Origin of the sequence: Glaciecola sp. 33A, from assembly GCF_002836745.1 — a bacterium.
Lineage (GTDB): Bacteria > Pseudomonadota > Gammaproteobacteria > Enterobacterales > Alteromonadaceae > Glaciecola.
Map to the genome: position 1 here is coordinate 692,056 of NZ_PJAR01000044.1, position 115,343 is coordinate 807,398.

Annotated in this window: 103 protein-coding genes and 1 tRNA gene (2 of these 104 only partly in view); 48 read left to right on the forward strand and 56 right to left on the reverse strand. The window is 40.2% G+C overall.

Annotated elements, in window-relative coordinates; all coding sequences use genetic code 11:
* From pgsA to uvrY, 3 genes are all read right to left on the reverse strand, one after another.
* Positions 1-150 carry the beginning of a CDP-diacylglycerol--glycerol-3-phosphate 3-phosphatidyltransferase gene (gene pgsA, locus CXF81_RS19155; protein ID WP_101182992.1) on the reverse strand. The gene continues 420 nt to the left of window position 1, outside the view, so only the first 150 of its 570 coding nucleotides appear in the window; it begins with the start codon at positions 148-150; the stop codon falls past the left edge of the window.
* A gap of 61 nt (positions 151-211) precedes the next feature.
* Positions 212-2,038: an excinuclease ABC subunit UvrC gene (gene uvrC / locus CXF81_RS19160; protein WP_101182993.1), complete on the reverse strand. Its 1,827-nt coding sequence runs from the start codon at positions 2,036-2,038 to the stop codon at positions 212-214.
* A 2-nt stretch (positions 2,039-2,040) separates the two neighbouring features.
* Positions 2,041-2,679: a UvrY/SirA/GacA family response regulator transcription factor gene (gene uvrY, locus CXF81_RS19165; protein WP_101182994.1), complete on the reverse strand. Its 639-nt coding sequence runs from the start codon at positions 2,677-2,679 to the stop codon at positions 2,041-2,043.
* Positions 2,680-3,195: 516 nt separating this feature from the next.
* Between uvrY and CXF81_RS19170 the strand changes: the two genes are divergently transcribed.
* The 10 genes from CXF81_RS19170 (at position 3,196) to CXF81_RS19215 (ending at position 16,712) form a co-directional block, all read left to right on the forward strand.
* Complete coding sequence (locus CXF81_RS19170; RefSeq protein WP_101182995.1) at positions 3,196-4,410, forward strand: integrase arm-type DNA-binding domain-containing protein; 1,215 nt, start codon at positions 3,196-3,198, stop codon at positions 4,408-4,410.
* The gene (locus CXF81_RS19175) at positions 4,400-5,119 is read left to right on the forward strand and encodes a hypothetical protein (protein ID WP_101182996.1); all 720 of its coding nucleotides are present in this window, start codon (positions 4,400-4,402) and stop codon (positions 5,117-5,119) included. The genes CXF81_RS19170 and CXF81_RS19175 overlap by 11 nt, the downstream gene beginning before the upstream one ends.
* A 110-nt stretch (positions 5,120-5,229) precedes the next feature.
* Positions 5,230-5,481, forward strand: coding sequence for a helix-turn-helix transcriptional regulator (locus CXF81_RS19180; RefSeq protein WP_369828730.1), 252 nt, complete (start codon positions 5,230-5,232; stop codon positions 5,479-5,481).
* A complete protein-coding gene (locus CXF81_RS19185; protein WP_101182997.1) occupies positions 5,481-5,690 on the forward strand; it encodes a hypothetical protein in 210 nt (69 codons plus the stop codon). The genes CXF81_RS19180 and CXF81_RS19185 overlap by 1 nt, the downstream gene beginning before the upstream one ends.
* Before the next feature lie 571 nt (positions 5,691-6,261).
* A complete protein-coding gene (locus tag CXF81_RS19190; RefSeq protein ID WP_101182998.1) occupies positions 6,262-8,523 on the forward strand; it encodes a TerB N-terminal domain-containing protein in 2,262 nt (753 codons plus the stop codon).
* A 3-nt stretch (positions 8,524-8,526) separates the two neighbouring features.
* Positions 8,527-9,834 (forward strand): ATP-binding protein, encoded by a 1,308-nt coding sequence (locus CXF81_RS19195; RefSeq protein ID WP_101182999.1) that lies wholly within the window; start codon positions 8,527-8,529, stop codon positions 9,832-9,834.
* Entirely contained in the window at positions 9,831-12,020 is a 2,190-nt protein-coding gene (locus tag CXF81_RS19200; protein WP_101183000.1) for a DEAD/DEAH box helicase, read from the forward strand. The genes CXF81_RS19195 and CXF81_RS19200 overlap by 4 nt, the downstream gene beginning before the upstream one ends.
* 972 nt (positions 12,021-12,992) lie before the next feature.
* Positions 12,993-13,766, forward strand: coding sequence for a hypothetical protein (locus tag CXF81_RS19205; RefSeq protein ID WP_101183001.1), 774 nt, complete (start codon positions 12,993-12,995; stop codon positions 13,764-13,766).
* Between the two features lie 1,261 nt (positions 13,767-15,027).
* Complete coding sequence (locus tag CXF81_RS19210) at positions 15,028-16,080, forward strand: DUF262 domain-containing protein (RefSeq protein WP_101183002.1); 1,053 nt, start codon at positions 15,028-15,030, stop codon at positions 16,078-16,080.
* A gap of 5 nt (positions 16,081-16,085) precedes the next feature.
* Positions 16,086-16,712, forward strand: coding sequence for a hypothetical protein (locus tag CXF81_RS19215; RefSeq protein ID WP_101183003.1), 627 nt, complete (start codon positions 16,086-16,088; stop codon positions 16,710-16,712).
* Between the two features lie 186 nt (positions 16,713-16,898).
* On the opposite strand, the gene CXF81_RS19220 is transcribed toward CXF81_RS19215, so the two are convergent.
* The 5 genes from CXF81_RS19220 to CXF81_RS19240 form a co-directional block, all read right to left on the reverse strand.
* Positions 16,899-17,264 (reverse strand): hypothetical protein, encoded by a 366-nt coding sequence (locus CXF81_RS19220; RefSeq protein WP_101183004.1) that lies wholly within the window; start codon positions 17,262-17,264, stop codon positions 16,899-16,901.
* A 354-nt stretch (positions 17,265-17,618) separates the two neighbouring features.
* Complete coding sequence (locus CXF81_RS19225; RefSeq protein WP_101183005.1) at positions 17,619-18,191, reverse strand: hypothetical protein; 573 nt, start codon at positions 18,189-18,191, stop codon at positions 17,619-17,621.
* A 22-nt stretch (positions 18,192-18,213) separates the two neighbouring features.
* The gene (locus CXF81_RS19230) at positions 18,214-18,450 is read right to left on the reverse strand and encodes a hypothetical protein (RefSeq protein ID WP_101183006.1); all 237 of its coding nucleotides are present in this window, start codon (positions 18,448-18,450) and stop codon (positions 18,214-18,216) included.
* A 510-nt stretch (positions 18,451-18,960) separates the two neighbouring features.
* On the reverse strand, positions 18,961-20,508 hold the full coding sequence (locus CXF81_RS19235) for a hypothetical protein (RefSeq protein ID WP_101183007.1): 1,548 nt from the start codon (positions 20,506-20,508) through the stop codon (positions 18,961-18,963).
* 603 nt (positions 20,509-21,111) lie between these two features.
* A tRNA-Ser gene (locus CXF81_RS19240) sits at positions 21,112-21,201 on the reverse strand.
* Positions 21,202-21,563: 362 nt separating this feature from the next.
* Between CXF81_RS19240 and CXF81_RS19245 the strand changes: the two genes are divergently transcribed.
* From CXF81_RS19245 to CXF81_RS19265, 5 genes are all read left to right on the forward strand, one after another.
* Positions 21,564-22,229, forward strand: coding sequence for a Bax inhibitor-1/YccA family protein (locus tag CXF81_RS19245; RefSeq protein WP_101183008.1), 666 nt, complete (start codon positions 21,564-21,566; stop codon positions 22,227-22,229).
* Positions 22,230-22,281: 52 nt separating this feature from the next.
* On the forward strand, positions 22,282-22,689 hold the full coding sequence (gene tusD, locus CXF81_RS19250) for a sulfurtransferase complex subunit TusD (RefSeq protein WP_101183125.1): 408 nt from the start codon (positions 22,282-22,284) through the stop codon (positions 22,687-22,689).
* 9 nt (positions 22,690-22,698) lie between these two features.
* On the forward strand, positions 22,699-23,055 hold the full coding sequence (locus CXF81_RS19255; protein ID WP_101183009.1) for a DsrE family protein: 357 nt from the start codon (positions 22,699-22,701) through the stop codon (positions 23,053-23,055).
* A gap of 17 nt (positions 23,056-23,072) precedes the next feature.
* Positions 23,073-23,366 carry a DsrH/TusB family sulfur metabolism protein gene (locus CXF81_RS19260; protein ID WP_101183010.1) on the forward strand — a complete coding sequence of 98 codons (294 nt, stop codon included), beginning with the start codon at positions 23,073-23,075 and terminating at the stop codon, positions 23,364-23,366.
* A gap of 97 nt (positions 23,367-23,463) precedes the next feature.
* Positions 23,464-23,802 (forward strand): TusE/DsrC/DsvC family sulfur relay protein, encoded by a 339-nt coding sequence (locus CXF81_RS19265; RefSeq protein ID WP_101183011.1) that lies wholly within the window; start codon positions 23,464-23,466, stop codon positions 23,800-23,802.
* Positions 23,803-23,809: 7 nt separating this feature from the next.
* Here CXF81_RS19265 and serS read toward each other — a convergent pair whose 3' ends face one another.
* The 6 genes from serS to lrp form a co-directional block, all read right to left on the reverse strand.
* On the reverse strand, positions 23,810-25,108 hold the full coding sequence (gene serS, locus CXF81_RS19270; RefSeq protein ID WP_101183012.1) for a serine--tRNA ligase: 1,299 nt from the start codon (positions 25,106-25,108) through the stop codon (positions 23,810-23,812).
* Positions 25,109-25,112: 4 nt separating this feature from the next.
* Positions 25,113-25,499 (reverse strand): fluoride efflux transporter CrcB, encoded by a 387-nt coding sequence (gene crcB, locus CXF81_RS19275; RefSeq protein WP_101183013.1) that lies wholly within the window; start codon positions 25,497-25,499, stop codon positions 25,113-25,115.
* 1 nt (position 25,500) lies between these two features.
* Positions 25,501-26,847 (reverse strand): replication-associated recombination protein A, encoded by a 1,347-nt coding sequence (locus CXF81_RS19280; RefSeq protein ID WP_101183014.1) that lies wholly within the window; start codon positions 26,845-26,847, stop codon positions 25,501-25,503.
* 49 nt (positions 26,848-26,896) lie between these two features.
* Positions 26,897-27,598: an outer membrane lipoprotein chaperone LolA gene (gene lolA, locus CXF81_RS19285; RefSeq protein WP_101183015.1), complete on the reverse strand. Its 702-nt coding sequence runs from the start codon at positions 27,596-27,598 to the stop codon at positions 26,897-26,899.
* Between the two features lie 3 nt (positions 27,599-27,601).
* Positions 27,602-30,127, reverse strand: a complete 2,526-nt coding sequence (locus CXF81_RS19290; protein ID WP_101183016.1) for a DNA translocase FtsK — start codon at positions 30,125-30,127, stop codon at positions 27,602-27,604.
* A gap of 110 nt (positions 30,128-30,237) precedes the next feature.
* Positions 30,238-30,723, reverse strand: a complete 486-nt coding sequence (lrp, locus tag CXF81_RS19295; protein ID WP_101183017.1) for a leucine-responsive transcriptional regulator Lrp — start codon at positions 30,721-30,723, stop codon at positions 30,238-30,240.
* Between the two features lie 120 nt (positions 30,724-30,843).
* Here lrp and ald point away from each other — a divergent pair, with 120 nt between their 5' ends.
* Both ald and CXF81_RS19305 read left to right on the forward strand, forming a co-directional pair.
* A complete protein-coding gene (gene ald / locus CXF81_RS19300; protein WP_101183018.1) occupies positions 30,844-31,974 on the forward strand; it encodes an alanine dehydrogenase in 1,131 nt (376 codons plus the stop codon).
* Between the two features lie 232 nt (positions 31,975-32,206).
* Entirely contained in the window at positions 32,207-33,253 is a 1,047-nt protein-coding gene (locus tag CXF81_RS19305) for an alpha/beta hydrolase (RefSeq protein WP_101183019.1), read from the forward strand.
* A 187-nt stretch (positions 33,254-33,440) separates the two neighbouring features.
* Here CXF81_RS19305 and pyrF read toward each other — a convergent pair whose 3' ends face one another.
* From pyrF to gyrA, 9 genes are all read right to left on the reverse strand, one after another.
* Entirely contained in the window at positions 33,441-34,160 is a 720-nt protein-coding gene (gene pyrF, locus CXF81_RS19310) for an orotidine-5'-phosphate decarboxylase (protein ID WP_101183020.1), read from the reverse strand.
* 7 nt (positions 34,161-34,167) lie between these two features.
* Complete coding sequence (lapB, locus tag CXF81_RS19315; RefSeq protein WP_101183021.1) at positions 34,168-35,340, reverse strand: lipopolysaccharide assembly protein LapB; 1,173 nt, start codon at positions 35,338-35,340, stop codon at positions 34,168-34,170.
* A complete protein-coding gene (locus tag CXF81_RS19320) occupies positions 35,341-35,601 on the reverse strand; it encodes a lipopolysaccharide assembly protein LapA domain-containing protein (protein ID WP_101183022.1) in 261 nt (86 codons plus the stop codon).
* Positions 35,602-35,632: 31 nt separating this feature from the next.
* Positions 35,633-35,911 carry an integration host factor subunit beta gene (gene ihfB / locus CXF81_RS19325; protein ID WP_006012065.1) on the reverse strand — a complete coding sequence of 93 codons (279 nt, stop codon included), beginning with the start codon at positions 35,909-35,911 and terminating at the stop codon, positions 35,633-35,635.
* 77 nt (positions 35,912-35,988) lie between these two features.
* Positions 35,989-37,662, reverse strand: a complete 1,674-nt coding sequence (rpsA, locus tag CXF81_RS19330) for a 30S ribosomal protein S1 (RefSeq protein WP_101183023.1) — start codon at positions 37,660-37,662, stop codon at positions 35,989-35,991.
* Positions 37,663-37,749: 87 nt separating this feature from the next.
* Positions 37,750-38,436 carry a (d)CMP kinase gene (gene cmk / locus CXF81_RS19335; protein WP_101183024.1) on the reverse strand — a complete coding sequence of 229 codons (687 nt, stop codon included), beginning with the start codon at positions 38,434-38,436 and terminating at the stop codon, positions 37,750-37,752.
* A 136-nt stretch (positions 38,437-38,572) separates the two neighbouring features.
* The gene (gene aroA, locus CXF81_RS19340; protein ID WP_101183025.1) at positions 38,573-39,865 is read right to left on the reverse strand and encodes a 3-phosphoshikimate 1-carboxyvinyltransferase; all 1,293 of its coding nucleotides are present in this window, start codon (positions 39,863-39,865) and stop codon (positions 38,573-38,575) included.
* On the reverse strand, positions 39,866-40,957 hold the full coding sequence (gene serC / locus CXF81_RS19345; protein ID WP_101183026.1) for a 3-phosphoserine/phosphohydroxythreonine transaminase: 1,092 nt from the start codon (positions 40,955-40,957) through the stop codon (positions 39,866-39,868).
* 87 nt (positions 40,958-41,044) lie between these two features.
* Positions 41,045-43,693: a DNA topoisomerase (ATP-hydrolyzing) subunit A gene (gene gyrA / locus CXF81_RS19350; RefSeq protein ID WP_101183027.1), complete on the reverse strand. Its 2,649-nt coding sequence runs from the start codon at positions 43,691-43,693 to the stop codon at positions 41,045-41,047.
* 242 nt (positions 43,694-43,935) lie between these two features.
* Between gyrA and ubiG the strand changes: the two genes are divergently transcribed.
* The 4 genes from ubiG to yfaE all read left to right on the forward strand — a co-directional run bounded on the left by ubiG (position 43,936) and on the right by yfaE (position 48,806).
* Complete coding sequence (gene ubiG / locus CXF81_RS19355) at positions 43,936-44,646, forward strand: bifunctional 2-polyprenyl-6-hydroxyphenol methylase/3-demethylubiquinol 3-O-methyltransferase UbiG (protein ID WP_101183028.1); 711 nt, start codon at positions 43,936-43,938, stop codon at positions 44,644-44,646.
* Positions 44,647-45,041: 395 nt separating this feature from the next.
* Positions 45,042-47,363: a class 1a ribonucleoside-diphosphate reductase subunit alpha gene (gene nrdA, locus CXF81_RS19360; RefSeq protein ID WP_101183029.1), complete on the forward strand. Its 2,322-nt coding sequence runs from the start codon at positions 45,042-45,044 to the stop codon at positions 47,361-47,363.
* Between the two features lie 38 nt (positions 47,364-47,401).
* The gene (nrdB, locus tag CXF81_RS19365; protein WP_101183030.1) at positions 47,402-48,532 is read left to right on the forward strand and encodes a class Ia ribonucleoside-diphosphate reductase subunit beta; all 1,131 of its coding nucleotides are present in this window, start codon (positions 47,402-47,404) and stop codon (positions 48,530-48,532) included.
* A gap of 19 nt (positions 48,533-48,551) precedes the next feature.
* A complete protein-coding gene (gene yfaE / locus CXF81_RS19370; RefSeq protein ID WP_101183126.1) occupies positions 48,552-48,806 on the forward strand; it encodes a class I ribonucleotide reductase maintenance protein YfaE in 255 nt (84 codons plus the stop codon).
* 68 nt (positions 48,807-48,874) lie between these two features.
* Here the strand turns inward: yfaE and CXF81_RS19375 are convergent, their stop codons facing one another.
* The 4 genes from CXF81_RS19375 to dapA form a co-directional block, all read right to left on the reverse strand.
* Positions 48,875-49,654 (reverse strand): DsbC family protein, encoded by a 780-nt coding sequence (locus CXF81_RS19375; RefSeq protein WP_101183031.1) that lies wholly within the window; start codon positions 49,652-49,654, stop codon positions 48,875-48,877.
* A gap of 68 nt (positions 49,655-49,722) precedes the next feature.
* Positions 49,723-50,433 carry a phosphoribosylaminoimidazolesuccinocarboxamide synthase gene (gene purC / locus CXF81_RS19380; RefSeq protein ID WP_101183032.1) on the reverse strand — a complete coding sequence of 237 codons (711 nt, stop codon included), beginning with the start codon at positions 50,431-50,433 and terminating at the stop codon, positions 49,723-49,725.
* A gap of 17 nt (positions 50,434-50,450) precedes the next feature.
* Positions 50,451-51,551, reverse strand: a complete 1,101-nt coding sequence (gene bamC / locus CXF81_RS19385; RefSeq protein ID WP_101183033.1) for an outer membrane protein assembly factor BamC — start codon at positions 51,549-51,551, stop codon at positions 50,451-50,453.
* A gap of 11 nt (positions 51,552-51,562) precedes the next feature.
* Positions 51,563-52,441: a 4-hydroxy-tetrahydrodipicolinate synthase gene (gene dapA / locus CXF81_RS19390; RefSeq protein ID WP_101183034.1), complete on the reverse strand. Its 879-nt coding sequence runs from the start codon at positions 52,439-52,441 to the stop codon at positions 51,563-51,565.
* Positions 52,442-52,622: 181 nt separating this feature from the next.
* Between dapA and CXF81_RS19395 the strand changes: the two genes are divergently transcribed.
* Positions 52,623-53,183 carry a glycine cleavage system protein R gene (locus CXF81_RS19395; RefSeq protein ID WP_101183035.1) on the forward strand — a complete coding sequence of 187 codons (561 nt, stop codon included), beginning with the start codon at positions 52,623-52,625 and terminating at the stop codon, positions 53,181-53,183.
* Positions 53,161-53,622, forward strand: a complete 462-nt coding sequence (gene bcp, locus CXF81_RS19400; protein WP_101183036.1) for a thioredoxin-dependent thiol peroxidase — start codon at positions 53,161-53,163, stop codon at positions 53,620-53,622. The genes CXF81_RS19395 and bcp overlap by 23 nt, the downstream gene beginning before the upstream one ends.
* A 52-nt stretch (positions 53,623-53,674) precedes the next feature.
* Here the strand turns inward: bcp and CXF81_RS19405 are convergent, their stop codons facing one another.
* Positions 53,675-54,760 carry an AI-2E family transporter gene (locus tag CXF81_RS19405; protein WP_101183037.1) on the reverse strand — a complete coding sequence of 362 codons (1,086 nt, stop codon included), beginning with the start codon at positions 54,758-54,760 and terminating at the stop codon, positions 53,675-53,677.
* 156 nt (positions 54,761-54,916) lie between these two features.
* On the opposite strand from CXF81_RS19405, the gene CXF81_RS19410 reads away from it, so the two are divergent.
* Positions 54,917-56,377, forward strand: coding sequence for a M48 family metalloprotease (locus CXF81_RS19410; protein ID WP_369828731.1), 1,461 nt, complete (start codon positions 54,917-54,919; stop codon positions 56,375-56,377).
* On the opposite strand, the gene CXF81_RS19415 is transcribed toward CXF81_RS19410, so the two are convergent.
* Positions 56,374-56,841 (reverse strand): TlpA disulfide reductase family protein, encoded by a 468-nt coding sequence (locus CXF81_RS19415; RefSeq protein WP_101183039.1) that lies wholly within the window; start codon positions 56,839-56,841, stop codon positions 56,374-56,376. The two genes, CXF81_RS19410 and CXF81_RS19415, sit on opposite strands and share 4 nt — an antisense overlap.
* Positions 56,842-56,964: 123 nt before the next feature.
* Here CXF81_RS19415 and arsC point away from each other — a divergent pair, with 123 nt between their 5' ends.
* From arsC to CXF81_RS19435, 4 genes are read left to right on the forward strand one after another with little or no spacing between them, the layout of a single operon-like run.
* Positions 56,965-57,321 (forward strand): arsenate reductase (glutaredoxin), encoded by a 357-nt coding sequence (gene arsC / locus CXF81_RS19420; RefSeq protein ID WP_101183040.1) that lies wholly within the window; start codon positions 56,965-56,967, stop codon positions 57,319-57,321.
* Between the two features lie 22 nt (positions 57,322-57,343).
* Positions 57,344-57,955 carry an NAD(P)H:quinone oxidoreductase gene (gene wrbA / locus CXF81_RS19425; protein ID WP_101183041.1) on the forward strand — a complete coding sequence of 204 codons (612 nt, stop codon included), beginning with the start codon at positions 57,344-57,346 and terminating at the stop codon, positions 57,953-57,955.
* A 1-nt stretch (position 57,956) separates the two neighbouring features.
* A complete protein-coding gene (locus CXF81_RS19430; protein ID WP_101183042.1) occupies positions 57,957-58,409 on the forward strand; it encodes a DUF2069 domain-containing protein in 453 nt (150 codons plus the stop codon).
* Positions 58,402-60,366, forward strand: coding sequence for a hypothetical protein (locus CXF81_RS19435; protein ID WP_101183043.1), 1,965 nt, complete (start codon positions 58,402-58,404; stop codon positions 60,364-60,366). Before CXF81_RS19430 ends, CXF81_RS19435 begins: the two co-directional genes overlap by 8 nt.
* Before the next feature lie 6 nt (positions 60,367-60,372).
* On the opposite strand, the gene hda is transcribed toward CXF81_RS19435, so the two are convergent.
* The gene (gene hda / locus CXF81_RS19440; protein WP_101183044.1) at positions 60,373-61,074 is read right to left on the reverse strand and encodes a DnaA regulatory inactivator Hda; all 702 of its coding nucleotides are present in this window, start codon (positions 61,072-61,074) and stop codon (positions 60,373-60,375) included.
* A 2-nt stretch (positions 61,075-61,076) separates the two neighbouring features.
* Positions 61,077-62,147: a DUF2066 domain-containing protein gene (locus CXF81_RS19445; protein ID WP_232772001.1), complete on the reverse strand. Its 1,071-nt coding sequence runs from the start codon at positions 62,145-62,147 to the stop codon at positions 61,077-61,079.
* A gap of 146 nt (positions 62,148-62,293) precedes the next feature.
* Between CXF81_RS19445 and purM the strand changes: the two genes are divergently transcribed.
* The 4 genes from purM to fadE all read left to right on the forward strand — a co-directional run bounded on the left by purM (position 62,294) and on the right by fadE (position 67,293).
* The gene (gene purM, locus CXF81_RS19450) at positions 62,294-63,337 is read left to right on the forward strand and encodes a phosphoribosylformylglycinamidine cyclo-ligase (RefSeq protein ID WP_101183046.1); all 1,044 of its coding nucleotides are present in this window, start codon (positions 62,294-62,296) and stop codon (positions 63,335-63,337) included.
* Complete coding sequence (purN, locus tag CXF81_RS19455; RefSeq protein WP_101183047.1) at positions 63,337-63,987, forward strand: phosphoribosylglycinamide formyltransferase; 651 nt, start codon at positions 63,337-63,339, stop codon at positions 63,985-63,987. The genes purM and purN overlap by 1 nt, the downstream gene beginning before the upstream one ends.
* On the forward strand, positions 63,974-64,687 hold the full coding sequence (locus CXF81_RS19460) for a DUF3108 domain-containing protein (RefSeq protein WP_232772002.1): 714 nt from the start codon (positions 63,974-63,976) through the stop codon (positions 64,685-64,687). The genes purN and CXF81_RS19460 overlap by 14 nt, the downstream gene beginning before the upstream one ends.
* Positions 64,688-64,812: 125 nt before the next feature.
* Positions 64,813-67,293 (forward strand): acyl-CoA dehydrogenase FadE, encoded by a 2,481-nt coding sequence (gene fadE / locus CXF81_RS19465; protein WP_101183049.1) that lies wholly within the window; start codon positions 64,813-64,815, stop codon positions 67,291-67,293.
* 57 nt (positions 67,294-67,350) lie between these two features.
* On the opposite strand, the gene add is transcribed toward fadE, so the two are convergent.
* The gene (gene add, locus CXF81_RS19470) at positions 67,351-68,313 is read right to left on the reverse strand and encodes an adenosine deaminase (protein ID WP_198556434.1); all 963 of its coding nucleotides are present in this window, start codon (positions 68,311-68,313) and stop codon (positions 67,351-67,353) included.
* A 52-nt stretch (positions 68,314-68,365) separates the two neighbouring features.
* Positions 68,366-69,001, reverse strand: a complete 636-nt coding sequence (locus tag CXF81_RS19475) for a response regulator transcription factor (protein ID WP_101183050.1) — start codon at positions 68,999-69,001, stop codon at positions 68,366-68,368.
* 148 nt (positions 69,002-69,149) lie between these two features.
* Here CXF81_RS19475 and cmoA point away from each other — a divergent pair, with 148 nt between their 5' ends.
* The 6 genes from cmoA to CXF81_RS19505 all read left to right on the forward strand — a co-directional run bounded on the left by cmoA (position 69,150) and on the right by CXF81_RS19505 (position 75,959).
* Positions 69,150-69,902 carry a carboxy-S-adenosyl-L-methionine synthase CmoA gene (gene cmoA, locus CXF81_RS19480; protein ID WP_101183051.1) on the forward strand — a complete coding sequence of 251 codons (753 nt, stop codon included), beginning with the start codon at positions 69,150-69,152 and terminating at the stop codon, positions 69,900-69,902.
* 1 nt (position 69,903) lies between these two features.
* Positions 69,904-70,872, forward strand: a complete 969-nt coding sequence (cmoB, locus tag CXF81_RS19485) for a tRNA 5-methoxyuridine(34)/uridine 5-oxyacetic acid(34) synthase CmoB (RefSeq protein ID WP_101183052.1) — start codon at positions 69,904-69,906, stop codon at positions 70,870-70,872.
* Positions 70,873-71,150: 278 nt separating this feature from the next.
* Positions 71,151-72,059, forward strand: a complete 909-nt coding sequence (locus tag CXF81_RS19490) for a hypothetical protein (protein WP_101183053.1) — start codon at positions 71,151-71,153, stop codon at positions 72,057-72,059.
* On the forward strand, positions 72,019-72,933 hold the full coding sequence (locus CXF81_RS19495) for an HAD-IIB family hydrolase (RefSeq protein WP_369828732.1): 915 nt from the start codon (positions 72,019-72,021) through the stop codon (positions 72,931-72,933). Before CXF81_RS19490 ends, CXF81_RS19495 begins: the two co-directional genes overlap by 41 nt.
* 10 nt (positions 72,934-72,943) lie before the next feature.
* On the forward strand, positions 72,944-74,170 hold the full coding sequence (locus CXF81_RS19500; RefSeq protein WP_101183055.1) for a glycosyl transferase: 1,227 nt from the start codon (positions 72,944-72,946) through the stop codon (positions 74,168-74,170).
* A gap of 4 nt (positions 74,171-74,174) precedes the next feature.
* Positions 74,175-75,959, forward strand: coding sequence for a sugar phosphorylase (locus CXF81_RS19505; protein WP_101183056.1), 1,785 nt, complete (start codon positions 74,175-74,177; stop codon positions 75,957-75,959).
* Between the two features lie 58 nt (positions 75,960-76,017).
* Here CXF81_RS19505 and CXF81_RS19510 read toward each other — a convergent pair whose 3' ends face one another.
* Together CXF81_RS19510 and CXF81_RS19515 are read right to left on the reverse strand one after the other, a co-directional pair.
* Positions 76,018-76,812 (reverse strand): DUF2189 domain-containing protein, encoded by a 795-nt coding sequence (locus tag CXF81_RS19510; protein WP_101183057.1) that lies wholly within the window; start codon positions 76,810-76,812, stop codon positions 76,018-76,020.
* Between the two features lie 124 nt (positions 76,813-76,936).
* Positions 76,937-77,467 carry a lecithin retinol acyltransferase family protein gene (locus CXF81_RS19515; RefSeq protein WP_101183058.1) on the reverse strand — a complete coding sequence of 177 codons (531 nt, stop codon included), beginning with the start codon at positions 77,465-77,467 and terminating at the stop codon, positions 76,937-76,939.
* A 170-nt stretch (positions 77,468-77,637) separates the two neighbouring features.
* Between CXF81_RS19515 and CXF81_RS19520 the strand changes: the two genes are divergently transcribed.
* From CXF81_RS19520 to CXF81_RS19545, 6 genes are all read left to right on the forward strand, one after another.
* A complete protein-coding gene (locus CXF81_RS19520; protein WP_101183059.1) occupies positions 77,638-78,861 on the forward strand; it encodes a pyridoxal phosphate-dependent aminotransferase in 1,224 nt (407 codons plus the stop codon).
* A gap of 185 nt (positions 78,862-79,046) precedes the next feature.
* Positions 79,047-79,637: a 5'-deoxynucleotidase gene (yfbR, locus tag CXF81_RS19525; protein ID WP_101183060.1), complete on the forward strand. Its 591-nt coding sequence runs from the start codon at positions 79,047-79,049 to the stop codon at positions 79,635-79,637.
* A 45-nt stretch (positions 79,638-79,682) separates the two neighbouring features.
* Positions 79,683-81,017, forward strand: coding sequence for an anti-phage deoxyguanosine triphosphatase (locus CXF81_RS19530; protein WP_101183061.1), 1,335 nt, complete (start codon positions 79,683-79,685; stop codon positions 81,015-81,017).
* Positions 81,018-81,082: 65 nt separating this feature from the next.
* Positions 81,083-82,096: a protein-methionine-sulfoxide reductase catalytic subunit MsrP gene (gene msrP / locus CXF81_RS19535; protein ID WP_101183062.1), complete on the forward strand. Its 1,014-nt coding sequence runs from the start codon at positions 81,083-81,085 to the stop codon at positions 82,094-82,096.
* Positions 82,097-82,714 (forward strand): sulfite oxidase heme-binding subunit YedZ, encoded by a 618-nt coding sequence (locus CXF81_RS19540; RefSeq protein ID WP_101183063.1) that lies wholly within the window; start codon positions 82,097-82,099, stop codon positions 82,712-82,714.
* A gap of 133 nt (positions 82,715-82,847) precedes the next feature.
* A complete protein-coding gene (locus tag CXF81_RS19545; RefSeq protein WP_157825588.1) occupies positions 82,848-83,249 on the forward strand; it encodes a hypothetical protein in 402 nt (133 codons plus the stop codon).
* A 75-nt stretch (positions 83,250-83,324) separates the two neighbouring features.
* Here the strand turns inward: CXF81_RS19545 and CXF81_RS19550 are convergent, their stop codons facing one another.
* From CXF81_RS19550 to yceD, 14 genes are all read right to left on the reverse strand, one after another.
* Entirely contained in the window at positions 83,325-84,008 is a 684-nt protein-coding gene (locus CXF81_RS19550) for a pyridoxamine 5'-phosphate oxidase (RefSeq protein WP_101183065.1), read from the reverse strand.
* Positions 84,001-84,780, reverse strand: coding sequence for a TatD family hydrolase (locus CXF81_RS19555; protein ID WP_101183066.1), 780 nt, complete (start codon positions 84,778-84,780; stop codon positions 84,001-84,003). The genes CXF81_RS19550 and CXF81_RS19555 overlap by 8 nt, the downstream gene beginning before the upstream one ends.
* A 72-nt stretch (positions 84,781-84,852) precedes the next feature.
* Positions 84,853-85,827: an AAA family ATPase gene (locus CXF81_RS19560; RefSeq protein ID WP_101183067.1), complete on the reverse strand. Its 975-nt coding sequence runs from the start codon at positions 85,825-85,827 to the stop codon at positions 84,853-84,855.
* Positions 85,827-86,495, reverse strand: a complete 669-nt coding sequence (gene tmk, locus CXF81_RS19565) for a dTMP kinase (protein WP_101183068.1) — start codon at positions 86,493-86,495, stop codon at positions 85,827-85,829. Before tmk ends, CXF81_RS19560 begins: the two co-directional genes overlap by 1 nt.
* Positions 86,495-87,568: an endolytic transglycosylase MltG gene (gene mltG / locus CXF81_RS19570; RefSeq protein ID WP_101183069.1), complete on the reverse strand. Its 1,074-nt coding sequence runs from the start codon at positions 87,566-87,568 to the stop codon at positions 86,495-86,497. The genes tmk and mltG overlap by 1 nt, the downstream gene beginning before the upstream one ends.
* Positions 87,565-88,434: an aminodeoxychorismate lyase gene (pabC, locus tag CXF81_RS19575; protein WP_101183070.1), complete on the reverse strand. Its 870-nt coding sequence runs from the start codon at positions 88,432-88,434 to the stop codon at positions 87,565-87,567. The genes mltG and pabC overlap by 4 nt, the downstream gene beginning before the upstream one ends.
* 141 nt (positions 88,435-88,575) lie before the next feature.
* Positions 88,576-89,820, reverse strand: coding sequence for a beta-ketoacyl-ACP synthase II (fabF, locus tag CXF81_RS19580; RefSeq protein WP_101183071.1), 1,245 nt, complete (start codon positions 89,818-89,820; stop codon positions 88,576-88,578).
* Between the two features lie 76 nt (positions 89,821-89,896).
* Positions 89,897-90,136 carry an acyl carrier protein gene (acpP, locus tag CXF81_RS19585; RefSeq protein ID WP_006011481.1) on the reverse strand — a complete coding sequence of 80 codons (240 nt, stop codon included), beginning with the start codon at positions 90,134-90,136 and terminating at the stop codon, positions 89,897-89,899.
* Positions 90,137-90,325: 189 nt separating this feature from the next.
* Positions 90,326-91,063 carry a 3-oxoacyl-ACP reductase FabG gene (gene fabG, locus CXF81_RS19590; protein WP_101183072.1) on the reverse strand — a complete coding sequence of 246 codons (738 nt, stop codon included), beginning with the start codon at positions 91,061-91,063 and terminating at the stop codon, positions 90,326-90,328.
* Between the two features lie 22 nt (positions 91,064-91,085).
* On the reverse strand, positions 91,086-92,003 hold the full coding sequence (gene fabD, locus CXF81_RS19595; RefSeq protein WP_101183073.1) for an ACP S-malonyltransferase: 918 nt from the start codon (positions 92,001-92,003) through the stop codon (positions 91,086-91,088).
* 90 nt (positions 92,004-92,093) lie between these two features.
* Entirely contained in the window at positions 92,094-93,053 is a 960-nt protein-coding gene (locus CXF81_RS19600) for a beta-ketoacyl-ACP synthase III (protein WP_101183128.1), read from the reverse strand.
* A 3-nt stretch (positions 93,054-93,056) separates the two neighbouring features.
* Positions 93,057-94,079 (reverse strand): phosphate acyltransferase PlsX, encoded by a 1,023-nt coding sequence (gene plsX / locus CXF81_RS19605; RefSeq protein WP_101183074.1) that lies wholly within the window; start codon positions 94,077-94,079, stop codon positions 93,057-93,059.
* A gap of 14 nt (positions 94,080-94,093) precedes the next feature.
* Positions 94,094-94,264 (reverse strand): 50S ribosomal protein L32, encoded by a 171-nt coding sequence (gene rpmF / locus CXF81_RS19610; protein ID WP_006011475.1) that lies wholly within the window; start codon positions 94,262-94,264, stop codon positions 94,094-94,096.
* 11 nt (positions 94,265-94,275) lie between these two features.
* Positions 94,276-94,797 carry a 23S rRNA accumulation protein YceD gene (yceD, locus tag CXF81_RS19615; RefSeq protein WP_101183075.1) on the reverse strand — a complete coding sequence of 174 codons (522 nt, stop codon included), beginning with the start codon at positions 94,795-94,797 and terminating at the stop codon, positions 94,276-94,278.
* 111 nt (positions 94,798-94,908) lie between these two features.
* On the opposite strand from yceD, the gene CXF81_RS19620 reads away from it, so the two are divergent.
* Positions 94,909-95,532, forward strand: a complete 624-nt coding sequence (locus CXF81_RS19620) for a nucleoside triphosphate pyrophosphatase (RefSeq protein WP_101183076.1) — start codon at positions 94,909-94,911, stop codon at positions 95,530-95,532.
* A gap of 143 nt (positions 95,533-95,675) precedes the next feature.
* Here the strand turns inward: CXF81_RS19620 and CXF81_RS19625 are convergent, their stop codons facing one another.
* Positions 95,676-96,311 (reverse strand): HAD-IA family hydrolase, encoded by a 636-nt coding sequence (locus tag CXF81_RS19625; protein ID WP_101183077.1) that lies wholly within the window; start codon positions 96,309-96,311, stop codon positions 95,676-95,678.
* Positions 96,301-97,248 carry a 23S rRNA pseudouridine(955/2504/2580) synthase RluC gene (gene rluC / locus CXF81_RS19630; protein ID WP_101183078.1) on the reverse strand — a complete coding sequence of 316 codons (948 nt, stop codon included), beginning with the start codon at positions 97,246-97,248 and terminating at the stop codon, positions 96,301-96,303. The genes CXF81_RS19625 and rluC overlap by 11 nt, the downstream gene beginning before the upstream one ends.
* 619 nt (positions 97,249-97,867) lie before the next feature.
* Here rluC and rne point away from each other — a divergent pair.
* On the forward strand, positions 97,868-101,125 hold the full coding sequence (gene rne / locus CXF81_RS19635) for a ribonuclease E (protein WP_101183079.1): 3,258 nt from the start codon (positions 97,868-97,870) through the stop codon (positions 101,123-101,125).
* Positions 101,126-101,226: 101 nt separating this feature from the next.
* Here the strand turns inward: rne and CXF81_RS19640 are convergent, their stop codons facing one another.
* Positions 101,227-101,781: a DUF2058 domain-containing protein gene (locus CXF81_RS19640; protein ID WP_101183080.1), complete on the reverse strand. Its 555-nt coding sequence runs from the start codon at positions 101,779-101,781 to the stop codon at positions 101,227-101,229.
* 9 nt (positions 101,782-101,790) lie between these two features.
* A complete protein-coding gene (gene topA, locus CXF81_RS19645) occupies positions 101,791-104,433 on the reverse strand; it encodes a type I DNA topoisomerase (RefSeq protein ID WP_101183081.1) in 2,643 nt (880 codons plus the stop codon).
* A gap of 313 nt (positions 104,434-104,746) precedes the next feature.
* Between topA and astB the strand changes: the two genes are divergently transcribed.
* Entirely contained in the window at positions 104,747-106,084 is a 1,338-nt protein-coding gene (gene astB / locus CXF81_RS19650) for an N-succinylarginine dihydrolase (protein ID WP_101183082.1), read from the forward strand.
* A 54-nt stretch (positions 106,085-106,138) separates the two neighbouring features.
* On the opposite strand, the gene CXF81_RS19655 is transcribed toward astB, so the two are convergent.
* Entirely contained in the window at positions 106,139-108,322 is a 2,184-nt protein-coding gene (locus CXF81_RS19655) for an Ig-like domain-containing protein (protein WP_232772003.1), read from the reverse strand.
* Between the two features lie 136 nt (positions 108,323-108,458).
* On the opposite strand from CXF81_RS19655, the gene CXF81_RS19660 reads away from it, so the two are divergent.
* Positions 108,459-109,784: a dicarboxylate/amino acid:cation symporter gene (locus tag CXF81_RS19660; RefSeq protein WP_101183083.1), complete on the forward strand. Its 1,326-nt coding sequence runs from the start codon at positions 108,459-108,461 to the stop codon at positions 109,782-109,784.
* 452 nt (positions 109,785-110,236) lie between these two features.
* Here the strand turns inward: CXF81_RS19660 and CXF81_RS19665 are convergent, their stop codons facing one another.
* Together CXF81_RS19665 and CXF81_RS19675 are read right to left on the reverse strand one after the other, a co-directional pair.
* A complete protein-coding gene (locus tag CXF81_RS19665) occupies positions 110,237-114,400 on the reverse strand; it encodes a hybrid sensor histidine kinase/response regulator (RefSeq protein WP_232772004.1) in 4,164 nt (1,387 codons plus the stop codon).
* A gap of 367 nt (positions 114,401-114,767) precedes the next feature.
* Positions 114,768-115,343, reverse strand: the 3' portion of a protein-coding gene (locus tag CXF81_RS19675; protein WP_232772005.1) for a lipase chaperone family protein. The gene runs 318 nt beyond the window's last position; 576 of the gene's 894 nt are visible here — the last part of the coding sequence; its start codon lies beyond the right edge, outside the window; the stop codon is at positions 114,768-114,770.

Below are 115,343 nucleotides of genomic sequence, written 5' to 3' on the forward strand. Positions count from 1 at the left end.
GTAACCATCGATCCAATCCGTAATAGCGGCCAGCCAAAATATAAATGCGCCAGCTTGATGGGCCCAGCGCCAATCAAGAAAATAAACAAACACAAATACAGGGATCAATAAGACTCTGAACATGGTAATAATGTTGGGGATGGTCCACATATTTACTAAAAACCTTGGTTTACTTCTCTTAACTGCGGGTATGATACCAGAACAGGTTCAATTAAGAATGCAAATGATCGTATATGATGTCGGCAAGATCCTTGCTTATGCCCGGAACTTTGCTAATTTCTTGTTTACTCGCCTTTTTAAGCCCTTGTAGCCCGCCTGAGTATTTTAATAACGTTTGTCTCTTTTTAGGACCTATACCGGGTATTCCCTCTAAAGTTGAGGTTGTTTTAACTTTTTGACGCCTGTTGCGATGACCTAATATAGCAAACCGATGGGATTCATCTCGAATATGTTGTATTAGATGCAAACCAGGAGAATCGCTTTCCATTGGAATTGTTTCATAAGAACCGGCTCTAATTAATGTTTCCAAGCCTGCTTTTCGACTACTACCCTTCGCTACACCAATAAGCATCGGTTTACTCTCCAATGGCCAGTCCTCAAAATGCGTCTCTGCTTGTGACAACTGTCCTTTTCCGCCATCTATAAATAAAATGTCCGGCAGCTTAGCGTCGGCACTAGGAGATTTATAGCGTCGTCTTAACGCTTGCGCCATTGCTGCATAATCATCACCAGGAGTAATGCCTTCAATATTAAACGTTCTATAGTCACTTTTTAATGGTCCGTCTCTATTAAAAACAACACAAGAAGCAACCGTTTGTTCTCCTGATGTATGACTAATATCAAAACACTCCATTCGAGTGATTGGGGTATCTCGTTCAATCGCTTTTTCTAAATCGACATAACGTGCAAACATGGATTTCTGCTGGTTTTGTTGCGTTTCAAGCGAATTATCAGCATTCTTATTAGCTAATTGTAGATATTGACGCTTTTCATCGCGAATTCCCTCAAAGAACTTAATTTTGTAGCCGGCTTCGGTTGATAATACTTTTTCAATCTCTTCCATGTCTGGAAATTTAATAGGAACAACGATTTGTTTAGGGATTGTCTTATTTCCAGCAAGATAAAACTGCAAAATAAAAGACTGGAATACCGTTTCATCGTCTATATCTCTTGGAATTTTAGGAAAAAAAGATTTACTGCCGAGTAGTTGACTATCGCGAACAAACAATGCTTGCACACAGGCATACCCATTCTTAAAGGCGAAACCAAATACGTCCATTTCTTCTTGAGTACCGGTAACAAACTGTTGTTCTTGTATGCGACGAAGTGCACTGATTTGGTCGCGATATCGAGCTGCGCCCTCAAAATTTAAGGCAATACTCGCCACTTCCATTTTGTCGACTAGTGAAGCAATAACCTCAACGTTTTTTCCCCTGAGAAATAGCGTGGCTAACTTTACCTGCTCTCTATATTCATCATCACTTACATATCCCTCGACACAAGGCGCAGAGCAACGTTTCATCTGGTACTGCAAACAGGGTCTGCTGCGAGCCCGATAGTAACTATCTTCACATTGCCTAATTGGAAATATGCGTTGCATCGATCTTAAGCTTTCTCTTACCGCCCAAGCACTTGGATAAGGACCAAAATAGGTACCTTTGCGCTTTTTGGTGCCACGGTGAAAACTAAGCCGAGGATGCTCGTGGTCGGACAAGAAAATAAAGGGATACGACTTATCATCCCGCAATACAACGTTATAGCGCGGCCGATATTTTTTAATAAAACTATTTTCGAGTATAAACGCTTCGGTTTCACTCGACACTACCGTCACATCCATTTTTACAATGTGGCTTACGAGTGATTGCGTTTTTACACTGTCTACCGTCTTACGAAAGTATGAGCTAACCCTTTTTTTTAAGTTTTTAGCTTTACCAACATAAATAACTTCTTCCCTCATGTTATACATTCTGTAAACACCCGGGTTTGAAGTTAGGTTTTTTAGGAAGGACTCGGAATCAAAGACAGCTTGTTCACTCATTGTTATTCGGTTTGTATAAGCTTATGGCGCAATGCTAAATGCGTCAGTTCGACATCTGAACTGACGTTAAGCTTGTCAAACATACGATAGCGATATGTGTTGACTGTTTTAGCACTGATATTAAGATTTGACGCAATCTCTGGTACACGAGTACCTCTTGTTAGCATCATTGTAATTTCTAACTCACGATCCGACAAGCTTTCAAACGGGTTATCATGATTCTGCGAGGTGCTACCAATAGCAAGTTCTTGAGCCACATCAGCCGATATGTAACGTTGCCCCGAAGATACTTTATAAATTGCGTTCACCATTTCGCTAGGGTCGGCATCTTTAGTCAAAAACCCATGCGCGCCAGCTTGCATGATTTTAGTCGGTATTGGGTTTTCTTTATGCATTGATAAACAAATAATCCGTGCACTATCACAAAACCGTAAAATTTTTCGAGTTGCCTCTAGGCCACCAATACCCGGCATACTTACATCCATCATAATGATGTCAGGTGGATTTTTTCTGCACTGTTCAATAGCTTCTTCACCGCTTCCAACAGATCCAATGACGTTAAAATCTTTAACATCATTTAATATACGACTGATCCCTGTCCTAACGAGCTCATGGTCATCAACCAATAAAATCTTGATCACGTCGGAACCTCAATTTCTAATTATTAGATTAGTAAACATCATTCGATTGGTCAGTATCTTATAAAACTAACCATATTGGAATAGGTTTGTATATCAATTAAACTGATTCAAAAGAATAAGTTTAATTGTACGGAATTAATTGTTGCCACTATAAAAAGCAGTTCTAAGCGTTGCTATAAAGTGATATTTTGATTGCGGTTAAGGACCGTTTTTCTGAACACATGCAATCCGAATTTTGACTTTGCACAAAGCCAAAGAGACGGTGGTTTATATTCTTAGCCAAAAAGCAAAAAGCCCCTAAATCGGGGCTTCTGCTGTAATGTGGCGGATAGCGAGAACGCCACAAGTAGGTCTTTAGCGTAATATAGCGACTAAGAATTAAGATTTTATTGTTATATATTAACATATTACATTCCATAAGGTTCCACACTGTATTATAATAACCACTCACATTGACGGTTCCTCTGACGGTTCGCAATATTGATTTTTTCATAATTAGCTATAGGTTGAATCCACATGGCACTCTCGCATACATCAGTTTCGAATGCAAAAGCAAGAGAGAAAGTATATAAACTGTTTGATGGAGGTGGTTTATATCTGCAGGTTAAGACTTCAGGATATAGATGTTGGAAGTATGACTATAGGGTTAATGGTAGTCGAGGAACCTACACCATAGGGAAATACCCTGAAATCAGCTTAAAAGAAGCTAGAGAGGGTCACAGAGAGGCTAGAGAGCTTGTTGCTAAGGGTATTCATCCCAAACAAATAAAAGTAGCACAACGTATTGAAAGTGACCTAAGTACAAAGCTTTTTAGCCACTATGCCAATGAGTGGCTTGGTAAACAAAATCTAGCAGAATCAACATATACTGATCTGAAACAGCGTATTGAAAAGAATCTAATACCCTACCTAGATAAGAAAAAAGTAAATGAGTACTCAACAGCCGACTTACTAAAAATAATGTTAAAAATGAGTGATAGAGGTGCTAAGGAAACAGCTCAGCGTATGGCCAATGTTCTAAGGCGAGTTTATAACGAGATACTCATATTAGGCATAGTCGATAATAACCCGGCACAAGGTCTAGCAGAGCTCCTCCCTAAGCCAGATGTAAGGCTAAAGGGTAACTTTGGACACTTAACTTCTGTTGATGAAATTACCGTTCTCTTACAACAAATAGAGAAGCCTAGTGTTAGACAAGACTTTGCAACCACTCAAGCTCTAAAGCTGATGCCTTTGGTTTTTCTTAGACCTAGAAATATTAGATTCTTAAAATGGGAGTATGTGGATTTTGAAAATAATGTAATCAATCTCCCAGCCAGTGAACTTAAAACAAGAAAGCCGTTAGTTGTTCCCCTAGCCCATCAATCTATAACAATTCTAAACGATATTCAGTCACTGACAGGGTCAGGTGAATATGTTTTTGTTACCAGTCATGGCAGAGGTAAGCCACTCAGTGAAAACACCACTACCCAAGCTCTAAGACGGATTATCAATCCAAGTACAGGTGAATCCTTTGGCACAGGCTATATGACATCACATGGCTTTAGACATATGGCAAGTACGCTGCTTAATGAAATGGGATATGATCCAGACGTTATAGAACTACAACTAGCACATATTAACAAAGACCGTATTCGCGCTACGTACAACAAGGCACAGCTTATGGATAAAAGAACTCAAATGATGCAAGAATGGGCTGACTATTTAGATGGATTACGAAATGAAAAATGATAATACGGTGAATATCAGCTGGGTTATAGAAACGCTCAACTTAAGCGAAATGCCAAAAGCTCAAGCGTTAAGGATCTTAGCTTCTTATGTTTGTGATGGTGATCTAGATATGTTTGTTGATGAAAATATTACAGGTACCGATGCAGATTATGAGGTTGAAGAATACGAAGAGGTTGATGGCAATTTTGCAGGAGGATTAATAGGAAATGGTTTTAGTTATCATCATATTGGGCAAAAAATAGTGACAGGTGTTGATACTTATTACGCAAATGGTATTTTTGGATTTATAGTGAATGCATATTGCTTTGAGGGTAAAAGGTTTTACCCGACTGATGCAGAGGGTGTTTGGCTTAGGCAAAAACAAATTGATGAAAAACTCGTGTATTTTGATAGAGCTGAAGTTTCTTTATTTGCTTCTAAATTAGATGTTTTACCTTCTTCTGCACCTGGTAAAATGGGTGCAACAGAGCCAGGGGTTAAAAAAGCGTTAGCCTTACTGGCTCTGGAAAAAGCAGAATTAAATCCACAATCTAAGTTTAGAAAGGCTAATTCAGTTAATGCTTCTGGCTTCAGAGATCACATCCTTACTCTAGCTGAAAAATACCTTGAAGGAGAAGAACCAAGTAGACGTGATCATGGTTTGAATTCACTGGATGACAAAATTAATGAAGTTTTAATGAAGTGGGATATAAAAGAGATTCCTAAATAAAATAATTAGGTAATTTTCCCAACTGGGAAAATCGCATAATCTAAACACTTTATAGTTACCTCAGCTCCAGTTCGCTCGATCTGGACAATAGTTTAAGAGGTAACTTAATTATGAATCTAAGTACAATGGGGTTAAATAGTGACCCGCAACATAACAACAAAATAAAAAAACTAATTCGCATCCGCTCAGTAGTTAATCTTACGGGACTATCTAAATCCTATGTTTATCAGCTCGTATCAAGTGGTCATTTTCCCAAGAGCATAAAGCTTGTTCCTGGCGGTACTTCTGTAGCTTGGAACGAAAGTGAAGTACTAGAATGGATTGACTCACGAATCAAAGCACGTGATGAAGGAGTTGAGTGATGGCTACTTCTCAAGATGATTATAAGCAAAACCTGAGCGTTAAACATGCCAGCAAGGCAGGTTTAAGAGGTAAAATTAATGCGAATTGCATCGATTGTGTCAATGACCCGATTGAAGCAGGCTCATGGCGAAAACAGGTCGAAAACTGCTGTGGGTACTCATGTTCTTTGTACCCAGTACGTCCAACTACATTAAACGCTAAAAAGTAAAAAGCCCATCGCTGGTCAACAGAAATGAGCTTAATAATTCTTTTAGTCGAGGACATTATAACTTAATTTTGTTGAAAAGTGGTGGCTTTCTTTTACACAGAAGGAAGGTCAGATGAAAATTTTCGATATCCAAAACAACGTTTTAACCGTTGTTGAAATAATCACAGTTCAACTTCAACGTAGTGAAGCTCTTACAGTCTCATTACTTTCTAGCAATTTAACTCGTGAAACTGAACTTCCCAGACTTCACTAGACATTCGTCCCATCTTTCAAGAGTAAAAAATAACTAATGATTCGTTTGGTTGGCCTAAATAACATCCAATCAACAAAATCCGTGACACTCTAACAAAAACAGTGGACTATGGATTGGTAAAATCTTAATTTTGGGACGGTAGCCCCGTCGTTTATCTTACCCAAAATTTTACTGTGGATATGCTCAAAGCGAGAGACTATAGCAACCTCAGTATTCTTCACCTTCTCAAGGTATGATTTAATTCAAGTTTACTGTAACTTAGTTTTTAATATAACTAAAAGGGCTAGTCGCGCAGCTATCTAACGAAGAGGCCAAAAAATGGAATTTATTATTATTACCGGTTTAGTGGTATTTATTATAATTTATAAACTTGTATCAACAAGTAAGTCGAATAAATCAGAGCAACAGAACATACCTACATCAAGACAAAATAAGTCATCTAATCCAGTGAGCTATTCTGCAACTTCAGATGACGATGAAGAAGGACTAGCTACGTTCACCATCCGCACAAGTTTTGGCAGTGAAGAGGAACCTTCATCAAATAAGTCTAGCGGGCAATGGCTTAATGAATCGCACTCAATTCAAATAAATGGTCGGCAAATAATAAGAGGTTTTTTTTACTCTGGCGGAGTCTTAGAATCCATTGATGGGTACGGAACTGAGCCATCGTTAGTGGATGATAAGCGGGCAGCTTCAAAGGCTGATAATTTTGATAGCGCTAATGAAGTTTATACAGATGAATCACTCGGATATTGGCCAAAATATGCAACGTTATCTAAAAGATGTCGTGGCGTTTATTTAGACTGGCTAGCATCAGAAAGAAATATGCCAAACATGCCTATAGGATATGTTTTTATCTATTTTTATGGGTTTGAACGGCGAATTATAGAAAACAAAATGAATAACATTGTTAGTGATAGTGAGTTCTTAAGTATCTTTAATGAGGTTGCTCGCCTCAATAAAGTCTACTGGGAGAACCGTTCTTTCCGCAATTACGCCTCAAATTTTTTAGAACTGCTCTTTTTAATGCGACCTTTGCTTTTAGAAAGTAGAGTAGATGAAATACCTGAAACTCATAACTCCCTAGCTTTTAAGGTAAAACTCGCGAAAGCAGTCAATGAACAGAAAGCGATTTCTGCTTTACTAGCAATCGAATGGCTACGAAACAACGATGAATATTCTTTGAAAATGCCAGCAAGGCGGTGCGAAGTCGAGTTTAACAAACTATTCGCGCTTAAATATACTGAAAAGTTTGGTGAAGGAATGATAGTAAAACCAAACAAAACTAAATTGAGATTGGCATATTACGCAGCAAGTAGTTCTATTCGTGCCGTTGAATTAGATCTTGATGACTTACCCGATCCAAGTATTCTTAAAAGTCCTATTAGAAAACTAATACCATTAGCAGAGTCGTGCACAGATGAGTTGAATGCCTATAGTCGTTATCTAGGTAAGGCTGAGACGTCTAGGGACGATATTGCGGCTTTAATGTTGTTACCGAAAGAACTTGTGAATGAGAAAACATCCCCTGTTATTGAATCTTTTAAGAGCTGGGCTAATAGTGTTATTGAGAATAATAACAGCATAACTAGTGTTAAAGAATTTTGGGCTCACACTGGACTCACTGTTCCAAAAACAATAAGTAAAAAAGAAAACGAGTTAATTCTTAACCTTGCCTCTAAAGCTGATGTTGGAATTGCCCCTGACTTAAGGTTTCATCACGCTAAACTAAAAGTGGATAGCAGTATTGTGTTATTCACACCATCGCATGGTGAGTATTTTGAGCCAACTGATGCATTCAACCAAACAGGTTTAGCTATTAGACTTGGGTCGATGGTCGCAACAATTGATGGACATATCGATGATGCAGAAAAGCTAGCACTAGAGCAATTGATTAATCATGACGACAAAATTTCCCCTACAGAAAAACGTTCATTACATGCTTATCTGAAATGGCGTTTAAATACTCCTTCAACGGTTGCGGGTCTTAAAGTAAGAATAGAAAAGCTTAAGCCTAATGAAGTTGAAACTATTAAGAAATTTATTATTGGAATAGCGTTAGCTGATGGGAAAGTTGATACCTCTGAAATAAAGCAAATTGAAAAACTTTACACTAATTTAGGATTGGATAAAGCAAGCGTTTCTTCGGATATACATAATATCACTTCAACGAAAACACCGCTTAGCAATAAGCAGCAGAAAGTAGAGGCTGGCAATACAGCATTTATACTTGATGAAGCCATACTCGCCATGCATGAGAGCGACACAACTGACGCAAAAAGTATGCTCGGCTGTATTTTTTCTGCCGAAGAGGATGAAGTCGAACATATAGACCCTGTTAGTCAAACCAATGCTGGGGGACTAGACTTAGCTCATTTATCACTCTACCAAGCACTATGTGAGAAAGATAAATGGGAACGCAACGAGGTTTATGAACTTTGTCAGAAGTCAAAGCTTATGGTAGATGGTGCGATTGAGACTATCAATGACTGGGCGTATGAGCAAGTAGATGCGCCAGTATTGGATGATGACGGTGACATTTACGTCGATTTAGAAATTGTAGAAGAGTTAAAGGAATAGTTGATGAGCGCCAAAAGAATTAGAGCTAAAGAAAGAGACGCAATTATCCAATCTTTAAAGTCGGGTGTTACGCCAAAGGTAGGCATTCAACATATTCAAGTAGGTCGTATTAATGAGCTTAAAGCACTTGTTCAGGATATTGAACGAGTATCAGACGGAGGTTCAGCTTTTCGTCTTATTATTGGAGAATATGGCTCAGGTAAGACTTTTTTCTTAAGTGTGGTTAGGGCTATTGCCTTAGAGCGTAAATTGGTCACGATTAGTGCTGATTTGTCTCCGGATAGACGAATACATGCATCGTCAGGCCAAGCTCGCAATCTTTATTCAGAACTAATGCGAAACATGTCAACGAGAAATAAGCCCGATGGCAATGCGTTAACGAGTGTTGTTGAAAAGTTCATTACTGAAGCCAGAAAAGATGCCGATGCAACCGGCAAAGACATCAATGCCGCGATACATGAACGACTTGGTTCGTTGTCGGAGCTCGTCGGCGGTTATGATTTTGCGAAAGTCATCGAGTCATATTGGATGGGTTATGAGCAAGATCGAGAAGACTTAAAAAATAACGCTATAAAATGGCTACGAGCCGAATACTCAACAAAGACCGACGCCAGAAAAGATCTTGGTGTAAGAACAATTATTACGGATGCCTCTTTTTACGATGCGCTAAAGTTAATGAGTCTTTTTATTCGCCAAGCCGGTTATCAAGGTTTAATTGTCAATTTGGACGAGATGGTGAACCTGTACAAGCTAAATAGTACGCAGGCCAGAACATCTAATTACGAACAGATCCTTAGGATTTTAAACGATTGCTTGCAAGGCTCAGCAGAACATCTAGGTTTCCTACTTAGTGGTACACCTGAGTTTTTGTTAGATCCGAGGAAAGGGTTATATAGCTATGAGGCGTTGCAAAGCAGACTTGCAGGAAACAATTTTGCAAAGCAAGCAGGAGTTATTGATTATTCCTCGCCAGCACTTCATCTTGCTAGCTTGACGCCTGAAGAACTCTACATTCTTCTAAAAAATCTACGTCATGTTTATGCCGGAGGCGATGAAGCTGCATACTTAGTGCCTGACGAGTCGCTTAAAGCGTTTTTACAGCATTGCAGTCAAACTATAGGGGATGCATACTTCCGAACGCCTAGAAACACAATTAAGGCCTTTTTAGATATGCTCGCCGTCATAGATCAGAACCCATCTATTACATGGGATAGCCTTGTCAGCTCACTTTCTATTGAAGACGAGAAGCCTTCAGATGTTGAGCTTGAGATACAAGATGAAGACGATGGGTTGACTAATTTTCAACTATGATTAACGAGTATGAAAAACTCGATATTCGAGTGCAGCAGTGGATTTTTAAGCAGGGGTGGAACAACCTTCGCGAAATTCAAAGTCTAGCAATAAGACCTATTTTAGCGGGTAACACTGACTTACTTATTAGTGCGTCTACAGCAGCTGGCAAAACAGAAGCTTTTTTCTTGCCAGCAATCACTGCGATAGTAACGCAGAAAGAGGGTGTTGGTATACTGTATATCAGTCCTTTGAAAGCACTAATAAATGATCAAGACCGGCGTTTAGAGAGCCTGTCTGATTTATTAGATATGCCGGTCACGCCTTGGCATGGAGATAGCCCTATTGGTCGCAAAAACAAACTCAGAAAATCACCTGCTGGAATTGTTCTCATAACGCCTGAGTCATTGGAGTCTCTTTTAATACGAGATCCGGGCTGGGTGAAATCGGCCTTTGGTAATTTAAAACATATAGTTATTGATGAATTCCATGCGTTTTTAGGTTCGGAGCGAGGGCACCACCTGTTATCGTTGCTACACCGATTAGAACATTTGTTGAACAGACTTGATAGCCCAATACCAAGAACAGCATTAAGCGCTACGCTCGGTGAACTTGAAAAAGTACCATTATCACTGCGACCTAGCCAATCTTTTCCATGTGAAATAATTAAGGACTCGAAGTCTACAGCGACCTTACAAGTACAAGTTAGGGGGTACGTTGAGGCTGCCTATGTAAATGGTATTCCTCCTCCATCTTCAGAAGACAAAATATGTGCAGACTTATTCAAAATTTGTCGTGGTGGCAATCATTTAATCTTTGCGAATAGCCGCACTCGTACGGAAATTCTTGCGGCGACGTTGATTGATTTGTGTGAAGAGCGCCTTGTGCCAAATGAGTTTTTCCCACACCATGGATCACTAGCAAAAGAGCTAAGAGAAAGCTTGGAAGCCCGCCTTCAGAAAGAGCAAATCCCAACTTCGGCCATATGCACAATGACGCTAGAGCTTGGCATCGATATTGGCAAAGTTAACTCTGTCGCACAGGTGACTGCGCCACACTCAGTTTCAAGCTTACGACAACGAATGGGTCGTTCAGGAAGAAGAGGAGACCCAGCTATCCTTAGAATGCTAATTGCTGAAAACGAAATAACCCAAGACTCAAATGTTATCGATAAACTTCGTTTAGAGTTAATACAATCACTAGCAATGATAAGGCTAATGATTGGCAGCAAATGGTTTGAGCCAGCCGACACATCGTTGTATCACTTTTCTACGCTTCTACATCAAATTCTGGCAGTAACTGCTCAGTGGGGAGGTATTAGGGCAGATCAGTTATTTGATTTACTCTGCAAAAAAGGTCCGTTTCAAAAAACGAAGGTAGATGACTACAAGTCACTATTAATCCAAATGGGTAAATCAGAGTTGATTACTCAACTAGGTAGCGGTGAAATAGTCTTAGGCGCAATCGGTGAAAGAGTTGTAAGCCATTACACCTTTTACGCAGTATTTAAAACACCAGAAGAGTTCAGAGTCGTTAGTGGCGCCAAAACCTTAGGGACACTACCCGTCGACTCACTAGTACTAGTGGGGCAGCATATAGTTTTTGGTGGCAAACGTTGGAAAGTGAAGGATGTCGATACTGAAAAGAAAGTCATTTATGTAATATATGCCAAGGGGGGCAAACCACCTAAATTTGGAGGCGGTGGCATGTCCATACACGATGTGGTTCGTCAAGAAATGCTACAGATTCTAAAAAGCGGTGATTACAGAATTTCTGTAGATGACCATAAAGTAGATTTTGCAGACAAAATAGCTAAAGAGTTATTTAAAGAGAGTGTTGAGTATTTTATCGCTGCCGGGTTAGATACAAATTCACTGTTACAAGTCGGCGCAACCACCTATATCTTTTCTTGGCTAGGCGATAAAACGGTGAACACTATTGTCGCTTTACTGATACTTAAAGGATTTGAAGCAGGTGCTTATGCTGGCGTGATTGAAGTGGAAAAATCTCAGCTTAACGATGTGCTTGCGGCACTTAAAACTTTAGCGAGTGAAAAGTTGCCGACAGAGAATGAGTTAGCTATATCAGTACCCGAAAAACAGCTCGAGAAATTTGATGAATTTTTGCCTGATGATCTTTTATCACTTGGCTATGGTGCGAAAGTTTTTGAGATTAAAGGGGCTTTAACTTGGCTTTTATCTGTTTAAACAATAATAAATCAACGCTGTGTGGCCGGCAGCATAGTAAAATTTTCATTTTTGCTTAATGGTCAATTTCCTGAGTTTACAGGATTTCACCTTTTCAGACTCGGTCACCCGCAAAAAAAAATTGAAAAACTGCATCCCCGTCCACCCTGAGTGCTCCACAGCTGCATTCTCTGACAAAATTCCGCCAAACTGTTACGACGGTGGTGGGCAGAGATCAAGATTACGCAGCGGAGGACTGAGCACAAAAGAGCAGTGCAGAGTATTAAGCGACAATATCCTTGACCAGTCAGCGTCAATCAACTTGACCGGTTGATCTGTTAAGGGTCTTGACGCGCTATAGCTTTTTTGTTTCTGCTACTTAATAGTTATGTGTATATATGTGTATTTTAAAAAACTAGTAGGTCTCATTTTTAGTTGTATTTATCCCCTACTTTATTATCAGCCTAATTGACAACTAAGGGGGGGGTGCAGTGAATAAGCTGCAACCCCATAATAAGTACTTCCGTGATTAAAAATGCAGCCATATTTCAACATAGCGGTCTGTGTATGTTTATGTAAGTTATTAGCTTAAGTGTAGTTTGGCGATATTATTTCACTAAAAAAACTTGGTGGTATGACTAGCTTATCCACCTACCCAGTGTTTGAAAGCCTAATGCTAATCACAAACAATTTAAATTTATACTTACTATTTTGCATATCAGCTGTTAGCGGTCGCTTAACTACGGGCACTTCGTAAATTAGTGCTTACACTACACTTCACCAACCAAAAGCATTCTTTTATTGTATATTATTATTTAATGTAGGCGAAAACACTATATTTATGTTTACTTTTTTGTTCGCTTTTATTTCTTGGGTGATATAATAACATTAATTGTCGGATAGCTGTGGAGTTGCTACCCAGTGAAAAGAAGACCGCTTATCCTTCTTCCGACATGTTTCTTTTGATAGGTAACAACAGATAAGAGTACCACCATGAGTTATCTAGATACATCTACCTTGGCAAAATTACCACTTGAAATGCGAATTGCAAAGTTAAAAAAAATAAAACGAGACGCAGTTAGCCAAACAGAAAGTGAATACACTAATGCACTTGTCAGCTTGTTGAAAGAGCTTGAAGCTAAAGCAAAACGCAACAACCCTAACTACATTAAACATAAAATCACAGAGTCTGAGATTCAAGTGCTATTAACCAATATAATTCAGGAGCTAGCATCACTAACTAATAAAAATTACAAGGCTGCTTCTGCTAAGGGTGCAGTTAACAAGATATGGCAAGGCATCGCTAAGAACAAACATCCGGACTGGTTAAAAAAAATTAAGCATGTAAGCAGCGGTTATCTATTTAACCAAATAATGAATATCAACTTTGAGGATCAGTTACCTCCAAATTTAGCAGCTACCTATGAAAAATTAGACACTACCAGAATAAATTTTAATAAATCCCTCAACATGATAAGCAAGCAAATATTCAACGAGATATGGGAAGTTATGGAAACAGAATTTTTGAAAGAAGAAAACGAAGCATTAAAACTACAATCCATCAATGACAAAGTAACAATATCCAACCTCAATAGAGATATAGAGGCTGGTAGGCTATTACCATCAAAGGCTGATTGGAAAGATAAAGCCATAGAAATGAAACGCCAAGGCTACTCCGTTAAAGATATTGGGCTAACTGTCGGCAGAGGAAGAACAGCAGTATCTAGTGCGCTAAACTCTGATGAAGCTAAAGCTCTATTAATATAGGATTTTTAGGTCGAGGAATAAGGCACTGCAATCCCTCGGCACTCCCCTGCGGTCACCTTTGGATATTGTTTGATTTATTGAAGATGTTCATAATCAAATGATTTTGAGCTAGCAGGTAAAGAATTGGAAATGGTAGCTAAACTAGGGGGGGCTGAAATTAGTTGACCACAACAGTCACATTAAACGCTGTGTTGCAGAGGTTACTGATTACCAGACTAGCAACTACGGTAATGACCCGTCCTCTACAATTTATATTTAGCCGCCAACCTACCCCACCACTATAGAAACTTCCCATTAAGAATAAACTTCAAGTACGTTCAAGACTGCGGTTCATAATTTAGAAATTGATGAAGGCGCTTATGAGGCGAAGCCGAATCCTTCATCAATTTATAAATTTGACACCGTAGGCGAAGATAAGTACTTGAATGTTTATTCGTATGGGTAAGAAGTTTCGTATCAAGCTAATTGCAATGAAAAACAAATTAAAAATCATCTATGTTTTCACTCAAGTAGGCACCACTGAAGCTGCCGGAAATACCTACTAGCCGATTATCTACCGTCACTATCGTGTCCTTAGCTAATATCAATGCATACAAGACATTTATCTACTGGTTAGGTTGCGGCTAATGTGTGTCGAATGAATACCGGATAGGAAATTTCAGGAGAGGTAGGCAAAGTAGTTATACGCCTTGTAGTCCTAGTAGTTAAATAGCACCACACTTACACGTAGTTAAGAAAGCCGTTAACTATTAACACTAGCGATTGGCGGTCCACACAACTACGGGTACATGTGCGGTATGTCTTACCGTATGAGTGGATGTCCAATCATAGTAAGGTTTGATAATTTTAAGCTGCAACGCATCGATATAGAAGCTAGACATCTACTGGCAGCTCTTTACCAATTTCGCTTAATCTATTTATAAATACCAAATAAGCATTTTTTACCACTACCGATCATTTCAGGCTCAATAATATTTGCTCTTTTGATGAAAGCGGAAGTTTCAAATCATTCCCAAGACGCGATGCAAAAGCTTGTTTGCCAATTATCGAGGAAGTTAATTGTAGGGCGGCTAAGAGCGTGAAGCAGACGTATGACTTAATTAAAGGCAACTGACTTCTGAACGTCCATAGAGCACTCTGGACTTTTCAATCATACAAGGTAATCTAGTTTGCAAGGTTATTGATCTTGTAAGGTCGGACTAATACACTGTTAAGCGCCCAAACCCTTGAGATAACAAGCTAGAACTAACTTAGGAATAAGATGAAGAATTTTGACTCGAGAACTTATAGCATCAATGATTTTTTAGAGTGGTCGGATAACGGGCAACTAGAGTTATCGCCAAGGTTCCAGCGCAGATCTGTTTGGACTGATACGGCACGTTCATACTTAATGGATACCATAATTGATGGAAAGCCTATTCCCAAGGTATTCATCCGTCAAAAATTAAATCCCCAAACCAGGAAATCAATAAGAGAAGTAGTTGACGGCCAACAACGCTTGAGAACTATATTGTCATTTATGAAAGATGGGTTTGTTATTAACAAAAGACATAATAAGCAATATGGCGGCTTGTACTTTAGCGAATTGAATAAAGTTGATGAAGATATTCAGAACCACCTATTAAACTATGAGATTTCGGTCGATTTACTTGTAAATATGTCAGATCCTGATGTTCTTGACGTATTTAGCCGTTTGAACTCATATTCCGTAACATTGAATGACCAAGAAAAAATTAACGCTAATCACTTTAGTGAGTTTAAGAAACTGGCAGATACATTGGCTCACAAAAATAATTCTTTTTGGATTGATAATAAGATCATTAGTGAACAAAACGTACTTAGAATGTATGACGTTCAAATGTCCGCAGACCTATTAATTGGAATGATCGATGGCATACGAACAAAGAAATATATTAAGAAAGCTTATGAAGTTTATGAAAAAGAATTCGGTCATGATGTAGATGTTCTTTCTGAAAGATTTGACGAAATAATAGAACTCATAAAGGCTATATTTGGCGAAGGTTTAAGTAAACGCGAGTTTCGAAGAAATCATGTGTTTTATTCACTTTTCATGTCTCTTTATCACCTTCAGTACGGTGTTGCAAATATAGATAGGCTAAGGCAACCGATTGAAAAAGGTGAGTTGGCCAAAATTTCACAAAAGCTTGAACGGATTGATTATATCTTTGACGAAGATAATAAGGATAAACTTGAGCAAGGTGATAAACAATTTTTGGAGGATTGCCGGAGGGCAACTACTGATACACCTGTTCGTATTCGTAGAAGTGAATTTATTATTGATGTGATGGCTTAACAAACATGGCGTTAATAGATGCACTTTCTGCCTATAGGATTGAAGTTACTAAAGTTAATGGCTATGTCGACCTTGCATATGAGCAAGACGCTGCAGGAAATAGCATTAGATCGAATGAAGATGTAGAGTTTATAGTTACATCAGCCTTTCTTAAACTATTTATCGCTTGGGAAGGCTTTCTAGAAAATTCTGTTGTCGCATACTTAACTGGAGAAGCAAGTCTAGGCGGGAATATGATAACTAAATATGCGAATCCAATTGATGTAGAGCATGCACATAAAATTTTAATCGGCACTCAAAAATATGTAGATTGGGCGAATATTGACAATGTTAATAAGATCGCCTCTATATATTTTGAGGAGGGTGAGCCATTCAAAACAGCTCTGAATTCAATATCCACGGACCTTTCTGACTTAAGAGTTATACGAAATGCGTCAGCACACATTAGCTCTACCACTCAGAATAAACTGGATGCCGTTGCATCTAGAGTATTAAGACGTAGCGTGACGGGAATTAACGTCTCAGATTTTATTACTAAAATGTCTAAAGAAGATACTTCAAATACCGTCCTGCAATTGTACCAATTAAAACTGGATATAACGGCAGAGAATATTGCACACAACCGCACTTAGCAAGTTTGTCCGCTTTTGGCACAAAGCTCGCACACGAATTTGAACTCACACCGCTTGCTTGCCTATCAACACCATAGATAAAAATCCTATTTCTGGTAAAAAATGGCAACTAAAATCTAAAAAATAACTACAACCGCTTACTTGGGCAAAGTTGACCAATGCAATTTAGTGGCACAACTAATGTAATTATCTATTCGCCATAATGCTTTTTTGAAGGCTATCATAAAAACGAAAACACCAGTCTTTATAAGCTTTATCTATAGAACCATATTTCTTTTTCATCTCCTGATTAAGCACAGATTTAATACCATTAATTTCTGCTTGATATTGATAAAAATCTTTGGTGTAACCTAGTTTTTCAGCGAGCTGAGTAGTTAAAACATTAACATCGGCAAATTTTTTACTGTCATACCCAAGTTCGTCTGCATAAGACTTACATAGAGCACCTCCTGCCACACTAGTTTTTATGGTTTCCTCTACATTCGCTGCGTTTGCAGATATAGAAACAAAAGAAAATAAGCATATTGCCGAGCACAAAATAAAACCACGCATTTGATAGTCCCTAAAAATAAATTTTGAATATACATTCATTTAGTTTAGTGCTTTGCGCCATTCGGGCTTTTAGTATCGTCAAGTTTAATAGCGCCATCTGCCTTTAGATTTAGATATTTAGTATGCTCCAAGCCAATTATGCCTAGTTAAGCTTAACATTCCAAGGCATCAAAATTTTCACATTACAGTCGGGCTCGATAGATGATTTTAGTACATTCAGAAGACAATCGAAGGGCATAAGCCCGTTTCCTTCTGGCGTTTCGACTACACTATACAAAACCGCACTAGAAATTGCGCCGGTAGATATTAGACTAAACAACCAACACCTACTATTACGCTTAAAAAATTTTATATTTAATTTTCTGCTTTAGACACTAGGTTTTTAACATCCAAGTTTGAAAAATATTTTACAAACCGAAGTTTGGTTCCTTCTAGGTCTTTTTCTGTGATAGCGTCACCATACAACATTCTCTGAGATTCTTCAGTATAAGAGGCTTTCTCTAATAAATACTTGTCATATTCGCCTAGCTCTTTATATGATATGTAATATATAGTGCGCCCTTTAGTTGAGCTTACAAGCCAGTGTGGATAGATTACCTTCACCGTATCAAAGCTCTTTAGATAGCTAAATTCATCTTTATTTAAGTTGACCCTAATTCTAAACTGATTGATAGGTTGAAAGGCAGCATGCATTTTAACAGACGTGTTAAAAACTATTTCTCCTACACTCTTGATATCTTTTCCAATAAATACAGGACTAGCAGATACAATCTCAAAGATTGCATTATTACCAGCAAAAGAGACTTGTTCAATAGAAATATCTATTTCGTGGTCAGCCCCATAAGATAGTTTTGATAAAAACAGAACTAGAATAATAAATATTTTGCCTTTAACTATTAAGTTACAAATTTTTATACTTTTTCTCATATGTAATTACCCCACAAAAATGTCATTTACTTGTTAGTTTTAAACATAAATTATAGTTTTCTTCCAATTCATTCATTAATGCATTTTTATCTTTATGTCTGCGTAATTTTTCTAGTTCTGCTTCAGGCTCACTTAAGACGAATGGCATCAATGGAAGCTTTGCACCAAGAAACCCGACAGTGGCTTTTTGGAGGTTTTCGAAAAATTGTACATTTATAGTCGTGTTCTTTGACAGCAAGTTTACGGCAACAGCGGTCATATGACGTTCAAAATTGAGTAGGAGTTTATGTTATAAATATTCGTCGAGGTGCGCCATAGTGACAGGCTGTTCTGAGCCTATGACGGTCGTTCGTATCCAAAGCCCTACTGCCCTTTGATTTTATGCAATATAAATTTTATTAACTTCCAAGCAATCCAAAAAATTCCAGCCCACATCGCGAACGCAATAGCTACAAATATTTCGCCTCCCATGTAAGGCTCTCCCATAATTTTTAAACATAATTAGCTTAAACATTATGCTACCTTAAATCCACAGTAGGTCAAATTTTTTTAAATTTGCGGTATTCTTTATCTAAATTAATATCATTTAAACAAAATATATATGGGCCATTAAAGTGAGACTGGAACTTGCTAATAATGTTAGAGAACTCGCTTTTTTGACTTGCACTTGGACTAGATAGAAGATTAAGTGGCTGTAGCTTAGGATCGTTGCCATTGATCGCGCATAGTTTTGTAGGACAGGGAGTTTAATTAGGCTCACCCTTTGTTTTTACCTGTTAGTCCAAATACTTTCCAATTGATTATTTCTGCTTATTTCATAGTACAAAGCCATCGTGTTTAAAGACAGTGGTTTATTGTTTCGTTCATCATCGGCCAACTTGGCCAATATTTTATATAAGAACACCACGGTTAATTCACTTGTTTCTTGTTCTCGGTAAAGCTTTGATGTCATATCTACTCCCCCAAGCATGGCGAGGTTAGTAAGTGTACTTTCTAATTCCCAGCCTTCAAGATCAGGTGTTTTATCGTAAACAATCATTAGTAACTGCTTGGCGTCCTCCTTAAAACCGTGATATCTAAGAACATTTGCCATGTTGATAGCTTCGCCAAGAATAAAATAAAGGCTATTTAGCGCCTTATCCTCATCTTTTAATAATTTATACAGGGTATTCAGGAGCTGTTTTACGCCGCTCTCATCAGATAAATATATAGCGAGATAGAGCATGGGGATGACAATATCATCATATTGTAACTTGCCTGCTTCCAAATGCTCAACCAATTGATTTCGCCTATTTACGAGCATCTCCGCTCGCCCCATTTTGACCAATGTATCTCCCACATGATTATAAAAAGAGTCTTGCTCACTAAATACAACGTTAGATATCGTTGACAGAGCCTGTTCAACATCACCATTCTGAATGTAGTTTGAAGCGACCTGGTTTAAAAAATAATTGTTCGCCACGTCAAACCATCTTTTCTCATAGTCGTCACCATTTGCTTTGGATTTAGCAATATGAGCAAGGACGGTATCTATATATCGAATAGCGTCATTTTTATTTGTTTTGATTAAATGCAATAAAGGTTTTTTGAAACCATCAAAGTCGTAAAAGGCTATTTCAGAGGCATTTAGCAATAATTCGAAGTCATGAAAATATTGCAGTCCACCTGCAATTGTAGCTATTTGGGCTTTGTCATCAATGTTTGTGCATTTTAAAATTACATTGCCAGGTAAGCATTGTCTCAGGTGCTCTTTATAAATCGCTATTGCTCTATCAATTTTTCCTTCATTAATATATTCCAATGCAATCGTAGATGTGTATTCACCGTAAGGTTGTTCTATCGATTGAGGGGTAAGCAATATTCCTTCGATTTTGTTCAATAAGTCTTGGTTTGTGCTTTTACTCTCAAGCAAAACCCCAAAGAAAATCTCTGTTATTTCATACATCTGAGGATGGTTGCTAAATCGAATTATCTCGTTTTCAATTATTTTTTCTATTGATCCCCCTGACTCTTTGAGTATTACTAATTTGCGCCGAATGTCGACTAGCTCTTTACTACTGAACCCTTTTATCAAAATAGCTCCGGATGCAAGGTCGACCGCAACCTTGCTAATTGGAAACTCGTTATTAATCTCATTAATTGCTGGGATGGCAATGTTTGTTAGTTCATATAATGCGTCATAGTCATATGGTTCAACGTTTATAGCGTCTGCAGCTTTTACTGTCATAACGTAAATTTCATTGGCACGCTCGTCTGCCGATTTAAAGCATCCAGCAATAAATATAGCGATTAATAACAAGAGGAAATGAGGTTTCATTTGCGAGCCTTAACAATTGTGTTTGTTTCATACATACGATTAGATAGCTAATGTCGATGATACGCTGTCAATTGATTATTCACAATTAATGGGCACTAATAACACAACAGATAGTTAATTCTTATCAAACTTGTACCTTTTATGAATTGTCTGTAGGACTTAAAGGTGATTTACTGTTAAATAAAACAGGCTTCGATAAGCATAACGAAGCCTGACAATTCAATCACACGAGTTCGTCGGCAACTCAGTCACCGAGAATACTTACGCGCATCCTGAGCCTCTAACATTAATATCAGGACCTAGCGGACACGAAAGCTCAACAAGCTGACAATAATACTCTCGACCATCGACTGTTATATCTAACGGGATGAAATCATATAGATTGTTACGATAAACTTCTGTCACAGCAGAATCATTAGTCAATATTAATTGATTTAGCTCATTGAATATAAAACCAGTGTCAGTACAAGCAAGTTCAGGTTCAATTCATTTTCTGTAAGGTATTTTTTTATAGCAACGTAGATATTTGACGGTTTTCTTGACGGCTTACAAAGTAATAGATATAAAAAAGCCCCTGTAAAACAGAGGCTTATCTATAAAATGTGGCGGATAGCGAGGGATTCGAACCCCCGGTACCTTGCGGTACGTCTGATTTCAAGTCAGGTGCATTAAACCGAGCTCTGCCAGCTATCCTATTACTTTTAAAACTTTATACTATTATCACAGCGTTCACAATGTGCGCTCATTAACAAACTCAGATATGAATTGCGGGAAGACTTTACTCTTCGTCTAATTTCTAATCAGGTGCGTTAAACCAGGCTCTGCCAACTCTCCGTTAGCGAGGTGCGCATACTAAGGCCCAAATTGCCTGTTGTAAAGTCTTTACACAGAAAAAAGTGATTTTTTTCGTTCGTTTGAACGATTTTCACACATTATTGTATTAATATAGATTAGTTAGCGAAAACTACTTGAAATATGGAACCAAACACCATACAAAGTATCTAACAATTAACCAAGTGTTTTACTCAATTATTATTTAACGTGGAGACGTACAAATGGAACAACGTTCAGTCTATTCTGCCTCTGGCAATCGGTCAGCGGTAGAAATTAACAAGGTTTTGAAAAATACCTATCTATTACTGTCTATGACTTTGGTATTCAGTGCAGTTTGTGCTTGGATTACAATGGGTATGAATCTAGGTGGATTTGCTAGAATCGGCCTTATGTTGGCAGCGTTTGGTTCTTTATACGCTGTTTCAAAATATGCCAATTCAGCAGCGGCTTTACCATTGACGTTTTTGTTTACGGGTCTAATGGGTGCTGCCCTCGGTCCATTGTTAAGTTATTACGTGGCCGTCGGTTATCCTGGTCTCATTATGGAAGCATTTGGAACAACCGCTATTATTTTTGTCGCATTATCTGGCTATGCAATTACGACCAAGAAAGATTTTAGCTTTTTAGGCGGTTTTTTAATCGTAGGACTTGTTTTTGCGATTATTGCCAGTATCGCTAATATCTTCTTTGCAGTACCTGCTGTTCATTTAGCTATTAATGCAGTCATCGTCTTCATATTCTCTGGGTTAATCTTATATGACACTAGCAGAATTATAAAAGGCGGGGAAACCAACTATGTCATGGCAACGGTATCGCTTTATTTGAACATCTATAATCTGTTCACCGCCTTACTTGCTCTGCTAAATGCGTTTGGCGGCGACGATTAATCAAGCATGTTAATTAGGGAAAACACCCCTTTTAGGGGTGTTTTTGTTTGTTATGAATAAATTTCTTATTTTTGTTACCCGTTCTCCATTTGATTCTTTAAATGGACAAACTGCCCTGTCGTTTTGTGAAGCCGCAATTGAGTTAGGACATGAAATAGAGCAAGTGTTCTTTTATCAAGAAGGGGTTCAACAAGCTAACGTTGACATTCAACCCGCTGCTGGTGAGAAAAATTTGCTTGCGCAATGGCTTGCATTTTCAGAACAAACAAAAACATCATTAAACGTCTGTGTTACCGCATCAATTAAACGTGGTGTCTTGTCAGAAGATGACGCAGCGGCTATGCAACTGCACTGCAATGTTCACACTGCGTTTAGGCCGGTAGGGATGGCTGAATACTTTTCTGCCCTGAATACAAGTTCGTCTTGTGAGCCTGATACGCTTATTTGCATGCAGTTTTAGAGCTTAGGTATGGCAAAATTACTAATTATTTCAACTCAGGCCCCTTATGTCACCAGTGCTGCGCAAGATGCTTTAGAAGCTGCGCTGGCAGCGAGTAATGTTGGCGTCGACGTCACCTTTGTATTTGCTCAACAAGGCCTTTATCAGCTATTAGGTGATCAAGACAGTACCTGCGTGCAAAGAAAATCGATAGAAAAGCAAATTAACGTTCTACCCTTGTACGATATTGATGCTGTTTATTATATTGCAGAGGATATGACTGACCTTAAACTCTCAAGACAGGCATTGACATCAACTGCAGAATCAATAGATACCAACAAGTTCAATGAATTATGCGCTGCTTCTACCGCAATTTTACGTTTCTAGTTTAGGATTATGTACGCATGTTAATTGTATTTTTAGGCTCTGAATATCAATCTATCCGACCTACATTACCTGAGGTAAACAAAGATAAGCCTCATGCCGTTATTATTGCGCAACACGGCGTATATCAACTGAAAAATGTTTTACGAGAGCTACATGATCGTCATGATATTTTTATTCACGTTCTCAAACGCGACTTACAGGCAGCCGGTCTGCTTGCAAGCTTTACCGAGCAAAATAGAGTAAATATAATCGACTTTGAAGAATTCGTAAGGTTAAGCATTCAACATAGACCGTGTATTACCTTACAATGATTAACTCGCTGCGCTATACATAAGCTGTGCTGTACATAAAAGTTTGTCGTGACGGGTCTTCGTAGAAAACTGACATAAAGAGTTTAAATCAAAATAGATGCAACATTTTTTAGAATACGACAACAAAAAAATTGAAATAGATAGAAACGGTTATCTACTGAACTATTTAGAGTGGGAAATAGAAGTCGCCTCTGTTATAGCGCAACTAGAGGGAATTGATTTAACCCCAGCTCATTGGGAAGTTGTGTTTTTTGTTAGAGCGTTTTACGAAGAATATGAAACCAGTCCTGCAATACGCGTCTTGGTTAAAAGTTTGTCGAATAAATTTGGACCTGAGATTGGAAACAGCCGTTACGTGCAACGTTTATTTCCAAAAGGCCCGGCGAAACAAGCAACTAAAATAGCTGGCCTACCTAAGCCAGCTAAGTGCCTTTAGTCATCCTCTATGCGCTAGGTGACATAATTTCCACACCATTCATATAGGGCACAAGGGCTGCCGGCACTTTAACGCTGCCATCAGCTTGCTGATAGTTTTCTAATATAGCGACCAACGTTCTGCCAACGGCTAAACCTGAACCATTCAGGGTGTGCAGCAATTCAGGCTTCTTCATATCATGCGACTTATATCTTGCATGCATCCGACGGGCTTGAAAATCGCCCATATTTGAGCATGAAGAAATTTCTCGATAGCTGTCCTGTGCTGGAAGCCAAACCTCCAAATCATAGGTTTTACTGGAACCAAAGCCCATATCACCTGTGCACAACAGCACTTTACGATAAGCTAATCCTAGCTTTTGTAGTATTGCTTCTGCGTGGCTTGTCAGCTCTTCTAGCGCTGCCATTGAGTTACTTGGATGGACTAATTGAACCATCTCGACCTTATCAAATTGATGCTGACGAATGAGCCCTTTAGTATCACGCCCATAGGAACCGGCTTCACTTCTAAAACAAGGCGTATGTGCCGTCATTTTAATTGGTAGTGCTTCTAATGGAAAAATTTCGTCGCGTGCTATATTCGTCAGAGGCACCTCGGCAGTTGGGATCAGTGACAAGCCCTGACCTTCTTCAGTCGCCGGTTTAGTATGAAATAGATCTTCTCCAAACTTCGGCAATTGGCCGGTTCCGTAAAGACTCTCGGCGTTAACTAGGTAAGGAACATAAACCTCTTGATAACCGTGTTCTTGCGTATGTATGTCAAGCATGAATTGACTAAGTGCTCGATGCATTCTGGCGACAACTCCATTCATAACGACAAATCGTGAACCGGATAACTTAGCCGCTGTTTCAAAGTCAAGTCCGTTATTTAGTCGCAGTGACACATCAGTATGATCATGCACTTCAAAATCGAAAGTGGGCACTTCACCCCACTTAAGTACTTCTTGATTTTCACTTTCATCTCTGCCTACAGGTACGTCATTAGCGGGCAGATTTGGCGTTTCTTGATAAATGCTGTTGAGTGCGTTCATCACTTTTTCTAAGCTTAATTTGGCCTCCTCAAGCTTTTCTCCTAAGCCACTCACAGCTGTGAGTAAGGGTTGAATATCCTCTCCAGACGCCTTTGCTTTTCCGATTGCTTTGGAACGAACTGTACGCTCGTTTTGTAAATCTTGAGTGATGACTTTTAACGCTTTACGTTTTTCTTCTAACTCAGTTATTGCAGCAACATCTAGCGAATAGCCACGCGTTTGTAATTTAGCAGCAACTTCGTCGAGGTTATTTCTGAGCAATCGAGGATCTAACATTTTTTTACAATATCCTTTGATAAATTAGGAACGCCAACCATACTGAAATAAGACAAACAGTGACGTTCAAAAATACATTCAGTGAGGCTTTAATTAACTCGCCCTGCTGAATGAGTAATACAGTATCGAGTGAAAACGTAGAAAAGGTAGTAAACGCGCCTAAGAGACCAAAGCCTACTAATACCCTTAATCCTGTGTTTTCTCCATTATTCTGCTGCAAGAATGCATACACTAGCCCCAGAACAAACGAACCCAATACATTTACCGCAAGAGTACCAAATGGAAAGCTCTTTCCCAATAGATTAGTGGTAAGTTGTAAAACAAAATAACGCATGGACGCGCCCATTGCTCCGCCAATGGCTACAAACAAGTATATTTGAAACGTCTGCATCTTATTTACTCACTTTATCTTTTCTTGAATTCCCTTGCCCAAGCGCTTGAGCATCAAGCCCTGCTAAGAAAACCATTTTAGCACTCAGTTGCTTCTCCAAACCTCTATCGGTAGCCGTGTAAAATACCTGATCAGCAATATCGGCAGGTAAATACGACTCACCTGCAGCATAGGCGTTAGGTTCATTATGAGCATAACGATATCCCTCACCATGTCCCATTTGTTTGGCCAAACTAGTCGGTGCGTTTCTTAAGTGGTTTGGAACATCGTAACTTGGTGTGTCGTCAATAAGCTGTTGTGCTTTTTTAAAAGCGGCGTATACCGCATTGCTTTTTGGTGCAAGGGCACAATAAATAACCGCTTGGGCTAGGGCCCGCTCGCCTTCAGCCGGACCGACTCGATGATATAGGTCCCAACTATTTAAGCAAACTTGTAATGCTCTGGGATCTGCATTTCCAATATCTTCAGATGCAATGGCTAACAATCTCCTTGCGATGACTAAGGGATCGCCACCACTTTTGAGCAAGCGACAAAACCAATATAAAGCGCCATCGGGTGAGGAACCGCGTACCGATTTATGAAACGCAGATAATAAGTCGTAATAATGGTCACCGTTCTTATCAAACGCTAGCGTTTTAGCACCAGTCGCTTTTTTAATTAATTCTAAATTTATTTTTTCATCCTTACGGACTAAGTCACTGCAAATTTCAATCGACATTAGCAAGCTTCTTGCATCGCCGTTAGATTGAGAGATGAGTGCCAACGAGGCATTTTCTTCAAACTCAATACATTTATTTTCTCGTTCTTGCAAAAATTTAATTGCACTATTTAACAGCGTCATTAACTCATCTGTTGATAGTTTTTCCAAAATAAATACACGTAAACGAGAGAGCAGAGCCCGGTTGACTGAAAAACTTGGATTTTCTGTTGTAGCACCAATAAGGATAATATGACCACTTTCAACATAAGGTAAAAAAGCATCTTGTTGACTTTTATTAAAACGGTGAATTTCGTCTACAAAGACAACTTTTTGTCTTGCAAATAAATCCGAATTAACATTGGTTAAAGATAGGCTAGCGTCCCCAATGGCGGCTCGTATTTCTTTCACACCTGAGTTAATAGCAGAAAGCTCAATTACGTCGGCGTCCAGTTGTTCTGCAATTAAGTGCACTAGCGTTGTTTTACCTGTGCCGGGAGGACCCCAAAATATCATTGAATAGCAGTTCTTTTGTGCGAGCATTCTGGAGATAGTTCCCTGTTCTCCAATTAAATGAGACTGGCCCACGTAATCACTGAGACTATTTGGTCTAAGTAAACTAGCCAGGGGTGTATATGCAGAGGATTTCATTTAGCACTCAATGTTAACGACGAATTTAGGCGATTGAAGCTTCGCTTTATTATTGACTGCGTTGGTCGTCAATAATGTAATTCTTTGGAATATCAAACGAAAACAGCGACGGTGAAACGGATTCGTTTTGAGCTATATTTGAAAACACTAATAAGCTCTTTTGCTGTTGTCTATCTGTTGATTGCAGGCGAGTAAGTTCATCGCCGTTGAACTCAATAATCAATGAAACGATGTTTGCATTTTCATTTTTTGATGTAACTACAAATCGAGACTGTTTGTTTTCAACAATAACCGTATTCCACTGTGTTTCATCATCTGAGACTAGCAGCATTAAGGGATTATTTTGGCTTATTGATGTTTGTTTTATTACCGTAACTTGCTCTACAAATGGGTCAATGTTCCACACAGTCGTACCATCGGCAATAAGCAAAGTCTCGTCCGGCAATTGAGTCTCCCAACGCAGCATATTTGGCGTTTTTAAAGTCAATGTACCCGATGACTTTTGTAATTCTTTGCCACTAATATCAGAAATACTCTGTGAGAAATTAGCCGAATATGAAACTAGTTTGCTGAGTTTTATTTTTAACTCATTCTTTGGCGTGGTATTTTGTGCTTCTTGCGCAGCGGAATCAGCACTTATGGCAGCGTTGCTTAGCGTCATTAAACTGAGCACAATGACAGCAGATGAAGTTATCCTTCGAAGCTTATTTTTGAGCAAAGTAAAACGTTCATTTTTGACCAGAGTCAACATAATTTAATCCTTTGGTGGAGGTGGTGCTAACACCTCTCTATTGCCGTTATGGCCGGGTGAGCTTACGACACCGCTCTGTTCCATTTGTTCAACTAAACGTGCAGCTCTGTTGTAGCCAATCCTAAATTTACGTTGCACGCTTGATACAGAAGCGCGGCGCGTTTGGGTAATGAAAGCGACCGCCTCGTCATAAAATGCATCATACTCTTGATCTTCCCCATCCGGACTTTCTCCAGGTAACAATACTTCGGATGTTGCTTCGCCATTTAGGATCTCATCGATGTATTGAGGTGCACCTCGTTGTTTCCAATCTGCAACGACAGCATGAACTTCGTGGTCGTCCACAAATGCACCATGGACGCGAGTTGTAATGCTGGTACCAGGGGGGTTATACAACATATCTCCAGCCCCTAACAATGATTCTGCACCTTGTTGGTCAAGTATGGTTCTTGAGTCAATTTTACTAGATACTTGGAATGCAATTCTCGTTGGAATGTTGGCTTTGATTAAGCCTGTTATAACATCTACAGACGGTCTTTGAGTCGCTAAGATAAGGTGTATACCAGCAGCACGAGCCTTTTGTGCAATCCTTGCGATCAGTTCTTCAACCTTTTTACCGACGATCATCATCATGTCAGCAAATTCGTCGACGATGACAACAATGCTGGGTAATTTATTAAGTTCTGGAGCGCTGTCTTCCATGCTCTCCTCCGACTTCCATAGTGGGTCAAGTATCGGCTCACCGATGTCTTTCGCATCTTTTATTTTCTTATTATAGCCCTTTAGGTTTCTAACACCCAGCGCAGACATTAAGCGGTAACGACGTTCCATTTCACCAACGCACCAACGCAATGCGTTGGATGCCTGTTTCATGTCAGTTACCACTTCAGTTAACAGATGTGGTATGCCCTCATAAACAGAAAGCTCGAGCATTTTTGGATCAATCATAATGAGGCGAACATCTTCAGGAGTCGATTTATAAAGTAAACTTAATATCATCACGTTTACGCCAACCGATTTACCTGAGCCAGTTGTACCAGCAACTAATAAATGTGGCATTTTACCCAAATCAACCACAACTGGCTTACCTGAAATATCGGCTCCCAACACGATAGTTAACGGCGATTCACTGGTTTGAAACGCTTTGGTTTCAATCACTTCGCTAAGGCGAACCATTTCACGATGCTTGTTTGGGAGCTCTAAGCCTATAACGGACTTGCCAGGAATAACCTCGACAACACGAACCGAAATTGCTGACATTGCCCTCGCTAAATCTTTTGCTAAGGCAGTAATTTTACTCACTTTTACGCCCGGCGCTAAGTCCAGTTCAAAGCGGGTAATAACAGGACCAGGTAATACATCAACCACGTTTGCGATGATGCTAAAGTCTGCTAGTTTTGCTTCTAGCAGCCTAGAGACTTGGTCTAACTCTTCTTGAGTAATTGGATTTTCATGTTTGTCAGCGCGCTCTAATAAATCAAATGACGGCATGAGTGTTTTTCTGACGGGTATCGAAGCGGCTTCTTGACTTGATGTTGCGGGCTTTATACTCTGTTCTGCACGCAATCCACCCTGCCCTGCACTTTTTGAAGCCCTAACAACTTTGATACGTTGACGCTCCACTGCAGGGATTGACTCCAGTTCATCCTCATCATCTTCAGTGTTATAAACATATTTATCAGAAGATTTTATATCATCTATACTTTCGTCTTCTGACATAAAAACCGCATCAGGAATATGGAATTTAGGTTCTGATTTAGTCCATGGGTTTGAAGCACTTGTTGTATCTAAATTACTTGTTTTATTTGTTGTGTTTTCACTTGCTTCAGGCCCTGGCTCAGCGCGTAAACTGGTTATACTTAATTCAGAGCTCTCGGTATTGATAGGTTTAGGCAATGCATTTTCATTTTTATTTACAAAAGAAGGTAGGGAAAGCGCGCTCACTTTTTGCGGCAACGTATATAAGTCTTTCGCTCTACTAATAGTAAATGAACCAATACTATCAATGATACTCAACCAAGAAATACCAGTCGCTAGTGTAAATCCAGTACAGAAAAAACAAATGAGCAGTAGTACAGTGCCAACAAAACTAAAATAAGGGACAAGTGCTGTGCTGATTATATCCCCCATAGCGCCGCCAGCGGACACACTGTAGAAGTCATCAAAGTTGATACTAGCGATGCCCGTGAAGCCGAACACAACTAACAGGGCCCCCACCAGACGAAGGCTAATTGTGAGATAATCGAGTTTAGATACACTCTTCAGGTGCAGAAATATAAACCAGCCGCAAAACGCCAGAGCAAAGGGCAAAACATAGGCTGTGATACCAAACGTAAATAACAGAATATCAGCAGCCCACGCGCCAGTGGAGCCCATCAAGTTCTGAATTTCATTGTGCAATCCAGCCTGCGACCAACCAGGGTCACTAGGATGAAATGAAGCTAATGCTATCAGCAAGAAAAAAGCAGTTGCACATGACAACATCATGCCTACTTCCATCAATCGTTGTGTTCCGGATAATCGCGCCATATCCCTACAATTCTTTTATTTATAATTCTTATTGAACTAGTGTTATCGCAACTAATCCATATGGGCTGTCAAGAATATCATAATCCAAACAACTGCATACAGGATGAATGTTATTTATCGTTAATTTTTATTCGATTAGTGTGTTTTACTTCTTCCATCACAACGTAAGTACGAGATTCACTTACGCCAGGCAAACGCAATAAAGTATCACCTAACAACTTACGATAACTAGACATGTCAGCAACTCTTGCTTTCAATAAAAAATCAAAATTCCCTGAAACTAAGTGGCATTCTTGAATGTCGTCCAATATTTGCACTGCCGTAGAAAATTCTGAGAATATATCAACCGAGGTTTTTGATAGTGTAATTTCAACAAACACTAGCATTGCTGCTCCCAGCATGGACGGATCAACTGTCGCCGTATAGCCAGTTATGTAACCCTGCTGCTCAAGGCGTTTAACTCTTTCTAAGCACGGACTGGGGCTTAAACCTACTTTTTTCGCTAATTCTACGTTGGAAAGTCTTCCGTCTAATTGCAGCGCAGTCAGTATTTTGCGGTCAATTCGGTCTATATGTTTAGGTGTCTTAACTAGCATTTAATTTCATTAATCACTCAATTATCAGAAGATTATACTGCATTTGTAAGATCTTCGATATTTTTATTTACTAAAAATACAGTAAACTGCACCCAATTAATTAACATTTAAGGTCTTAAGATGATTGTTGGTGTACCAAAGGAAATAAAAAATCATGAATATCGCGTCGGACTTACTCCGGCTGCAGTTCAGGAGTTTGTTAAATGCGGTCATGAGGTGCTTGTGCAGACTAATGCAGGTACGTCGATAGGTTTCACGGACGCACTTTATACAAATGCAGGTGCCATAATTATTGCAACGCCTGAAGAAATATTTGCTAAAGCAGACATGATAGTTAAAGTGAAAGAACCACAGGCAAACGAATGCAAAATGCTTCGTCGGGGGCAAACTCTCTACACCTATCTGCACCTTGCTCCAGATCCAGTACAAACACAATTATTGGTTGAATCAGGTGCAACTTGTATTGCCTATGAGACTGTCACAGACCATCGTGGAACGCTTCCCCTTTTAGCCCCAATGAGCGAAGTTGCAGGTCGTATGTCAATTCAAGCGGGTGCTCATTACCTGGAAAAAGCAAGCGGCGGTAGCGGCACCTTATTAGGCGGCGTACCCGGTGTTGCACCAGGCAAAGTGCTCATTATTGGCGGCGGTGTTGTTGGTTTAAATGCTGCCAAAATGGCGATGGGACTGGGTGCTGATGTTACTATCCTTGACCGTTCCTTAAATCGTTTACGTGAACTAGATGATATTTTTGAGGGCCGCTTAGCGACTGTATTTTCAACATCTGAAGCCATTGATTATCATTCATCACGAGCCGACTTAGTCATTGGTGCTGTTCTAGTTCCTGGTGCTGCGGCTCCAAAACTGCTAAATCGCGAACATATTAAAAATATGAAGCCAGGTTCTGTCGTGGTTGATGTTGCTATTGATCAAGGCGGTTGTTTTGAAACGTCAAAAGCAACAACACATCAAGACCCTGTTTATATTATTGATGATGTAGTTCATTACTGCGTAGCAAACATGCCTGGTGGTGTGGCACGTACATCGACAATGGCCCTGAATAACGCTACATTGTCATTTGGTTTAGCATTAGCAAACAAAGGTCCTAAGCAGGCAATGCTAGATGATCCACACTTGCTAAATGGACTGAATGTACATAATGGTATCGTTACATACAAAGCGGTAGTTGACGCATTAGGCGAGAAATTAGGCTTAACTTACCTACCTGCGGCAGAAGCACTAAATAGTTAAGTATTATTGTTAAGAGTATCAAAGGAGCCGATTTAGGCTCCTTTTTTTTGGCTCTATTGGCGTTAGTTATTGAAAGAGAATATTTGGGAGAGAATTCGGTAGGAGTCGATCCTCTTATAACTAGATATAGGAAACGAAGTTTACACAAAATTTACTTTATCTTGAATTGTCTTTACGTTAACTAGCGTAAAGTATAGGTAGTCGGATAACAAAAACAGGAAAGGTCGATATTATGATTTTTAAAAGATATTTATTAATAAGTATGTCTGTTTATTTTTTTCTTATAATTAGTGGTTGTGGTGGCAGCGATCCTTCACAAAGTCCAATTGAAGAAACGAACCACCAAACTAATCCTCCGGCTACGATTACCGCAGAGGTTTACAAATTGGCGAACTTCTCTGTTCATCTAACCACCGATGTTAAATATGGCGAAGGTTTAAGCCACGCCTATTGGAATACGGAGTCTTCGGATTCAAAAAATCTACTATTGGATATTTATAAACCAAATAATGAAGAACCCTTAAAACCAGCCGTTGTTTTTATTCATGGCGGAGGCTTTACAGGTGGCGATAAGTCAATGGCCGCAGCTTTTGATACGCTGACATACTTTGCGGAGCGAGGTTTTATCGGCATCTCCATCAACTATCGACTATTAAGGGATTACGGAACATTGCCGAACACTTTACTCAATGCAATTAACGCTATACCAAATTTATCGGAAAGTTCACGCGATCAAGTGAAAGCTATGTACCCTGCAATTCGAGACGCCAAAGGTGCTATTCGTTGGGTCTATCAGCAAGCTGATGCACTTGGTATTGATACTGATCACATTTCAGTTGTGGGTGGTTCAGCGGGATCTATAATCGGCGTCGCTCTTGGCGTCATCAATTCTGAAGACTACACTAATGAATTGACGACAAGTGACGATCCAACATTAATAACAGTAAATTTAGATCAGAGCGCTGTTGTGCATACCGTAATTAATCATTGGGGGTCTGGTGGAGGTGTTAATCTTCTTGAACAGCTCGATGGTGTCTCACGATGGGATGAATCTGATTCACCTTTGAGCATAGTCCACGGTACTGTTGACACTACCGTGGCATTTAGTAACGCGCAAGAACTCCGAGCCATCTATTCGTCAACGGGTGCCCCGTTTGCTTACTATCCACTAGAAGGCATGGGACATGGCGCTTGGAGTGCTACCGTTGGAGGTAAAACACTTAATGAATTAGCCTTCGACTTTATTGTAAGCTCCCAAGGTCTTTCAGTTATAGAATAAGGCTACCTTTAAATAGTTCGTTTACCGAAGGGGACAAATAATACCATCCCCCTTAGACTCACTGATAAGGTTTAGTGAAGCTTTTTTTCCTCAGTGCCATGTCTCCTATGCGCTGCGTGCATTAAGTATAGGATTATTCCCCGAGAACAACAGCTAATGCTAATAGCGCCTTTTTTATAAATGCGTACTATTTAGATAAGTGAAAAATTGAAGTGTTAATGTCGTTTAAGCTGCTGAGAGGGTCAGCCGCTTGGGTTATAGGCCTACCTATAACTAAATAGTTAACACCACTTTCAAGAGCGGTTAGCGGTGTTGCAATTCTCACTTGGTCACCTGTTTTTGAGCCAATCGGCCTAATACCAGGCGTCACTAGCAAAAAATCATGATTCAGTATTTTTCTTAACTCGATGGCTTCCTGAGCAGAACATACGACACCATCCAAACCGCATTCTTGAGTTAACAAAGCTAAGCGTTTAACTTGCTCACTAATTTGTATATTGCCCACCACTGAATCCAATTGATTTTGGTCCATGCTAGTTAATACCGTTACCGCTGTCAGCAGAGGTCTATTTATTCCGGTCTCTTTGAGTGCTTCTATGGCTGCCTTCATCATATCGGGACCACCGCTAGCGTGCACGTTTACCATCCAAATACCCAATGAAGCGGCTGCTTTAACCGCTTTAGCTACTGTATTTGGTATATCATGAAATTTCAGATCTAGGAAAACATCAAAGCCTAAAGCAACCACTTTCTTAACCCAGTCGGGTCCAAAATAAGTAAACATTTCCTTACCAATTTTCAAACGACATGCATTTGGATCGAGCTTTGAAATCAACTCGTTAGCTGCGTGTAGATTATCAAAATCAAGTGCAACAATGACTTTCGGGTCGCAAAAAGTTACAGACATACTGATATTATTCTCCGTCTAGGCCTTTAATGGGTTTACTGCTGGACCAGGTTTTGCAGGCGGGACAAAGCCAATGCAATTGACGACCAGAGAAACCGCAGCTGTTGCATCTATATTTTGGGCGTTGGCTTATTTGCTTATCGAGAAGCGATTGTAAGTGACCTAGACTTTCTTGCGCCTTTTTAGCATCACTGAAGTTGTCTTGGTAGAGCTTAAGTAGTGTTTTGAATCCGCGCATAGTTGGCTGCTTCTGCAACTGCGAGACGAGAATGTTAATTGCATGCTCGTTGTCGCCATTGCGAGCAATAATATTCACCTTAGCAATATAAGAGGAGGCACATTTTTGCCAGTAAGGTTCTAACAGTTTTTCTAACTGCTCCCAACCATCTGTTTTACTCGCCCATTCTTCCAACAAGGGAATAGCTTCACTTAACCAATCTAAGTCACGCTTGGGTATTTCAGATAAGTACGCAAAACCTTCTTTATAATTTTCCGAGGCAAGTGCCAGTTTTCCAAGGTCTAGCCATGCTCGCACTTGGCTACCATCGATCATGATCGCTTTTTTCAATAGCGAGGTGGCTTCATCTTTTTTGTTTTCTTCAAGCAATGCTTTTGCTTGCTCACAATAAAAGTGTGAGAGCAAAACGTACAAGTGTTTATCGTTTGGCGTTATCTGAATACTGGTACTTGCTAACTCAATCGCCTTGTTCCACTCTTTGGTCACTTGATAAATATTAAACAGTTTTTGCTGGGCTACATCAAAGTGTTGAGTCTGTTCTAATAACTGTAAAAATACACCTTCAGCACGTTCCAAAAAACCAGCCAGTAAATAATCTGTTCCCAACTCTAAAAGTGCTAGAGCCTCTTGCTTATTGCTTATTTCATCTCTGCTTATAAGGTTCTGATGAACTCTAATGGCTCTATCTAATTCACCTCGATGTCTAAAGAAGTTCCCCATAGCGATATGTGTTTCAACTGTATCATTATTAACACTGATCATTTTCATGAGGGTATCAACCGCTTTATCAGGTTGGTCAGAAAGTAAGAAGTTTAATCCTTTGTAATAGTGCTTTGAAAGAATAGAGGATTGTCTACGTTGGGCTTTTCTAAGACTGTTTCGGCCCATAACCCAACCGTACGCAACGGCAACGGGTAACGCTAAGAATAATGCTTCTAACATTTATGCGGAATCTTTTGATAGCTTCTTCAGCCTTCGTTGCAAAAGTGTATTTTGCATTTTGAGGCCTAGAAAACGAAGTACCATCATCAAAAACCCAATTAAAAAGCCTAATGCTATGGTGATAACCATAAACGTAGAGACTCTTAACTCAGCTTTAGCGACGAGGTAATTGACGGTAATCATTTGGGTATTTTGAGAACCAATAACAATCGATATCATTAATAACATGATAATGACAACGACAACGATTATTCCTTTCATCGAATAGCCTTGATTACTGAATAGCGAATATTTACAGGTCGACTCTATCTCTGAGTTCCTTGCCTGCTTTAAAATGCGGTACATGCTTACCTGTTAACTCTACAGTCTCTCCTGTTTTAGGGTTACGACCAGTGCGAGGTGAACGATAATGTAGTGAAAAACTGCCAAAACCTCTTATTTCAATGCGTTCGCCGCGTTGAAGGGTTTGGGCCATTTGTTCTAATAATTCTTTAATTGCAAGTTCAAGCTCTTTACCCTGCAGGTGCTGTGCTTTCTCGCCTAAACGGTCTATAAGTTCTGATTTGGTCACGCCGATCTCCTATTTAAGAATGATATACAGCAACCAGGGAGAAATTGGAGCGACAGGGACTGTCGCTCCGAATTGCATTACTCGCCTTTAGCAGCTTTAAATGCTTCTGCCATCGCGCTAGCGAAACCAGCTTCGTCGGTCTTGTTGTTAACACTATCAATCGCTTCTTTCTCATCAGCGTGATCTTTAGCCTTAACCGAAAGATTAACAATGCGGTTCTTACGGTCAACACCCATGAATTTAGCATCGATTGCATCACCAACCTTCACTACTTCACCAGCATCTTCCACTCTATCGCGTGTGAGGTCACCAATACGGATATAACCAACAACTTCATCACCAAGTTGAACTGTTACACCTTTTGCATCGGCCTCAATTACTGTTCCATTAACAATAGCACCTTTCTTGTTATCTGTCAGATACTTATTGAATGGGTCTTCTTCAATTTGTTTAACACCAAGTGAGATACGCTCACGTTCTGGGTCAACTTGAAGGACAACAGCTGAAATCTCGTCACCTTTCTTATAGTCACGAACTGCATCTTCACCGGTTTTCTGCCATGAGATGTCAGATAAGTGAACAAGACCGTCAATGCCGCCATCAAGGCCAATAAAGATACCGAAGTCAGTAATTGACTTGATCTTACCAGACACTTTGTCACCTTTTTCGTGTGACTTAGCGAATGTTTCCCAAGGATTATCGATGCATTGTTTGAGGCCAAGAGAAATACGACGACGCTCTTCGTCAATTTCAAGTACCATAACTTCAACAACATCACCAAGGTTAACGACTTTAGATGGGTGAATATTTTTATTAGTCCAATCCATTTCTGAAACGTGAACTAGACCTTCAACACCGTCTTCAATTTCTACAAAGCAACCGTAATCAGTTAAGTTAGTGACTGCACCACTTAAACGAGCACCTTCAGGGTAACGATTAGCAATTTCTTGCCATGGATCATTGCCCATTTGCTTCATACCCAATGAAACGCGTGACTTTTCTTTATCAAACTTAAGCACTTTAACGTTGATTTCATCACCAACATTAACGATTTCACTTGGGTGCTTAACGCGCTTCCAAGCCATATCTGTGATGTGTAGAAGACCATCTACACCACCTAAATCTACGAACGCGCCATAGTCAGTAAGGTTCTTAACGATACCTTTGACTTCATCACCTTCTTCCAAGTTGGAAAGAAGTTGATCACGTTCTGCGCTGCTCTCTGCTTCGATAACTGCACGACGAGATACAACTACGTTATTACGCTTAGCATCAAGCTTAATAACTTTAAATTCTAATTCTTTGCCTTCAAGATGTACTGTTTCACGAACAGGACGAACATCAACAAGTGAACCTGGTAAGAATGCGCGTACAGTATTAACTTCAACTGTGAAACCACCCTTAACTTTACCGTTGATAACACCTTTAATGGTTTCTTTCTCTTCGTAAGCTCTTTCAAGCTCAACCCACGCTTCGTGGCGTTTCGCTTTCTCACGAGAAAGAATAGTTTCACCGAAACCATCTTCGATTGCATCTAATGCAACGTCAACAACATCCCCAACAGCGATTTCTAATGTACCGTCAGCCGCTTTAAATTGGTCTACCGGAATAGCACTTTCTGATTTCAAGCCAGCGTCAACAAGAACAATGTCCTTATCGATAGATACTACGGTACCTTTAACGATTGCGCCCGGGCGAGTTTCTATCTGTTGTAAGCTTTCTTCAAAAAGTTGTGCAAAATTTTCAGTCATATTATTTGATAGTCTTTTTTAATCCGTAATATCATCCGTGGGGTTACGGGGTTGTTAATGATACCGTCGTCGTCCTAACAACAGTCTTTAAACATTTCCACCAAACAGCTTGGCTTCAATGAAATCTTTTGCCTTATCAAGCACTTGTTGTATACCCATTGAGGTAGAATCAAGTACTAAAGCGTCGCTTGCTGCCACTAAGGGAGCAACCGAGCGATTTGAATCACGCTCATCTCGAGCTTGTATATCCGATAAAAGGCGCGAAAGGTTAACATCATAACCTTTAAGTTTCAACTGATCGTATCGTCTTTGCGCTCTCGATTCAGCACTTGCAGTCAAATATATTTTTACATCCGCATTTGGAAACACCACAGTACCCATGTCTCTGCCATCTGCGACCAGTCCTGGCGCTTCAGCAAACGCCCGTTGTCGTCTTAAAAGCGCCTCTCTTACGGTTGGCAAAGCAGCTACTTGTGAAGCAACCGAGCCCACTTCTTCGGTTCGAATATCGTCAGTGACATCCTCGCCCTCTAGAATCACTCGGGTTACTCCATTTTGGGTGTCAAACATGACGTCCAAACTAGCAGCTAATGGCACGATACCAACTTCGTCATCAGGCTCAATACCATGATGCGTTGTTGCTACAGCTAGCACTCTATAAATTGCACCGCTGTCTAGGAATTGCCACTGATAATGCTCAGCTAAAAGCGTACTTAGGGTCCCTTTCCCCGCCCCACTGGGTCCGTCAACAGTTACGACTGGCACTTTTTGCATAATTACTCCATTACGTTCGCTGGCCGAAAAACGCGGCAATTATACGCACATGTGCCAACAGTGCAATGCTTTAGGGCATTCAACTGCCTTGAAACTAGCTATTTGCTAATTTATGCGAACACTATTTACCTATCTATTACCTATTTATTTCCCTTGCTATTTTACGAAATTCGTCAAAATAGCGAGGGAAGGTTTTCGCAGTGCATCCAGGATCATTAATTGTGATGCCAACATCACCCAAAGCTAACAATGAAAAGCACATGGCGACTCGGTGATCATTATACGTATCAATTGTTGCATATTTAAGCTGTTCCGGTGGCGTGATTTTAAGGTAATCGTGCCCCTCTTCGACCATAGCACCGACTTTTTTTAATTCAGTGGCCATTGCACGTAAGCGGTCCGTTTCCTTTACACGCCAATTATACACATTGGAAATACAGGTTGTTCCTTTCGCAAATAACGCAGTTGTCGCTATAGTCATTGCAGCATCAGGAATATGATTCATATCCATATCAACAGCGTATAGAGGAGCACCCGTTACCGATATAAAGTCGTCACCCCAGGTTATCTTTGCGCCCATTTTTTCAAGTACATCAGCAAATGCAATATCGCCTTGAATCGAATTTCTACCGACACCGGTCACTTTAACCGTGCCGCCTTTTATTGCTCCCGCTGCTAGAAAATACGACGCGGAAGATGCGTCGCCTTCCACAAGAAAGGTACCAGGTGACTGATATTGTTGCCCCGCCTTAATAATAAAAGACTGATAGTTAGTGTTTAAGACACTAACTCCAAAGGTTGCCATCGTCTTGAGCGTAATATCAATGTATGGCTTGGAGACGAGTTCCCCTACAATATGAATTCTGACTTCATGTTCGAGCAGCGGAGCCGCCATTAGTAGCGACGTTAAAAACTGGCTTGAAACAGACCCGTCAATGGTGAATGACGCAGTTTCTAGCTTACTGCCTTTTATACGCAGCGGCGGATACCCTTTATTTTTCAGGTAACTTATGTCCGCACCCGCATTAATTAACTCATCAACTAAATCACCAATAGGACGCTCTTCCATCCGTGGTTCGCCCGTTAACTCAACGTCAACGTTTGAAAACGCCAACGCGGCACAAAGCGGACGCATGGCCGTTCCTGCATTACCTAAAAATAATGAAAGTTTTTTGTGCGTCGAAAATTGACCGCCGAGGCCAATAACCTCGCACTCAGTTTTATTATCATTTAAACGATAGCTCACACCTAATTGGGTTAGTGCATTTAACATATGCTTTATATCATCGCTGTCTAACAAGTTGGTCAGTGTGGTTTTACCCTTTGCCAGAGCGGCGAGCAGTAAGGCCCTGTTTGATAAACTTTTTGAACCAGGAACGTTTATTTCGCCCTCAACATAACTAATAGGCTCAAGAGTTAAACTTTCCATCTATCCGTTTTTCCTTTCAAATTCTTGCATAAAATCAGCTAAGGCTTGAGCACCTGACAATGGCATTGCATTGTATATACTTGCCCGCATTCCACCGATCGCTCGATGCCCTTTCAAAGCGACTAAACCGTTGGATTCGGCTTGCTCTAAAAATAATTCATTGAGCGATTCATCACGCAACTGAAAGGTAACATTCATTTTTGAACGATAATCGGTATGCACGTTGTTTTTATAAAAACCAGTCGCGTCAATTTGTTGATATAAAACACGGCTTTTCTGCAGATTTAACTGTGCTATAGCGTCTAATCCGCCTTGTGCTTTCAACCACTTAAAAACCAATCCAGCTAAGTACCAAGAAAAAGTAGGCGGCGTGTTATACATCGACCCGCTGTTTGCCTGTAATTGATAATTAAAAATTGCAGGTGTGTCTTTTCTGGCCTTACCAATGAGGTCATTTCGTACAATCACGACTGACAGTCCTGATGGCCCTATATTCTTTTGTGCACCTGCGTAAATAATCCCAAAATCTTCTACATTAATAGGTTTTGATAGAATATTCGACGACATGTCAACCACGATCGGAACGTTGCCGCTAGCAGATTTTGGTACCCAATTAATTTCAATACCATCAACGGTTTCATTACTACAATAATGAAAATATCCAGACTCTTCAGCAATTGACCACTCGTCTTGTGTTGGCACATACATCTTACCGTCAATTTTTTTATTAGCTGCAACAATGCTGGTGCGACAAAATTTCTGTGCTTCTTGTTCTGCACCGACAGACCATTGTCCGGACACTAGATGCTGACTCAAATCAGATGATTTTGAAATATTCAAGGGTACTGCTGAAAACTGTCCTCTGCCACCACCGTGCATAAACAGGACGGTATAATTGGAAGGGATCTGAAGTAGTTCACGAAGATCAGATTCAGCTTGTTCCGCCACTTCTATGAAAGGCTTACCTCGGTGACTCACCTCCATTACCGAGGTACCAAACCCCTGCCAATTGATAAACTCTTCTTGGGCTTGCTGCATGACTTCTTGCGGAAGCATGGCGGGACCGGCACTAAAATTAAATATGTTTTGCATTAACTTTCATCTTCCAAAAACAAAATAAGCGGCAAAACGCCGCTTATTTATACACTTTAACTAATTACTCTTTTGCGTAATTAATGCTTATTCTGAGTCAGTTGGCGTATCTGCATCAGGGGTTTCACTAGATGGATCCGTTTGATTAGATTCTGCCGTTTCAGCAGTCTCTTCTACTAACTCACTATCGATGTCTTCGAGCATTTCTTCTTCAACTTCATCAATACGTTGAAGAGCGACCACAAGTTCGTCGTCAGCCGTTCTAATTAAACGAACACCTTGCGTATTTCGTCCAACCGTTGACACCTCTGAGGCGCGGGTGCGAACCAGCGTACCTTTGTCACTGATAAGCATAATTTCTTTACTTTCGTCTACTTGAATAGCACCAACAACAAGGCCATTTCGCTCTGATACTTTTATAGAAACGACACCTTTAGTTGCTCTACTCTTAGCTGGGTATTGCTCTATTGGTGTACGTTTACCAAACCCATTCTCAGTAGCAGTTAGAATATCGCCTTCACCTTGAGGAACAATAAGAGAAACAACTTTCTCATTTTCCATTAAGCGAATGCCGCGAACACCAGTTGCTGTTCTGCCCATAGGACGGACTTGCTCTTCACTAAATCTAACCACTTTACCAGCATCAGAGAACAACATGATTTCACTTTGTCCGTCGGTTAGGTCGACACCGATTAGTTCGTTTCCATCATTTAAGTTAACCGCAATAATACCGTTAGCTCTTGGGCGTGAATACTGAGTCAGTTCAGTTTTCTTGACCGTACCGTTTGTGGTCGCCATAAATACATATTTGCCAGCTTCAAATTCTTGAATTGGAAGGATTGCGGTAATACGCTCGCCTTCTTCAAGAGGAAGAATATTAACAATTGGACGACCGCGCGCATTTCTGCTCGCAAGTGGCAGTTGATAAACCTTAAGCCAATATAATCGGCCTCTCGTTGAGAAACAAAGTATATGATCATGAGTGTTAGCAACTAGTAACTTCTCAATAAAGTCTTCGCCCTTCATCTTCGTTGCAGACTTACCTTTACCGCCGCGTCTCTGGGCTTCATAATCAGATAATTTCTGATACTTAACGTAGCCTTCACGAGATAAAGTAACAACCACATCTTCGCGTTCAATTAAATCTTCAATATCGATATCATGAGTCGCTGCCGTGATTTCTGTGCGACGTTCATCACCAAATTCATCGCGTATGGCTTCTAATTCTTCACGTATGATTTCCATTAAGCGTTCTGAGCTTGCTAAGATATGTAATAGCTCTGCAATAATATCCAGTAATGCTTTATATTCATCAAGTATTTTATCATGCTCAAGACCCGTTAATTTGTTCAACCGTAGATCTAGAATTGCTTGAGCTTGCTCTTCTGTTAAGAAGTACTGGTCGTCGCGAATACCAAACTCTGGTGCTAACCAATCAGGACGAGCGGCATCGTTGCCGGCTCTCGAAAGCATTTCTGCAACATCACCTAAATCCCAGCCGCGAGCGATTAATGACTTTTTCGCATCAGATGGACTTTGTGACGCCTTGATCATTTCGATGATCGCGTCAATGTTAACCAACGCGATAGCAAGACCTTCGAGAATGTGAGCTCTATCGCGGGCTTTTTTCAACTCGAAAACAGTTCGTCGAGTAACAACTTCGCGACGATGCAATACAAACTTTTGTAATATCTCTTTTAAATTAAAAATGCGTGGTTGTTTATTATCCAATGCAACCATATTTATACCAAACACGGTTTGAAGTTGTGTGTTTGCGTACAAGTGGTTTAATAATACTTCGCCTGACTCATTGCGTTTGACTTCAATGACGATGCGCATGCCATCTTTATCAGACTCATCTCGTAATGCAGAGACACCTTCAATGCGTTTTTCTTTAACTAAGTCAGCAATTTTTTCAATCAGGCGAGCTTTGTTGACTTGGTAGGGCAGTTCATGAACAATAATAGTCTCTTTACCATTATCTTCTTGTTCAATTTCAGCCCTAGCTCGAAGGTAAATTTTACCACGACCTGTTTTATAGGCCTCTACTATACCTTTTCGACCACTAATAAAAGCTGCTGTAGGGAAATCTGGACCTGGAATGATTTCTAGTAATTCATCGATACTTAAATCGGGATTATTGATAAGTTCGATACAACCGTTTACCACTTCGGTTAGGTTATGTGGTGGAATATTTGTCGCCATGCCAACCGCTATACCAGATGAACCATTAATCAATAAATTAGGCACTCTGGTGGGTAAAACCTCGGGAATGTGTTCCTGACCATCATAGTTTGGTACAAAATTAACGGTTTCTTTTTCAAGATCAGCTAGCAACTCATGCGCAATTTTTGACATCCGAATTTCGGTATATCGCATTGCAGCAGCTGAATCACCATCAACCGAACCAAAGTTACCTTGACCGTCAACCAGCATGTAGCGTAGTGAAAAGTGCTGAGCCATGCGAACAATAGTGTCATAAACGGCTGAGTCACCGTGCGGGTGATATTTACCTATGACGTCACCAACGACACGAGCAGATTTCTTATAAGGCTTATTAAAATCGTTTTTCAACTCATTCATCGCAAATAAAACTCGGCGGTGAACTGGTTTTAAGCCATCTCTTACGTCTGGAAGAGCACGACCCACGATGACACTCATCGCATAATCTAGGTAAGAGTTCTTTAATTCATCTTCGATATTAATCGGCAGGATTTCTTTAGCGTTATCAGTCATGAACTGCACTGTCCTTTATTATTTGTAGAGCATTTACAAACTGATGCTATCTATTCTATAAATAGACGTTGATCTGACGTAAACCGCTCACTTGTTATTGTTAGCCAAGGTTTGGCGAATAGATATTATCATTAAGGCTGTTGAATATGTAGATGTATGTCATAATAATTCGTATAAAAATTGTCAGTTCATTCGCTTCACAGCGTTAAAGACTGAAAAAACAAGAATTCTTTGAGGATGACATGACTACAGTTAACGTTGATAACAATGAAATAGCTAAGTTTTCCGCTTTAGCATCGAAATGGTGGGACCTTAATGGCGAGTTTAAACCTCTTCACGATATAAATCCGGTGCGACTCTCCTTTATACAAGAAAAGTCGCAGGGATTGCATTCAAGAGAGATATTAGATGTTGGTTGCGGTGGCGGGATCCTCGCTGAATCGATGGCTAAGGTTGGCGCTTTGGTGACCGGCATTGATTTAGCTAAAGACTCGTTAGATGTGGCTAAATTGCATGGACTGGAATCGGGCGTCAGTGTTTGTTATGAATTAACTAGCGCGGAAGATTATGCGCGTGATTTCCCTGAAAGTAAGGACATTGTTACTTGTTTAGAAATGCTAGAACATGTACCCGATCCCGCTTCTGTTGTTAGAGCCTGTGCAAATATAGTGAAGCCCGGAGGTCGGGTTTTCTTTTCGACTCTGAATAGAAATATGAAATCTTGGGTGATGGCAATTTTAGGTGCAGAGTACGTTCTTAACCTAGTTCCGAAGGGGACCCATGACCATAAGAAGTTTATTACTCCTGCTGAAATAACGGGATGGATAGACAGTACAAGTTTAGTCCCAAAAGCCATAACCGGTTTACATTTAAACCCGCTTAACAATACCTATTATCTGTCGGATAAAAACGTCGACGTTAATTATATACTTTATTGCGAAAAGCCTCTATAACCACTATATCTAGTGGTTATTATGCCATTAAACACTAGATAAACGATTTTCGTTAAAACAAAATGGAATAAAGAAACACTTTTTAGACTAATTTATTTTGCAAAAAAATAAATAAAAAGAATTCAGTTGCATCTTACATAACCTTGGCAATTTGGTTGCGTTATCGTAAGTCCCTACTAACTGAACTATTAACTAGTGCTCAAACTAGTAAAAAACACTATATGTTGGGTTGCATCTAAGTCAAAACCTCTCTATCTTGTGTTTATCCAATGCCGAACAGCAAACGATAAGTGTAGAAATTCATACACCGCACACCGTGTTCTTTTTGGCCCTATATTAAGGGATTTTAAATCACGCAAATTAACTCGGCGCAGACCAATGAGCGATAATAAAAAATGAACAGTACTATTCTAGTAACAAAAAGAAATGGCAGCCAAGAGCCTATTGAATTAGACAAGATACACAAGGTAGTGAAATGGGCAGCCAACGGCTTGACCGATGTGTCAGTGTCACAAGTCGAAATGAAAGCTCAAATTCAGTTTTACAACGGTATTAAGACAGCAGAAATTCACGAAACGATGATTAAGTCTGCCGCTGATCTTATTTCAACCGACTCACCAGACTATCAATATTTGGCTGCGCGTTTAGCTATTTTCCATCTACGTAAAAAAGCTTATGGTCGATTTGAGCCGCCAGCACTTTACACTCATGTAAAGAAAATGGTTGAAGCTAAAAAATATGATGAACATCTAATGCTAGATTATACGCAAGCTGAATTTGAAGAAATGGATAATTTCATCGACCATTGGCGTGATATGAACTTCAGTTATGCCGCCGTTAAGCAGTTAGAAGGTAAATACCTAGTACAGAATCGTGTCACGGGTGAGATTTATGAAAGTGCTCAGTTTTTATATCTTCTAGTTGCTGCATGTCTGTTCGCAAAGTATCCAGCCGAATCTCGCATGGATTATATTAAGCGTTTTTATGACGCAGCTTCGACTTTTAAAATATCGCTGCCAACGCCAATAATGGCAGGCGTTAGAACCCCTACTCGTCAATTTAGTTCATGTGTATTAATTGAGGCCGGTGACAGCTTAGATTCCATTAATGCAACAGCTTCGGCGATCGTAAAGTACGTTAGCCAACGTGCGGGTATTGGCGTCAACGCCGGTCGTATTAGAGCGCTGGGTAGTCCTATTAGAGGCGGCGAAGCTTTCCATACCGGTTGTATTCCTTTTTATAAGCACTTCCAAACGGCAGTGAAAAGTTGCTCTCAAGGCGGCGTTCGTGGCGGTGCAGCGACTCTGTTTTATCCTCTATGGCATATGGAAGTTGAATCGCTACTGGTATTGAAAAATAATCGGGGTGTTGAGGAGAACCGAGTTCGTCATTTAGATTACGGCGTACAATTTAATAAATTGATGTATACCCGAATGCTCAAAGACGATCACATCACGTTGTTTAGTCCATCAGACACGCCAGGATTGTATGACGCTTTCTTTGCGGATCAGGACGAATTTGAGCGTTTGTATACAATATATGAAGCAGATGACAGCATTCGTAAAAAGCGCATCAAGGCCATTGAATTATTCAGTCTATTTATGCAAGAGCGTGCAAGCACGGGTCGAATTTATTTACAAAATGTTGATCACTGCAATACTCACAGTCCGTTTAACCCAAAATTTGCCCCGGTACGTCAAAGCAACTTGTGCTTAGAAATTGCATTACCCACTAAACCACTGTCACATATTAATGATGAAGAAGGCGAGATAGCACTTTGCACCTTATCAGCATTTAACCTCGGCGAAATAAAGAGCTTGGACGAGTTCGAGGAATTATCTGACTTAGCAGTGCGTGCACTCGACAGCTTGTTGGATTATCAAGATTATCCAGTTCCTGCGGCATACAATGCCACAGTGGGCAGACGTACCTTAGGTGTTGGTGTTATTAATTTAGCCTATTACCTAGCTAAAAATGGTGTTAAATACAGCGATCATAGTGCTAACGGTCTAGTTCATAGAACATTTGAAGCAATGCAGTATTATTTACTGAAAGCATCCATGGAGTTAGCTAAAGAAAAAGGCGCTTGTCCGAAGTTCAACGAAACCACGTATTCGCAAGGCTTAATGCCAATTGATACCTACAAAAAAGACGTTGACGGCATCTGTAATGAGCCTCTTCATTACGATTGGGACACCTTGCGCGACGATATAGTCAAGCATGGTTTACGAAATAGCACATTGTCGGCGCTTATGCCCTCGGAAACATCATCACAAATTTCAAATGCAACCAATGGTATTGAACCACCACGCGGACATATCAGTATAAAGGCTAGTAAGGACGGCATTTTGAAACAAGTTGTTCCAGAATATCAACGTTTGAAAGATAACTACGAGCTTTTGTGGGAACTTAAATCGAATGACGGTTACTTGCAGTTGGTCGCCATTATGCAGAAGTTTATTGACCAAGCTATCTCGGCAAATACCAGTTATGACCCAGGTAAGTATGAAGGCAATAAAGTACCAATGCGAGTATTATTAAAAGACTTACTGACAACCTACAAACTAGGTATTAAGACGCTTTATTATCATAACACTAGAGACGGCGCTACAGACAATACTGACAAAGCCTTTGTAGAAGAAGCCTCGTCTAAGCCAGCACAAGAAGTCATTATTGAAGAAGATGATGATTGCGCCGGCGGTGCTTGTAAAATTTAGCCTCATTTGATTAAACCAATAAGTGAAAATATAAAACAATGAAATACACAACATTTAATCAAGAAAATAACAATGCAATGCTTGAGCCTATGTTTTTCGGTAATCCGGTTAACGTAGCTCGCTACGACCAGCAAAAGCATCCGATTTTCGAAAAGTTAATTGAAAAACAAATCTCATTTTTCTGGCGCCCTGAAGAAGTTGACGTCAGCAAAGATAGAATGGATTTTCAAAAGTTGTCTGATGCTGAAAAGCACATTTTTACCTCTAATTTAAAGTATCAGACGTTGCTTGATTCGATTCAAGGCCGTAGTCCAAACATTGCTTTTCTGCCGATTATATCTATTCCAGAATTAGAGACATGGGTAGAGACGTGGTCGTTTTTTGAAACCATACATTCGCGTTCATATACACACATTTTACGAAATCTTTTTTCTGATCCCAGTGCAATTTTCGAAGATATTGTGGTGAATGGTGAAATTAAAAAGCGTGCCACCGATATCTCTAAATACTATGACGACCTCATCTTTGCAACACAGTTGTGGCAAACACAGGGTGAAGGCGAATATGTTGTTGACGGTAAAACCCACGTCATTAACATGCGCGAATTAAAAAAATTATTGTACTTGTGCATGAATTCAGTCAATGCGCTAGAAGCCATACGTTTTTACGTTTCATTTGCATGTACATTTGCATTTGCAGAACGTGAATTAATGGAAGGTAATTCTAAAATCATCCGACTCATTGCACGTGACGAAAACATCCATTTAACCTCTACCCAACACATACTGAATTTGTGGGCGAAGGGAAAAGATGATCCAGAGATGGCTGAAATCGCTGCAGAGTGTCATGAAGAAGCAAAAGCTATTTTCTTGAAAGCGGTAGAACAAGAAAAAGAATGGGCTCATTACCTCTTCAAAAATGGCTCAATGTTGGGCCTTAATGAAGAGATATTGTGTCAATACGTGGAATACATTGCTAACCATAGAATGGCGGCTATTGGCATGGGACAACCTTTTGATATCAAGAGTAACCCACTTCCTTGGATGAACAACTATCTTAGCTCAGACAATGTCCAAGTTGCTCCTCAAGAAACTGAAATCAGTAGTTATCTTGTTGGCCAAATTGACAGTGAAGTTGCTGCTGAAGATTTCGAGGCATTCGAACTCTAACGTGGTAAAAAAATTAGGTATGTATGAGGTCCGAGTCGAAGGCTCGGACACTTTTAATTGCAAGAATAACGATGATTCATTATTGTCTCATCTCGAACAACAAAACATCGAAGTTCACTTTCATTGCAGAGAAGGCTACTGTGGTGCTTGCCGAACCAAACTTATATCTGGTGAGGTTGAATACACCACGGATCCCCTTGCCTTCATCGATGACGACGAAATATTACCTTGTTGTTGCAAGCCGACTACAGATATCAAAATCAAACTATACTAAATTGCTTTTTTTATGGTGCAAGCAAAGGGTATTTATTTAATGACTTGTATTTATTTAATGACTTGTATTTATTTAATAAATAGCGGGATAATATTCTCTGAAGGTTGATAACCTGGAATAATTTGTATATCACCTTTACTTAAATACATGAACGGCGTTCCTTCTAACCCTACGTTTTGTCCAGCCACCTTTCCTTTCATAACGCTGTCTACACATTCTTGCGCGTAACTTTCTTGAACGAATTCGCCATCGTCAGTACCCGCTTTAATTTTTGTCATTGCAGCCGCTTTGTCTTTCGCGCACATAACCTGTTTCATGTTTTCAAACGCTAGTTGGCCGTCAACTAGTTCGCTTCTTGGGTATGGAATGTACTTAACATCTATGCCCGCATTCTGATAATTTTGAACTTCTAAATGTAGCTTTTTACAATAACCACAAGTTGTATCAGAGAATACGTAAAGTTGACCAATCGATTTTCCCTTTGCAGGATAGATAACAAAATCATTTTCGTCCAACTTAGCAATCTCTTGCTCCACAATAACTACTTGTCCTTTTTGCTTTTCTATTCGCGTTAGGTTGATCATCTTCTGTAAATCAAAGACATCACCAACGATAGCTCTGGTCCCATCTTTAGACACAACAAGTGATTGACCATCCACGTTTACTTCATACAAACCAGGAAATTTTTCGTCGCTTAATTCACGCATAACCACAATTTTTGCACTTCCAAATTGCGCATTTGCATTCCTTAAGTTATTTTCGACCTGCTCCAAATCGCTCTGCTGCGCACAAGCGAAATTAGTAAAAGTAGCCATAACGACGAGTACTAAAAAATTTCTTTTAATCATATTTTCTCTCTTAAAAAAAAGAGTACCTTTAGGTACTCTTGAAATAGCATTATCAATTAAACAAGCACCTAAAGCTCAAGACCGATCCGTTTCGCCACTTCAATATATGATTCAACGACTGAACCTAAACCTTGTCTAAATCTGTCTTTATCTAACTTTTTGCGAGTTTCTTTATCCCAAAGTCGACAACCATCTGGCGTGAATTCATCACCTAAAATGAGTTCGCCGTTGCTCAAACCAAACTCCAGTTTATAGTCAACAAGCAACATACCACCTTCTTCAAATAATGGTTTCAATACATCATTGACAGCGAAGGTAAGACGTTTCATTTCATCTATTTGCTCTTGAGTTGCCCATCCAAAAGCGGTGATGTGATAATCATTTACCATTGGGTCATGCAAAGCATCATTTTTCAGGAAGAACTCAAACGTAGGAGGGTCTAAAACAAGTCCTTCTTCTATACCAAGGCGACGTACCATCGAGCCTGCTGCAATATTCCTAACAACACATTCAACCGGTATCATCGTTAATTTTTTTACGACACATTCAGTGTCTGACAGCAAAGACTCAACTTGCGTTTTTATGCCGGCTGCTTCAAGTTTCTGCATAATAAAATGATTGAATTTATTATTTACTTCGCCTTTACGCTCAAGTTGTTCAATTTTTTCTCCGTCGAAAGCCGACGTATCATTTCTAAAATACAATACTAATTTGTCAGCATCTTCAGTTAAAAAAACAGTTTTTGCTTTACCACGATACAATTCATCTCGTTTTTGCATGGAAAGAGTCCCTAACCCTAAATATCTAGATCTTCATTGCCCATATAATCTTTAAATGGTGCAAATATTTTTACTATCTGTTTCGCGTCAAAGGGTTTACTCTCATTATCCATGAAAGTAACCGTGGTTTTCTCACCTATCCCTTCTAACTTGAGGCGGTACTCGTCTTTTTCGATATCAAGTTCATCATTACCGCCCAATAAACCTGACCACCAAGAACTTTCAACACCATTATATTGCACGAACAACAGACCCGTTGATTGGTCTAAATCTTTAACATCAAAACCCATTTTACGTAAAACCAGTAACAACCTCGGCCAGGTGTTTTCATAAACGGCATCAACCATAAATGCAGGATTACCATCGGAGTTGAAGCCCATTTCGCTACTGAAACCTCGACGGATTGTTGCGATCCGTTGAGTGTTCGCAAGGCGAATACCAAAATCGTATTCAATAATAACGCTATTCAGGAAATTTGATTCGTTGGTCCGTTTACTGATCAGATCAACCTGCTCTATTACCGATCGACCATTTTCATCTAAATAATCAATAAGCTCGGTTTTAAGCGATGCTGCGCGGCCGTGCGGTGCAAGCTCCATCGTAAACTTGAATTTTTTATTCAAAGATATAAAATCATCAGTAAAATCATACCAACTAGTGGGAACTTCGCGCACTTCCGTTACCCAATTGGTAATTAATATATTGTTGTCTTTGTCGAATTTTTCAACACCAACGTTACTTTTTTCCAAATAATCTAATACGGTGTCCCAAACAGTTTTTTGTAACGGTTCGCTATCATCAACTTGCTCAAACAGGACTTTAGCTTCTCCAGAACCTTCCTCTACACGCGTTCCAGTAACCAATGGCAGTATTAATGTCGGTGGGATCACCTTTAATTTTTTACCTTTTAGATCGGTTGGCGCGTTCTCACCCAACTCAGGCAAAATGAATCGTTGAGAATAATTTGGAGAATCTAAACCTTCAGGAACATCCATTGATTTGTGTTGTGACGCTTCTAAGTATTTATAACTACCTGACGCTAATTCACGTTCTGCCTTGCCCGCACAGCCAACTATAGTGAATACAACGAGACTTAAACCTACCGCTTTATATTTCATTAAAAACCTAACTAAATTAAATTCAACGCACTAAGAGTTTCTTCGATTGCTTTTTTACTATTTAGTTCAGGTAGAACCATTGGAAGTCGCAAAAAAGCATCATCGATGAGACCCATTTTATATAATGCCCACTTTGGCATAACCGGATTTGGTTCAACAAACAAAATCCGATGTAACTCGATTATTTGGTTGTTTAACTGCTGCGATAGTTCTACGTTGCCTTGCAGCGCGGCTTCGCACATAGCAGCCATTGCTTTTGGCACTATATTGGCGGTTACCGAGATGACACCATCGCCGCCCTGACACATGAAATTGCAACCAGAGTCGTCATCACCACTGAAAAATAAAAAATCATCAGCTACTAAGGATTTGGTTTGCTCTAACCTCGATAAATCCCCAGTTGCATCTTTAATACCAACGATGTTCTTATGCTCGGATAACTCAGCAACGGTTTCTGGTAACATGTCAGCTACGGTTCGTCCGGGTACATTGTATAGCATTAAGGGAATATCTGTCGCATCTGCAATTGCGTTAAAGTGTGCAACCATGCCGGCCTGTTGTGGTTTGTTGTAGTAAGGAACGACACTTAAAAACCCATCAAGACCTAAACCGCACATTTGTTCACTTAAGAATATGGCTTCCGACGTAGAGTTCGCACCACTACCCGCCATGACAGGTATCTTTTTATCGACAAACCCAATGATCAATTTAACCACATCAATATGTTCTTTAAATGGCAAAGTTGCTGATTCGCCGGTCGTCCCTACCGCAACAATACCATGCGTACCGTTGTCTATATGAAACTCAACCAACCTTCTCAAGCTAGTAACGTCTACACTGCCATTTGGCAACATAGGTGTTACTAATGCGACATAACTTCCTTTGAACATTATTCCCCCTTTGAATCTGCCCGCCATGTTAGTGTTCACAAGCAATAAACACAAGCACATAAAGCCTAAGGTAATACATTTTTTTCTAATATATTATGTGAGAACATATTTTGACTAACAATGTTCCTAAATTTATACTTATGCTAATATCCATTCTCCTATCTATAAGTACAACATTAGTATGAATCAACAGATTATTGTGAATATTTTAGGTGCCGACAAATTAGGCATTTTAAGCGAGATAAGCGCGTGTATGCATGACAAATGCTGCAACATTCTCGACAGTCGTCATGCTATTTATGGAACCGACTTTTCGCTTTCCATGATCGTTGAAGGTACCCAATCAGCGATTACTAAATTGGAAGTGCAACTATCGAGTTTGTGCATGAAGTATGAGCTTCTCTCGATGATAAAACGCACCAGTGGCCACGCAAAACAGAATTTGGAGCAACTTATTAATTTGGAGTTTTCTGGAGAAGATGCGAAAGGAATAATTACGCGAGTCACTGCTTTTCTTGCTGAACGCCAAGTTTCTGTTAGTGCATTTAGACAACGGACCTTTATTGATAAGACAACTAACGTCGAAAATGTTAAATGTAAAATGGTACTCAGTGCGACCAAAGAATTAGATTTAGGTAATTTTGATGAAGAAATAAAACAACTTATGTGTAAATTGGGCCTGTCTGGAAAGGTGACACACAACGAAATTAAGGAAGAAAATGAACACATTGAAAGCTGGTGATAAAGCACCACAATTTACGCTACAAAACCAATCTGATGACCTTGTATCCTTAGCCGATTTTACGGGTAAAAAAGTATTAGTTTATTTTTATCCAAAAGCAATGACCCCAGGATGTACGATCCAAGCTCAAGGCTTGCGCGATATAAAAAGCGATTTAGACAATAAAAATGTTGTGGTACTCGGTATTAGTCCGGACGCAGTAAAACGTTTGCCTAAGTTTATTCAAAAAGAATCATTAAACTTCACGCTACTGAGTGACGAGGACCATGCTGTTGCCGATGCCTTTGGCGTTTGGGGCCTGAAAAAATTCATGGGTAAAGAATATGATGGAATACATCGCCTCAGTTTCCTAATAGACGAAAATGGTGTTATCAGTCATGTGCTTGATAAGTTTAAAACCAAAGAACATCATCAAGTTGTCTTAGACTTGTTAGCCTAAGATTGGCGTCAATAAAAAAGACGGTCCGGAGTACCCGCCTTTTTTTGTTCTACTATTTAATTTCACTTGGCTCAGGGCCAGAGTCGACCTCAGAGGGCGATGACCAAGCAGCAATGACAGCTTTCACTAAGGTGGCTAAAGGAATAGCAAAAAACACGCCCCAGAACCCCCACATCCCGCCAAATACCAACACAGCAATAATGATGTAGAGAGGATGCAGACTGACTGCCTCGGAGAACAGCACTGGTACAATAACATTGCCATCCAACGCCTGAATAATCGTATATACTAACATTAAATACCAAAACTCAGAGCTCACTCCGAATTGAAATAAGCCCACAATAGCGACCGGAATAGTTACTACTGCAGCCCCTATATAAGGTATCAAAACCGAAAATCCAACCAACACCCCAAGCAGTAACGAATAACGCAAATCCATAAATGCAAAGGCTGCGGATGTTAGACCACCGACAATGAGGATTTCGATTACCTTGCCTCGTATGTAATTTGCTATCTGCATGTTCATCTCCTCACCAACCTGACTGATTAGGCGACGCTCGTTCGGTAGTACCTTGGAAATACTCTTGAGAAATAATTCTTTGTCCTTCAACATGAAAAAGACCATTAGAGGTACCAATATCATATAAATCAACAAAGCAGCTAAATTACCAATTGAACTGACCGAAATACTAATTACTTGCTGACCTATCTCAACCATTCGCTGATTTAAGCTAGCCATCGCATTTTTAATATAATCAACTTCAATTAAATCAGGATACTTACGAGGCAAACTCGCAAGCCATTTTTGTGCTGAATCCCATATCAAAGGCAGTTCTTGAACCAGATTGATGCTCTGTTTGCTAATAATAGGCACTATTCCAATTAACATCAGAATACTAATAAGAATAAAGATGATAAGTGTTATTGAAGTCGCTAGCGTTCTATTTATACCTCGCTTATGCAAGTGCGTCACCGGCCAGTCCAATAAATAGGCAATAATGGCAGACACAATGACAGGCAATAAAATCCCACCCCATATAAGTAAAATAACGGCAGTAACGATGATTAACATCAATAACATCATTGCGTTAGGGTCTGAAAACTTGCGTTGATACCAACGATCGAAAACGCCAAACATATTGTGTATCTATCCTTCTTTTTGATTTTTTGCTCAATTGCAATTATGGTAAACCTAGTTTCCACTTAAAACCAGAAAAAGTGAAACTATCTCGTGCTATCGCGGTCTATGTATCGTATATAATACTACTTACGTTAAGGGCAATTAAAACGACCCATGAGTATGAATCTAATAAAGAAAGCATTTATCGCCTTCACTTGCTTCTTAATCCCCATTATAGGCAATACACAATCGATTGACAGCAACAAAAATCAGTTACCCGAAATTGGTGTAGTTGCGTCTGACACACTAACAATTGATAAGGAATTATTGATTGGTGATGCCATGATGCGTCAATTAAGGGGCCAGGCTCCGGTTATTCATGATCCTGTAATTAACGAATATATTCAGGATTTAGGAAATAGGTTGGTTATTGAAGCTGATAATGCGAAATTTCCTTTCTCCTTTTTCATGCTCAATAATTCTACTATTAATGCCTTTGCATTTTTTGGTGGTCACATCGGTATTCACTCTGGCTTAATCACTCAAGCTGGCTCAGAAAGTGAACTTGCTTCTGTGTTCGCACACGAAGTAGCGCACGTAACACAACGCCATCTTGCCCGCGCTAGTCAGGCTCAAAAACGCGGTGCGCCGTTGCAAATCGCATCACTTATTGGTGGTATTTTATTGGCAATGGCAAACCCCGAAGCAGGTATTGCGGCGATCAGCGCAGGAAATGCCGGTGCGGCACAAAGTCGAATTAATTACACTAGAAATATGGAACAAGAAGCAGATAATATCGGTATTTCGATGCTGGCGAGAGCGGGCTTTGATCCCGCAGGAGCTCCTGCGTTTTTTTCAACATTAGCCCAGCAATCTCGGGGGCAAAGCAATCAGTTGGAGTTTTTACGGACTCATCCTGTGCCAGAGAATCGAATTTCAGAGACACGAGCTAGAGCGGCAACTTACGGCATTCGTAACGTGCCAGAAAGCTTAACCTTTCATTTGGTTAAATCCAGAATCATTGCACGATACGAGGGTAATCCACTTCGCAACCTCAACTATTTTGGTTATCAGGTGCAAGAAAAAAAATATATATTTCGTGAAGCCGCATTGTATGGTTTAGCCCTGTCCTATTTTGAAAGCGAGCAATATGCATCTGCATCACAAATTTTGACTGAATTGTTGAGTAATGATACAGAAAATTTATTTTACCTAGATGCCATGACGGACGTGTTAATAGCTCAGCAGAATCCTAAAGCTGCGATAGAAATGCTAACACCACTGTGGCGCTTCAAACCACAAAATCAGGTCCTTGCACTAAATTTAGCCAACGCAATGATAAAAGCGGAACAATATCCAGAAGCAATACAAATATTGCGCGATCTGTTGTTAGTTGATCCCGAACAATACTTGTCTTATTCATTATTGATTGACGCCTACATTGCTACTGGCCAAAAGAGACAAATGTACCGAGCAAGCGCAGAACGATTTGCACTACTACTTGCGTATCCTAAGGCTATTGACGAACTTCAGTTCGCCTATAATGAAACCGGCATGGACTTTTTAGAGAAGCAACGAATACAAGCAAGAATAGAACAATTTAGAAATGAAATCGAAACACTAGAGAGACTCTAGTCGTTTGCAATTGCTTGATTGAGACTTTTACTATTCTGCTCGCCTAGAAGCTGGCCTGCCAACGTACCGTCAGGTCGAATAAGGTAAGTTGCCGGTAAGTATTTTGGTGTTTCAAAAGGTAAAGCAGTTTTAACATTATTAATAAGTGGAAATTCAATGTTGTACTTTTTTGCGAGTAAAGAGAGCTCATGATCCTGCATTGCATCATAACTTACGCCGAATAGAACCGCATTTTGTTTTCCATCAGTTAACGCTTTGAAGTCGTTAAGTTCTGGAATTTCACGCAAACAAGGCGCACACCATTCAGCAAAATAGTTAATCACAACCCACTTTCCTTGCAATTCTTTGAATCGATAAGTTGAACCATCAAGGGTAGTAAAATCGTATCTGTTGTTTAATTGATAGGTGACGCCTAGCGTAAGGGAACCGATACCAACAACCAGATATAATAGAATGTTTTTCACTCGTCACTCCTTGCTCGATTCGAACCCAATAAGGTAATATTAGGACGAGTAGACTGTTCATGATAATTTTCAGTATATAGTAATACACTAACTGATAATAAAGAATTAATAGAGACAATAATAATGGCTAATTACGTTTACTATCATAATCCTAGGTGTACAAAAAGCAGACAGGGCTTAGCTTTCTTAACTGAAAATAATATTCAAGTAGACATCAAAGAGTACCTAAGGGTTCCCTTTGAGACGAATGAAATTTCAAACCTGTTGCAAGCATTAGGTTTTCAGAGTGCAATTAACATGGTACGAATCAAAGAATCGGAATTTACAGAGTCAGGATTGACAAAAACGTCATCTAATAGTGACATTATTAATGCAATAACGTTATTTCCAAAACTATTAGAGCGTCCTATTCTCACTAACGGCGAACATGCAGCTATTGGTCGTCCACTAGAAAACATCCAAAAATTAGTCGGACTCTAACTAACGATATAAAAGGGAAATAATGAACAGTGAATTATGCCAAGTACTCGTGCTGTACTACAGCAAACACGGGTTAACAAAAAAATTAGCTGATTCAATAGTAAAGGGGATCGAGTCTGAGGGTGTTGAGGCTTTGTTGAGAACGGTAGCCGATGTTAGCAACAATATCGATGCCAAGGTTTCAGCGGTTCCGGCAAGTGGCGCACCTTACGTTACATTAGAGGAGCTCGCCAATTGCGATGGATTAGCACTTGGCAGCCCAACTCACTTTGGCAATATGTCTGGCGCAATGAAATTCTTTTGGGATACAACCTCCGGATTATGGCTAAAAGGCAGTTTGATCGATAAACCCGCCTGCACATTTACATCTAGTTCAAGTTTGCATGGTGGTCAGGAGACAACACTAATTAGTATGATGATGCCCTTAATTCATCATGGCATGGTTTACATTGGTGTTCCCTATTCTGTTGCAGAGTTGCATAAAACGACTTCAGGCGGCACGCCTTATGGCGCTTCTGCAGTTGCGTTAGTTAATAAAACAAAACTAAGTCACGAAGAGCAAGAGATAGCCATTGCCCAGGGCAAGCGTCTTGCCACTATTGCTAAAAAGTTAAAGATGAATTCAGGAATTTAATATGAGCAAAACTACAATAACCGTTCCGATGACCAAGCTTGTTAAAACAATGAGATACCTCGCTTTGTGCTCTCATGTTGGGCTAATTGGGTGGATGATTACCTGGTATTTCTTTTTGCCAATGACAGCTGATTACTCAGTTGGTTTTATAATTCTTATCTACATTGTGCCTTTGTTACTGCCGTTGCCTGGAATTATCAAAGGCTTGCCATACACCCACGCTTGGGCTAGTTTTATTGTGTTGTTTTATTTTTTACATTCGATTACGGTTATCTATGCTGAACCTACACAAATAATCTATGCAAGCATCGAATTGGTTCTCGCAATTGGCATGTTTGCAGGATGTAGTAGCTTCGCGCGCTTACGCGGCCAAGAATTAGGCACTGGTTTACCCAAGCTAAAAAGCGTAATGGATGACGAAAAAAAACTATATGAGGGCAAGCCAAATGAGTGATCAATATATGGTTAACAAACGTGTTTCTACTTTAGTCACGATTTTTTGTTGTTCATTTTATTTAACGGCATGCGGTGGTTCTTCAAATGACGGCCAAACCAACGGTCGTGCAGAGTTGCCTCCGGCAGTGATCACTGAAAGCGTAGGTACGCTTGAGCCCATTATGACCTTTGGTAATATTGATCTATTTGGTGATAGTGAATTTATCACCAATGGTTCATATGGTTTTGCTCTTACCACCAATGATAATAGTCAAATAACAGCGGTCAATTGGCAGCAATTGAGCGGTCCAGAATTAATAGTATTGGCAACTAATTCTCAAACCATCGGTTTTGATGCGCTGCAAGCAGGTAATTATACTTTACAAGCTGACGTCACTACCAATACTGGAATTCAGCAAATTACGCACCAGTTTGCAGTGCAACAAAGTGACTTAACCGTGGCTAACCTGCGGCTCGATCATACGGTAACAGAACGAGGCAAAGTGTCACTTCGCGTCGACTCATTCAACAATAATATAAGTACCGCCGCCATTATCTGGAAACAGGTGGCAGGCCCAGCGGTTTTAGAGCTGCAAACTGAAGAGAATAGAGCGTTTTTTATTGCACCCGCGGTAGAAAGCGATCAGATTGTTCAAATTGAAACCACAGTCACATTCGCAGATGGCAGCACCTCAATTGATAAAAGCATCGTTACGATTAATGATACACAGATAATTGATACTGCTTATTTCCCAAACAGTAATATTATTACCAGTGATGATGTATTTTCTTTTAAGGCTGACTCGGCGTATAAAACTGCGATTGAATCGTGCATATATACTAACTCGCTAAATAGCACTTGCACTTTTGGCACCCTACCCCTTATTGGTCAACAGTTTAACGATCCAACGATTGCCGACATCCTTGATAGAACGCTGGTATCACATGATTGGATGGGACAACGATTTACGCAGTATCTCGAGCAATCTGCAGCGGGCCCGGATATGTTAAAACTATTACGGGGCGTTACCGCGGTTGTTATTTCTTATGATGTGCGTCCTTCGTTTTATTGGGCTGCCACTGGCGCGATTTATTTAGATGCTCGAAACTTTTGGGTAATACCAGAAGAAAGAGACACACTAAATGAAGTACCCGACTTTAGAAGTGGATTTGGTAGTGATTTACAATTTAGAGTATTGTGGCGTTATATTAAGGATAACGCTCCTTATATGCCCGGTGCCAATTTCTCTTCTACAGCCAGAGACACCAGAACATTTGATGCATTGGAAGCCGATATTTCTTGGTTGATGTACCACGAATTGGGTCATGCCAATGACTTTTTCCCCCATGATGTTTGGGCGGACTTGTCAAACTCAGACGATCCACTTAGCTTTTTTAGAAACAATGGTACAAACTCCGACCTAATGATTAATAGCTTCCCGCTCAACTCGGCGCAAATGAAAGGATTAGCGCAAGTTAGTTTTGCAGGTGAAACAGCGAATGCGACACAAAAGACCTATGTTGCCAGCGATATTGAAGCATTTTTCACGCCCGACATAGCCTCTTCTTATTATTCATATTTAAATGAAAGGGAAGACTTTGCAACATTATTTGAGCGGTTCATGATGCAGTATAGATTGAACGCGTCCGCTGATATTGGTATCGTAAATACGCAAAACAATGCTAATTTTTTAGTTACATGGGGGCAAAGAGACCGTTTCAATCACTCTACTATTCAGGAAAGGACGCGATTCACTGTAGAAAAGATCCTACCTGATCTTGGGGACATAGCCGCATTACAAGCCGAACTGCCGACCTCCACACAATTGCGTTCAAACGTGAGTTGGTTTGATAATGTTGATTTACGTGAAAACGTGCAAGGCCAGAATGCAATTCAAGTCCCCTATCGGTTGGAGACAACATCGATTATTGATGAAACCAATAGACACATTGGAAAGCCAACATTACGGAACTAAGACTCACTACAAGTTAAGTGCTTGCTTAATGAAGGGGATCGTAAGCTTGCGCTTCGCTTGTAAAGATTTTTTGTCTAATTCATCGACAATTAACATCAGATTACTAAGTTCTCTATCGACCCTTGTGAGTAGAAACTTGATACAGTCATCGCTGGCTTCTAATCCTCGGTGCTCTATTCTAAATTGAATAATATGGCAAAGCGATTCATCTGAACGTGATGCAAGCTGAAAAACAGCACCCCATGTAAGTCGTGAAACTAAATCAGGTAACTGAAAGCCAACAACTAAGGGAGAGGCATTCGCAGCCATAATGAGCCTAGGTTGATGACTTCGTTCTAAGGCTTGGTTAATTAAATCAAATAGGGTTCTTTCCCAAGTTTGGTGGCCAGCAATTTCATGTAAATTATCAATACATATAACATCATAATCAGCAATATCACTGATAACTTCGCTTGGCATTTCCTTCAACTCAAGCATATTGAGATAGACGGTTTGCAGCCCATTCAGCGTGGCTTGATGGCAACAGGCAAATAACAAGTGTGACTTACCAACTCCCGAAGCCCCAAATAAATAACACAAAGATTTGTTGCTGTTATTGCCACGCTCACAAAACGTCTTCAAGTACGAAGCAGCAAATTCATTGTCAACTTCAAGGAAAGAATCGAAGGTTTCATCATCTGGCAGTGAAACTGGTAGACTTAACTGCAAGCCTATTTACCCCGCCATTCATAGTCGATAGCAACGGCAGAATCTAGGCGCTGATATTCGGGTTCTCGTAGATTTTGCTCAAGCTTTAAAATTGTTTTTAAGCGTTCAAGAGGCACATTGGATGCCAATATAAAACTCGCCACATCTTTTGATTGAGCACTCAATTCCACTGTTTGGGTCACTGTTAGTGACGATAATATTTCTAACACTTTTCTGTATTTGATGAGTGTGTTTACGTTAGCAATATTCAAGCTCAACGAATAAATTTGACCGCTTTCGCTGGCCTCTATTGAATACAGATTGGCTAAATATGTTGCGTACTCATTTACAAACTCAGCAATCAGAACAGCAATATCATCGCCAACGATCTTATTCGTTTCAATCGTTTGGCCGTTTGTTATAAAATAAGAAAGTTGCAGTGTTTCACGGGCACTAAAATCATCAAATACAACACCGACTCTTGCTCCAATTACATAGTTCGTGCCATAACGAGTTGACTTATTAAATATAGATGAAGAAAACAAGCCCCAAACATCCAGAACAGTGATATTCATTGAATCCGTTAAATCACCAATTGGCATTAGCAATTCAACACCTCTGTCATATGTAGCTTGTCGGATAGTGTCTAAGTATATGCTAGTGCTAGATTGCGTAATAAGTGTTTTGTTTTTGCTAACATCATCTTCAATCGCTAACCAAAATAAGCCAGATGGCCTGCGTTTACCCCAAACGTTAAGACTTTCGGAACGCAACAAATTGACCACTTTTTGTTCATTAAACTCTGCTTGGTATAGCAGTTTATCACCATCTTGAATAAATGTGCTTGCGACCAAATATTGTTCAAAATTTGTCACAGAGCGCTTTACTTGAAGGTTTTCAAGCGCCGCAACGTCACCACTTAACTTGACAACAACCTGTTGAAATGCACGTTTGCCCGCTATCTTTTGTGTAAAACTTGATTGATCAGTGACAATAATTTGTCCTTTATTCAAGTGATCAATGGGCGTGCTGTGGCAACGCATTGATGTAACCAAGCATAAAGTAAATACGATGATGGCAAGTAATTTATTCAAAACTAGTGAATCCTTAAAGCGTTCTGACGCTATTGTCAGATATTTTGACCTTTTTTGCATCCGATATTTATTCTTAGTCGTTTTTTATACCTTTTCGTTCATTGAGCTGTTAAAATTCTGCCTTCAAAATTTTCGGAGCAAAGCGCGTGACTGAGCAAACAAAACCCCTAAGTTATAAAGATGCCGGTGTAGATATTGATGCAGGGAATCAATTAGTTGAAAGAATCAAGTCTGTAAGCAAGAAAACGCATCGTCCAGAAGTGAAAAGCGGTTTAGGTGGCTTTGGTGCTTTGTGCTCTATCCCTACAAAATATAAGCACCCCCTTTTAGTTTCAGGTACCGATGGCGTTGGCACTAAACTGCGCTTAGCAATGGACCAAAATAAACATGATGGCATTGGTATTGACCTCGTTGCAATGTGCGTTAATGACCTTATTGTTCAAGGCGCGGAGCCACTCTTCTTCCTAGATTATTATGCAACTGGTAAGTTGGATGTTGATACCGCGGCAACAGTGGTCACCGGAATTGGAGAAGGTTGCCTTTTAGCTGGCTGTGCCTTAATTGGTGGCGAGACAGCTGAGATGCCTGGTATGTATGACGGTGAAGATTACGACGTCGCTGGATTTTGTGTTGGCGTGGTTGAAGCAGAAAACGTTATCGATGGTTCCAAAGTTGCTGCCGGTAATAAATTGATAGCATTAGCATCGTCTGGACCTCACTCTAATGGTTATTCATTAATACGTAAAATCATTGAAGTCAGTAAGATGGATTTAAATACTGATTTGGACGGTAAGACAGTCAGCGAACATTTACTTGAACCAACCAGAATTTACGTTAAATCAGTTTTAGCTATTTTAGAAAAATACAATGTCAACGCAATATCGCATATAACGGGTGGCGGATTCTGGGAAAACATACCGCGAGTATTGCCAGCAGACATGCAAGCAGTGGTTAATGGAAAAAGTTGGCAGTGGCCGCAAATATTTACTCTTTTGCAAAGCAAAGGAAACGTTACAACTCACGAAATGTATCGCACCTTTAACTGCGGTGTTGGCTTGATGTTGGCTGTCGAGTCACAGGATGCAGAGATAATCACAAAAGCTTTTAACGACTTGGGGGAAAAGGCATGGGTTATTGGTGAGATCCATGTGCTAACTGCAGGTCAGGAACAAGTGGTAATAAACTCATAATGGTTAGTAGTCAAAAGCGTATAGTGATACTCGTATCGGGCAATGGTTCGAATGCACAGGCTATCATCGATGCTTGTGCAAAAAAGGCCATTAATGGTTCAGTCGTAAAATTAATATCCAATGTGCAAAGTGCCCATGCATTAACAATAGCGGCAAAATCAAATATTCCATCGACCTGTATTGATCATAAAACATTTCAGGATAGGGATTCTTTTGATATGTCATTGGCACAAGCAATTGACGCGGCGCAGCCTGATATTATTGTATTAGCCGGATTTATGCGTATCCTTAGTCACGCATTTGTTGCTAAGTATTTAGGAAAATTATTGAACATTCACCCCTCTTTGTTGCCCAAATACACAGGTTTGGGAACGCACCAACGTGCAATAGACAACGAAGACAGTGAACATGGGACCTCTGTGCATTTTGTGACTCCAGAATTAGACGGTGGTCCTGTTGTTTTGCAGGCGAAGGTTCCTGTGTTCGAAGATGACACCGCTGATGATCTAGCGTTGCGTGTATTAGTACAAGAACACAAAATTTATCCACTCGTGGTTAATTGGTTGTGTAACGAGAGAATAGCGCTAAGCAATAAAAAAGCGTTTTTTGATGGACAGGAATTACCGGAGTGTGGATATGCAAGTGACTAAAATGTTGAAGGGAATTAGCGTTGTTGCATTTGCACTGTTCTGCAGTGGCAGTTTAGCAAAAGATGTTATCGAATTACCTTCTCCTTTTGTCGCTTATTATGAAGCCTATCGTCATGACAGAAACATCGGCAACGCTGAACTTAGTTTAAAGTCTACCAGCGGTGACCTCTACGAACTCAAATATTCTTCGAAGGTGTCACGCTTCTTTTTGTCTGATAGACGCTATGAAACAACCACTTTTTCTTTTGTCGATGGTAAGATCACGCCCATCACTTACAATTTCAAGCGCAGGGGAACCGGTCCAAACAAGTCCTTAAACGCTAAGTTCGACGCCAAAACGCAAACCATCATCCTACAAGAACAAGACAACTTAAAGTGGGATGGCGAATTTGATAACCAATTGTTTCGCATTGATATATCAAGGCAATTAGCACAAAACAAAACACACTTTGAATACAAGTTTCTGAACTACCGCGGTCAAAAGCGGATTTACAAAATCGAAGTGCTTGAAAAAGAAATCTTAACGCTTCCGTATGGCAACATAGAAGCAATAAAGGTAACAGTAAACCGCGAGAGCAGCAAAAGGCAAACCTATGCTTGGTTTGCCCCCACCCTTGATTATGTCTTAGTGCGCCTGCAACAATTCAAAGATGATGAAGAGCAAGGTGATATTCGCTTAAAAACATACCATAAAAATTAGTTCATTTTTACTGTATACTACGCGTATGGCATTTAGGATATACATCCTTTTAAACGCTAAATCACTTGATCTTTGACTCATCAAGTAATACCGTTAACACTCTGGTCAGACCTGCGGGAGCATACATGAACGAATTATTATGGTTACTTATATTACTCGGTGTTTATGGTGTTACAGCCTATAAACAAACATCTTCACAAACAACACTTATCGCTATTAGCGTTGCAATGGTCATTGGTACCGTTGCCGGCGGCATAGGAGTCATCGGCTGGATTTTATTTGCCATTGTCGTCATACCTCTCGCCTATGCGCCGTTTCGCAAAGATTTCATCAGCACAAAGCTATTGGCATTTTATAAAAGTGTCATGCCTGAAATGTCAACCACGGAACAAGAAGCAATTGATGCTGGCACGGTCTGGTGGGACGGCGATATATTTAGCGGTAAACCAGATTGGCAGAAATTTCACGCCATCTCACAGCCACGACTTACCCCTGATGAACAGGCATTTATAGATGGCCCATGTGAAGTGGTCAGTCGTATGGCTGATGAATGGCAAATAAATCATGTCGACGCCGATATGTCGGACGAGATTTGGCAATACCTAAAAGACAATAAATTTTTTGCCATGATTATTAAGAAAGAGTATGGCGGTTTGGCTTTCTCTGCTTATGCGCAATCAAGAGTGTTGCAGAAATTGGCAGGCGTCAGCGCGGTATTGTCCAGCACCGTTGGTGTACCAAACTCTCTGGGCCCTGGTGAATTACTCCAACATTATGGTACAAAAGAACAACAAGATTATTATTTGCCACGATTAGCGGTTGGTGATGAAATTCCGTGTTTTGCACTCACTGGTCCAGAGGCTGGCTCCGATGCGGGTTCTATTCCTGACTTTGGTATTGTTTGCAAAGGCGAGTTTGAAGGCAAAGAAATGCTAGGCATGCGCCTGACCTTCTCAAAACGCTATATCACCTTAGCCCCCGTTGCTACCGTGATCGGTTTGGCATTTAAACTACAGGATCCAGATGGATTGCTTGGTGAGACCAAAGATTTAGGCATTACTTGTGCGTTAATTCCACGCGAAACAAAAGGCTTAGATTGCGGTCGCCGTCACTTCCCACTGAATGTACCATTCCATAATGGTCCTGTTCGTGGAGAAAATATTTTTGTGCCACTGAGCTACATTATTGGTGGTCAAAGTATGGCTGGCAAAGGTTGGCGCATGCTGATGGAATGCTTATCAGTGGGTCGTTGTATTACGTTGCCATCATCTGCAGCAGGCGGCGCGAAATCACTTGCTTTAGCAACCGGTGCTTATTCTCGAATTCGTCGTCAATTCCGCATGCCCATAGGGCAAATGGAAGGTGTTGAAGAAATGTTAGGACGCATTGGTGGCAACGCTTATTTAATGGACGCCGTTACCTCTTTATCAACTGCCGGTGTCGATTTAGGTCATAAGCCCTCAGTTATTTCTGCTATTTGTAAGTACCATTTGACCGAAAGAATGCGTCAAGTAGTTAACGACTCCATGGACGTGCATGGCGGTAAGGGGATTTGTTTAGGTCCAAACAACTATTTAGGTAGAGCGTATCAAGGTGTTCCCATCTCTATTACCGTTGAAGGTGCCAACATCCTAACCAGAAACATGATGATTTTTGGTCAAGGTGCAATGCGTTGCCATCCCTATGTGTTAAAAGAAATCTATGCATCGCAAATGAAAGATCAGGAGGAACAGCTAGAAGCGTTTGATGACGCTGTGTTTGGTCACATTCGTTTTGCTGTTAGTAATACGTTCCGTTCAATTTGGTTTAGCCTAACCGGCGGTCGCTTCAGTTCAGCACCATTTAAGGACGAAACTGCAAAATACTACAGAAGCATGCAAGGCTACAGCGCAAACTTAGCATTATTAACAGATGTTTCGATGGGTGTATTAGGTGGTTCACTAAAAAGGAGAGAAAGATTATCAGCTCGCCTTGGTGATATTTTAAGTTATTTGTATCTCGGTTCCGCGGTAATGAAGCGTTTTGACGAGCAAGGTCGTAATCATGACGATTTACCTTTCGTACATTGGGCAATGCAAGATTGTTTATCGAAGTTAGAGGAATCGCTTGATAATTTCTTGAGAAACTTCCCTAACCCAGTTATCGGTATCGCAATGCGCGTATTGGTGCTGCCATTTGGGAAACGTTATAGTGCGCCCTCTGACAAACTTGAACATAAAATTGCACACATTTTGCAACATCCAAATTCAACCAGAGACAGATTAGGCCACGGTCAATATCTAACTCAAGAAGATGGTAATTTGCTAGGTGACCTAGAAAAAACATTAATCAATATTGTTAAATGCGAACCTATCTTTGACAAGATATGCAAGAAACTAGGTGAGAAGTTACCGATGACTAATCTTGATTCGCTTGCTGAACGAGCACTAAAAGAAGGTATCATTACTAGTGATGAGGCGGAATTAATGAAAGAAACTGAAGCGGGTAGATTAAGAACCATTAATGTCGATGATTTTGACAACCAGGAGTTATTGATGTCGACTAGTAAGAATGTAAAAAAGCCTGCAACAAAGCGAAAGACGACGAAGTCATCCGAAGCTGCCTAGGCAGTTAGTGAGGTGAATAAGTAGTTAAAGGACCTAAATCAATCTTAGGTCCTTTTTTTATGCTTTTAAAAACCGTTGATTGTGGCCATTTAACTGAATTTGCTTTATTTGTTTTAGGCTCAAATTAACTGTATTACTAGCAATACTATATTCATGTTTAATATCTATGTTAGATATGCCTGGGTCATCAGTATTCAAACTGACGGATAAGCCACTTTCCAGAAATGTTTTTATAGGATGGTTTTTAGTATCAATCCACGCACCCGTTTGGTAGTTGGAAGTTAGGCAACTCTCAATACCAATGTCGTTTGTAAGCATAAAATCAACTAGTTTTCGATCCTGTGCAACTGCAACTCCGTGCCCTACTCTCTTCGCGCCAAGTAAATTAATAGCGTCCCATACACTTTGCGGCCCAGCAGATTCCCCCGCATGCACGGTAACTTGAAGACCCGCGTTCTTAGCTAACTTGAAATGCTCAACAAACAAATGAGCGGGGTAGTTAAACTCGTCTCCGGCCAAGTCCAGTGCAATAATATTGTCCGCATAGGCCAAAATAGAAGCGAGTTCGCGGTGGCATGCTTCGACCCCAAACGTACGGCTAAGAATACCGATTAATTGATATTGGGTTTTATGCTCAGCATTACCCGCTTTTACACCCTCAACGACTGCCTCAACCACCGCATTTAATGGTAGACCAAAAGCGTTAGCCATAAAAAAAGGGGAAAACCGAAATTCGGCATAATCGAGACCCTCACTTTTTGCCATAAATACATTTTCATAAGCGACTTTATAGCAAGCTTCAGTAGTTGCTAAAACCGAGACGCCATAATCCAATTTCTGTAAAAAAGACAATAAACCACTGGTCTTGTCGTTTATAAAAACAAGCTCAGCCAACTCAGATTCAGACGTCGCAGGTAACTCAATTGAATACTCATGAGCGAGTTGCCAAATAAGTTTAGGAGGGATGTTACCATCAAGATGACGGTGTAAATCAACTAAGGGCAAGCTCTTATCGTACACTTTTTAGCCTCAATTAATTTATTGTGAAAAAATATCGATTACTCAAACCGGCTTAATCTAGCTGCAATTTTTCTACCGCCAGCACTATTTGTGTTCTAGTTTTTACCTCTAACTTCTTAAAAATAACGCCTATATGGGCCTTAATTGTCGCTTCTGTCACGTTAAGTTTATCAGCAATTTGTTTATTCATTAAGCCATCTTTTAATAGTTTCAAAACTTGGAACTGTTTGGGCGTAAGTTCTTTTAATTTTACGGCGATATCTTTAGCCTCGCTGTCAATCTCTAGTAATGCAGTCTGCATTCCTAATGGCAACCACTTTTCACCTTTTAAAATAGCTAGTATTGCGTCTTTAATCATCGGCGTGGCTGTCGTTTTGGGAATAAAGCCATCTGCACCAAAGGCCATGACCTGCGAGATAGTTTCTACCGAATCACTGGCAGAAAGCACCAAAATAGGAATCATTGGGAATACTTCCTTTACACGAAGTAAACCATAAAAATTATCACAGCCAGGCATATTCAAATCTAAAATAATAATAGAAATTTTACGATTTTTACGCAAAACCTCAATAGTTGAAATAAGCGAGTCTGATTCTAAAAAGGTGACATCTGGGAAACAGCTTGATAATGCCCCTTTTAGAGCATCACGAAACAAAGGATGGTCATCTGCAATCAAAAACTTGTGCATGGTTGTAATCAGCCTATTTATTTATGATTATTTTTTAGTAACGGTGATTTTTATATACTTCGCTACGCCTTAACGTTTATATTATCAGAGCAAGGTACAACATCCCATAGCTTTATTGCTGCCAATCTAAATATAAGTTTCAAAAATAATGTCAGAATACGAAAAAAAAACATCATCCGATACGATATACCAAAATGCACAAAATAAAGTAGATGATTTCAGCTTCAATCGACAAGTAGTTGATGTTTTCCCCGACATGATTGAAAGATCAATACCAGGTTATGCGAATATTATTGATGGGATTGGCAGACTAGCAGCCAAATTTACTATTCCTCGATCCAATGTTTACGACTTAGGTTGTTCTCTTGGCGCTGTTAGCCTATCAATTGCAAAGCATAATCAACAACACGATATACAAATTATTGGCGTTGATAACAGCTCTGCAATGGTTGAACGTTGTCAACGGCATGTCGATTCTTATACCTATGCTAACCCTATTCACATCAAAGAAGCCGATATAGTCGACTTCCACCTAAACAACGCCTCAGTCATTGTAATGAACTTTACCCTACAATTTATTGAACCTAAGCGCAGAGATGCTTTAATGGCAAAGATATTTGATGCACTCATTCCCGGTGGTGTTCTAATCTTATCTGAAAAAATAAAACTAGGACATGAAGTCATGGATTCTGCTGTAATCGATATGCACCATGATTTTAAAAGAGAGAATGGTTATAGTGACTTGGAGATAAGTCAGAAACGCACCGCGCTTGAAAATGTTATGATCCTTGATGAATATTCGTTACACGAAAAAAGACTATTAAAAACAGGCTTTAAAGCTGTTAGTATTTGGTATCAACAACTTAACTTCGTTTCATTTTTTGCCATTAAAGGACAGTAATATGAATTGGAAATCCGCTTTATATTCCGATTTAATCAACACAGATTTGGAGAACTGGATTGCGACTCTTATTCCTCAACTAGAACGTTGGGAGAGCACCTCGAATCATGGAGATACAAAAAAGTGGCAAAAACAATTGTTACAACTACCTTGCATTAGCCCTGCTGAAATTGAGTTAAAGACGCAAGTTTGTTTAACGCAAGATGGCACGCTTGGAAACGGGCAACTGGCGCATATCGAATCAGTGTTAAAACAGTTTATGCCGTGGCGAAAAGGTCCGTTCCAGCTCTTTGGTATTGATATTGATACTGAATGGCGCTCGGATTGGAAATGGGACCGTGTTTTACCTCACATTGCATCGTTAGCAAACAAAACAGTACTTGATGTTGGGTGTGGCAGTGGTTATCACCTGTTTAGAATGTTAGGTGAAGATGCAAAGCTAGTTATTGGAATTGATCCCACCGATCTTTTTTTCTATCAATTTCAGATTTTTAAAAAATATTTACCACAACACAAGGTACATTTTGTTCCACAGGGCATCGAAGATATGCCTCAATTAAATGCGTTTGATACGGTTTTTTCTATGGGGGTAATGTATCACCGTCGTGATCCAATTGAATTTTTATATCAGTTGAAAAATCAATTAGCTAGTGGCGGTCAATTGATCCTAGAAACCATCATTATTGATGGCGATGAAACCTCGGTTTTAATGCCGGGTGAACGTTATGCACAGATGCGCAATGTCTGGTTCTTGCCCAGTTGTGATGCATTAACGCAATGGCTTTCAAGAGTCGGGTTTGTGGATATTAAAAAAGTGGAGGAAAACACAACTTCCATCGAAGAACAAAGGGCAACTCAATGGATGACAAATCATTCATTGGTTGATTTTTTAGATCCCCATAACCCGTCACTTACGATAGAGGGTTACCCTGCTCCGAAACGAGCCGTTTTTATTGCAACAAAAAAATAACCAAAATATAGTAATAAGTGAGCCCAAATAACAAAACCAAATCTCCTCTCAAAATAGGTAAAATTACCGACACAATCAAGATATAGAAAACATCTTTATTTGATTACAATAGTTTTTGATTGCAATAGTTTTTGATTGGCATAGTCTTTGAATAGAGGGTCAGTATATGGGTGCCCGTCGGCTATCTTTTTAATGCCAGTAAGTGGCTATCAAGATAATATCTGACTGCTCATTGTTATCAACGCAATGCGCTTTACTATTTGCTATATAAGGCTTTAATGCAAGAATTAACAACATTGATTGAACAATACATTGTTAAAGAAAAGCTTCCAATGGCCTATCTGGATGATGCACTAAGGTGGTTCAAGCCATTGTGCGATTCAATTCAATTGCACCAAAATGAATCAGTTAGTGCGCCAAATGCCAAAAGTAGTCCTTACTTCATTGGGGTTAATGGTTGTCAGGGCTCGGGTAAGTCTACGCTGAGTGGTTTAATGAGTTATTTGTTTAATCAGTATTACGGAAAAAGCTCCATTGTTTTGTCTCTCGATGATTTCTATTATACCAAAGCACAACGCTTAACTTTGTCGCAAACTGTACATCCGCTGCTAGCAACAAGAGGTGTACCTGGAACGCATGATACTGAATTGATGTCTGCAGTTTTTCATTCATTAGCGCAAGGTAACGCTACCAATATTCCCACTTTTGACAAATCAATTGATGACCGCGCAGCGACTAATGAATGGCAAAAGATAGAATCACCCGTCGATATTGTCATCATGGAAGGTTGGTGCTGGGGAACACCGGCGCAAGAAAGCGACGCATTAACGCAAGCAGTTAATGAACTTGAAAATAAGTATGATCACGACGGTACTTGGCGCCATTATGTCAATTTTACGCTAACCGCAACTTACACACCGCTCTATGCGTACATGAATTTTTGGGTGTTTTTAAAAGCCCCAAGTTTTAATGCTGTCTATGCGTGGCGGCGAGAACAAGAAGAAAAGTTAAAACTGCGTGTTGGTAATGCATCGCATATAATGAGTGAGGCAGATATTCTTACATTTATTCAACATTATCAGAGGCTAACTGAACATACTTTATGTACACTGGGCGAGTACGCTGATTTTATATTCGAGTTAGATAATGAAAGAAATATTACGAAAAGTAGACACAATGCAAAGTGAATTAATAAAAAAATACAACCGACAAGTCCTGATTTTTACAGACCTCGACGGCACACTCCTTGACCACTATAGCTATGAACACGAAGATGCCAAGGTGTGTATGGAAAGGCTCATGGGCCATGGAATTCCAATTATTCCAAATACCAGCAAAACCTTTGCTGAGCTTTTGGAACTGCGCAAAAGATTAAATTTAGATGGTCCTTTTATCGTTGAAAATGGTGCTGCTATTTTCATTAATAAAAATTTCTTACCAGAAAAACCCAAAGGCGCAGTTTGGCAAGATGGTTTTTGGGTAAAATCATTTAGTTCAAAACGCAATTACTGGTTAGGTCTGATTAAAAAAGTTGCTCCTGAATATGGACATCTCTTTGAATCATTTGTGGATATGACGATTGCACGAATTGTTGAGTTGACCGGCCTTACAGACGAAGATGCCGTGCTTTCATCGCAACGTCAATTTGGTGAGCCGTTGCTGTGGAAAGGCAGCGAGGACGAGTTGGATAAATTCATCCTCATGTTGCGTCGGATTGGTGCGCATCCAGTCAAAGGTGGGCGTTTTTTGCACATTGGTGGTGATTGCAACAAAGGTATTGCGTTGGCTTGGTTACTCAGAGAATATCAGCGTCAACACAAGGGTGTTACAATCAGCACGATTGCTTTGGGTGATGGTAAAAACGACGTTTCGATGTTAGAGATCGCCGATACCGCAGTCAGAATTGCGTCTCCCGTGCATGAGCCCCCCGAGTTAGAACGAAGCCTCAAATTATATACTAGCAATAAACTGGGTCCAAAAGGTTGGACAGAAATACTGGATCAGCTTATCCCTGAATCAGTATTTTTTAGTCCAAGCAAAAATACTGATAAAACAACTTAAGGAGCTACATGTGGCTGATTTTTATCAAAATGGCATTGTAACCACGTTACACAACTTAGAAGATCGTTCGATTGAAGATTTGGAAGCCGAGTTAAGTGGGTTTTCTAAGCAACGCCCATTAGGATTAATCCTTCCTTCATTATTTTCCGAATTAGAAGGGCAAGCGCTCCCAGCCACAATAGAACACATTAAAAAAGTCCCCTATCTGTCTGAAATAGTTATTGGTCTTGATCGTGCTAACTTAGAAGAGTACAAATATGCCCTCAACTTTTTCTCTACGCTGCCTCAACATCATCGAATTTTGTGGAATGACGGACCGAGGCTAAAGGCACTCGACGCAGAATTACAAGAACTCGGCTTGGCACCAAAGGAATTAGGGAAAGGCAGAAATGTGTGGTACTGCATGGGCTATATACTTGCATCAGGAAAGGTGGAAAGTGTCGCTTTACATGATTGTGATATTTTAACCTATGACCGTTCTTTGCTTGCAAGACTTATTTACCCAGTTGCAAATCCACAATTTAACTATGAATTTTGCAAAGGGTTTTACGCACGAGTTGCTAACGGAAAAATAAATGGTCGGGTCTCACGATTATTAGTTACGCCTCTTTTGCGAGCGCTTAAGATGACCTTAGGGCACAATGATTACTTAGAATTTATGGATAGTTTTCGTTACCCATTGGCAGGCGAGTTTTCATTTAGACGAGACGTTCTCAATGACATTAGAATTCCAAGTGATTGGGGCTTAGAAATTGGCGTTTTATCTGAAATGCATAGAAATTATTCGCATAACAGGCTATGCCAAGCTGATATTGCAAAAACATATGATCATAAACACCAAGACCTGTCATTAAATAATGAGCAAGGTGGTTTATCTAAAATGTCGATTGATATCACTAAAGCCTTATTTAGAAAATTAGCAACGCAAGGCACCACGTTTAGTACCGAAACATTTAGAACCATCAAAGCAACGTATTTTAGAATTGCCTTAGATTTTATTGAGACCTATCACAATGATGCTGTTATGAATGGTTTGAAACTAGATATTCATAATGAGGAGAAAGCGGTGGAAATGTTCGCTCATAACATTATGAAAGCTGGCCAAAGCTTTTTAGAAAACCCCATGGAAACTCCCTTTATTCCAAGTTGGAACCGTGTCGTCAGTGCCAAACCAGATGTTTTAGAATGCCTCAAAAAGGCTGTAGAAGACGATTTTCAAGAATTTAGCCAAGGATAATAAAATGGCAGAGCACTTTCTTCAATTTACGGCAAAACTTAAGCACCATTTAGAAGTTATTTACCAAGATATCTTGAGCCCTGCTGAAATAGCATTACTGGTAACCAAATTACAGATGAGTATCGGAGTTACGAGTAAGGAAGATTGCCACTACCCAACGCCGCATAAAAACCGTTGGAATGAGTCAGACCTTATTATGATTACCTATGGTGATAGCATTGTAGAAAATACCAAAGGTATTGATTTTGGCTTTAGTCAAAAACCATTAAAAACACTTTTACGCTTTATCAATGAATACTTTGCCTCGATTATTAGCCACGTGCATATACTACCCTATTTTCCGTATAGTTCCGATGATGGTTTTTCTATTATTGATTACTCGATAGTGAATGAAAGTTTAGGTGACTGGGAAGATATAGAAGCTATTTCAACACAATATGGACTCATGACAGACGTCGTTATTAACCATTGCTCTGCACGAAGTCAATGGTTTGAAAATTTCGGCAAACAAGAAGGAATTGGCAGTGATTACTTTTTTACAGCCTCACCCACTGATGATGTCAGCATGGTTGTTAGACCGAGAACATCAGAGCTGTTAAAAGAAGTTGATACCCCAAAAGGTACAAAGCACGTATGGTGCACATTCAGTCATGATCAGGTGGATTTTGATTTTAGAAATCCAAATGTTTTGATTGCCTTTGTTGACATTATTCGTTTGTATTTAGATAAAGGGACAACCGTATTTCGTTTGGACGCAATCGCATTTTTGTGGAAAGTTAGCGGTAGCCCAAGTATTAATTTGTTGGAAACACACGAAGTTGTTCGCCTGTTAAGAACACTGATTGAGCATACCGCACCAGAAACTATTATTATTACCGAGACCAACATTCCAAATAGAGAGAACCTGACTTATTTCGGTAATGCCAACGAAGCTCATGCCATTTATAACTTCTCATTGCCGCCATTACTTATAAATACACTGGTAACGGGTGATTGTAGCTATCTGAAAAGTTGGATGATGAGCATGCCGCCAGCACAAAATGGCACAACATACTTCAATTTCATAGCCTCTCATGATGGTGTTGGTTTGCGTCCTGCTGAAGGTTTGTTGAATGATAAAGAGATCACTGATTTTGCAAATTGCATGCAACGTTTTGGTGGTAAAGTTTCTTGGAGAAAAACAGAGAATGGTCAGCAAAAGCCATATGAAATGAATATTGCTTTAATCGACGCACTCAAGGGAACAACAAAAGGACTAGACCAATATCAACTACCGCGCTTTCTTTGCGCTCATGCAATGATGCTTGGGCTCGAAGGTATTCCTGGGATCTATATTCATTCATTATTGGGCACGCCGAATGATGAAGATAAAATAAGAAACACAGGTCAAAATCGTTCTATCAATCGTCATCGTTGGGATTTGGAAGAGCTGATGACAAAGTTAGATGACCAACAAAGCACACATGCTAAGGTGTTATTTGGTTTATCTATGTTGATCAGAATTCGACGTTCTCAGCCTGCATTTCACCCAAATGCAACCCAATTTACACTACAACTGGGCACCGGCATATTCGGCTATTGGAGGCAGAGTATCGATCGCCAGCAAAGTATATTTTGTTTGTCGAATATCACGGATGAAACCCAAGAGGTAAGATTATCAGATATTAACCTGATTGAAAATAATTTGTGGCACGACTTAATCGCAAAACAGCCAATAAACCATGCTATTGAACAACTCTGTTTTGCGCCTTACCAAACAATGTGGATTTCAAACAAAGCCGGAGGTTAAGTCCTTTGGTTTGCATCAGTAAACTGACAATTGTCTGAATAATTCACATACAAAGAACCTACTCGTAGGTTCTTTTGCGTTTCACGTCAATTGTGTCTATGTAGCCATGCCAGCTTGCATAACCTATAATTGGCATAATAACTAGAAAAGCAACAAAGAAAGTAATAAAACCGATGAATACCGATAGCAGAATGATAGATGCCCAAAAGAACATAGCCCTCTTGTTCAACCAGACTGCATTCATACTAGTTAGTACTGCTGTTGCTAAGTCGACTCGTCTTTCCATCAATATTGGTTGTGTGAATGCGGTTATAAAGAAAACGAATACGGTTAACGCTGCACCAACTAGCGTACCTATAATCAAAAACGTGGCTAGACTCAGTAAGGTGTATGCTTGATTCTCAGGATAGAAGGCGTGAATAAGAGATGCAATGCGCAGCCAAAAAATCATTAACACCATAAGTAAAACAGCAAAACCCCATTCGTTTACGGCATTTCTGGACATTGCTTTTAAGGAGTGCCTAAAGGAAGGTTCATTTTTCTTCCCCAATTGCCATGAAACGTCATACAGGCCGGCTGCCAAGAAGGGGCCAATCAACATGAAACAGACCATCGCTGGAAATATGATCATGTACCAACCGGTTAAATCTATCAAATAGTACATAGACCAAGGAATAAGCGTAAAAATGACGCCATAGGTTAAACTGATGGCAGGTGCCCGTTTGAAATCATTCAAAGCAAGGGCTAACCATTTTATTGAATCAAACACTGCTAGTGTTTTACAAGGTATAACCCGAGCGAAACCACTATCCTTGATCCCGGTCTCCGGCATTTTTTCTAACTGCTGAGACATAACATCTCCTATTAGGCGTAAATAATTAACTCATTGTGGAGTATAAGTTTTTGTGGATATTGAACATAAACTTCAATAGCTGCACTTTATACTAATCCAGAAACTGAATAAGTTCAAAAACTAATCAACGAAAACTAACATTAGCTTCATGCCAATTGATATTGGTTAAGAAAAGTGCAGAAAGTGCTTCATTTAATTCATTAAAACTTGTGATTTTGGATTTTTCCCCTGTCAGCATTTCTAATACGAATTGATGACAGTTGTTATTAATCAAATGATATTCGCGCAACCCATACAGATTATCAATACATCGCTGCGCTACTTCTTCACCAGCTAAGGGTCTAAATGTTTCATCACAAGCAACATATATCTTTTTGCCACTTCTATTGTCCAAAAATCGATCTGGAGACACTGAACGAATTAACCCTTTTCCACTCAACTCAAAAATATTGCCATTTACCCACACCCCTGTGTGGTCAAGCACCCCATAAATGCCACAGGTAATAATAGCGCCATTTCTTGGGACAACACGTTTTGACGATTCACCCGGCAACTTACCAACAGTATTAGTACTTCTCAAATAAGCGTCAGTTGCCTTGTTTGAAGCGTATAATCCCAAACAAGCAGCACCTAACCATAATAAGGGAGCAGGCATAAAAATCTCCAAATTAGCCGTAAAACAACAGCTTGACCTAATCATACGTTAAGAGTTGATAATTTGAGCAATAATAAATGTGACAAAACTTGTCATCGCCCCTTAACAGGAAGCCTCAGCTGTATTATTCTTAGCGACAATCACCTATCTAGTGTTAAGACCAATAATTAATGTCAAAAATCAATCGCTCGAATAAATTAGCTAATGTCTACTACGATATCCGCGGGCCTGTATTAGAACAAGCAAACAAAATGGAAGAAGCTGGAGAGCGGATCTTAAAACTAAACATAGGCAATCCCGCCCCGTTTGGTTTTGAAGCACCTGACGATATTTTAAAAGACGTTATCTATCAACTCCCTAGTGCACAAGGCTACACAGACTCCCAAGGCATATACAGTGCGCGCGTAGCAGTAATGCAGTATTACCAGCAAATGGGCATCAAAAATATTCAGGTGAAGGATATATACTTAGGTAACGGGGTAAGCGAATTAATAATGCTATCAATGCAAGCGTTACTCAACGATGGTGATGAAGTATTATTACCTGCACCAGATTATCCTCTTTGGACAGCGGCGGTGAATTTATCATCTGGTACTGCAGTGCATTATCGATGCGATGAGCAAGCCGATTGGTTTCCCGATCTCGATGACATTGAATCAAAAATTACAAAAAGAACCAAAGCCATTGTATTAATCAATCCAAATAATCCGACAGGTGCGGTCTATAGTGTTGCGTTATTAAATCAGGTTGCGGATTTAGCCCGTAAACATGACCTGATCATATTTAGTGACGAGATTTACGACAAAATACTTTACGACAATGCAAAGCACACATGTATCGCTTCGCTTGCACCGGATTTATTTTGTGTCACTTTTAGTGGTTTAAGCAAAAACTATCGGGTTGCCGGTTTCAGAGCAGGCTGGATGTTGGTAAGCGGAAACAAGCAATCTGCAAAAAGCTATATTGAAGGCTTAACCATTCTTTCTTCTATGCGCATGTGCGCCAATGTTCCTTGTCAGCATGCAATTCAGACCGCACTAGGTGGCTATCAAAGTATCAATGATTTGGTTTCTGGCGATGGACGTTTGTTATCACAACGAAATCTAGCATTCGAAGGCCTTAATGATATTGATGGTATTTCGTGTGTAAAACCAATGGGGGCTATGTATTGTTTTGCTAAAGTAGATAGCAAGAAGTTTAATATCTCTAATGATGTCAATATGGTGCTCGACTTACTCAATAAAGAAAAAATCTTGTTGGTTCATGGCAGCGCGTTTAACCTGCAGGAAGGGTGCTATTTTAGATTGGTGTTTCTTCCCCACAAAGATCAGTTATCGCCAGCTCTGTTGCAAATGAAACGCTTTTTTAATGGTTATCAGCAGTCGCATTTATAAAAAGCGCTTATAATTAGCGCTTATAATTAGCGCTTATAATTAGCGCTTATAAAGAGCGCTTATAAAGAGCCTTTAGTATTGACTGTATGACGTTCATTACTGTCAATTACCTAAATCGATGCATAATACGCACTCAATAATACATATTAACAATCGCGCACAACGCGACAAGGAAACCGAAAAAAATGAATAGCGCATTTTTAGCATGGATTTTACGTATGCCGTTAATAAAACGATGGGCATTAATGCATGCAGTTAAAAATGAAAATGTTGCAGAGCATAGTCATCAAGTCGCGGTTATTGCTCATCTCCTTGCTGTTATTAGAAATACCTACTTCAAAGGCACAATAAATGCAGAAAAAGCGGCCACTATTGCCTTATATCACGAAGTGTCGGAGACCAAATTACAGGATATTAATCACGTTACAAAATATCACAATCCAGATCTGACTCGCGAATTCAAAAAAATTGAAGAAATGGCAGAATTAGAATGTTTAAAAACCTTACCCATTGAGCTACAGCCAGTTTTCAAGCCCTTATTAGTGCAAAAGGAAGTTGACCCCGAATATAAAACACTAGTAAAGGCTGCCGACCTTATTTCAGCGTATTTAAAAGCGTGTGATGAACTACGCTTTCAGAATTCAGAATTTTCACATGTAAAAACCAGACTTGAAAAAATGCTTCTGGAATATAGGAATACGATGCCTGAAGTTGACTATTTCCTGACCATTTTTCAGGAAAAGTGTTTTGTCAGCGTCGATCAACTTGCAGAGTAGTGGCCAACTCGAGCTAATTTCCAATAAGCAAAATTTAGGGGCAATATGACGCATAGCAACGAATGGACAAAACGAAGACTTACACGACTAGAAAAACGCGACGGTGATCACCGCAATGCTTATCAACGCGACAAAGCCCGTATTATGCATTCAGCTGCGTTTAGGCGTCTGCAAGCTAAAACGCAAGTACTTGGTATTGGTATTAGTGACTTCTACAGGACACGACTAACCCACTCTTTAGAAGCAGCCCAAATAGGCACCGGTATTGCTGCCCAGTTAACCAAAAAACAACCTGAGCTTGCATATCAGTTAGGCCTTGATGAGCACCTTATTGAGAGTTTATGTTTAGCGCATGATATTGGTCACCCTCCTTTCGGCCACGGTGGCGAAATCGCTCTGCATTATATGATGCATGAACATGGCGGGTTTGAAGGTAATGGACAAACATTTCGTATTCTTACTAAGTTAGAAACATATAGCCCCGCCGATGGAATGAACTTGGCACGACGTTCGCTGCTTGGCTTAATCAAATACCCTAATTATATTGACGTTCTAACTAACCATAGCTTGGAAACTGACAAACCGAAATCACACCGCTTAGTAAAATCAAAACAATGGCATCCACCCAAAGGATTGTACTTGTGCGACAAAAAAGCATTTGATTGGGTGATCGCTCCATTTTGTAAAAACGACCAAGAACGCCTCAGAGAGTTTTTAGTTAGCGACGATGGACACGCTAGAACACGCTATAAATCGATTGACTGCTCAATTATGGAATTAGCTGATGATATTGCGTATGCAATTCATGATCTGGAAGACGCTATTGTCATGTCAATGGTTACGCGTGACTCATTTGAAGTTGAAATAGTTAAGCCTATTAAAACCCTCGAAATCCCTTGGTTATCAAGCGAAATTGATATTTTGACTACCAATTTGTTCAGTGCTGCGCCGTATCAAAGAAAAAATGCGATTGGCGCTTTGGTCAATTGCTTTATTACTGCTATTAGTATTCAAAAACAAGACTTATTTGAATCAGAACTGATTGATTTCAACGCTTGTTTTGCAAAAAATTATCAAATTGCGCTCGGCCTCTTCAAGTCCTTTGTGTTTAATTACGTTATTCGGAAACCAGAACTTCAGCTTTTAGAGTACAAGGGTCAACAGATAGTAATGGCATTATTTGAAGCATTCAGTTCCGAGCCTGAAAGATTGCTACCAACTAATACTGCACAACGTTGGATCGAAGCTGATACCGACAATGCGAAGCACAGAGTATTGGCTGACTATATTTCGGGGATGACCGATGAGTACGCAACTCGGTTATATAACCATCTATTTTTGCCAAAATCGGGGGCCGTTTTAGACTCATTAACGCCTTAGCTGAAATATAATCGGCTCACAGTAGGTCATATAATCCAAGTCGTCAGTGATAACAGGAAAATATTATGTTTTTTAAATTTCGCAATTCAAATTCATTAACTGAAAACCAAGTGACTGATGAAGCGGTTTATAAACAGCGCAGGGATGTTTTAAAGAAGTTAGGATACCTCGGGGCTGGAACATTACTTGCTGCATCAACAAAGGCGACAGCAGGGCCATTTGATTGGTTTAGTGATGAGGATAAAGCCAAGTTTGCTACCTCAGCACTTAATTTTTCAAAAGTAGAAAGCAATGCATCCTCTGATATTCTGACGCCAATGGACAAAGCCACCGGTTATAATAATTTTTATGAATTTGGAACTGATAAAGAGGATCCGATACAACATTCGCAGTCATTCAGAGTCGATCCTTGGTCTTTATCTATAGAGGGCCTTGTCGAAAAGCCTATTACTCTTGGTTACGATGACCTTTTTTCTTCCTTTGATTTAGAAGAGCGAATTTATAGACTTCGATGCGTAGAAGCTTGGTCAATGGTTATTCCCTGGCTGGGATTTTCGTTAGCCAATATTATAAAAAAAGCACAACCTTTAAGCAGTGCCAAATACGTCTCTTTTCAAACCCTATATGAGCCAAAGCAAATGCCAGGGCAACGCAGTCGATTTACTGGCGGTGGCGTAGATTTTCCGTATGTAGAAGGTTTAAGGCTGGATGAGGCAATGCAATCATTAACAATGTTGAGCGTAGGCATGTATGGTAAAACATTACCACCTCAAAACGGCGCGCCAATTCGCTTAGTAGTACCTTGGAAATACGGTTTTAAAAGTATCAAGTCAATTGTTAAAATTGTGCTGACAGATAAGCAACCTCCGACGACATGGCAAACTCTTGCAGCGGATGAGTACGGATTTTACGCTAATGTCAATCCCAAAGTAGACCACCCAAGGTGGTCACAAGCTCGAGAGAGGCGTATTACAGGCGGTGGTTTATTAGCGCAAAATAGAATTGATACGCTGCCATTCAATGGCTATGACGAAGTTGCTTCTTTATACAAGTCGATGGACCTGAGTAAATTCTATTAAATGCTGAAAATAAATAAGCCGATACGGGCTAACCCTGCCTTTATGAAGGTTGCTCGTTTGCTCGCACATGTGGTTATTTTTGGATGGTTAGGTATTGTATTTTATCAAGGGTTTAGCGACCAACTTGGTGGCGACCCAGTTCAGACACTACTCGACTTCACCGGTATTGGTGCACTTAATTTGCTTGTGATCAGCTTGATTATCAGCCCGCTTGCTATGTCCTTCAAATTTACCCAGTTGCTTCCTTTCAGGCGCCCTGTCGGATTGTACTCTGCACTGTATGGCTTAAGTCATTTTTACGTATTTATTGCCTTTGAGTTACAGTTTGAGATGCAACTAATTTTCGCTGAAATCATTAAACGTCCGTATATAACGGTCGGATTCGTGACTTTAATTATCCTTATAGTGCTTGCTGTGACCTCTGTAAATAGGATTAAGAAGCGCATGGGCACCACATGGTTCACATTGCATAGCCTTGCTTATGTAGCCGTTGTTTTAGCCGGTCTACACTACCTTTGGCTCGTTAAATCTGCATGGTATGAGCCGGCAATATACTTAATATTTTCAGTTTGTTTATTATTCTTAAGACGTGACAAAATTAAAAAAATATTCAAATAGTACTTGCATGTTTATTTATACAGTACTACTGTACGTATACACATAGTGGATAAACAGACAGCAGGTCACTCATATGCAAACCCAATCTTATATGAAAGCTCAATATGTAAGCAGCCGGACATTAGGAAGTTTATTGATAACGAAGTCCTCAATGGTGAGTTCGAATCTTATTGAGCCAAATAACCAAAATGACTTATTGGGTGTCTCGTTTACTCACCACTCAGCGTTTCAGTTGCAGAAATCGAACATAAGAAAAAGTCGTTGGATAGCACATGTTTCATGCAAAACTAAGTTAGCAGCATCACATAAATTGGTGTTAAACATTAAGCCAACACAAACAGCGTCAGCATTCGACATCCTTGAACGACTGCTGTTCTCAAAAACCTGTGCTGTCATATACAGCGATGAAAGACTTCCCTTACATCAAGTGCAAATGCTAAAGCAAATGGCGATTTTTAGCGGCACAGAAGTGATTTTTATTGCTGATAAAGTAGAGTTTAATTTATTGCAATTAGATGACTTAGAAAAAGCGTAATAACAGTGTTCCCTTTGCTGCAGTTGACTATTATAAAAGTTCAACAATATGCTTTCCATGACCTTTCCACCAACACTATGCATTAACAACGGCTTCTAACCAATCATTTTCAAAATCGGACAGACACCGCAACTGAGGTGAACCTTTTAAATTTAAGTAATCGACTGATAGGGGAGTAAAAATGACTACACAAAAATGGTCATTTATATCAAAAGCACTTTCAGCTTTATTGCTATTCGCACTATTGTTGACCTGTGATTCGTTATTAGTTTCTTTTGTTTGAATATCAGCTTCGTCGACTTTACTATCAAAGGGAGCTTTTGGTGAGGGCCAAAGAAACTGCTCTTGCGCACCACGAGACAAATTAGCCCACTGTTGATGTAAAAACTTCTCTGAAAAGAAAGCAGATTGCCTTTTAGAATGAGCCCCATTCTCATCTTTAAGTGTGTCATTACTGACTAATGACACATGCCCAGCAATCCGATATTGCTCTCTGGAACCAGCAAAATACCAACATATTTCAAACTTTTTTGGGGTAGTCGATAGCCAATCAGATACTTTTTCACTGCGAATATCTGTGACTGAAATCAAATTTAGAGAATCAGGTATAAAACCTCTAAATACCATCGTCCTATTTTTGGGAAGCCCATCCACAGAGATACTTGCAACCTGAAAGTATTTGGATTGTGGCTGACTACGATTGATATGCAAACTTCTTACAAGGCGTTGTCTCCAGCTCGGAAATTTAAAATCAGACATTGGGTTTAGCTACCATTGAAAATAATTTATAAAAATTAGCAGTCGTCGCTGCGGCTAACTCGACAACTGATATACCACGCAACTGTGCAATAAAGTGGGCAACATCAACCACATTTGCGGGTTCGTTTTCCTTTCCTCGATGAGGAACTGGAGCTAACCAAGGACTGTCGGTTTCAATGAGTAATCGATCAAGCGGTATGTGTTTAACTGTATCTTGTAACTCTTTCGCTGAGGCGAACGTAACAATACCTGATATGCTTATGTAGAATCCCATTTCCATCGCTTCCCTGGCCATTTCTAGCGACTCAGTAAAACAATGCAAAACGCCGACAGTCGAGGGCTCTCTATGTTGATTTAGCAGTTCAATTGTGTCTTTATGTGCATCTCTAGTATGAATTATCAGTGGTTTTCTAACCACATTGGCGACTTTTATGTGATCAACGAAAGACTGTTTTTGTATCTCCTTCGTTTCTGCGCTATAAAAATAATCAAGACCCGTTTCACCGACCGCAACAACATCATCCTGCTTAACATGAGCTAGCAATTCATCGTAGCTACAAACGTCTTCATTGTGCAAGGGGTGAACACCGCAGGACATTGATACATTATCAAATTTTGATACTTTTGCTTTCATCTCATTAAATTCTTTTACCGACACAGCAACGCAAAGCATATGCTCAACTTTTCTTTTTTTAGCCGCAGCGACGGTTTCGACGAGTTCGTCATCATTCTTCTTTAATCTATCTAGGTGGCAGTGCGAATCTACAAACAAAAAGTTCTCCCGTGAGGTATTTGGATTTATTACTACATAAACCAAAAGGCGTTAATTTTATAGTGCCTAAGGCTAATGAAACGAAGCTACTTGTATACTACGTAATTGGGTAAACAATGAGGTCAATATTAACGATTTATTTAGCCCTGGATGGCTCATGCGCTTTGATGCAATTAAGCAGGCTTGATAGTTTTCATAAGCAAATTCATTTTTATTATTTTTATATATTTCAAGCCAATGTTGCGCCAACCACTTGGCTACTTTAGGCGCATCAAAATGCCATTTTAAAGCGGCTCTATTGGCTGTGTCGCTACCATCAATTAAGCCTTTTAGCGTCATTACAAAGTCATCAAAACCGATGCTATCTGCGTTTTCTAACTCATTCCTATAGGTAATAGGAGAAGAACCATGAGCTATAAGTGCCGCTTTACTCGGTTCTGGTATTTGTAGCATGCGCAACCAATGACAGCTTTGATCATAGCTAGGTAACGCAATGGTTTGTTTCTCACAACGACTCAGTATGGTTGCAAGCAATCGCTGAGATTCGTTAGTCGTCATCAGCAAATAGGTATTTGGTGTCGGTTCTTCAAGTGTCTTTAACAACGCATTGCTAGCTGATTCAGACATGAGTTCAATTTGCGAAATAATAACCACCTTATTACCGCTAAGCTGCGAAGTTTGTGTCACTTTTGCAATTGTTTGTCTAATAGCATCAATACCAATTTGTGACTTATCGGTTGTAATAACATGCAAATCTGGATGTGAGCCTGCGTCAATTAATAAGCATGATTTACATGTACCGCAGGCTTCTTGTGCTGTCTTGTGAGGCGATTCAAAAGCGTCATCAGGTTCAAAAAGACGGGGGCGTTGAGCTTCAACATGAGTGTGAGCTAATACTGATTTACACAGAAGAGCCTTCGCTATTGAATGACACAGTTGTGTTTTGCCGGCATCTGCTACGCCCATAAATAATAAACCATGGTGTAATTTAGCCGCTCGATAGCGCGCCATTAAGGCGTTAAATGTAATTTCTAACCAAGGATACATTATGCTTTCCTACTATCATTGTCGCTACTGGGTTTATTAGTTAGCAGATAGCTTGCATACCAATCATGAAGCACAATTGTTACATCAGAATGCACTTTATCCATCGTTTGCATCGCATCTATTTCGATAGCCTTATTTGACGCAGTGACCAATTCTTTATAGGTTTTTCGGGCATTTTCGAAAAATGTTAAGCCTGATAACTCGATGCGATCTAATTCTCCACGTCCTCTTGCTCTAGCAAGGCCAACACTCGGTTCGACGTCTAAATAAAGAGTTAAATCAGGCTCAAAATCTCCTAATGTCATCGTTCTTAAGGCACCCAACACACTTAGGTCTATTCCTCTTCCTCCTCCTTGATAAGCAACGGAAGACATATCGTGGCGATCACCAATCACCCATTTGTTTGCAGACATTGCGGGTTTGATTTTATTTTCTACCAATTGACTGCGCGCTGCATACATTAACAATAGCTCAGTTTCTTGGGTAACAACTTCATCCCAACTTTGTTTCACACATTCTCGTATTGCTTCAGCCATAGGTGTGCCGCCGGGTTCACGCGTGCACTCAACCGCATGGCCTTTGGTCACTAAAAATGAACGGATTAATTCAATGACTGAGCTTTTTCCTGCACCCTCTAACCCTTCGACAACAATAAATGATGGGGTCATTACTTTCCTTTTTTCAATTGGTATTTACGAACTGCAGCATTATGTTGCGCTAAGGTTTCTGAGAATTGATGAGTTCCATCACCTTTGGCGACAAAGTAAATTGCTTTTGTTATATCAGGCTTAGCAGCAGCTTGAATAGAAGCGGGACCAGCCATCGCGATAGGAGTAATTGGCAAGCCTTTAATTACATAAGTATTGTAAGGGGTTCTCTGTCTTAAGTGCTTTCGAGTTAAATTACCATCAAAACTTTCACCAATCCCATAAATAACAGTGGGATCGGTTTGCAAGCGCATGTTTTGTTTTAATCGATTATCAAACACACCCGATATTATTCCTCGTTCACTTTCAACAGCCGTTTCTTTTTCAATAATAGAAGCCATAATCAGCATCTCATACGGCGAATCATATACAGTGTCAATATATCGTTCCTGCCATTGCTGAGTGATTACTATTTGCATACTAGTATAAGCACGTTTGATAATCTGTGAAGCACGTGTTTGATAATCGAAAAAGTAAGTATTAGCTAATAAACAGCCCTCCAAAGAACGATATTCATTAACACAGAAGGACGTATCAGGACTCGCTACATTTTTATTCGCCTCACTATTGTTTGCAACGCCGACCACGTCATCATATAATGCGTTGGTATCATCAATATCATAATTAACTGCGTCATTATTAGCCAATAACGCGAGCCATTGCCTTAATGTGAGCCCTTCGATTAAGGCAATTGAAAACTGCTTTACCTTACCTTTGGATATAGCGTTAAAGATACTTTCAATACTTGCACCAGACGCGAATTCGTAATACCCCTTTTTTACCGTGCTATATTGTGGATGAAGTTTTAACCACAACTTAGCAAACAATGGATTTCCAAAAACACCCTTTTCTTTCAACTTATTTAATACTGACGTACCTGAGTCGCCTGTTTTTAACTGAATAGTTAAGATTGAATTGGCTGTGCCAAAGTATTTATTTTCGACACCATATTGGTCAATGCTTTGATAAACATAGACAGAAGTTACGACCGTAATAATAAGCAATATCAAGGCAAAAATAGCAATTTTTTTCATTCTTGTTCCTGCACTATTTCGATTGCAACTTTATATGCTAATAGTTGAGTCGATTGAGTCTCAAATTTAATACAGTCGCCGTTCATGTTTAGGAAAGAGACAGGCACTATTTGTGTCACTGCATTACAACTAAATACGCTTTGTGCGGATGCTAATGCTGACACGTTCATGTCACAAACCGTACAAAAAATCTTATTACGGTGCATATAATCCAATATAAATTGTCGCATAACGCCGTTAACACCTGATTTATCTAAACAGGGCGTATACCAGCGACCGTCAATACAATAAAACAAATTCGATGACGTTAATTCAATCATAATGCCTTTTGCATTTGTTAGTACTAAGTCATCAACACCTTTATGGTCAGCTAGTTCAATTTTAGCCATCACCTGTTCTAATCTATTTAAATGTTTAATGCCCGATAATATCGGCTGCTCTGCTAATGTCATTTTAGCAACCCCTAAACCTATGGTTCTGTTAGCGATACGATGATAATTATGTGAACTTGGCAGCAACACTGGAGCACTGCGCAATGACGGTGTATATCCGCGGTCGCTATCTCCCCTAGCAATTAATAATTTAACTACTTGGCATTCCACTTGGTCATTTTTATTACTTAATTTGTAACTATTCAAAGCAAAATCACTGATAAGATCTTTCAAATCATTAATAGTAAATGCTACTTCGTTATTTACGATATGTAATTTTTTCGCATCGCTTAGTAATCGCTTGGCATGTCTATTGAGTAATTCAACATGACCCTTGTTACTTAACATAGTACTAAAACAACCGTCACCATAATTTAATGCACGATTTTTTAGTGTAGGTGCACTAGTTAGTATAAAACCTGATATGTTTGTCATGTTTTGACCATGATCTTAAATATATTATTCAACGTCATTCCCTTTGCTATAGCGAATACTAAAAAGCCACGAACCCGTGGCTTTTTATCATAGCAAATTGTGTTCATTCTTAACTAGTTTTTGAGCAAAATAAACCAGAATTTACGCCGTCCATTTTTTAAACAACAATGAACCATTAGTGCCGCCAAAACCAAATGAATTACACAGTGCGTAATCAGAATCAAATTTTGCCGCCTCATTTGCAACAAAGTCCAAGTCACAACCTTCCCCTGGGTTATTTAAGTTAATAGTCGGGGGTGCTATTGAATCGCGCAGTGCTAGTATAGTGAAAATAGCTTCAACCGACCCAGCAGCGCCAAGTAAATGACCCGTCATCGACTTGGTCGAACTCACTTTTACGCTTTTTGCTGCATCACCGAAGATACTTTTCACAGCACTAACTTCAGCCACATCTCCAGCAGGTGTTGACGTACCATGTGCGTTGATGTAACCCACTTCTTTAGCTTCAATACCAGCATCCTTAAGGGCATTCTTCATTGCAGAGGCTGCACCCTCTCCATTTTCAGGAGGAGATGTCATGTGATAAGCATCACCGCTCATACCAAAACCTACGAGCTCTGCATAAATTTTAGCGCCGCGTGCTTTCGCGTGTTCATACTCTTCTAACATAACAACACCAGCACCTTCACCCATGACAAATCCATCTCTGTCTTTGTCCCAAGGACGACTGGCTTGCTGTTGGTTGTCATTATTTGTAGATAACGCTCTAGCAGCGCCAAAACCAGCGATCGACAGCGGCGTTATTGCTGCTTCAGCCCCGCCAGCTAGCATACCGTCAGCATCACCATACGCGATTAGTCGTGCAGCAATACCAATATTATGCACACCTGTAGTGCAGGCTGTTACGACATTTATATTTGGGCCTTTCAAACCTTCCATAATAGAAAGGAAGCCTGAAATCATGTTTGTAATTGTTGATGGAACGAAGAATGGAGAGACTCTTCTAGGGCCACTATTCAAAAGCTTACTGTGGTTTTCTTCGATTAGCTCTAATCCACCAATACCTGAACCGATTGCAACACCAATTCGTTCCGGATCCACTTTTTCAATATCAATCTGAGCATCACGCAGGGCTTGAATACCGGCAGCAATACCAAACTGAATAAAACGGTCCATTTTTTTGGTTTCTTTCTTCGCAATATAGTCCTCAGGGTTGAAGTCTTTTACTTCTCCTGCAAATTGAGTCGAAAACGTTTTTGCATCAAATCGAGTGATGTCAGCAATACCACTTTTGCCTGCTAAAATGTTGTTCCATGTAGTATCAACATCATTACCAAGGGGGGTAAGCATTCCAATACCGGTTACCACTACACGACGTTTAGTCATGATAGTCTCCATACTTTTTTATAAAACTCAGAAATGAAAAAACGGCCCATAAAGAGCCGTTTTTCTAAAGATTCAATTACGCGTCTTTGTTAGCGTTGATGTAATCAATAGCTGATTGAACTGTCGTGATTTTCTCTGCTTCTTCATCAGGGATCTCAGTATCAAATTCTTCTTCTAAAGCCATTACTAACTCAACAGTGTCCAAAGAGTCTGCACCTAAATCATCAACAAACGAGGCTTCAGATTTTACTTCGTCTTCTTTTACACCAAGTTGTTCAATAATGATTTTTCTTACGCGGTCTTCGATGTTACTCATAATCTCTTGTTCCCTTTACGTGCTTATAAAAATTTGTACGGTAGTTTATTTGCCTACCTGGCTGCTTGCAAGACATTCCCGCAATAATGACTGTGGTCTAACCACAATTTTACTACAGAGCCGGCCTCTAAAACAGACTCTTTTTTTGCTATTTTACTTATATTTGCAATTAAAACAATAGACAAGCAACTATGACATGTACATGCCACCATTCACATGAATAGTTTCGCCTGTAATATAGCCAGCTTCATCGCTGACCAAAAATCCAACAGTTGCCGCAATTTCGTTTGGTGAACCCAATCGATTTGCTGGAATGTCTTTAAATATCGCTTCTTTTTGATCGTCGGTTAAGTTCTTCGTCATATCAGTATCAATAAAACCCGGTGACACAACGTTGACCGTAATACCCCGAGAGGCAATTTCTCTTGCCAGTGATTTACTGAATCCTATCACTGCTGCTTTAGTCGCTGCATAGTTAGCTTGACCCGCATTACCAGTTGAGCCAACGACCGAACCAATATTCACAATTCGACCGTGCCTCTTTTTCATCATGCCACGCAAGACCGCTTTTGATAGCTTGAAGACAGATGTTAGATTGGTCTGAATAATATCGTTCCATTCATCGTCTTTCATCCGTAACAATAGATTGTCGCGCGTAATACCGGCGTTATTAACCAGAATATCTATGCCACCAAACTCTTCATTGATTTGTGATAATAAGTCAGTCATTGAACTGTCGTTGTTGACATTTAGTACCTTTCCAGTGCCATTTGCAGCTAAATACGCTGAAATAGCAGAAGCACCATTATCACTCGTTGCAGTACCAATAACAGTAGCACCCATTGAAACTAACTGTTCGGCAATCGCTTTTCCTATGCCTCTACTTGCGCCCGTTACTAAGGCTACTTTTCCATTTAAACTAGACATTATTTACCTTTCCGCTGAAACACTATAAGTCACTTGGTTGACTAAATGATGACAATACTAAACTTTTATTAATTCTTTTATTGAGACCTGTTAGCACTTTACCAGGACCAACTTCGATGATATCGCTTACCCCTTCATCGCTCAAATACAACACTGACTCCGTCCAGCGAACAGGCAAATAAAGTTGACGTAAAAGCGCATCTTTAATTTTATCTGAGTTACTTTCAATCTTAACATCAACGTTATTGACGACACTGATTAGTGGTTTTTTTAAGGTAATATCATTGAATAATTCGGCTAGTTTTTCGGCCGCAGGTTTCATCAAGGCGCAATGAGAAGGTACGCTAACCGCAAGAGGCAACGCCCTCTTTGCCCCTGCATCTTTGCACAATACGCTGGCTCTATCGGTTGCGTCAGATTGGCCAGCAATAACCACTTGCCCAGGTGAATTGAAGTTCACTGCTGAGACAACTTGTCCTGTTGCATGTGACACCTGCTCACAAATATCAGTAATAATACTGTCTGCCAAACCAATAATGGCATACATAGCGCCGGTTCCTGCAGGTACGGCTTGTTGCATAAACTCGCCACGAGCACGCACAAGCTTTACTGCGTCTGGTAATGAAAAAACACCGGCGCATGTCAATGCTGAATACTCTCCCAAACTATGTCCAGCTAAAAACGCAGGGGAAACCGGCTTTTTAGACATAAGCACTTTGTAAGCAGCTACACTGGCGGTTAACAATGCGGGTTGTGTAATATGGGTTTGATTTAGATTTGTTCCATCATCTTCTTGAACGACTTTCCACAAATCATATCCCAAAGCTGCTGATGCTTCAGCGAACGTGTCTGTTACAACAGAAAATTGTTCGGCCAATTCCTTTAGCATTCCAACACTTTGTGACCCCTGTCCAGGGAATACACAGGCTGTTTTACTCATTTGTCCATCCTACTATTGTGTCTTTCTAATTAAAAAGCGTTTTTGCTGCGTGTGCAGTTAGCGCAAATACGTTATTGCTTATTTTTTAGTCTAATACTTAACCAGTGCCGAAGCCCACGCAAAACCGCCACCAAAAGCTTCTAGCAGCAAGTGCTGACCGCGTTGTATACGGCCATCTCGTATTGCCGTATCTAATGCTGTGGGGACGGTAGCAGCCGATGTATTGCCATATTTTTCTAGCGTCATTACGACTTGATCCAGTGACATATCTAACTTTTTAGCAGTCGCTTTAATAATTCTAAAATTGGCTTGATGCGGCACTAACCAGTCGATATCCGACTTTTTAAGATTATTGGCTTCGAGAGTTTCGATTACAACTTGACTCAACTTTCTTACCGCAACCTTAAACACCTCATTGCCCTTCATCTCACCCCAATTTTCATGCACCGATTGCTCATCACCGCGGGTTGGATTGCCGACGCGTAACAAGTCACCGTGTGAACCGGCTGCGTTAATGTGCGTGGAGAGAATACCGGGCTCTTCACTAGCCTCTATAATAGTCGCACCGGCAGCGTCGCCAAATAAAATCACCATTGACCTATCCGCTGGATCAATAAGACGACTCAAGCAATCAGTACCGATGACTAGAATTCGTTTTACCATACCACTTTTTATATACTGATCGGCAACGCTCAATGCATAGCAATACCCTGCGCACGCTGCGGCAATATCAAAAGCAGGAATGTTGTCTACTTCAAGAATTTTTTGAATTTCGCAAGCTGTGCTTGGCAGTGCATAACGACCGCTAGTTGTTGCGCAAACGATCATATCAAGATCACTGGCATTAATTCCTGCTGCTTCTAGCGCTTTTATGGACGCTTCAGCGCCCATTGTCGCGGCAGTTTCGTGCTTACCAATTAGACGACGTTCTTTTATACCAGTACGATCAATAATCCACTCATCTGTAGTATCAACCATTTTTTCCAGATCTGCGTTTGAACGCACATCCGTTGGATAGTAACTACCCGTTCCTATAAATCGTGAATATATCAATTAATGCTCCATCAAGACTGATTCTATTTTTGTTTTTATTTTGTCTGGAACTGCATTTTCTGCTTCCTCATAAGCTTGTTTTATTGCGTAATAACAAGCTTCTGCCGAAGCGTTCCCGTGACTTTTAACAACAATTCCGCGCAATCCTATCAGACTGGCGCCATTATACTGGTCGGGGTTGATACGTTGATAGAGTTTTTTCAGTAAGGGTAAAGCTAATTTGCTTAATAATCGTGCGAAAAATGTTTCTGTTGTCGCTTGTTTTATTTCATTGATGACTAATTTTGCAATACCTTCGCTCGATTTTAGCGCAATGTTACCGGTAAAACCGTCAGTGACGACAACATCAGCGTCCCCAGAAAAAATTTCATCGCCTTCTACATAGCCAATATAGTTAACGCTTGGACAATCACGTAGCAGTTGATCTGCATGCTTTACCAGCGTATTTCCCTTTATGTCTTCTTGACCCACGTTTAGCAGGGCAACTTTAGGTTCATTAATATGCGAACATTGTTCAGCTAAAACAGACCCCATTACAGCATATTGAAATAGTCCTTCTGCATCACAGTTAACTGATGCACCAAGATCGAGAAGGAGTACTTTTTTACCTTGACCTTTAGGCAGCCAAGAAATAAGTGCGGGACGCGATATTCCTGGTAGCGTTTTAAGAACGTAATAAGCCATTGCCATCAGCGCTCCCGTGTTGCCTGAACTCACACAAGCTTGAACATCACCTGATTTGACTAACTCGATAGCTTTGCGCATAGAAGAGCGTTTTTTTTTGCGAAGCGCTGTGGTCGGCTTGTCAGTCATTGTTACAATTTCATCACAGTCAACAAAATCGACACGCAAGCGTGTTTTGACATCCAGCTCATTACTAAATTGAGCGTATGCGCTCGCATGTCCACAAATAGTCAAATGTAGCTTAGGCAATTTTTGTAGGGAATTTGTTGCAGCAAGCAAAAGAACATGGGGACCGTGATCGCCCCCCATGATATCTAATGCAATTTTTACGTTAGACAACTGTTATCGCCGGATTAAACAGCAATAACTTTTTTGCCTTTGTAAAAACCATCCGCCGTCACATGGTGACGAAGGTGAGTTTCACCAGACGTTTGATCAACTGATAAAGTTGCGCCTGTTAATGCATCGTGTGAACGACGCGTGCCGCGTCGTGCACGTGTCTTTTTATTCTTCTGTACAGCCATAGGTTAAACTCCTAGTCTCGCTTAAGTTCTTTTAAAACCGCAAATGGGTTTTTACGCTCTTGTTCCGGTTCGATTATTCCGAATGTCATATCATCAGGTCCTACGCTGCAATTTTCTTCTGCATGAAGCGCAACAATAGGTAGTGACAAAATTAACTCGTCTTCAATTAACTGAAGTAAATCGATTTCTCCATGGTCATTGACCTCTACTGGATCAAAAGCTTCTGGTAACTCTTCCTCTGTCTCGGCACCCTGCACGGGGCTAAAACAAAATTCAACGTTAATTGAATGAGAAAATTCATGGTTACATCTCTGGCAAAGCAACGTCACTTGCGCATTTGCTGTTCCATGAAAGTAAGTAAGACTCTGCGCGTCTTTTAAAAACTTAACATCCACGGAAACAAAGTCGCCACAAGAAATTACAGACCCGACCAGTCGCTCCATTAAAGAGGTAGAATAAACGCCATCGTAGGTTGAACGTTTCATCGCACTTTTCAGTGGATCTATTAATCGGGGTAGTTTCACTTTATCCATAGCGCGCGCATATTAAAGGTTTACCAGCGTTGAGTCAAAGATTTTAGGCGAATGGTACGAAATATAGCTAGAATGCTTGTCTTTATTTTAATGATTTAGGAATTACACAGTATGAATGCATTTGCTCACGGCTTAATACTCGCCTCTTCTTCACCATATCGCAAACAACAACTAACAAAATTGGGCCATAAATTCAACACGCAGTCTCCTAACATTGATGAGTCAAGGCGAAATGGCGAGACACCATCGGCATTAGTACAGCGACTCAGTTATGAAAAAGCGCTGGCGATTCAAAAATCCTTTCCCAAATCAACGATTATTGGTTCTGACCAAGTTGCGTATATAAAGGAAGCGGAAAAAGGTAGTCCCTTATCTACTATCAATGTTCTGACAAAACCTAATTCTATCAGTAACGCAATACATCAATTAACCGCTTGTTCTGGTAAATCGGTTCGATTTGTAACTGGTTTGTGCTGCCTTTCGCCGACATATGATGCGCAAATCATTTCAGAATATGTTGACGTTACGTTTCGACAACTTAGTCAGCGCGAGATTCAAAACTATATCAACATTGAAAAACCATTAGACTGTGCAGGGAGTTTCAAAGTCGAGGGACTAGGCATCACCTTGTTTGATAAAGTTGAATCTACCGATCCGAATACACTCATCGGGCTACCATTAATCGCCTTGAATAAAATGTTGATTAATATCGGTTTGAATAGCCTGTTGGCCTAATGTACGTGGTTGTAAAGAAACATCCCAGGCGTTATGGAATTCAGGGTTACACCAAATTTGCGTTCATCTATTTAAAGCGACTTTTATAGCGACTTAAAACAAACCGGAATTAGTACAAGGGCACATTCGATAATTGAACTTAACTACACAAATATTTGCATCATATCAAAACTATCAATGATGCTAAGCGGCTTATGTTTTAGTAATTCGGCCTTGTCATGCACCCCATAGGAAACCCCGACTCTGGGCATCCCAATATTTTCAGCCATTTGCATATCGTAAATAGTATCACCTACCATTAATGCTTGTTGCGGCTCAATGTTCCATTCTTTAATTATTTGCAACAACATATCAGAACTTGGTTTCGATTCTGCTTCGTCTGCACAGCGCGATAATTCAAAAAAATGTTTTGTATTGGTATGTTCCCAAGCACGTTCTAATCCCCGACGTGCCTTACCCGTCGCAACAGCTAACCTGGCTTTCTGCTTTAGAAGAATTAGCGTTTCAGTTGCTTTATCAAACAATGGACTCGCAATTTTGTCTTGTTCAAGAAAAATACGTTTATAATGCAAAACAATCTCATCCGCTTTTCTGTCATCAATTGAAAATAACTGTTTTATAGCTGGGTGCAGACTAATACCAATAATGTGCTCAACTTGAGTTGTTGTCGGGATCTCTATTTGCGCTAATTCAGCGGCTTTCTGCATGCAAGCAACAATTTTAGCTGCTGAATCCATGACTGTGCCGTCCCAGTCAAAAATGATGTATTTAAATTTCATGGCTTTGCTTTTCTAATAATTTACGTAGTGCGCTGTCATAGTCAGCTTCAAACTTAAGCCGTTCTTGACTGACCGGATGCCTAAACGACAGACTTTTTGCATGCAAGAATAGCCGATTAAACTTCACCTTCTTTAAATGCGCATCAAATTCGTCATCACCGTATTTGCTATCCATCGCAATCGGATGTCCTGCATGTAAACAATGCACACGAATTTGATGTGTTCTACCTGTTACAGGACTCGCTTCGATTAATGTGGAACGCGCATAACTTTGCAAAATTCGGTAGCGTGTTTCAGAGGGTTTTCCTTGGTCAGAAACGGAGACCAGTCTTTCTCCACTTTTGAGTACGTTTTTTTGTAATGGCGCAATAACTTTGAAGCAATCCGCTGGCCACTGTCCAACCACTAACGCATGATAACGTTTATCAACTTGCCTACTGCGTAATTGTTCGTGCAAGTCCCTAAGTGCTGAGCGCTTTTTTGCGATTAATAAACAACCAGACGTATCTCGGTCTAGGCGATGAACTAACTCCAAAAACTGGTGCTGTGGACGTAACGCCCTCAATCCTTCAATAACCCCAAAATTAAGCCCGCTTCCACCATGCACAGCGAGTCCAGAAGGCTTATTGAATACAATAATGCGGTCGTCCTCAAACATGATGTGACTTTCCAGTGTGGAAACGCGATTTAAGTTAACGTTGACTTGTTCTTTTACCGTCGTGCGCACTGGAGGGACGCGCACAATATCGCCTATCATTAATTTGTAATCTGGCTTAACTCGTTTTTTATTTACCCTTACCTCGCCTTTTCTGACGATCCGATAGATCATACTTTTCGGAACGCCCTTGAGTTTGCTGGTCAAGAAGTTATCTATACGCTGAAATTGATTGTCTTCATCAATTTCAAGCGATTGCACATTATTATATTCTTCATTCATTTGGGCATTATATCTCACCTTTGGATTGAATACGCATGCAAATCACTGTTTTTCTGAATTTTTTAAACTGTATTTTACTTACCTACCCTTGTTTATCGGCTCAATATAAGCAATACTACACCTCGGTGCGGCAGTGTCCATCTATTGGCAACAATACAACAGGTCAATGACTTGTTACAAAATAGAGAAACTGTCAAGTCAGCCCTACATGCCAAAATGAGTATACGCGGGCGATAAACGACACCAATTACCAACATTCAGTTTTAAAAAATGAATGTGCGCCTTGATATCGAGTGCTGGGAAAGACATGCACTGCATTCAAAAATAAATGCAACAAGGTTAAATTAAACAGGTAAATAGACTGTTGAACAGATTTGAATTAACGCTAGTGAGGTAAGCTCATTAGTTTAAAAGATTGTAAAGGAAGCCCTAATTTTTTAAGGGTTGTTGGATTTTTTGTACAATGAAAGTTTATAAATATGATAATAAACAAGGATTTGTAATTTCCGATAGCACATCAACGGACAATTTAACTCAGCCGTGAGGCTCAGTAAAACAGTTAATTCAAAGCTGTATCTACTAGGACTATTCCTATACTGAGTTAGATACAATGAAAAGAATGTTAATAAATGCAACTCAATCTGAAGAGTTGCGTGTAGCCCTTGTAGATGGGCAGAAACTCTACGATTTGGATATTGAAAGCCCTGGCCACGAGCAGAAAAAAGCAAATATCTATAAAGGCACAATCACACGTGTTGAACCAAGCTTAGAAGCTGCGTTTGTCGACTATGGTGCTGACCGCCACGGTTTCCTTCCATTAAAAGAAATTGCAAAAACTTACTTCCCATCTGGTTACAAACTTGAAGGCCGTCCCAACATTAAAGATGTTGTTAGAGAAGGCACGCAAGTCATTGTTCAAGTTGATAAAGAAGAACGAGGCCAAAAAGGGGCTGCGTTAACAACCTTTATTTCGCTTGCAGGTAGCTATTTGGTCTTAATGCCAAATAATCCTCGGGCTGGCGGCATATCGCGAAGAATTGAAGGCGATGAGAGAACTGACCTAAAACAGGCATTAGGTAAATTAGAATTACCTGACAGTATGGGTTTGATAGTGCGTACTGCCGGCGTTGGTAAATCATATGAAGAGCTACAGTGGGACTTGGGCGTTTTAGTCAATCACTGGTCTAATATCATGAAGGCGTCAGAGTCTAAACCTGCTCCTTTCTTAATTCATCAAGAAAGTAACGTCATTGTTCGCGCTATTCGAGATTACCTGCGCAGAGACATCGGCGAAATACTAATCGACAACCCTGCAGTTTTTGAAAAAGCATTGGCGCACATTGAGCTAGTTCGTCCTGATTTTGTTAGTCGCGTTAAGTTGTACGAAGGCGACGTTCCATTATTCAGTCACTACCAAATTGAAAGTCAAATTGAGTCAGCATTTCAACGCGAAGTTAGATTACCTTCTGGTGGGTCCATTGTTATTGACCCAACAGAGGCATTAACTTCTATCGATATCAACTCGGCACGGTCGACTAAAGGCGGTGATATTGAAGAAACTGCGTTCAATACCAATTTAGAAGCCGCTGATGAAATTTCAAGACAACTGCGTTTACGTGACTTAGGTGGTTTAGTTGTTATCGACTTTATCGATATGACCCCAGTTAAGCATCAACGTGAAGTTGAAAACAGAATGAAAGATGCAGTCAAACCTGACAGAGCTCGCATTCAACTTGGCCGCATATCTCGTTTCGGTTTACTCGAAATGTCTCGCCAGCGTTTACGCCCGTCTTTAGGTGAATCTGCCTATCATGTGTGTCCACGTTGCAGCGGGCATGGCACTGTTCGCGGAACAGAGTCTCTTGCACTTTCTGTTTTACGTATTATCGAAGAAGAAAGCATCAAGGACAATACAGGGCAAATTGAAGCGCAGTTGCCGATTAACGTAGCAACTTATCTGCTTAATGAAAAGCGACATGCATTACTGAGCGTTGAAAATCGTCATAACGTTGAGTTATTGATTATTCCAAATCCCAACTTCGAAACACCACATTATGAAATTGTGCGTCGACGTCCGGATGATAAAATTGATGATATTAGCTATAATATTGAGTTGGCTCAGGTACCGCAAACTGCTGCAGATACAACGGCTCCTAAAGTGGTTGTGCGAGAAGAGCCAGCGATTTCGGGTATGACGGCTCCGGTTCAAGCAGCTCCTGCCCCTGTTCCAACCGAAAAGGTTGAAAAAACTGAGAAAGTTGAACCTTCTATTATTACAAAAACCATTGCTTGGTTTAAATCACTTTTTGAAGAAGAAGAGAAGCAACCTGAGGTGGTAGTGCCGCCGCGTCGCAATAACAATAGAAATAGAAACCAAAATAAGCGCAGTAGAAATAATCCTCGAGGAAATCGTCCTGACGGTACTCGTGCAGAGGAAAGTAGCAAGGAAAATACATCTGAAGCTTCTACAGACGGCCAAGATAAGCCACAAGGTGAGCGTCCTAATAATCGTAAGCGTCGTAATAATAATGATCGTCCAGAACATCAAAAAAGCGAACAACGTAAAACAGCATCTGAAAAACAAGATGAAAAGTCACAAGAAAGTGTTGAATTAGCACCTGACACGTCAACACCTAAGCCAGCTAAGAAGAGAGCTCCAGCTGAACGAAGAAAGCGCAGAGACACAAGAAATGCTGTACGTGTTAATGACGATTCCCCTGCGCCAGCGCCGGGAAATCAAGCTGAAGCGTCACCGCTGAACAGAACCAGCGACTCTGTTCAACATGACATTGAAAATAAGCCGGTAACAAAGGCTGCAGAAGCTATCGTGCAACCGCCATTAGAAGTTGAAGCGGTTGAGCAAGTCGCAGTAGCGTCAACAGATACTGATGCTAACACCTCAGATGCTCACACCTCAGACGCTCACACCTCAGACGCTCACACCTCAGACGTTGGCAACTCTGACGATAACGATGTATCTAAAGGTGAAACAGAGGCACCTCGTGGCAGAGGACGACGCTCACCGAGACACGTCAGAGCTGCAGGACAACGTCGCAAGAAAGATAAAGACGAGAAAACCACTTCAGACGGCGCCGACGATGCTAATTCTGTGCAAGATGAATTGCAATTTGACGAGCCTATTGCTAAGGCTTCTAGCCAGCCGAGTGACACTAACAGTGCTGAAGACGCAGCACAAACGGCGTCTCCTGAGCCTGTTCAAAAGGAAATTGAGCTAGATGCTAGTGTCACTTCTATAGCAGCTGTAAGCACTAATGCAGAAGCAGTTGTAGAGACAGCACCAGCAGCGGCTATAGAAACAGCACCTGAAGCAGTCGTAGAAACAGCGCCAGCAGACCTTGTAGAAACAACGTCAGAGGCAGTTGTAGAAGCGGCGCCAGAAGCAACTGTAGAAGCAGCGCCAGAAGCAACTGTAGAAGCAGTGCCAGAAGCAGCTGTAGAAGCAGCGCCAGAAGCAACTGTAGAAGCAGCGCCAGAAGCAGCACCAGAAGCTGTTGTAGAAGAAGCACCTGAGGCAGTTGTAACAACAGCACCAGAGTCAGTTGTAACAGCAGCATCAGAGGCAGTTGTAGAAACAGCACCGGAAGGAGTTGCAGAAACAGCACCCGCGCCGGTAAAAGCGCAAACCAAGGTAAAAGAAACCAAGGCTCGAGTTCCTTATGTTAGGGTTGCAGTTAAGACTGCGTCTCATCCTATGGCAACACCGGCAAAAATCGATATGCCATCGGAACCACAAATAGTTCACGCCATTTCTGATGATCTTAGAGGTAATGTGGGACTCGGTGGTAAATCAGCGGTTGTTGCGAATTCAAAGTCGCAAGCTAGTTCGCCGATGAAGAATACCACTTCTGGTTCATAATGCTTATTTGAGGCAGATACAAAAAAGCAGAATCAATTGATTCTGCTTTTTTTTGCTTAAAGAAAAACTAACTTACCAACAACATTGAACTGCTTGATTAGCTACCAGGTCAAGTCGTCAGGAATATCGTAATCAGCATACCAATCGTTATCTTCAGTACTCTCTTTATCTTCTGGTAGTTCTGTTGCTTGGTATATCACAGACTCAGGAGTACGCTCTTTTATCTTGTCGGCAACAGGCGTTGGCACCAGCTCATACACATCGGATTCACAGCTAACAACCGATAATCGGCCTTGTGTAACAAGTTTATGCGTGTTTTTATCAACGTACATGCGTTTAACAAGGTTATTGTCAGTGAAGTTCAACACAACATCACCTTTACGACGGGCTTGTGCGTTAACTTTTATTAAGTTGACAACTTGCGCAATAATTTCTTTGCGCAATCTTTCATTACGTTGCTCTTGGCTAAGTAATCGATCTTTTTCCTGCTTAGCTGAGAGCGCAACAGCCGCCGCTTTTTTAGAGTCGCTCTCTATTTCTTGATTATTGCGCTGCTTTGCTTTGACCTGTTTGTGCTTTTCCTGCTTAATTTTCTTTGCTTTATTTTTATCAGCTAAACCTGCTTTAAGCAGCTGTTCTTGTAACGATAATGCCATTGTTATTCTCTATATTTTCGCTTTCTTACGTTTGTCGTCGACAACCCATTTGCCCTTTTCATACCATGCAGACCAGCCAGTTGCTTTACTTTTATCGTCTTCTGACATCACATACTGCTGCTTGGTTTTACGACTAAATCGAACAATCGACGGATTTTTATCTGGATCCGCTTTTGGTGCATCAGCTAAATAATAAAACTTGGGCGAAATTCGATCTCTAAAACGCGCTAACTCTGCAACTCGTGGCGCTCGTGTTTCGCGTGATTTAGGGAATGTATGAGCGGCTAAGAAAAGTCCCGCGGCACCATCTCTTAATACAAAGTGAGCTTCTGATTTTTCGCATTCTAATTCGGGTAAAAATACCGGATCTTCTTTCGGCGGAGCGGCTTCCCCGCTGCGTAACAGTTTACGCGTGTTTTTGCATTCTTCGTTAGTACAACCAAAGTATTTGCCAAATCGACCATTTTTGAGTTCCATGTCACCACCACATTTATCGCACTCGATAATGGGGCCATCATAGCCTTTTATTTTAAACGTTCCTTGCTCAACAAAAACACCATCACATGTGGGCGCATTACCGCACACATGTAGCTTACGTTTTTCGTCCACCAAGTAACTGTCCATCGCCGTACCACACTTATCACAACGACGTTTAGCGCGTAATACCTCAGTTTCTAATTCTTCTTCATCGTCAACCTTAATTACCTCATCTCCAGGGGTAAGATTCATCGTGTTGGCGCACTTTTCTTTGGGCGGTAAATTATAGCCTGAACAGCCTAAGAAAACGCCTGTACTAGCGGTTCGCATATTCATTTCACGCGAGCATTTACTACATTCAATATCCACAGGAACTGGCTGGTTCAGTTTCATACCGCCATTTTCCACTGGTTTTTCTGCAATTTCTAGTTGCTCGGAAAACTCAGAATAAAAATCATCTAAAACGCTCTTCCATTTAGTTTCACCATGCGCAATATCATCTAATCGCTGCTCCATCTTAGCGGTGAAATCAAAGCTGATGAGATCGGAGAAGTTTTCGACCAATCTGTCATTAACTATCTCCCCCATTTTTTCAGCGTAAAAACGCTTGCTGTCCAACTTAACGTAGCCACGGTCTTGAATAGTAGAAATGATACTCGCGTAGGTTGAAGGACGACCAATGCCGCGTTTTTCAAGTTCTCTAACTAATGATGCTTCGTTAAATCGGGCAATCGGTTTTGTAAAGTGTTGTTTAGGATCCAATTCGATTAGCTTGAGTTTGTCGCCTTGCTTCACGTTTGGCAGTAAAAGTTCATTGTCTCCTTTGCGTTTTATTTGCGGTTGCACCACAGTCCAACCATCAAATAATAACACTCTCCCCTTTGCGGTTAGTTCATAGCCGTTGGCTTCAACTCGGATAGTGGTGGCATCATATTTTGCTGGTGTCATCTGACATGCAACAAATTGTCGCCAAATGAGCTCATAGAGACGCTGAGCATCTCTTTCAACTTCCTTGAGTGAATCTGCCTTGATAGTCACGTTCGACGGTCTAATGGCTTCATGTGCCTCTTGAGCGCCATCCTTACTGCCATAAATGAGTGGATCGCTTGGTAAATACTGAACACCAAAATTCTTCTGAATATATTGGCGACAGCCTTCCACAGCGTCTTTGCTCAAATTAGTCGAGTCAGTCCTCATGTATGTAATATACCCAGCCTCGTATAAGCGCTGCGCCATTGTCATGGTTTTCTTTACGCCGTATCCAAGACGAGTGCTTGCTGCTTGCTGCAACGTTGATGTGATAAAAGGCGCTGACGGCCGACTTTGTGTTGGTTTAGACTCGCGGCTAGCAACAGTGTACTCAGCAGACTCCAATGCACTAACTGCGACATCAGCTTGTGTTTTATTGACCGGTTTGAACGCAACGCCATTGTGTTTTGCGACTAACATGTTCAATGCATCTTTTGTTTGCGTAGTTAGGTCCGCTTGAATATCCCAAAACTCTTCCGGTACAAAAATTTTAATTTCCCGTTCGCGTTCAACAACAAGACGCACTGCAACCGATTGCACTCTGCCTGCAGACAGACCACGAGCGACTTTTTTCCATAATAAAGGAGACACCATAAAACCAACAACACGATCTAAGAAACGGCGTGCTTGCTGCGCGTTTACCCGGTTAATATTTACCACGCCAGGGTCAGCAAAAGCCTCTTGTATTGCGTTTTTGGTAATTTCGTTAAACACGACTCGTTGAAATGTTTTTCCTTTACTGTCTAGCAGTTCTTGAAGATGCCAGGCGATAGCTTCTCCCTCCCTATCCAAATCCGTTGCAAGATAGATAGTGTCAGCATCTTTGGCTAATTTCTTTAACTCTGCGACAACTTTTTCTTTACCCTGCAAAATTTGATAATGTGCCATCCAGTTTTGTTTTGGATCAACTCCCATGCGGTCAACGAGTTTTTGATACTCAAAATCTTTTAGGTATGCAGCTTTCTTTTTTTCCGTCCACTGGTTTAGTTCTTTCGCTGGTTTTTTAGGCTCAACTCTCCCTAATGCCTTAGTTGGAAGATCTCGCACGTGACCAACGCTCGATTTAACAATAAAATCTTTACCTAGATATTTATTAATTGTTTTCGCTTTGGCCGGTGACTCTACTATTACCAGTGATTTACCCATTTATGGAAAGAACCTTATGAAATACAGTGATTTATTTATAAAAAGCGTCTAACGCTATTAACAATTTTATTAATTTCCTTTTTAACATATATCTACAAAGTGAATAGAAAACAAGTTGTTCCACATACTTATATTTTAAAAATAACTAAACTCTTTGTTTTTTATGACTTTTTCATATTTATGAATTGGCATGCTAAAAAAATTGCGTATACTTTGTCTGCAGTTCGCTCAACTAACACGATTCTTTATCTGCTTTTACTCAGCAAACCTAGCTGACTTGAGCACACATAAGGTAACTATTGGAGATGCATAAATGAAGCAATTTGAAGCTAACTTTGACGGTCTAGTCGGTCCCACTCACAATTATGCTGGCTTATCTTTCGGCAATGTTGCATCGAAAAGCAACGCTAATGGGGTAAGTAAACCAAAACAAGCGGCATTACAAGGTCTCCAAAAGATGAAAGCCCTCGCCGATATGGGTATGGTACAAGGCGTTCTAGCACCACAAGAAAGACCTGACATTTATGCACTTCGCAGACTTGGATTTAGCGGTAGCGATGCAAACGTAATGCAGCAAGCGTATAAGCAGGCACCGCATATTTTTTTAGCCTCTTGTTCAGCCTCTAGTATGTGGACAGCAAACGCGGCAACAGTCTCGCCAAGCGGTGATACTGCCGATGCTAAAATACACTTCACGCCAGCCAATTTAACCAACAAATACCATCGTTCATTAGAGCCTCAGGTAACGGGTAATATATTAAAAGCAACGTTTGCCGATCCTGACTATTTCGCGCATCATGAACATTTGCCAGACAACGAACATTTCGGTGATGAAGGTGCTGCAAATCACACCCGCTTGTGTCAAGAATATGGTGGTAATGGTGTCGAATTATTTGTATTTGGTCGCTATGCCTTTGATGAGTCAAAACCAGCACCACAAAAATACCCAGCTCGACAGACCTATGAGGCGTGTGAAGCTGTCGCACGACTACATGGTTTAAGCGAAAATAATGTTGTATTTGCACAGCAAAACCCGGAGGTTATTGACGCCGGTGTTTTTCACAATGACGTTATCGCGGTGGGTAACCAAAATGTGTTGTTTTATCATCAACAGGCTTTCTTAAACACGCAAAAAATGCGGACGGAAATACTTCAAAAATTTGGTTCCGACGACTTTCATTTTATTGAAGTACCAGACACTGAGGTATCTGTTGCCGATGCAGTTAAAACCTATTTATTTAATACCCAAGTTATTCGCTTACCTAATGGAAACATGGCGATCATTGCGCCAAAAGAATGTGAAAATAATGTGGCGGTATCTGCCTATCTAGCAAAACTCGTCACCTTAAATACGCCCATAAAAGAAGTGCATTATTTTGACGTAAAACAGAGTATGCAAAACGGGGGTGGACCTGCTTGTTTGAGACTCAGAGTAGCGATGACAGAAGTCGAAAAGGACAAAGTAAATCAGCATACTTTGATTAATCAGAGCAGCTATAACGGACTATGTAAATGGGTTAACAAGCACTATCGTGACGAGTTACATGTTGCTGATTTAATCGATCCACAGCTCTTAATAGAATCGCGTACTGCACTTGACGAACTTACTCAAATTTTACACCTTGGGAGCGTATATCGTTTCCAAAACTAGAACAAAAAAACCGCTAAACTCTACTTCAGCGGTTTTTTTATTAGTTAACTTACCTTAGTTTGGATCTGTGCAAGTTGAACCAAAACCGAATGGATTCGAGGGCGGCTGATTGACCTCACTAGCAATGTCGGTGGTTGCAATTGGCAGGATCAAGGTCTGGCTATCTCTCGCTTCACTACCCGAACTTTGCCCAAAAACGGATACTTCGACTCCAACCCACACGGCAAACTGCTTAGGATATCTTAGCTCAAGCGTTGCTTGACCTGCAGCATTAGTGCGAGAAATACTGTCTTTAAAACTAATAGTACCAATGATACCTGGTGTTAGCTCTCCATCATTGTTGGTATCTTCACCTGCATCCAAACGCCCATTGTTGTTAAGATCTTCGTTTGCGCACTCTATTGTCGTAGCAGCAAACCATATTTCATTATCAGCATCCCAAATCCATACACCCTTTCTATAAGAGCCATCGTTAACCAACTTTATTGGCGTTGCTGAAGCGGTTAACGCAGCACTCTCAACTGGACGTCCAACGGAATCACTCACAAACACGGCAAATTCTTTTAGGTATGTTGAAGGGTCTTGGTCTTCAATTTCATTACCGGTTCCAATCGAGATATCAAAGGCTCTGTCGCCGACAGTTAGATCAACCTGCCCCACGACACCGTCTGCTGTCGCTTGTATGGTTACGCCATCTTCAGGGCTAACCGCATTTGATGTGTATACAGTAGACGCAATTCCATCACTGCCAGTGGTTGCGCTGTTTGGTTCAATGCTGCCACCGTTAGAATCAATTAAAGTAAAATCAACCACTTTGCCTTTTACTAGGTTGCCACTTGGGTCACGAACAACAGCACTAATGGTGCTAGTCTGTCCCTCAGGACCAATCAAGTCAGGTGTAGCGTCAACAAATACGCTTTGAACTTGCGTTGCAATAAATTCAATATTTGCTCGCGCTGTAACTCTGTTGCCGTCTGCATCGGTACCTGATGCTGAAATTGAGGCTGGACCTGCAAACTCTGAACGAATACTGACGGATGCAGTCCCCGCCGAATCCGTCGTCACTGTTGGTGTTGCTATAATGCCACGAGAGGTGGTAATCGTAACTGAGCCTCCTACAAAAGCAGCATTATTTTTAAACCAACGAATTGATAGGCTTTGATCCGTTTGCAGGGGAACATCTGCTTCTGGCAATGATGAAAATGAAAAGTCATCTTGTTGGACTGTCATTTGTAACGAACCGAAAGCATTTAATGCTGAAGCACTAATCGTCCCTTGACCTGATGAAATCGCGGTAAAATTAACCGTAACTTGACCATTAGCACCGGTGATCGGAGCGATATTATCTAACTGTCCAACATCGGTTGAAAGCGTTAATTGCTGCCCCGATATACCAATACCCGACGAATCTACCAAGTTGAATGTGATCGGCGCCTGGTCATTTATAATCACTGAGCTAGCACCGTTGATGTTAATCTCCGTACCGACAACATCTACTGACAACGAGTCAGTTAATGATGCTGTACTTGCTGTAACGTTAATCAATCTATTACTGCGGTTATTCTCAGTCGTTAATGTTGCAGTGGCCTTACCATCTGGCCCTGTCGAGCCTGAAACACTCTCTATTGATGAACCAGCGTCTGCAGAGAACGCAACCACAACACCTTCTAACAACACGTTTTGTTCATTTTTGACAACCGCAATTAATTCTACCTTGTCATCACCGCTGGAAGCCATTTGCACTTGTGTTGCAAACAGTTCTAATGATGCTGGCACTATTTGAACTTCCTGAATACCTGCGGAACTAAATCCTACAGTGCCTGATGCGCCCGCTTCTATGCTTGCGCTAACAACACCGTCGCCACGCAAACTACCGACCTCAAGGCCAATAACAGCGATACCGTCAGCATTAGTCAACGCGGTTGCGGTGTCATTATTGAATGTTGCTAAATTGACTTGGCTTAGCGAAAAAGTAACTAACACGTCATTAATAATGCCACCGTTGGTAGCGGTTAATGTTGTCGTAATAATTAATGGATTACCTTCACTCAACTCGTTAGCTGCATTGCCCTGATTATCTGCAATACTTACAGCTACCGAATAAGTGGCGACCAGATCAGGGTCAGGTGTCGTTGTAGGACCACCGCCATCTCTAGTTAAAGATTCCTCTCCGCCACCGCACGCAAAAAGCATAATGGAGGTGGTGCACACTACTAAAAATTTTATTAACGCCTTCATTTAAAATACCCTACTGAGTTCTCGCTAGTAAATTAGCCAATTAACAGGTCACCAAAACAAAATATGTTTAGCTTTGACTCAAGAATTGGTAGTCTTTGGGTATACAGACATATAACGAAAATAAAAAGGTCTATAAATGTCCACCGACAACACAAAACTAAGTTTAACCACTCGGATCTTTATCGGCATGTGCGCCGGAATCCTGATAGGTGTTCTCCTGCAAGTTGCAAACTATCTTATAGGAGATCTTGATTTCAACATATTCTCAATGACGTTTTCTACGTATGGATTTTTCGTAGATGGTATATTTCATGCGGGAGGTAAGATTTTTGTCAACGCCTTGAAAATGCTCGTGGTGCCCTTAGTTTTCGTATCATTAATATGTGGAACGAGCAGTTTGAGCGACCCTTCAAAGTTGGGACGCTTGGGTGGAAAGTCAATTGCACTGTATATGTTCACGACATTTGTCGCCGTTATTGTTGCTATGACCTCTGCATTAATTTTCAAACCAGGTGAAGGATTTAACCCGCCTACTGAAACCAGCGAGTTTGTAGCAACAGAGTCACCAGGCTTTGTTCAAGTCATCATTGACATGGTGCCAAGTAATCCAATAAGCGCCATGGCAGAAGGACAAATGATACCGATTATTGTGTTCGCTATTTTATTTGGTATTTCGATGACATACGCTGGAGAAGCAGGCAAGCGCATCGCCGCTTCCTTTAATGACCTCAACGAAGTCATTATGAAGATAGTGACCATTGTCATGAATTTCGCGCCCTATGGGGTTTTCTGTTTGTTGGCAAAATTAGCGGCAACAGTAGACTCAAGCGCAATTTTTGCTATTTTTAATTACTTTATAAACGTTTTTGTCATTTTAGTATTGCACGCAGTGATCGTTTATCCTTTACTGCTGAAAATAACCACAGGCCTGAATCCTGCTAATCTGCTATTTAAAATGAGAGAAGTTGCTATGTTTGCATTTAGTTCTGCAAGCAGCAGCGCAACTCTGCCTTTAACAATGGCGACAGCCAGACAAAAACTCGGCGTTAGTCGCTCGGTAGCCTCTTTTACTCTGCCACTGGGCGCGACCATTAACATGGACGGTACTGCCATTATGCAAGGTATCGCCACTGTGTTTATTGCTCAAGTTTATAACGTTGATTTATCGACAGTTGATTTGCTGATGGTTGTAATGACAGCGACCCTAGCATCTGTGGGCACAGCTGGCGTGCCGGGTGTTGGATTGATATTACTCGCGTTGGTATTGCAACAGGTTAATTTACCTGTAGAGGGTATCGCATTAATTATCGGTATAGACCGTTTGCTTGATATGACTCGCACCGTTGTAAACGTAACGGGTGACAGCACGATTGCGACTATCGTTGCCAAGACAGAGGGCGAATTAGATGAAGATATGTATAACGACAGAACACTTGCACACAAAAAGAGCGTCATAGAATAAGTGGATACAGCTAACTTAAAGCAAGGCCTTTTCGGAGCAAGTGAGCCTTGCAAGTAACTGTAACCGACATTGCAAAAAATCACATCATTGATGTAACAAGAAGGTGTTCACTAAAGGACACCTTTTTTAACGCTTTTGAATAATTTATTATTCTTTTTTAAACCACAAGACTCAATGAATATGCGGCATGAGCGAAGCAAGAAAAGCTAAGGCTAAGGAAACTTAGTGTAAATAAACTTAAATTCACACGGAACATGTTTATTTTGGTTTGCATGTGTCGACCAGCGTTAATAAAACTGATCGCGTCCCAATCCATACTTTCTACCAGACGTTTTTTGATTTCCCTTCGTGCAATCAAACTGAACACTTACTAACTTACATCTTAATAAAGTTACGCTTTTTTTTCGGTGTCAGGCGTAAAGTTAAACTGTAGATCCCCCAAATTATACGCTTTATGGTGTTAACCAACGCGATAGTTTTTTGTAAATTTGATCCTCATTTATCGGCTTCGTAATATAGTCATTCATTCCCGATTCGAGGCATTTTTCGCGGTCTCCAGCCATTGCATTAGCGGTCATAGCAATAATAGGAAGCACTTGATTTTTTTTCCCTGCATTACCACGACGAATTTGTCTAGTCGCTTCGTAACCATCCATTTCTGGCATTTGGCAATCCATTAGAATAAGGGTGTAAGGTAGGTGTTCAGTTGCATTTTTCAAGCTTTCTATCGCTTCTATTCCATTGAATACACAATCGGCAGACAATCCGATATTTTCGAGTAAACACTCTGCAATTACCTGGTTAATGTGATTATCCTCCACCAACAGTATTCTTGTATCGGAAGGCCAGTTATACACATATTTTGAAGACGCTAAATTATTGTCTACAGATACCAGAGATAACGACTCTAGTGCCTCACCCTTGCCAGAGGCATCTGATATAGCATTAAACAGATTTTTTGTTGTTGCTGGTTTAGGAAAGTCGGCACAAAATCCAGATTCTAACAGTTTTTCAGCATCTCGCTTTTGCCCCATAGGTCTCATCATCACCAGTTTCATTTTGGAAAACTCAGGGATATTACTCAGTAATTGACCTAATTCATCTCCATTCATACCCGGCATGTTCATATCCAAAATGGCAATATCAAAAAGAATATTTCCATTTTCATCCACATTTTTTCGACATTGCTCCAATGCCATTTCTGCGTCGATAGCTTCTTCGACTAGCAGCCCCCATTTCTCCAATTGTGCGCGCACAACTCTTCGATTAGTGTCGTTGTCATCCACAATAAGTATTCTTTCACTGGACCCGATTGTTTTCAATACATCAGCGCTCGTGTTATGTCCTTTCTCCAGATCTAGAGTAAAGTGAAAACAACTACCACCTTTGGGATTACTGGACATTTGTATATCTCCGCCCATTAATTCACACAATCTTTTAGTTATTGTCAGGCCTAAGCCTGTTCCACCGTACTTTCTTGTAGTCGATGCATCGACCTGACTAAATGAATCAAATAAGTGATTTCGCTTATCTTTGGGTATTATTCCTATTCCTATTCCTGTATCGGTTACTCTACAACTCATTTTTAAATATCCTCCCGCCTCACTCGCTGGGTTTATCGATACAGAAACAACAACTTCACCTGTTTCGGTGAACTTAATTGCATTGCCTACAATATTGGTGAGAATTTGCCTAATCCGTCCGGGATCAGATTTGACAACTTGATACTCAATAGAACTTGTATCTAGAATTAATTCTAATCCTTTAATCTGTGCCGTTAAAGCCATAGATTCGATAAACTCACCGAGCATATCTTGTAAATTGAATTCGAGTATTTCAAGCTCTAACTTGTCCGCTTCAATTTTAGAAAAGTCGAGAATATCATTGATAATAGTTAATAATAATTCAGCACTGGTTTTGGCTATACTTGCCCTATGGCGCTGTTCTGGGGTTAGCTTGCTATGCAATAGCAGTCCCAGCATACCTAACACACCATTCATTGGAGTGCGTATTTCGTGACTCATATTTGCTAAAAACTCTGATTTCAGATGTGTCGCTTCTTCCGCTTTTTTCAACGCTTCAACTAAGTCCCTAGCTTGTGTATTCAATGAAGCTGTTTTATCAGTAACTTGCTCTTCAAGGCTTGAAACAAATTGTTTCTGTCTCAATATTTCTGTCTGCTGTAAACGTGTTCTTAGATAAATTAAAATGAATACAACAAACACGGTTATAAGAGCATAAGCGCTATATGCCCACCACGTTTTCCATGGCTGTGGTGATACATATAAGTTGATTGACAGTAAGTCAGTCCCCCATTTGCCGCTACTGTTAGTGGCTTTTACTAGTAATTTATATGAGCCACCGTCTAAGCTAGTAAAAGAAGCGACATTTTGATTACCGATATCAATCCAGCGGTCATCATACCCTTCTAGTTTATAAGCATACTGATTCTTGCTAGGATCAACAAAATCTAATACAGAGAATTCAAAAGAAAAAAAGTAATCCAGATAAGACAACTGGATATCAGTGACATAAGAATAAGGTTTTTCAAATTTAACCGACCGGCCCATCTTATTGAACCCCGTCAGAACAATATTCGACTCACTAGAATTTGGTGCTATATATGCGGTGTTGAAAAATTCAATGCCTCTATGGCTGCTGGTGAATAGGGTTTCATTGCCGCCTTGTACTAGGCTATTTGCGTAATAGTTTGACCCCAACAAGCCACTACTACTATCATAATTGGTTACGTCTCCTAGTACTGGATCTAGCTTTGAAATTCCTTTATTTGTCGTTAACCATAAATGCCCATTCTTATCATCTGAAATCGCCCGTATCAGAGACGTGGGTAACCCACTTTTGTCGCTAAAATGTTTAAAACCCTTTGTTTCAGGAAGATAAAGGTTGAGCCCTTTTTGAGTAGAAATCCAAATTTGTCCATTCCTAGATTGATGCACATCCTGAACTATGTTTCCCAATAAACTATCTGCTACATTTTTATTGCTTTTAAATGACATAAATTGTTGGCTGTCTTCCTGCCAAATGTTGACACCATTACCAGTACCCACCCACATGTTTTGTTTACTATCTTTAAAAATTTCTAAAACTTCGGGATGAGATAATCCCATAGATTCATCTAGGTGAGTAAAGGTTTCAGTCACAGGATCGTAGCGATATATTCCATTTTTATAGGTACCAATCCAAAGATGTCCATGTTGGTCTATATTAAGCGCACGTAACTCTCTAAATTCCTTATGGTTTGGATATGATTTAGGGTATGTCAATAACTCAACTTGCTTAGTTTCTAAGCTGAATTTAGCGAGCCCCTTACCTTGTGCTATCCATAAACTATTATTACCATCTGGAAATATAATGGGTTTTTCAAATAATCTATCTCCACCATAGCCATTGTCATCATTAAATATGGGCGCGGATAATTTTTCTAATATTTGTGATGATACATGCCATTTATATAATTGCGATGATGACGATACAATCAATAAATCACCATTAGCGTCACTTGCGATGCCATTTGGTGCGACCAGTTCAGGACTATTAATTGACTTAAATTTTCTATGCGGCACTAACTTATATATACCGTGAGTTTCGCTGGTAACCCAGATTGTTCTTGAGCTATCTTCGAAAATAATTCTCAAGCTATTGTTATCCTCAAGACCAATTTTTTCAATTTGAGGGCCTGAATTCGATTGTCTAAATAAGCCTTTACTAGTGACGAACCATATATAACCTTCCTGATCCTCAATCATGGAGTTCACTTGGCCTAAATATTCATCATTCAGGGTTTTTATTGCTGTAAAAAGGCCATTTCGTTTATCAAAAGTAAAAGGGCCTTGTTGTGTTCCGACATAAAGTTGATTTTTTGACGTTTTTAAAATACTTCGAATTTCGTTTGCGCCCGTAGGCGTGTTATTCTCTGGGTCCGGTAAGAAATGAGAAAAAGTTTGCTTGGTCTTGTCATATAAGTTCAAGCCAAAGCTAGTTGCCACCCAAAGGCTATCACTATCGTTGTCTTCAATATCCCATATTCTATTATGCGATAAACTCGATTGTGCATTATCAATTTTTTCAATATGCTCAAAGCTATTATTACCGAGATATCGACTTAACCCTTTATCATATGATCCCAACCAAATAGCGCCTTTTTGGTCGTGAAATAAGGACTGTATTCGGTTCGATGAAATAGAATCTGCACGCTGTGGATCATGAATAAAATTCTTAAAATGGCCTGTTTGCGGGTCATAAAGATTAGCACCTCCTCCCCAAGTGCCAACCCATACTTTTCCGTTATGGTCTAGCATGAGATTTCCAGCATCGTCGTGCGACAAACCTTTTGAACTCAAACTATCATACTCAAAGAGGGTGACTTTTCGACCATCATAACGCATGACGCCATTTTCGGCGGTACCAAACCAGAGCAAACCTTGCTTATCCTGAATGATTGAATATATCTCAGAAGAAACAAATCCATCTTCCTCTGTTAGCATTTTTACAGAGTATTCATTAATGAGCTTTGAAGGCTCTTCATTGCTATAGGCTGGAACTACAATCCCAACCAATAAAATAAAAAAAAGAATAAAGTGATTAACACTCAACATGTTATGTTCCAAAGTACTTAATATCATTGTAAATCAGAGGAATGTCACAAAAAAGTAAAACCATACAGTTAAAGAGTAAACGTTATCTCTGATCTAATCAATGAGTAACAAGCATTACTTTTATGCTTTGCAGTCACCTTAGCAACGTGGCTCAAATAAAAATAACAAGCGTTTATTGCGCCAATATTTGCCGAAGGAAACGGACCTATATGTCCATTTCCAACAAAGATTAGAGTCTGTATTCTTGCGTGTAGCACGTGGCAAGGTTATGTGTTGGATATGCATCGTTGATCCTGAAAGTGGATATCCTATTGAAAACGCAGCCAGATGGGCGACTTTCTCGGACCTTCATTGTACCAAAGCAGTTTTATTGCTTAATTAGCGTTGGATTGGCAAGATATACCTGTAGACGCTTTTGTTCGTTGCCTTCGAACATTTGCTGTTTTAATTGCGATAGTGCTTGGATGTAATCGCTGGTATCTTGCTCAAATTGTTGTTTCAAGTCATCATTGCGTTGTTTAAATAGCTGTATTTTTTTCAACCACATATGTTGGGTTTGATTCACAGCTACTAACCTCTGCGCAGCATCGTCTCCAAAATAGGAAGCCAGTTGGTTATACTCATCACTGCTGTTAACGACAGTATTTCCTATAATTTGGTTGATGCTGCGAAGTTGCTGCGTAGGTAATACAGCTTGTTTCATTGATTCTGGCATTTGTGTAATTTGTTGCTGAACCAGTTGTGTTTTTTGTTGCTTGGTCAAGCTCGCATCCTGATTTATACGCAGCCTTTGAATCGCATATCTGTCCCAAACCTCTTCATTTTCAAACAACAAACTTATTTCACGTGCAGAAAATAGTTCATTTCGAAGCAAGTTCAATCTATCGAGTCTATCCTCAAATTCTGATGCTAAGTTTACTCGGTCAGTATCTAAGTTTTGGAG

Bases quoted from the DNA above. Each gene is read 5' to 3' on its own strand.
- uvrC (WP_101182993.1), bottom strand. From the start codon at position 2,038: ATGAGTGAACAAGCTGTCTTTGATTCCGAGTCCTTCCTAAAAAACCTA.
- CXF81_RS19170 (WP_101182995.1), top strand. From the start codon at position 3,196: ATGGCACTCTCGCATACATCAGTTTCGAATGCAAAAGCAAGAGAGAAA.
- CXF81_RS19175 (WP_101182996.1), top strand. From the start codon at position 4,400: ATGAAAAATGATAATACGGTGAATATCAGCTGGGTTATAGAAACGCTC.
- CXF81_RS19180 (WP_369828730.1), top strand. From the start codon at position 5,230: ATGAATCTAAGTACAATGGGGTTAAATAGTGACCCGCAACATAACAAC.
- CXF81_RS19185 (WP_101182997.1), top strand. From the start codon at position 5,481: ATGGCTACTTCTCAAGATGATTATAAGCAAAACCTGAGCGTTAAACAT.
- CXF81_RS19190 (WP_101182998.1), top strand. From the start codon at position 6,262: ATGGAATTTATTATTATTACCGGTTTAGTGGTATTTATTATAATTTAT.
- CXF81_RS19195 (WP_101182999.1), top strand. From the start codon at position 8,527: ATGAGCGCCAAAAGAATTAGAGCTAAAGAAAGAGACGCAATTATCCAA.
- CXF81_RS19200 (WP_101183000.1), top strand. From the start codon at position 9,831: ATGATTAACGAGTATGAAAAACTCGATATTCGAGTGCAGCAGTGGATT.
- CXF81_RS19205 (WP_101183001.1), top strand. From the start codon at position 12,993: ATGAGTTATCTAGATACATCTACCTTGGCAAAATTACCACTTGAAATG.
- CXF81_RS19210 (WP_101183002.1), top strand. From the start codon at position 15,028: ATGAAGAATTTTGACTCGAGAACTTATAGCATCAATGATTTTTTAGAG.
- CXF81_RS19215 (WP_101183003.1), top strand. From the start codon at position 16,086: ATGGCGTTAATAGATGCACTTTCTGCCTATAGGATTGAAGTTACTAAA.
- CXF81_RS19220 (WP_101183004.1), bottom strand. From the start codon at position 17,264: ATGCGTGGTTTTATTTTGTGCTCGGCAATATGCTTATTTTCTTTTGTT.
- CXF81_RS19225 (WP_101183005.1), bottom strand. From the start codon at position 18,191: ATGAGAAAAAGTATAAAAATTTGTAACTTAATAGTTAAAGGCAAAATA.
- CXF81_RS19230 (WP_101183006.1), bottom strand. From the start codon at position 18,450: ATGACCGCTGTTGCCGTAAACTTGCTGTCAAAGAACACGACTATAAAT.
- CXF81_RS19235 (WP_101183007.1), bottom strand. From the start codon at position 20,508: ATGAAACCTCATTTCCTCTTGTTATTAATCGCTATATTTATTGCTGGA.
- CXF81_RS19245 (WP_101183008.1), top strand. From the start codon at position 21,564: ATGGAACAACGTTCAGTCTATTCTGCCTCTGGCAATCGGTCAGCGGTA.
- tusD (WP_101183125.1), top strand. From the start codon at position 22,282: ATGAATAAATTTCTTATTTTTGTTACCCGTTCTCCATTTGATTCTTTA.
- CXF81_RS19255 (WP_101183009.1), top strand. From the start codon at position 22,699: ATGGCAAAATTACTAATTATTTCAACTCAGGCCCCTTATGTCACCAGT.
- CXF81_RS19260 (WP_101183010.1), top strand. From the start codon at position 23,073: ATGTTAATTGTATTTTTAGGCTCTGAATATCAATCTATCCGACCTACA.
- CXF81_RS19265 (WP_101183011.1), top strand. From the start codon at position 23,464: ATGCAACATTTTTTAGAATACGACAACAAAAAAATTGAAATAGATAGA.
- serS (WP_101183012.1), bottom strand. From the start codon at position 25,108: ATGTTAGATCCTCGATTGCTCAGAAATAACCTCGACGAAGTTGCTGCT.
- crcB (WP_101183013.1), bottom strand. From the start codon at position 25,499: ATGCAGACGTTTCAAATATACTTGTTTGTAGCCATTGGCGGAGCAATG.
- CXF81_RS19280 (WP_101183014.1), bottom strand. From the start codon at position 26,847: ATGAAATCCTCTGCATATACACCCCTGGCTAGTTTACTTAGACCAAAT.
- lolA (WP_101183015.1), bottom strand. From the start codon at position 27,598: ATGTTGACTCTGGTCAAAAATGAACGTTTTACTTTGCTCAAAAATAAG.
- CXF81_RS19290 (WP_101183016.1), bottom strand. From the start codon at position 30,127: ATGGCGCGATTATCCGGAACACAACGATTGATGGAAGTAGGCATGATG.
- lrp (WP_101183017.1), bottom strand. From the start codon at position 30,723: ATGCTAGTTAAGACACCTAAACATATAGACCGAATTGACCGCAAAATA.
- ald (WP_101183018.1), top strand. From the start codon at position 30,844: ATGATTGTTGGTGTACCAAAGGAAATAAAAAATCATGAATATCGCGTC.
- CXF81_RS19305 (WP_101183019.1), top strand. From the start codon at position 32,207: ATGATTTTTAAAAGATATTTATTAATAAGTATGTCTGTTTATTTTTTT.
- pyrF (WP_101183020.1), bottom strand. From the start codon at position 34,160: ATGTCTGTAACTTTTTGCGACCCGAAAGTCATTGTTGCACTTGATTTT.
- lapB (WP_101183021.1), bottom strand. From the start codon at position 35,340: ATGTTAGAAGCATTATTCTTAGCGTTACCCGTTGCCGTTGCGTACGGT.
- CXF81_RS19320 (WP_101183022.1), bottom strand. From the start codon at position 35,601: ATGAAAGGAATAATCGTTGTCGTTGTCATTATCATGTTATTAATGATA.
- rpsA (WP_101183023.1), bottom strand. From the start codon at position 37,662: ATGACTGAAAATTTTGCACAACTTTTTGAAGAAAGCTTACAACAGATA.
- cmk (WP_101183024.1), bottom strand. From the start codon at position 38,436: ATGCAAAAAGTGCCAGTCGTAACTGTTGACGGACCCAGTGGGGCGGGG.
- aroA (WP_101183025.1), bottom strand. From the start codon at position 39,865: ATGGAAAGTTTAACTCTTGAGCCTATTAGTTATGTTGAGGGCGAAATA.
- serC (WP_101183026.1), bottom strand. From the start codon at position 40,957: ATGCAAAACATATTTAATTTTAGTGCCGGTCCCGCCATGCTTCCGCAA.
- gyrA (WP_101183027.1), bottom strand. From the start codon at position 43,693: ATGACTGATAACGCTAAAGAAATCCTGCCGATTAATATCGAAGATGAA.
- ubiG (WP_101183028.1), top strand. From the start codon at position 43,936: ATGACTACAGTTAACGTTGATAACAATGAAATAGCTAAGTTTTCCGCT.
- nrdA (WP_101183029.1), top strand. From the start codon at position 45,042: ATGAACAGTACTATTCTAGTAACAAAAAGAAATGGCAGCCAAGAGCCT.
- nrdB (WP_101183030.1), top strand. From the start codon at position 47,402: ATGAAATACACAACATTTAATCAAGAAAATAACAATGCAATGCTTGAG.
- yfaE (WP_101183126.1), top strand. From the start codon at position 48,552: ATGTATGAGGTCCGAGTCGAAGGCTCGGACACTTTTAATTGCAAGAAT.
- CXF81_RS19375 (WP_101183031.1), bottom strand. From the start codon at position 49,654: ATGATTAAAAGAAATTTTTTAGTACTCGTCGTTATGGCTACTTTTACT.
- purC (WP_101183032.1), bottom strand. From the start codon at position 50,433: ATGCAAAAACGAGATGAATTGTATCGTGGTAAAGCAAAAACTGTTTTT.
- bamC (WP_101183033.1), bottom strand. From the start codon at position 51,551: ATGAAATATAAAGCGGTAGGTTTAAGTCTCGTTGTATTCACTATAGTT.
- dapA (WP_101183034.1), bottom strand. From the start codon at position 52,441: ATGTTCAAAGGAAGTTATGTCGCATTAGTAACACCTATGTTGCCAAAT.
- CXF81_RS19395 (WP_101183035.1), top strand. From the start codon at position 52,623: ATGAATCAACAGATTATTGTGAATATTTTAGGTGCCGACAAATTAGGC.
- bcp (WP_101183036.1), top strand. From the start codon at position 53,161: ATGAACACATTGAAAGCTGGTGATAAAGCACCACAATTTACGCTACAA.
- CXF81_RS19405 (WP_101183037.1), bottom strand. From the start codon at position 54,760: ATGTTTGGCGTTTTCGATCGTTGGTATCAACGCAAGTTTTCAGACCCT.
- CXF81_RS19410 (WP_369828731.1), top strand. From the start codon at position 54,917: ATGAGTATGAATCTAATAAAGAAAGCATTTATCGCCTTCACTTGCTTC.
- arsC (WP_101183040.1), top strand. From the start codon at position 56,965: ATGGCTAATTACGTTTACTATCATAATCCTAGGTGTACAAAAAGCAGA.
- wrbA (WP_101183041.1), top strand. From the start codon at position 57,344: ATGAACAGTGAATTATGCCAAGTACTCGTGCTGTACTACAGCAAACAC.
- CXF81_RS19430 (WP_101183042.1), top strand. From the start codon at position 57,957: ATGAGCAAAACTACAATAACCGTTCCGATGACCAAGCTTGTTAAAACA.
- CXF81_RS19435 (WP_101183043.1), top strand. From the start codon at position 58,402: ATGAGTGATCAATATATGGTTAACAAACGTGTTTCTACTTTAGTCACG.
- purN (WP_101183047.1), top strand. From the start codon at position 63,337: ATGGTTAGTAGTCAAAAGCGTATAGTGATACTCGTATCGGGCAATGGT.
- CXF81_RS19460 (WP_232772002.1), top strand. From the start codon at position 63,974: ATGCAAGTGACTAAAATGTTGAAGGGAATTAGCGTTGTTGCATTTGCA.
- fadE (WP_101183049.1), top strand. From the start codon at position 64,813: ATGAACGAATTATTATGGTTACTTATATTACTCGGTGTTTATGGTGTT.
- CXF81_RS19475 (WP_101183050.1), bottom strand. From the start codon at position 69,001: ATGCACAAGTTTTTGATTGCAGATGACCATCCTTTGTTTCGTGATGCT.
- cmoA (WP_101183051.1), top strand. From the start codon at position 69,150: ATGTCAGAATACGAAAAAAAAACATCATCCGATACGATATACCAAAAT.
- cmoB (WP_101183052.1), top strand. From the start codon at position 69,904: ATGAATTGGAAATCCGCTTTATATTCCGATTTAATCAACACAGATTTG.
- CXF81_RS19490 (WP_101183053.1), top strand. From the start codon at position 71,151: ATGCAAGAATTAACAACATTGATTGAACAATACATTGTTAAAGAAAAG.
- CXF81_RS19495 (WP_369828732.1), top strand. From the start codon at position 72,019: ATGAAAGAAATATTACGAAAAGTAGACACAATGCAAAGTGAATTAATA.
- CXF81_RS19505 (WP_101183056.1), top strand. From the start codon at position 74,175: ATGGCAGAGCACTTTCTTCAATTTACGGCAAAACTTAAGCACCATTTA.
- CXF81_RS19510 (WP_101183057.1), bottom strand. From the start codon at position 76,812: ATGTCTCAGCAGTTAGAAAAAATGCCGGAGACCGGGATCAAGGATAGT.
- CXF81_RS19515 (WP_101183058.1), bottom strand. From the start codon at position 77,467: ATGCCTGCTCCCTTATTATGGTTAGGTGCTGCTTGTTTGGGATTATAC.
- CXF81_RS19520 (WP_101183059.1), top strand. From the start codon at position 77,638: ATGTCAAAAATCAATCGCTCGAATAAATTAGCTAATGTCTACTACGAT.
- yfbR (WP_101183060.1), top strand. From the start codon at position 79,047: ATGAATAGCGCATTTTTAGCATGGATTTTACGTATGCCGTTAATAAAA.
- CXF81_RS19530 (WP_101183061.1), top strand. From the start codon at position 79,683: ATGACGCATAGCAACGAATGGACAAAACGAAGACTTACACGACTAGAA.
- msrP (WP_101183062.1), top strand. From the start codon at position 81,083: ATGTTTTTTAAATTTCGCAATTCAAATTCATTAACTGAAAACCAAGTG.
- CXF81_RS19540 (WP_101183063.1), top strand. From the start codon at position 82,097: ATGCTGAAAATAAATAAGCCGATACGGGCTAACCCTGCCTTTATGAAG.
- CXF81_RS19550 (WP_101183065.1), bottom strand. From the start codon at position 84,008: ATGTCTGATTTTAAATTTCCGAGCTGGAGACAACGCCTTGTAAGAAGT.
- CXF81_RS19560 (WP_101183067.1), bottom strand. From the start codon at position 85,827: ATGTATCCTTGGTTAGAAATTACATTTAACGCCTTAATGGCGCGCTAT.
- tmk (WP_101183068.1), bottom strand. From the start codon at position 86,495: ATGACCCCATCATTTATTGTTGTCGAAGGGTTAGAGGGTGCAGGAAAA.
- mltG (WP_101183069.1), bottom strand. From the start codon at position 87,568: ATGAAAAAAATTGCTATTTTTGCCTTGATATTGCTTATTATTACGGTC.
- pabC (WP_101183070.1), bottom strand. From the start codon at position 88,434: ATGACAAACATATCAGGTTTTATACTAACTAGTGCACCTACACTAAAA.
- fabF (WP_101183071.1), bottom strand. From the start codon at position 89,820: ATGACTAAACGTCGTGTAGTGGTAACCGGTATTGGAATGCTTACCCCC.
- acpP (WP_006011481.1), bottom strand. From the start codon at position 90,136: ATGAGTAACATCGAAGACCGCGTAAGAAAAATCATTATTGAACAACTT.
- fabG (WP_101183072.1), bottom strand. From the start codon at position 91,063: ATGTCTAGTTTAAATGGAAAAGTAGCCTTAGTAACGGGCGCAAGTAGA.
- fabD (WP_101183073.1), bottom strand. From the start codon at position 92,003: ATGAGTAAAACAGCCTGTGTATTCCCTGGACAGGGGTCACAAAGTGTT.
- rpmF (WP_006011475.1), bottom strand. From the start codon at position 94,264: ATGGCTGTACAGAAGAATAAAAAGACACGTGCACGACGCGGCACGCGT.
- yceD (WP_101183075.1), bottom strand. From the start codon at position 94,797: ATGGATAAAGTGAAACTACCCCGATTAATAGATCCACTGAAAAGTGCG.
- CXF81_RS19620 (WP_101183076.1), top strand. From the start codon at position 94,909: ATGAATGCATTTGCTCACGGCTTAATACTCGCCTCTTCTTCACCATAT.
- CXF81_RS19625 (WP_101183077.1), bottom strand. From the start codon at position 96,311: ATGAAATTTAAATACATCATTTTTGACTGGGACGGCACAGTCATGGAT.
- rluC (WP_101183078.1), bottom strand. From the start codon at position 97,248: ATGAATGAAGAATATAATAATGTGCAATCGCTTGAAATTGATGAAGAC.
- rne (WP_101183079.1), top strand. From the start codon at position 97,868: ATGTTAATAAATGCAACTCAATCTGAAGAGTTGCGTGTAGCCCTTGTA.
- CXF81_RS19640 (WP_101183080.1), bottom strand. From the start codon at position 101,781: ATGGCATTATCGTTACAAGAACAGCTGCTTAAAGCAGGTTTAGCTGAT.
- topA (WP_101183081.1), bottom strand. From the start codon at position 104,433: ATGGGTAAATCACTGGTAATAGTAGAGTCACCGGCCAAAGCGAAAACA.
- astB (WP_101183082.1), top strand. From the start codon at position 104,747: ATGAAGCAATTTGAAGCTAACTTTGACGGTCTAGTCGGTCCCACTCAC.
- CXF81_RS19655 (WP_232772003.1), bottom strand. From the start codon at position 108,322: ATGAAGGCGTTAATAAAATTTTTAGTAGTGTGCACCACCTCCATTATG.
- CXF81_RS19660 (WP_101183083.1), top strand. From the start codon at position 108,459: ATGTCCACCGACAACACAAAACTAAGTTTAACCACTCGGATCTTTATC.
- CXF81_RS19665 (WP_232772004.1), bottom strand. From the start codon at position 114,400: ATGTTGAGTGTTAATCACTTTATTCTTTTTTTTATTTTATTGGTTGGG.